Source organism: Vibrio sp. nBUS_14 (assembly GCF_051201655.1).
Taxonomy (GTDB): Bacteria; Pseudomonadota; Gammaproteobacteria; order Enterobacterales; family Vibrionaceae; genus Vibrio.
Map to the genome: position 1 here is coordinate 1,441,786 of NZ_CP179206.1, position 114,606 is coordinate 1,556,391.

General features: G+C 43.5%; 108 protein-coding genes and 10 pseudogenes (2 of these 118 cut by a window edge). 68 read left to right on the plus strand and 50 right to left on the minus strand.

What is annotated here, in order from left to right; translation table 11 throughout:
• Together ACMAZD_RS06755 and cls are read right to left on the minus strand one after the other, a co-directional pair.
• Positions 1-266 carry the start of a cystathionine beta-lyase gene (locus ACMAZD_RS06755; RefSeq protein WP_435249019.1) on the minus strand. The gene continues 919 nt to the left of window position 1, outside the view, so the window shows 266 of its 1,185 coding nt (coding positions 1-266); its start codon is at positions 264-266; its stop codon lies off the left edge, out of view.
• 200 nt (positions 267-466) lie between these two features.
• Positions 467-1,921 (minus strand): cardiolipin synthase, encoded by a 1,455-nt coding sequence (gene cls, locus ACMAZD_RS06760; RefSeq protein ID WP_435249020.1) that lies wholly within the window; start codon positions 1,919-1,921, stop codon positions 467-469.
• 367 nt (positions 1,922-2,288) lie between these two features.
• Here cls and ACMAZD_RS06765 point away from each other — a divergent pair, with 367 nt between their 5' ends.
• The 4 genes and pseudogenes from ACMAZD_RS06765 to ACMAZD_RS06780 all read left to right on the plus strand — a co-directional run bounded on the left by ACMAZD_RS06765 (position 2,289) and on the right by ACMAZD_RS06780 (position 6,154).
• Positions 2,289-3,722 carry a sodium-dependent transporter gene (locus tag ACMAZD_RS06765; RefSeq protein ID WP_435249021.1) on the plus strand — a complete coding sequence of 478 codons (1,434 nt, stop codon included), beginning with the start codon at positions 2,289-2,291 and terminating at the stop codon, positions 3,720-3,722.
• 244 nt (positions 3,723-3,966) lie between these two features.
• Positions 3,967-4,300: pseudogene (locus ACMAZD_RS06770) on the plus strand (methyl-accepting chemotaxis protein); the annotation flags it as partial.
• A 193-nt stretch (positions 4,301-4,493) separates the two neighbouring features.
• Positions 4,494-5,192: a TIGR01621 family pseudouridine synthase gene (locus tag ACMAZD_RS06775; protein ID WP_435249022.1), complete on the plus strand. Its 699-nt coding sequence runs from the start codon at positions 4,494-4,496 to the stop codon at positions 5,190-5,192.
• 8 nt (positions 5,193-5,200) lie between these two features.
• On the plus strand, positions 5,201-6,154 hold the full coding sequence (locus ACMAZD_RS06780; RefSeq protein ID WP_435249023.1) for a class I SAM-dependent methyltransferase: 954 nt from the start codon (positions 5,201-5,203) through the stop codon (positions 6,152-6,154).
• A gap of 104 nt (positions 6,155-6,258) precedes the next feature.
• On the opposite strand, the gene ACMAZD_RS06785 is transcribed toward ACMAZD_RS06780, so the two are convergent.
• The 5 genes from ACMAZD_RS06785 to ACMAZD_RS06805 all read right to left on the minus strand — a co-directional run bounded on the left by ACMAZD_RS06785 (position 6,259) and on the right by ACMAZD_RS06805 (position 11,113).
• Positions 6,259-6,876, minus strand: a complete 618-nt coding sequence (locus ACMAZD_RS06785; protein WP_435249024.1) for a CDP-alcohol phosphatidyltransferase family protein — start codon at positions 6,874-6,876, stop codon at positions 6,259-6,261.
• The gene (locus ACMAZD_RS06790) at positions 6,866-7,516 is read right to left on the minus strand and encodes an ATP-binding cassette domain-containing protein (RefSeq protein WP_435249025.1); all 651 of its coding nucleotides are present in this window, start codon (positions 7,514-7,516) and stop codon (positions 6,866-6,868) included. Before ACMAZD_RS06790 ends, ACMAZD_RS06785 begins: the two co-directional genes overlap by 11 nt.
• On the minus strand, positions 7,482-9,182 hold the full coding sequence (locus ACMAZD_RS06795; RefSeq protein ID WP_435249026.1) for an ABC transporter permease: 1,701 nt from the start codon (positions 9,180-9,182) through the stop codon (positions 7,482-7,484). The genes ACMAZD_RS06790 and ACMAZD_RS06795 overlap by 35 nt, the downstream gene beginning before the upstream one ends.
• A 5-nt stretch (positions 9,183-9,187) precedes the next feature.
• Positions 9,188-10,354: an ABC transporter substrate-binding protein gene (locus tag ACMAZD_RS06800; protein WP_435249027.1), complete on the minus strand. Its 1,167-nt coding sequence runs from the start codon at positions 10,352-10,354 to the stop codon at positions 9,188-9,190.
• A 312-nt stretch (positions 10,355-10,666) separates the two neighbouring features.
• Positions 10,667-11,113 carry an META domain-containing protein gene (locus ACMAZD_RS06805; RefSeq protein ID WP_435249028.1) on the minus strand — a complete coding sequence of 149 codons (447 nt, stop codon included), beginning with the start codon at positions 11,111-11,113 and terminating at the stop codon, positions 10,667-10,669.
• Positions 11,114-11,303: 190 nt separating this feature from the next.
• Here ACMAZD_RS06805 and ACMAZD_RS06810 point away from each other — a divergent pair, with 190 nt between their 5' ends.
• Positions 11,304-11,564, plus strand: a complete 261-nt coding sequence (locus ACMAZD_RS06810) for a DUF1289 domain-containing protein (protein ID WP_017109882.1) — start codon at positions 11,304-11,306, stop codon at positions 11,562-11,564.
• 109 nt (positions 11,565-11,673) lie between these two features.
• Positions 11,674-11,841 (plus strand): hypothetical protein, encoded by a 168-nt coding sequence (locus ACMAZD_RS06815; protein WP_435249029.1) that lies wholly within the window; start codon positions 11,674-11,676, stop codon positions 11,839-11,841.
• A gap of 73 nt (positions 11,842-11,914) precedes the next feature.
• Here ACMAZD_RS06815 and ACMAZD_RS06820 read toward each other — a convergent pair.
• The 3 genes and pseudogenes from ACMAZD_RS06820 to ACMAZD_RS06830 all read right to left on the minus strand — a co-directional run bounded on the left by ACMAZD_RS06820 (position 11,915) and on the right by ACMAZD_RS06830 (position 14,051).
• Positions 11,915-12,217 (minus strand): annotated as a pseudogene (locus ACMAZD_RS06820) (thiamine-binding protein).
• A gap of 123 nt (positions 12,218-12,340) precedes the next feature.
• Positions 12,341-12,562 carry a hypothetical protein gene (locus ACMAZD_RS06825; protein WP_435249030.1) on the minus strand — a complete coding sequence of 74 codons (222 nt, stop codon included), beginning with the start codon at positions 12,560-12,562 and terminating at the stop codon, positions 12,341-12,343.
• A 250-nt stretch (positions 12,563-12,812) separates the two neighbouring features.
• On the minus strand, positions 12,813-14,051 hold the full coding sequence (locus ACMAZD_RS06830) for a DEAD/DEAH box helicase (protein WP_435249031.1): 1,239 nt from the start codon (positions 14,049-14,051) through the stop codon (positions 12,813-12,815).
• 258 nt (positions 14,052-14,309) lie between these two features.
• On the opposite strand from ACMAZD_RS06830, the gene ACMAZD_RS06835 reads away from it, so the two are divergent.
• Together ACMAZD_RS06835 and ACMAZD_RS06840 are read left to right on the plus strand one after the other, a co-directional pair.
• Positions 14,310-14,936, plus strand: coding sequence for a LysE family translocator (locus ACMAZD_RS06835; protein WP_435249032.1), 627 nt, complete (start codon positions 14,310-14,312; stop codon positions 14,934-14,936).
• A 209-nt stretch (positions 14,937-15,145) separates the two neighbouring features.
• Positions 15,146-15,502: a PilZ domain-containing protein gene (locus ACMAZD_RS06840; protein ID WP_435249033.1), complete on the plus strand. Its 357-nt coding sequence runs from the start codon at positions 15,146-15,148 to the stop codon at positions 15,500-15,502.
• A gap of 154 nt (positions 15,503-15,656) precedes the next feature.
• On the opposite strand, the gene ACMAZD_RS06845 is transcribed toward ACMAZD_RS06840, so the two are convergent.
• Both ACMAZD_RS06845 and ACMAZD_RS06850 read right to left on the minus strand, forming a co-directional pair.
• Complete coding sequence (locus ACMAZD_RS06845) at positions 15,657-16,781, minus strand: M14 family metallopeptidase (RefSeq protein WP_435249034.1); 1,125 nt, start codon at positions 16,779-16,781, stop codon at positions 15,657-15,659.
• 147 nt (positions 16,782-16,928) lie between these two features.
• Positions 16,929-17,204: a nitrogenase-stabilizing/protective protein NifW gene (locus ACMAZD_RS06850; protein WP_435249035.1), complete on the minus strand. Its 276-nt coding sequence runs from the start codon at positions 17,202-17,204 to the stop codon at positions 16,929-16,931.
• 316 nt (positions 17,205-17,520) lie between these two features.
• On the opposite strand from ACMAZD_RS06850, the gene ACMAZD_RS06855 reads away from it, so the two are divergent.
• From ACMAZD_RS06855 to ACMAZD_RS06865, 3 genes are all read left to right on the plus strand, one after another.
• Positions 17,521-18,615, plus strand: coding sequence for a NapC/NirT family cytochrome c (locus ACMAZD_RS06855; RefSeq protein ID WP_435249036.1), 1,095 nt, complete (start codon positions 17,521-17,523; stop codon positions 18,613-18,615).
• A gap of 19 nt (positions 18,616-18,634) precedes the next feature.
• On the plus strand, positions 18,635-21,082 hold the full coding sequence (locus tag ACMAZD_RS06860) for a molybdopterin guanine dinucleotide-containing S/N-oxide reductase (RefSeq protein ID WP_435249037.1): 2,448 nt from the start codon (positions 18,635-18,637) through the stop codon (positions 21,080-21,082).
• Positions 21,083-21,224: 142 nt separating this feature from the next.
• Positions 21,225-21,437: a TIGR02450 family Trp-rich protein gene (locus tag ACMAZD_RS06865; RefSeq protein WP_435249038.1), complete on the plus strand. Its 213-nt coding sequence runs from the start codon at positions 21,225-21,227 to the stop codon at positions 21,435-21,437.
• A gap of 39 nt (positions 21,438-21,476) precedes the next feature.
• Here ACMAZD_RS06865 and ACMAZD_RS06870 read toward each other — a convergent pair whose 3' ends face one another.
• Positions 21,477-22,214: an HAD-IIB family hydrolase gene (locus tag ACMAZD_RS06870; RefSeq protein WP_435249039.1), complete on the minus strand. Its 738-nt coding sequence runs from the start codon at positions 22,212-22,214 to the stop codon at positions 21,477-21,479.
• 310 nt (positions 22,215-22,524) lie between these two features.
• Complete coding sequence (locus ACMAZD_RS06875) at positions 22,525-22,899, minus strand: YybH family protein (protein WP_435249040.1); 375 nt, start codon at positions 22,897-22,899, stop codon at positions 22,525-22,527.
• A gap of 141 nt (positions 22,900-23,040) precedes the next feature.
• Here ACMAZD_RS06875 and ACMAZD_RS06880 point away from each other — a divergent pair, with 141 nt between their 5' ends.
• The gene (locus tag ACMAZD_RS06880; protein ID WP_102277263.1) at positions 23,041-23,907 is read left to right on the plus strand and encodes a LysR family transcriptional regulator; all 867 of its coding nucleotides are present in this window, start codon (positions 23,041-23,043) and stop codon (positions 23,905-23,907) included.
• Positions 23,908-24,043: 136 nt separating this feature from the next.
• Here the strand turns inward: ACMAZD_RS06880 and ACMAZD_RS06885 are convergent, their stop codons facing one another.
• Positions 24,044-24,241 carry a hypothetical protein gene (locus ACMAZD_RS06885; RefSeq protein WP_435249041.1) on the minus strand — a complete coding sequence of 66 codons (198 nt, stop codon included), beginning with the start codon at positions 24,239-24,241 and terminating at the stop codon, positions 24,044-24,046.
• A gap of 515 nt (positions 24,242-24,756) precedes the next feature.
• Here ACMAZD_RS06885 and ACMAZD_RS06890 point away from each other — a divergent pair.
• The 15 genes and pseudogenes from ACMAZD_RS06890 to ACMAZD_RS06960 all read left to right on the plus strand — a co-directional run bounded on the left by ACMAZD_RS06890 (position 24,757) and on the right by ACMAZD_RS06960 (position 34,359).
• Entirely contained in the window at positions 24,757-25,185 is a 429-nt protein-coding gene (locus tag ACMAZD_RS06890) for a hypothetical protein (protein ID WP_435249042.1), read from the plus strand.
• Positions 25,186-25,342: 157 nt separating this feature from the next.
• Positions 25,343-25,864 carry a GNAT family N-acetyltransferase gene (locus ACMAZD_RS06895; protein WP_435249043.1) on the plus strand — a complete coding sequence of 174 codons (522 nt, stop codon included), beginning with the start codon at positions 25,343-25,345 and terminating at the stop codon, positions 25,862-25,864.
• A 113-nt stretch (positions 25,865-25,977) separates the two neighbouring features.
• A complete protein-coding gene (locus tag ACMAZD_RS06900; RefSeq protein ID WP_435249044.1) occupies positions 25,978-26,229 on the plus strand; it encodes a TIGR03643 family protein in 252 nt (83 codons plus the stop codon).
• Positions 26,230-26,291: 62 nt separating this feature from the next.
• Complete coding sequence (locus ACMAZD_RS06905) at positions 26,292-26,780, plus strand: hypothetical protein (protein ID WP_435249045.1); 489 nt, start codon at positions 26,292-26,294, stop codon at positions 26,778-26,780.
• Between the two features lie 184 nt (positions 26,781-26,964).
• Entirely contained in the window at positions 26,965-27,594 is a 630-nt protein-coding gene (locus tag ACMAZD_RS06910) for a LysE family transporter (protein WP_435249046.1), read from the plus strand.
• A gap of 59 nt (positions 27,595-27,653) precedes the next feature.
• Positions 27,654-28,301: an HAD-IA family hydrolase gene (locus ACMAZD_RS06915; RefSeq protein ID WP_102562551.1), complete on the plus strand. Its 648-nt coding sequence runs from the start codon at positions 27,654-27,656 to the stop codon at positions 28,299-28,301.
• A gap of 39 nt (positions 28,302-28,340) precedes the next feature.
• Entirely contained in the window at positions 28,341-28,859 is a 519-nt protein-coding gene (locus tag ACMAZD_RS06920) for a GNAT family N-acetyltransferase (protein ID WP_435249047.1), read from the plus strand.
• A gap of 38 nt (positions 28,860-28,897) precedes the next feature.
• On the plus strand, positions 28,898-29,446 hold the full coding sequence (locus ACMAZD_RS06925; protein WP_435249048.1) for a GNAT family N-acetyltransferase: 549 nt from the start codon (positions 28,898-28,900) through the stop codon (positions 29,444-29,446).
• A complete protein-coding gene (locus tag ACMAZD_RS06930; protein ID WP_017105716.1) occupies positions 29,436-29,969 on the plus strand; it encodes a GNAT family N-acetyltransferase in 534 nt (177 codons plus the stop codon). The genes ACMAZD_RS06925 and ACMAZD_RS06930 overlap by 11 nt, the downstream gene beginning before the upstream one ends.
• Positions 29,963-30,217, plus strand: a pseudogene (locus ACMAZD_RS06935) (DNA alkylation repair protein); the annotation flags it as partial. The gene ACMAZD_RS06930 and the pseudogene ACMAZD_RS06935, both read left to right, overlap by 7 nt.
• A gap of 105 nt (positions 30,218-30,322) precedes the next feature.
• Positions 30,323-31,087 (plus strand): carbon-nitrogen hydrolase family protein, encoded by a 765-nt coding sequence (locus tag ACMAZD_RS06940; RefSeq protein ID WP_435249049.1) that lies wholly within the window; start codon positions 30,323-30,325, stop codon positions 31,085-31,087.
• Positions 31,071-31,826 (plus strand): nucleotidyltransferase domain-containing protein, encoded by a 756-nt coding sequence (locus ACMAZD_RS06945; protein ID WP_435249050.1) that lies wholly within the window; start codon positions 31,071-31,073, stop codon positions 31,824-31,826. The genes ACMAZD_RS06940 and ACMAZD_RS06945 overlap by 17 nt, the downstream gene beginning before the upstream one ends.
• Before the next feature lie 150 nt (positions 31,827-31,976).
• A complete protein-coding gene (locus ACMAZD_RS06950) occupies positions 31,977-32,486 on the plus strand; it encodes an RDD family protein (protein ID WP_435249051.1) in 510 nt (169 codons plus the stop codon).
• Positions 32,487-32,516: 30 nt separating this feature from the next.
• Positions 32,517-32,909 (plus strand): NUDIX hydrolase, encoded by a 393-nt coding sequence (locus tag ACMAZD_RS06955; RefSeq protein WP_435249052.1) that lies wholly within the window; start codon positions 32,517-32,519, stop codon positions 32,907-32,909.
• 235 nt (positions 32,910-33,144) lie between these two features.
• Entirely contained in the window at positions 33,145-34,359 is a 1,215-nt protein-coding gene (locus ACMAZD_RS06960; protein ID WP_435249053.1) for a CobW family GTP-binding protein, read from the plus strand.
• Positions 34,360-34,476: 117 nt separating this feature from the next.
• Here the strand turns inward: ACMAZD_RS06960 and ACMAZD_RS06965 are convergent, their stop codons facing one another.
• Entirely contained in the window at positions 34,477-35,088 is a 612-nt protein-coding gene (locus tag ACMAZD_RS06965; protein ID WP_435249054.1) for a GTP-binding protein, read from the minus strand.
• Positions 35,089-35,305: 217 nt separating this feature from the next.
• Between ACMAZD_RS06965 and ACMAZD_RS06970 the strand changes: the two genes are divergently transcribed.
• From ACMAZD_RS06970 to istB, 11 genes and pseudogenes are all read left to right on the plus strand, one after another.
• Entirely contained in the window at positions 35,306-35,449 is a 144-nt protein-coding gene (locus ACMAZD_RS06970) for a hypothetical protein (RefSeq protein WP_435249055.1), read from the plus strand.
• 516 nt (positions 35,450-35,965) lie between these two features.
• A pseudogene (locus ACMAZD_RS06975) lies at positions 35,966-36,191 on the plus strand (hypothetical protein).
• A pseudogene (locus ACMAZD_RS06980) lies at positions 36,192-36,956 on the plus strand (site-specific integrase); the annotation flags it as partial. It abuts the pseudogene before it with no gap.
• Between the two features lie 59 nt (positions 36,957-37,015).
• Entirely contained in the window at positions 37,016-37,522 is a 507-nt protein-coding gene (locus ACMAZD_RS06985) for a tyrosine-type recombinase/integrase (protein WP_435249056.1), read from the plus strand.
• Positions 37,523-37,849 (plus strand): hypothetical protein, encoded by a 327-nt coding sequence (locus ACMAZD_RS06990; RefSeq protein ID WP_435249057.1) that lies wholly within the window; start codon positions 37,523-37,525, stop codon positions 37,847-37,849. It begins immediately after the preceding gene.
• An 80-nt stretch (positions 37,850-37,929) separates the two neighbouring features.
• A pseudogene (locus tag ACMAZD_RS06995) lies at positions 37,930-38,210 on the plus strand (MarR family transcriptional regulator).
• 211 nt (positions 38,211-38,421) lie between these two features.
• A complete protein-coding gene (locus ACMAZD_RS07000; RefSeq protein WP_435249058.1) occupies positions 38,422-39,834 on the plus strand; it encodes a hypothetical protein in 1,413 nt (470 codons plus the stop codon).
• Between the two features lie 586 nt (positions 39,835-40,420).
• On the plus strand, positions 40,421-41,953 hold the full coding sequence (gene istA, locus ACMAZD_RS07005) for an IS21 family transposase (protein ID WP_435247818.1): 1,533 nt from the start codon (positions 40,421-40,423) through the stop codon (positions 41,951-41,953).
• A gap of 10 nt (positions 41,954-41,963) precedes the next feature.
• The gene (locus ACMAZD_RS07010; RefSeq protein WP_435249059.1) at positions 41,964-42,125 is read left to right on the plus strand and encodes a hypothetical protein; all 162 of its coding nucleotides are present in this window, start codon (positions 41,964-41,966) and stop codon (positions 42,123-42,125) included.
• Between the two features lie 81 nt (positions 42,126-42,206).
• The gene (locus ACMAZD_RS07015; protein WP_435247249.1) at positions 42,207-43,310 is read left to right on the plus strand and encodes an ISAs1 family transposase; all 1,104 of its coding nucleotides are present in this window, start codon (positions 42,207-42,209) and stop codon (positions 43,308-43,310) included.
• Positions 43,311-43,332: 22 nt separating this feature from the next.
• Positions 43,333-43,929 (plus strand): annotated as a pseudogene (gene istB / locus ACMAZD_RS07020) (IS21-like element helper ATPase IstB); the annotation flags it as partial.
• A gap of 377 nt (positions 43,930-44,306) precedes the next feature.
• Here the strand turns inward: istB and ACMAZD_RS07025 are convergent.
• The gene (locus ACMAZD_RS07025) at positions 44,307-45,068 is read right to left on the minus strand and encodes an IS5 family transposase (protein ID WP_435249060.1); all 762 of its coding nucleotides are present in this window, start codon (positions 45,066-45,068) and stop codon (positions 44,307-44,309) included.
• A gap of 93 nt (positions 45,069-45,161) precedes the next feature.
• On the opposite strand from ACMAZD_RS07025, the gene ACMAZD_RS07030 reads away from it, so the two are divergent.
• The 4 genes from ACMAZD_RS07030 (at position 45,162) to ACMAZD_RS07045 (ending at position 48,090) form a co-directional block, all read left to right on the plus strand.
• Positions 45,162-45,542: a LexA family protein gene (locus ACMAZD_RS07030; protein WP_435249061.1), complete on the plus strand. Its 381-nt coding sequence runs from the start codon at positions 45,162-45,164 to the stop codon at positions 45,540-45,542.
• Positions 45,542-46,795: a Y-family DNA polymerase gene (locus ACMAZD_RS07035; protein WP_435249062.1), complete on the plus strand. Its 1,254-nt coding sequence runs from the start codon at positions 45,542-45,544 to the stop codon at positions 46,793-46,795. Before ACMAZD_RS07030 ends, ACMAZD_RS07035 begins: the two co-directional genes overlap by 1 nt.
• A 298-nt stretch (positions 46,796-47,093) precedes the next feature.
• A complete protein-coding gene (locus ACMAZD_RS07040; RefSeq protein WP_435249063.1) occupies positions 47,094-47,366 on the plus strand; it encodes a helix-turn-helix domain-containing protein in 273 nt (90 codons plus the stop codon).
• A 451-nt stretch (positions 47,367-47,817) separates the two neighbouring features.
• Positions 47,818-48,090 carry a helix-turn-helix domain-containing protein gene (locus ACMAZD_RS07045; RefSeq protein WP_150895868.1) on the plus strand — a complete coding sequence of 91 codons (273 nt, stop codon included), beginning with the start codon at positions 47,818-47,820 and terminating at the stop codon, positions 48,088-48,090.
• Between the two features lie 462 nt (positions 48,091-48,552).
• Here ACMAZD_RS07045 and ACMAZD_RS07050 read toward each other — a convergent pair whose 3' ends face one another.
• From ACMAZD_RS07050 to rplY, 4 genes are all read right to left on the minus strand, one after another.
• A complete protein-coding gene (locus ACMAZD_RS07050) occupies positions 48,553-49,152 on the minus strand; it encodes a hypothetical protein (protein ID WP_435249064.1) in 600 nt (199 codons plus the stop codon).
• A 1-nt stretch (position 49,153) separates the two neighbouring features.
• Complete coding sequence (locus ACMAZD_RS07055; protein WP_435249065.1) at positions 49,154-49,459, minus strand: hypothetical protein; 306 nt, start codon at positions 49,457-49,459, stop codon at positions 49,154-49,156.
• A 426-nt stretch (positions 49,460-49,885) separates the two neighbouring features.
• Entirely contained in the window at positions 49,886-50,293 is a 408-nt protein-coding gene (locus ACMAZD_RS07060; protein WP_435249066.1) for a UPF0158 family protein, read from the minus strand.
• A gap of 777 nt (positions 50,294-51,070) precedes the next feature.
• Positions 51,071-51,349, minus strand: a complete 279-nt coding sequence (gene rplY, locus ACMAZD_RS07065; protein WP_009847093.1) for a 50S ribosomal protein L25 — start codon at positions 51,347-51,349, stop codon at positions 51,071-51,073.
• Positions 51,350-51,718: 369 nt separating this feature from the next.
• Between rplY and ACMAZD_RS07070 the strand changes: the two genes are divergently transcribed.
• Positions 51,719-52,447, plus strand: coding sequence for a glycosyltransferase family 2 protein (locus ACMAZD_RS07070; RefSeq protein ID WP_435249067.1), 729 nt, complete (start codon positions 51,719-51,721; stop codon positions 52,445-52,447).
• 113 nt (positions 52,448-52,560) lie between these two features.
• Positions 52,561-52,956: pseudogene (locus tag ACMAZD_RS07075) on the plus strand (LssY C-terminal domain-containing protein); the annotation flags it as partial.
• Positions 52,957-52,963: 7 nt separating this feature from the next.
• Here the strand turns inward: ACMAZD_RS07075 and ACMAZD_RS07080 are convergent.
• The 6 genes from ACMAZD_RS07080 to ACMAZD_RS07105 are packed head-to-tail and all read right to left on the minus strand — an operon-like array spanning position 52,964 to position 57,837.
• Positions 52,964-54,142: a tetratricopeptide repeat protein gene (locus tag ACMAZD_RS07080; RefSeq protein WP_435249068.1), complete on the minus strand. Its 1,179-nt coding sequence runs from the start codon at positions 54,140-54,142 to the stop codon at positions 52,964-52,966.
• A gap of 23 nt (positions 54,143-54,165) precedes the next feature.
• A complete protein-coding gene (locus ACMAZD_RS07085) occupies positions 54,166-54,804 on the minus strand; it encodes an energy transducer TonB (protein WP_435249069.1) in 639 nt (212 codons plus the stop codon).
• On the minus strand, positions 54,776-55,183 hold the full coding sequence (locus ACMAZD_RS07090; protein WP_435249070.1) for an ExbD/TolR family protein: 408 nt from the start codon (positions 55,181-55,183) through the stop codon (positions 54,776-54,778). The genes ACMAZD_RS07085 and ACMAZD_RS07090 overlap by 29 nt, the downstream gene beginning before the upstream one ends.
• The gene (locus tag ACMAZD_RS07095; protein ID WP_435249071.1) at positions 55,173-55,685 is read right to left on the minus strand and encodes a MotA/TolQ/ExbB proton channel family protein; all 513 of its coding nucleotides are present in this window, start codon (positions 55,683-55,685) and stop codon (positions 55,173-55,175) included. Before ACMAZD_RS07095 ends, ACMAZD_RS07090 begins: the two co-directional genes overlap by 11 nt.
• Positions 55,685-57,091, minus strand: a complete 1,407-nt coding sequence (locus ACMAZD_RS07100) for a MotA/TolQ/ExbB proton channel family protein (protein WP_435249072.1) — start codon at positions 57,089-57,091, stop codon at positions 55,685-55,687. The genes ACMAZD_RS07095 and ACMAZD_RS07100 overlap by 1 nt, the downstream gene beginning before the upstream one ends.
• 2 nt (positions 57,092-57,093) lie before the next feature.
• Positions 57,094-57,837: a DUF3450 domain-containing protein gene (locus tag ACMAZD_RS07105; protein WP_435249073.1), complete on the minus strand. Its 744-nt coding sequence runs from the start codon at positions 57,835-57,837 to the stop codon at positions 57,094-57,096.
• Between the two features lie 515 nt (positions 57,838-58,352).
• Between ACMAZD_RS07105 and ACMAZD_RS07110 the strand changes: the two genes are divergently transcribed.
• The 4 genes from ACMAZD_RS07110 to ACMAZD_RS07125 all read left to right on the plus strand — a co-directional run bounded on the left by ACMAZD_RS07110 (position 58,353) and on the right by ACMAZD_RS07125 (position 65,862).
• On the plus strand, positions 58,353-60,683 hold the full coding sequence (locus tag ACMAZD_RS07110) for a TonB-dependent receptor plug domain-containing protein (RefSeq protein ID WP_435249074.1): 2,331 nt from the start codon (positions 58,353-58,355) through the stop codon (positions 60,681-60,683).
• 77 nt (positions 60,684-60,760) lie between these two features.
• Positions 60,761-62,464 (plus strand): ABC transporter ATP-binding protein/permease, encoded by a 1,704-nt coding sequence (locus ACMAZD_RS07115; RefSeq protein WP_435249075.1) that lies wholly within the window; start codon positions 60,761-60,763, stop codon positions 62,462-62,464.
• Complete coding sequence (locus ACMAZD_RS07120) at positions 62,461-65,283, plus strand: insulinase family protein (protein ID WP_435249076.1); 2,823 nt, start codon at positions 62,461-62,463, stop codon at positions 65,281-65,283. The genes ACMAZD_RS07115 and ACMAZD_RS07120 overlap by 4 nt, the downstream gene beginning before the upstream one ends.
• A 99-nt stretch (positions 65,284-65,382) precedes the next feature.
• Positions 65,383-65,862: a hypothetical protein gene (locus ACMAZD_RS07125; RefSeq protein ID WP_435249077.1), complete on the plus strand. Its 480-nt coding sequence runs from the start codon at positions 65,383-65,385 to the stop codon at positions 65,860-65,862.
• Between the two features lie 73 nt (positions 65,863-65,935).
• Here ACMAZD_RS07125 and ACMAZD_RS07130 read toward each other — a convergent pair whose 3' ends face one another.
• From ACMAZD_RS07130 to ACMAZD_RS07145, 4 genes are all read right to left on the minus strand, one after another.
• Entirely contained in the window at positions 65,936-67,282 is a 1,347-nt protein-coding gene (locus ACMAZD_RS07130; protein ID WP_435249078.1) for an ATP-binding protein, read from the minus strand.
• A gap of 141 nt (positions 67,283-67,423) precedes the next feature.
• Positions 67,424-68,083, minus strand: coding sequence for a response regulator transcription factor (locus ACMAZD_RS07135; protein ID WP_435249079.1), 660 nt, complete (start codon positions 68,081-68,083; stop codon positions 67,424-67,426).
• 88 nt (positions 68,084-68,171) lie between these two features.
• Positions 68,172-68,570, minus strand: a complete 399-nt coding sequence (locus tag ACMAZD_RS07140; protein ID WP_435249080.1) for a PepSY domain-containing protein — start codon at positions 68,568-68,570, stop codon at positions 68,172-68,174.
• 179 nt (positions 68,571-68,749) lie between these two features.
• Positions 68,750-70,492 carry a DEAD/DEAH box helicase gene (locus tag ACMAZD_RS07145; protein WP_435249081.1) on the minus strand — a complete coding sequence of 581 codons (1,743 nt, stop codon included), beginning with the start codon at positions 70,490-70,492 and terminating at the stop codon, positions 68,750-68,752.
• 97 nt (positions 70,493-70,589) lie between these two features.
• Here ACMAZD_RS07145 and rsuA point away from each other — a divergent pair, with 97 nt between their 5' ends.
• From rsuA to ACMAZD_RS07160, 3 genes are all read left to right on the plus strand, one after another.
• A complete protein-coding gene (rsuA, locus tag ACMAZD_RS07150; RefSeq protein WP_435249082.1) occupies positions 70,590-71,285 on the plus strand; it encodes a 16S rRNA pseudouridine(516) synthase RsuA in 696 nt (231 codons plus the stop codon).
• Between the two features lie 192 nt (positions 71,286-71,477).
• Positions 71,478-72,695, plus strand: a complete 1,218-nt coding sequence (locus tag ACMAZD_RS07155; protein ID WP_435249083.1) for a Bcr/CflA family multidrug efflux MFS transporter — start codon at positions 71,478-71,480, stop codon at positions 72,693-72,695.
• Positions 72,695-73,354 (plus strand): DUF2913 family protein, encoded by a 660-nt coding sequence (locus tag ACMAZD_RS07160; protein ID WP_435249084.1) that lies wholly within the window; start codon positions 72,695-72,697, stop codon positions 73,352-73,354. The genes ACMAZD_RS07155 and ACMAZD_RS07160 overlap by 1 nt, the downstream gene beginning before the upstream one ends.
• 84 nt (positions 73,355-73,438) lie before the next feature.
• On the opposite strand, the gene ACMAZD_RS07165 is transcribed toward ACMAZD_RS07160, so the two are convergent.
• Positions 73,439-74,875, minus strand: coding sequence for a DUF2867 domain-containing protein (locus ACMAZD_RS07165; RefSeq protein WP_435249085.1), 1,437 nt, complete (start codon positions 74,873-74,875; stop codon positions 73,439-73,441).
• Between the two features lie 98 nt (positions 74,876-74,973).
• On the opposite strand from ACMAZD_RS07165, the gene ACMAZD_RS07170 reads away from it, so the two are divergent.
• The 5 genes from ACMAZD_RS07170 (at position 74,974) to nhaA (ending at position 82,167) form a co-directional block, all read left to right on the plus strand.
• Positions 74,974-76,347 (plus strand): MATE family efflux transporter, encoded by a 1,374-nt coding sequence (locus ACMAZD_RS07170; protein WP_435249086.1) that lies wholly within the window; start codon positions 74,974-74,976, stop codon positions 76,345-76,347.
• Positions 76,348-76,469: 122 nt separating this feature from the next.
• Positions 76,470-77,141, plus strand: coding sequence for an ABC transporter ATP-binding protein (locus ACMAZD_RS07175; protein WP_435249087.1), 672 nt, complete (start codon positions 76,470-76,472; stop codon positions 77,139-77,141).
• Positions 77,122-79,575 (plus strand): ABC transporter permease, encoded by a 2,454-nt coding sequence (locus tag ACMAZD_RS07180; RefSeq protein WP_435249088.1) that lies wholly within the window; start codon positions 77,122-77,124, stop codon positions 79,573-79,575. The genes ACMAZD_RS07175 and ACMAZD_RS07180 overlap by 20 nt, the downstream gene beginning before the upstream one ends.
• Positions 79,576-79,577: 2 nt before the next feature.
• Positions 79,578-80,714 (plus strand): lipocalin-like domain-containing protein, encoded by a 1,137-nt coding sequence (locus ACMAZD_RS07185; RefSeq protein WP_435249089.1) that lies wholly within the window; start codon positions 79,578-79,580, stop codon positions 80,712-80,714.
• A 283-nt stretch (positions 80,715-80,997) separates the two neighbouring features.
• Positions 80,998-82,167 carry a Na+/H+ antiporter NhaA gene (nhaA, locus tag ACMAZD_RS07190; RefSeq protein ID WP_435249090.1) on the plus strand — a complete coding sequence of 390 codons (1,170 nt, stop codon included), beginning with the start codon at positions 80,998-81,000 and terminating at the stop codon, positions 82,165-82,167.
• Positions 82,168-82,295: 128 nt separating this feature from the next.
• Here nhaA and ACMAZD_RS07195 read toward each other — a convergent pair whose 3' ends face one another.
• Positions 82,296-82,388: an IS3 family transposase gene (locus ACMAZD_RS07195; RefSeq protein WP_435249091.1), complete on the minus strand. Its 93-nt coding sequence runs from the start codon at positions 82,386-82,388 to the stop codon at positions 82,296-82,298.
• A 325-nt stretch (positions 82,389-82,713) separates the two neighbouring features.
• Between ACMAZD_RS07195 and ACMAZD_RS07200 the strand changes: the two genes are divergently transcribed.
• Positions 82,714-83,634, plus strand: coding sequence for an IS5 family transposase (locus ACMAZD_RS07200; RefSeq protein WP_435249092.1), 921 nt, complete (start codon positions 82,714-82,716; stop codon positions 83,632-83,634).
• 39 nt (positions 83,635-83,673) lie between these two features.
• Here the strand turns inward: ACMAZD_RS07200 and ACMAZD_RS07205 are convergent, their stop codons facing one another.
• Positions 83,674-83,979, minus strand: coding sequence for a hypothetical protein (locus tag ACMAZD_RS07205; protein ID WP_435249093.1), 306 nt, complete (start codon positions 83,977-83,979; stop codon positions 83,674-83,676).
• Positions 83,980-84,137: 158 nt separating this feature from the next.
• Here ACMAZD_RS07205 and ACMAZD_RS07210 point away from each other — a divergent pair, with 158 nt between their 5' ends.
• The 3 genes from ACMAZD_RS07210 (at position 84,138) to fabV (ending at position 88,517) form a co-directional block, all read left to right on the plus strand.
• Positions 84,138-84,767, plus strand: a complete 630-nt coding sequence (locus ACMAZD_RS07210) for a TetR/AcrR family transcriptional regulator (protein ID WP_435249094.1) — start codon at positions 84,138-84,140, stop codon at positions 84,765-84,767.
• A 55-nt stretch (positions 84,768-84,822) separates the two neighbouring features.
• Positions 84,823-87,105: an acyl-CoA dehydrogenase gene (locus ACMAZD_RS07215; protein WP_435249095.1), complete on the plus strand. Its 2,283-nt coding sequence runs from the start codon at positions 84,823-84,825 to the stop codon at positions 87,103-87,105.
• A 209-nt stretch (positions 87,106-87,314) separates the two neighbouring features.
• Complete coding sequence (gene fabV / locus ACMAZD_RS07220) at positions 87,315-88,517, plus strand: enoyl-ACP reductase FabV (RefSeq protein ID WP_435249096.1); 1,203 nt, start codon at positions 87,315-87,317, stop codon at positions 88,515-88,517.
• 320 nt (positions 88,518-88,837) lie between these two features.
• On the opposite strand, the gene ACMAZD_RS07225 is transcribed toward fabV, so the two are convergent.
• Both ACMAZD_RS07225 and ACMAZD_RS07230 read right to left on the minus strand, forming a co-directional pair.
• Complete coding sequence (locus ACMAZD_RS07225; RefSeq protein ID WP_435249097.1) at positions 88,838-90,520, minus strand: aspartate:alanine antiporter; 1,683 nt, start codon at positions 90,518-90,520, stop codon at positions 88,838-88,840.
• A 249-nt stretch (positions 90,521-90,769) separates the two neighbouring features.
• The gene (locus ACMAZD_RS07230; protein ID WP_009847069.1) at positions 90,770-91,033 is read right to left on the minus strand and encodes a GrxA family glutaredoxin; all 264 of its coding nucleotides are present in this window, start codon (positions 91,031-91,033) and stop codon (positions 90,770-90,772) included.
• Between the two features lie 514 nt (positions 91,034-91,547).
• On the opposite strand from ACMAZD_RS07230, the gene ACMAZD_RS07235 reads away from it, so the two are divergent.
• Positions 91,548-92,849: an iron-containing alcohol dehydrogenase gene (locus ACMAZD_RS07235; protein ID WP_435249098.1), complete on the plus strand. Its 1,302-nt coding sequence runs from the start codon at positions 91,548-91,550 to the stop codon at positions 92,847-92,849.
• Positions 92,850-92,988: 139 nt separating this feature from the next.
• On the opposite strand, the gene ACMAZD_RS07240 is transcribed toward ACMAZD_RS07235, so the two are convergent.
• From ACMAZD_RS07240 to ACMAZD_RS07260, 5 genes are all read right to left on the minus strand, one after another.
• Complete coding sequence (locus ACMAZD_RS07240) at positions 92,989-93,843, minus strand: MurR/RpiR family transcriptional regulator (RefSeq protein WP_004734686.1); 855 nt, start codon at positions 93,841-93,843, stop codon at positions 92,989-92,991.
• A 358-nt stretch (positions 93,844-94,201) separates the two neighbouring features.
• Positions 94,202-95,845, minus strand: coding sequence for a pyridoxal-dependent aspartate 1-decarboxylase PanP (gene panP / locus ACMAZD_RS07245; RefSeq protein WP_435249099.1), 1,644 nt, complete (start codon positions 95,843-95,845; stop codon positions 94,202-94,204).
• Positions 95,846-95,963: 118 nt separating this feature from the next.
• Positions 95,964-96,491, minus strand: a complete 528-nt coding sequence (locus tag ACMAZD_RS07250; protein ID WP_435249100.1) for a hypothetical protein — start codon at positions 96,489-96,491, stop codon at positions 95,964-95,966.
• Positions 96,492-96,665: 174 nt separating this feature from the next.
• On the minus strand, positions 96,666-97,571 hold the full coding sequence (locus tag ACMAZD_RS07255; protein WP_435249101.1) for a lysine exporter LysO family protein: 906 nt from the start codon (positions 97,569-97,571) through the stop codon (positions 96,666-96,668).
• A gap of 55 nt (positions 97,572-97,626) precedes the next feature.
• Complete coding sequence (locus ACMAZD_RS07260; RefSeq protein WP_435249102.1) at positions 97,627-98,547, minus strand: HDOD domain-containing protein; 921 nt, start codon at positions 98,545-98,547, stop codon at positions 97,627-97,629.
• Between the two features lie 358 nt (positions 98,548-98,905).
• Between ACMAZD_RS07260 and ACMAZD_RS07265 the strand changes: the two genes are divergently transcribed.
• The gene (locus tag ACMAZD_RS07265; protein WP_435249103.1) at positions 98,906-99,487 is read left to right on the plus strand and encodes a TfoX/Sxy family DNA transformation protein; all 582 of its coding nucleotides are present in this window, start codon (positions 98,906-98,908) and stop codon (positions 99,485-99,487) included.
• 161 nt (positions 99,488-99,648) lie between these two features.
• Here the strand turns inward: ACMAZD_RS07265 and ACMAZD_RS07270 are convergent, their stop codons facing one another.
• The 3 genes from ACMAZD_RS07270 to ACMAZD_RS07280 form a co-directional block, all read right to left on the minus strand.
• Positions 99,649-100,191, minus strand: coding sequence for a hypothetical protein (locus ACMAZD_RS07270; protein ID WP_435249104.1), 543 nt, complete (start codon positions 100,189-100,191; stop codon positions 99,649-99,651).
• Positions 100,192-100,399: 208 nt separating this feature from the next.
• A complete protein-coding gene (locus ACMAZD_RS07275; protein ID WP_435249105.1) occupies positions 100,400-100,897 on the minus strand; it encodes a response regulator in 498 nt (165 codons plus the stop codon).
• Entirely contained in the window at positions 100,890-102,833 is a 1,944-nt protein-coding gene (locus ACMAZD_RS07280; protein WP_435249106.1) for an ATP-binding protein, read from the minus strand. Before ACMAZD_RS07280 ends, ACMAZD_RS07275 begins: the two co-directional genes overlap by 8 nt.
• Before the next feature lie 183 nt (positions 102,834-103,016).
• Here ACMAZD_RS07280 and ACMAZD_RS07285 point away from each other — a divergent pair, with 183 nt between their 5' ends.
• A complete protein-coding gene (locus ACMAZD_RS07285) occupies positions 103,017-104,279 on the plus strand; it encodes a DUF945 family protein (RefSeq protein ID WP_435249107.1) in 1,263 nt (420 codons plus the stop codon).
• A gap of 161 nt (positions 104,280-104,440) precedes the next feature.
• Positions 104,441-105,535 (plus strand): 3-phosphoserine/phosphohydroxythreonine transaminase, encoded by a 1,095-nt coding sequence (serC, locus tag ACMAZD_RS07290; protein WP_435249108.1) that lies wholly within the window; start codon positions 104,441-104,443, stop codon positions 105,533-105,535.
• An 86-nt stretch (positions 105,536-105,621) separates the two neighbouring features.
• Here the strand turns inward: serC and ACMAZD_RS07295 are convergent.
• A pseudogene (locus ACMAZD_RS07295) lies at positions 105,622-106,433 on the minus strand (AraC family transcriptional regulator).
• Positions 106,434-106,520: 87 nt separating this feature from the next.
• Here ACMAZD_RS07295 and ACMAZD_RS07300 point away from each other — a divergent pair.
• Both ACMAZD_RS07300 and ACMAZD_RS07305 read left to right on the plus strand, forming a co-directional pair.
• Positions 106,521-106,763, plus strand: a complete 243-nt coding sequence (locus ACMAZD_RS07300; protein ID WP_435249109.1) for a hypothetical protein — start codon at positions 106,521-106,523, stop codon at positions 106,761-106,763.
• A gap of 55 nt (positions 106,764-106,818) precedes the next feature.
• Positions 106,819-107,511, plus strand: coding sequence for an MOSC domain-containing protein (locus tag ACMAZD_RS07305; protein ID WP_435249110.1), 693 nt, complete (start codon positions 106,819-106,821; stop codon positions 107,509-107,511).
• An 89-nt stretch (positions 107,512-107,600) separates the two neighbouring features.
• Here the strand turns inward: ACMAZD_RS07305 and ACMAZD_RS07310 are convergent, their stop codons facing one another.
• Both ACMAZD_RS07310 and ACMAZD_RS07315 read right to left on the minus strand, forming a co-directional pair.
• A complete protein-coding gene (locus ACMAZD_RS07310) occupies positions 107,601-108,317 on the minus strand; it encodes a 3'-5' exonuclease (RefSeq protein WP_435249111.1) in 717 nt (238 codons plus the stop codon).
• Between the two features lie 5 nt (positions 108,318-108,322).
• Complete coding sequence (locus ACMAZD_RS07315; RefSeq protein ID WP_435249112.1) at positions 108,323-110,212, minus strand: DUF294 nucleotidyltransferase-like domain-containing protein; 1,890 nt, start codon at positions 110,210-110,212, stop codon at positions 108,323-108,325.
• A gap of 150 nt (positions 110,213-110,362) precedes the next feature.
• On the opposite strand from ACMAZD_RS07315, the gene ACMAZD_RS07320 reads away from it, so the two are divergent.
• Positions 110,363-111,007, plus strand: a complete 645-nt coding sequence (locus ACMAZD_RS07320) for a hypothetical protein (RefSeq protein WP_435249113.1) — start codon at positions 110,363-110,365, stop codon at positions 111,005-111,007.
• A 99-nt stretch (positions 111,008-111,106) separates the two neighbouring features.
• On the opposite strand, the gene ACMAZD_RS07325 is transcribed toward ACMAZD_RS07320, so the two are convergent.
• From ACMAZD_RS07325 to ACMAZD_RS07335, 3 genes and pseudogenes are all read right to left on the minus strand, one after another.
• Positions 111,107-112,297: an amino acid aminotransferase gene (locus ACMAZD_RS07325; protein WP_435249114.1), complete on the minus strand. Its 1,191-nt coding sequence runs from the start codon at positions 112,295-112,297 to the stop codon at positions 111,107-111,109.
• Between the two features lie 201 nt (positions 112,298-112,498).
• A pseudogene (locus ACMAZD_RS07330) lies at positions 112,499-112,821 on the minus strand (HD-GYP domain-containing protein); the annotation flags it as partial.
• Between the two features lie 97 nt (positions 112,822-112,918).
• Positions 112,919-113,218, minus strand: coding sequence for a hypothetical protein (locus ACMAZD_RS07335; protein ID WP_435249115.1), 300 nt, complete (start codon positions 113,216-113,218; stop codon positions 112,919-112,921).
• 219 nt (positions 113,219-113,437) lie between these two features.
• On the opposite strand from ACMAZD_RS07335, the gene ACMAZD_RS07340 reads away from it, so the two are divergent.
• Positions 113,438-114,606, plus strand: the 5' portion of a protein-coding gene (locus ACMAZD_RS07340) for a PLP-dependent aminotransferase family protein (RefSeq protein ID WP_435249116.1). Its footprint extends 235 nt past the window's final position; 1,169 of the gene's 1,404 nt are visible here — the first part of the coding sequence; the start codon lies at positions 113,438-113,440; its stop codon lies beyond the right edge, outside the window.

Below are 114,606 nucleotides of genomic sequence, written 5' to 3' on the forward strand. Positions count from 1 at the left end.
ATTGCTGCAGTACCACAAGGGTATAGAGCACAGCCTGCACCGCCTTCAACTTCAACCATTGCATCTTGAAATGCGAAATGAGTCGTAGTGCCACGGCGTCCGTAGAAAAGTGTCTTGTTAGCGCGATTAACGGTCGCTTTGCGTTTCTCTTCTACCGTGTTGAAAACAACAGTTGAAGCGCGTTGCACGGGTGGGTTAACGACGCCATTGGTCCACTTCTTATCACGACCTGCAGTGATGAGTTTGGTGGTTTTACTTTCGGACATGCTGTGAATTCCTTATCGAACGGTTATGCCCTATTTAAAACATGCGAAGAGGCATCAAAGCAAGAGGAGAGGCTGAGTTTTTACGGTTTTCTTTCGCTTTTTAACTTTTCAGTGAGTTTTTCAATGAAAGGCTAAAAAGCGATAGATATAAAAGTGGTGATAGATTTTAACGTCTAGATGCATCGAAGGCTTTGTTGACGTTAGAGCAGCGGGTTAAATAAGTAGAACAGCCTTTCAAAGAAACGGTTTCTCAAATTCCTTTTTTCCCATTGTTCTAATTCAATAGGATGAGAGGAATCAATATAGGACTGTTGTAATTCAGATAGCTGCTGAGTGAAGTGCACATCATCAACGGCAAGCGTCACTTCAAAGTTCAACCACAAGCTGCGCATGTCGATATTGACCGTTCCAATCAAGCAAAACTCTTCATCGATCACTACCGATTTGGTATGAAGAAGACCACCGTAAAATTCATAGATCTTCACGCCAGCTTCAAGCAACTCGGTATAAAACGCACGAGAAGCCCATTTGACCATTAATGAATCGTTGTTGTGTGGAATGACCAGTGCTACGTTCACACCACGCTGCGCGGTCATTTTAAGTGTCTCTAGTAAGTCGGCACTGGGTACGAAGTAGGGCGTAGTGATACGAACAGAGTGATTCGCCTGATTAATCGCAATGGTTAAAACTTGCAGAATCAAATATTCCGGCATACCCGGACCAGATGGAACCACTTGCACTGGGTGGTGAGTCTTTATTTCTTCGACAGCGCACTCCGGTAGGTCCGGAAGAATTCGTACACCCGTTTCAACTTCCCAATCCCAACCATGAATTGCAGACAATACGTTAACCGTAGGTCCAGTAACGCGCACCATGACGTCAATCCACTGTCCGACACCTGAGTTTTGTTTGAAGTGAGCAGGGTCCACCATGTTCATTGAACCTGTATAAGCGATGGTTTCATCAATCACGATGATTTTACGATGTTGTCTTAAATCTAAGCGACGTAAAAAAATACGCCAAGGGCTAACTTCTAGAGCTTGTACGACGTGAACGCCAGCGTCTTTCATCATTGAATGCCAATGGCTTTTGAAGAAGCGAGGGCTACCTGCAGAATCGAGTAAAACCTTTACATCAACGCCGCGCTTCGCGGCTCGTATTAAAGCTGATGCGACTGAATCCGTTAGACCGCCAGGGTGCCAAATATAGAAAACCATTTTGATACTGGTTTGGGCATTTTCTATATCTTCGATAATTGCGTGTAGGATCTCATTGGGTGAGGATTGCAGAGAAAGTGTGTTTCCACTGAGCGCAGGGATGCCCATTCGTTTGTTACAAAGCTCGTCGATCTTGTGGATAGGGGAGCCGACTTTTCCAGGACGGTGGAGCTGACAATCATTTAATTGTCGGAACCAATCACCAAAGGGAGTAAACATGCGGTGCGCGCGCTCAGCCCGCTTTTTACCAAGGTTTAGCTCACCGAAAAGGAAGTAACAAGCCACTCCGACAATCGGGATAATGTAGATAACCATCAGCCACGCGAGAGAGACACTCACAGAGCGTCGTTTTAGTACGACACGGAAGGTCACACCGGCTACAAGGATCCAGTACAAAGCAACGGAAGCCAAAGTTAAAAAATGGTAGAGCTTTTCCACATTGATTACTCGAAAAAAGAGACACTTAGATAGTAATGCTATTTTGCGGATATGGGAATTTAAGGAATCAACTATTTACAAATTAGAGCTAAAGCTGTAAACAGGTTATAGTTGTTAAGTTTTGGTTAACTTAAGACGAAAACGATTGTTTTGTACAAAAATTCGGCATTTAACCATGGAAACTCATATTGGTAACGAAATATATACGGTTCGCACTTCCAATTATATTCTTAAACTGGTTTACTTGCTATATAACGAGCGTCAATCAAATCTTTTAGGTGTGTAAATTTTTTTATACACCTTATCTTTTAAAGACGCCACCCAAAGCAAAACACAACATCACATAACATAAAATTTTGGAGTACACGTGGCTACTAGTAATACAACCACAACACCCCGCGATACCTGGGGTTCGAAATTAGGATTCGTAATGGCTGCAGCAGGTTCTGCTGTTGGCTTAGGTAACATCTGGAAATTCCCATACACAGCAGGCGAAAGTGGCGGCGGTGCATTCGTTGCAATTTACCTGTTTTTTGTAATCTTCATTGGTTTCAGTGTCATGCTGACTGAATTTGCGATTGGCCGTCATACGCAAAAATCAGCAGTAGGCGCATTTAAATCGACTGACCGTCGTTGGACGTTCGCTGGTGTTATCGGCGTAGTCAGTGGTCTACTGATCATGGGTTTCTACCCTGTAGTAGGTGGCTGGTCTATCGCATACATAGGTAAAATCGCTGGTGGTCTACTAGACGCACCCGAAGCAATTGGCGATAGCTTCGGTGGTTTTATCTCAAACCCAGTTCAACCACTTATGTGGATGGGCCTATACCTACTACTTAACGTTGTCATCGTTATGAAGGGTATTTCTGGCGGTATTGAGAAAGCGGGTAAGATTCTGATGCCACTTCTTTTCATCATCCTTATCGTGGTATCAATCAAAGGCCTAATGCTTCCGGGCGCGATGGCTGGTCTTGAATTCCTATTTAGCCCTGACTTCTCTAAAGTAGACAGCGGTGTAATCCTAGCTGCACTAGGTCAAGCCTTCTTCTCACTAAGTCTTGGTATGGGTTGTATGTTGACATACGGTTCTTACCTTAAGAAGAAAGAGAACCTAGTTCAAACGACAGCAATGGTTACGGCGATGGATACAGGCGTTGCTATCCTAGCTGGTGTTGCAATGTTCCCTGCAATGTTCGCATTCGGTATGGAACCTGCAGCTGGTCCTGGTCTAGTATTCGTTGTTGTTCCTCAGCTATTTGCTGAAATGGGCGGCGTAGTTGGTCTTCTATTTGCTCTTATGTTCTTCGTTGGCCTAAGCGTTGCGGCACTAACTTCTTCAGTTTCTCTACTTGAAGTTGTGGTTTCTTACCTAATCGATGAGAAAGGCATGAAGCGTGTGAACGCAGTACTGTCTGCAAGTGTAGTAATGGCGATTCTATGTATCTTTGCTTCTCTATCACTTGGTGGCTTCGGTCCAACACTGTTCGGTACTGGTGCGTTCGATATCTTCGACCTACTAACTGATAAGATCTTCCTAGCAGTTGGTGGTATGTTGGTATGTATCTTCGCTGGTTGGAGACTAAACCGTGCTGACCTAGAGAAAGAAATCACTAACGACGGTGAAGTATCTTTCCCTCTATTCGGTGTATGGTATACACTCGTTAAGTACATCATCCCAGTAGCTATCGCTATCGTAGCGTTCATGGGTATCTCTTCTGGCTTCGACAGCGGTAAAGGTGCAATCATGCTACTAGGTATTGGTATCATTGCTGGCTCTGCGCTTATCTCTAAGAAACTATAGCTTTAAGAAGCTGTAATTCTAAGAAGTTCTAATATCTGAGAAGTTATAATCGCGAGTTAAAGTAAGTTAAGAAACGGGAGCCAATGGCCCCCGTTTTTTTATGTCTGAGACTTAATAATTGACGAAAAATAAAAGCATTACATTCACTTATTTTATCCGTGTGCTAGCCGATCTACTTATTGGTTAGGCCGATTGGGGCTGTATTTTATTTAGGTAGGCATTATGGTGTTATCTGCCATTGTGTTTGGCTGAAAGAACTACTAAAGCAACGCAAGAAGTGTCTGGCATCATCCAATCTATTCAGTCTAGTACTCAAGAAGCCGTGGCTTACACTCAAGACAACGGTCGTTTAGTTGAAATTGGTGTAGAGCAAAGTACAAGGCGGTATCGACTCTATCGCGACGGCAGCAGAAGAACAGACAGCGGTGACCAAAGAGATTGCTGCGGATATTACGGCGATCAGTGATATCTCAGAGCAATCCTTGCAAATGGCGACTCGCAGCTCAGAAAATACGCTGGGCTTGAATGCAAAGGTTACTGAGCTAGAAGCTTTGGTTGGTAAGTTCAAACTTGTTTAGTGTTTAGTGCTTAGTGCTTAGTGCTTAGTGCTTAGTTCGTATTCTATATTGGCTAAATAGCCATTACCGAAAGCAGACAATTAAAAAGCAGCCCAATGATTCAACGTTTATTGAGTTGGTTGGGCTTTTTCGTAGCTGGAATCTGGGTTCAGACACGGTATACTCCACGCTCTATAATGGAGCTAGCCTTTACATGTTCGACATTCTTCTGAACCATTCAGATTTTTTACTCATTAATAAGCACCCTAGAGTCAGCGTCCACAAAGACGATGGTGACACCATGCTGCTGCAAGAAGTCGCTAATGCGCTTAATGAGCCGAAGTTATATCTCGTTCACCGCCTCGATAAAATGACCTCTGGTATTCTGCTGTTAGCAAAGAATGCTCCGGCAGCGAGTGAGCTTTCACAGCTGTTCGCAAAGCGTGAAGTCGAGAAGTACTACCTTGCGATTGGTTCGAAGAAGCCAAAGAAAAGGCAGGGGCTGATCTCAGGTGATATGGAGCGTTCACGACGTTCAAGCTGGAAACTACTGACAAGCAAAGAAAATCCAGCGATTACTCAGTTTTTATCTGCAACCGCTGAACCCGGCGAGCGTCTGCTGTTATGTAAACCTTATACGGGACGTACGCATCAGATCCGTGTTGCGATGAAGTCGATCGGCTCGGCCATTATTGGTGACCCTATTTATAATTCATCGAGTGAGGCTGATAGAGGTTATCTGCATGCCTTCGCGATTCGATTTACCTATCAATCACAAGCCTACGAATATGTCTGCGACCCAAGGAATCTCGATTCCTTGGGTGAGAAGTGGCATCAAGAGACGGTGTCTGCTGGTTTAGACAGTTGGCTTGAACCTTGGTCATTAAATTGGCCGAAGCTAAATACTAAGTGAGTGAAATAATGGAAGCATCAGCTTTACCTCTGTTTTTTAGTCATATTGAACAGCAACTTAATGAAGTACCGAATGAACTACGTCGCATTTTTCACGGTCGTGGTAAGTTTTGGCCAGGTCTAGATCAACTGACATGTGATTGGGTTGATGGGCAGCTACTGGTTAACGTATTCAAAGAAGTAGACGATGAGTTCTTGTCATCTCTTAAAGCTGGATTGGTTGACTTGACCAATAAAGACATCTGGCAAGCAAAGCAGGGTACAAGCATTGTTTTGCAACACCGTTATACCGATGGTGCGCCCTCAGAAGTGCTGTGGGGCGAGTTAAACGACTCTCCAGTCGTGGTTGAGCACGGTCTTAAATATCAGCTCGACATTGGCCGTAATCAGAACTTCGGTTTGTTCCTAGACATGCGTAACGGTCGTCAGTGGGTACAAGATAATGCCAAGGGTAAGAATGTTCTTAACTTGTTCGCATACACTTGTGGCTTCTCCGTCGCAGCTATCGCTGGCGGCGCTCGCCAATGCATGAACGTGGATATGTCGCGTGGCTCGCTAAACAAAGGCCGCGATAATCACCGTTTGAATGACCACGACATGCGCTCGGTTAACTTCCTTGGTTACGATATTTTTAAGTCATGGGGAAAAATCAAGAAAGGCGGCCCTTACGAGCTCGTGATCATCGATCCGCCTTCGTTCCAAAAAGGCAGCTTTGCACTCACTAAAGATTACAAAAAGATCCTACGCCGTTTGCCTGAGCTTCTAACAGAAGGCGGAGAAGTGGTTGCTTGTGTCAACTCACCAGCGGTATCACCAAACTTCCTAATTGAGACGATGGCAGAAGAAGCCCCTAGCGTTGAGTTCATTGAACGTTTAGACAACCCACCTGAGTTTGTCGATGTCGACGTTGATTCAAGTCTAAAGGTGCTGAGGTTTAAGATCAAAGCTTCTGCAGAAGCCTGATTTCAAAAATTCCTAATTGGGTTAAAACTCAGTTAGAAAACAAACGCCGCTCATCATTGAGCGGCGTTTTTGTTTATGAGGAGTACGGAATACAGAAAATGAGACTAGCTGTTTTGATTCTTGAGTGTCTGGAACCCAAAATAAATACGCATAAACGTAGTCAACCAACACGCCGCGCCAAAGGTATAAGCGATAACTGCAAAGTGTTGAGGCCAAATACAGAAAGCAATGAAACAAGCGATGGTTTCTGTGCCTTCGGTTAGCCCAGACATGTAGTACAGAGACTTATGTTTATAGACTGGGTTTTCGATACCGCGTTTACCTGCCATCACCGCAAACGCTAGAAAGCTGCTGCCTGTGCCGATAAAAGAGAAGATTAAAAATGCACCTGCAATGGCGTTGTGCTCTGGGTTCGCAATCACAAAACCAAAAGGGATTAATGAGTAGAAAAGGAAATCGAGGCTGATGTCGAGAAAACCGCCAGCGTCGCTAATGCCTTGGATTCGAGCCAAAGCCCCATCCAGTCCGTCACATACTCTGTTAAATACAATGAACCCTAACGCCCATTCGTATTGTTGAAATGCCAACGCGGGAAATGCTAAACACCCGACAAGAAAGCCAAACAAGGTGGTTTGATTCGCTGTGATACCAAATTGGTTCAGTAACTTAGCTGATTGGTTTAATGGCCATTTAATGACCTTGATGGAGTACTTATCCAGCATGATGACTTCTCCATGGCCAAGACAGTACTTGCGCCCCTTGAGGTACATCGGCTTTGTCGTGCGTGACCATTAACGTTGGGATATTCGCTTTCGTCAATTGTTCGAACACCCAATCACGAAATTGTGCTCTTAACTCTTGGTCTAGTTTGCTGAATGGTTCGTCAAGCAGGGCTAGCTTAGGCTTTGCTAACAGCATTCGAGTTAAGCTTATTCTTGCTCGTTGGCCACCGGATATTTGGTCAGGGTATGACTCAGCTAAATGAGTTAACTCAATGTCTTTTAACGCGGCCATTGCTTGTTGTTGACGAGCGGACCCCTTAACTGAATTAGGCAGAGAGAACGCCAAGTTCTCCCATACCTTGAGGTGAGGGAACAACAAATCATCTTGAAACAGAATACCGACTTCACGTTGATGCGATGGCAAGTCGTCTAGCTGAATGTCGTTCAAAATAACGGTGCCAGAATACGAAAACTCATCATTAAGGTGACCCGCTACGGCGTCCAGCAAAGTCGATTTTCCGCAGCCGCTCGGCCCCATCAAAGCCAATACTTGGCCTGATTCTAATGTTACGTTTAGCGCTGAAAACAGCGATATACCATCGTTTTTATGGATGGCGAGGTCGTTGAGGTGCAGACTCATTCGTTAGAAAACCTTTAAAAGTAAGACGGCGATATCTGAGTTGAAGTCGGCTGACCAATATCGCTAAAGAGAAAAAGAACAGAGGCAACAAGGCCTGCCAGATAGCATAAATTGCCGTTACCCTGCGGTCGAAACCACTGGTTAGGGCAACAGCTTCTGTGGTGATCGTGCTAATTCGACCCGCACCGAGCATTAATGTCGGCAGGTACTGAGCCAAACTCACACTGATCCCGACCGCCCAAGCGAAGGCGATAGCAGGCAGCAATATTGGCAGCTTAATGGAGTACCAACTTTGAAATGGCGATTTACCTAAGCTCAGTGAAGCTTTTATTAGGCCATCATTGAAGCTTTTCCAAGGGCCATCTAAAGACAAGTACACAAACGGGAAGGCGAAGAATACATGTGCCCAAATTACCCAAAACTCATAGGCGTTGCTTCCTATGTACAGGGTGGTCACTTGCATGCCGAACAATACCGAGAGTTGAGGTATCAACATGGGAATCGCGATAATAAAACCTGGAACTTGCCACTTGTATTTGATTCGGTATTCATGAGCAACCAGCGCGAGTAATAAAGCGACGGAAGCGGCAATAAGCCCAATCCATAAGCTTTGACCAACGGTGCTTATGATGCCATCCCATTCAAACTCCCAAAAACGCATGCTATAGCGACTTGGAAGTAAATCAGGGAAGCGCCAACGCTGAGCAACACTCCAAATCCCCATTAGTGGGATGATCAGCAGTGATAATGTCGCAAGAACTGCGAAGGTCGTTTTTCCTGGAAGGTTTGTGCCTGTTCTTCCTGAATATTGCCAAGTTCGAAAGTACTTCAAAACTGCCCATTCGATTAAACGCGCTAAGGCGATGATCAACGACGCTAAGCCAAATAGAACAATGGCACCGGCCGCTGCTCGCGGCAGTAGGTTGAGGTCTGGGTCGTTAAACCATTGCCATACCAAAACGGCAAAGGTCGGTGGGTTGGTTGGGCCAATGATCAGAGCAATATCGACAACCGACACGCTGTAAGCAAGCACCGCCAACATAGGGAAACGAAGTTTGGTAAACCATTGTGGGAAAATACACTTCCACCAGATCTGAGCACGACTGTAGCCTAGTGAAGCACTCACCTTAGTGATGCGTTCGATATCGATTTGTTGAAGTATCGATATGCTCATCAGTAATAAGAAAGGGACTTCTTTAAGCGCCAACATGATGATGAGGCCGAACGCGTAAGGGTTTTTAACCAACAAAGCCAATTCAGAACTTGCGGCCGATTCACCAAGTAAGTGATGCATGGCTCTGGCCCCAAGTCCTGTCGGGCTAAATAGAAAAGCAAAGCCAATGGCAAAAGCAACATGTGGGATGGCAAGCATTGGCGATAGCGTTAGCTCTATCTTTCTCCAAAACTTGTTTCCCCAAGACGCTAGAAGAATACAAAAGGTAAGAAAGCAGGCGATGTAGCTGCTTGCGATTGCTGAACCTAGGCTTAAGCTAATCGAGTGCCAAGCACCTTCCCATTGGAAGACTTGGCTAAAACCGTTGAGTGAGGGCTCCTCTAAACCTAGGGGCGGGATGAAACTCAGTGACGAAGTCACTACTCCCGCTACCCCAGGAATCGTAGGGATAATGCACACAGCTATAACAACAAAATATAGAGCGCGTAGCATGAATTTTAGTTACCGTATCGCTTAAGCCACTCTTTCTCGAGCGCGTTTTGCCAGCTTGGGTGTGGTTCATCAATTGATTTAAATTGCTGGGTATTTTTAGCGCTTCCAGTCAGGTACTTGCTGCTCAACACTGAAGGGTCGCCCCAAACATTGAGGTCGCCTTTACGCGATTGTGCTTCAGGGCTCAATAAGAAGTTGATGGTGACTTGAGCGCCAGCACTTGCATTAGCATTCCAAGGAATCGCAAGGAAGTGGATGTTAGACAGAGCTCCGCTTTCTAATGCATAAGCTTTGGTGGTTTCCGCTAAACGGCCGCTTGCTTGTGCTGAATACACAGAGTTTGGATTGAATGTAATCGCTAAATCGAGCTGACCATCATCTAGAAGTTGGATACTTTCAGATGTGCCTGCTGGGAATTGTTTGCCACCGCGCCATGCCACTTTATGGAATTTATCTAGGTAAGCCCAAAGTGGTGCCGTAACTTCTTGGAAGTTGTCTTCTGAAACCGGCTTAGCAAGTGCAGGGTTGTTGTCTGTGAGCTCAATCAGTAGAGACTTGACGAAGCTGGTGCCGTGAAATTCAGGTGGGCGAGGGTAGCTTAAGCGGTTAGGGAAAGCTTGAGCGTAGTTCAACATCTCTGAGAAAGATTGTGGCGGATTGTGTAGTGTCTCTTGGTCATGGATGAATACAAGTTGTCCAACGCCCCACGGTGCTTCTAGGCCTTCTGTCGGTTCAGAGAAGTCGACATCAATCGGTAAAGATTTATCAACGTACTGCCAGTTTGGAAGTGATTTTGTGAATGGTCCAAACAACAGCGCGTTGTCTTTCATCGAACGGAAGTTTTCACCATTGATCCAAACGATATCGACACTGCCTTCGGTGTTCTTGCCTGCCGCTTTTTCTGCGAGTAATCGAGTGGTGGTTTCGGCAATATCAGTGACTTTGACATGCTTTAAGGTAACACCGTAGTCACTCTGTAACTTCTTGCCAGCCCATTGTAGGTAACGATTGATCTCTTGGCTTCCGCCCCAAGCGTGAAAGTAGACAGTTTCTCCCTCTGCCTGCTGTTCAATTTGGTTCCAGCTATTGGTTGATGTTGCTTCATCAGCATAAATGGTTGCGCTGTATGCAACGGTTGCCATGATTCCTAACGTACTTACTATCTTGTTCATAAACTTTTCCATTTGGTTGTGAACGGGCAAGAGCATTGTATTTTCTAGCTCCCTAATAGTTATTCTATCTGTTTCTGAAATAATTTCTAATTCAATAGTAAATTCAATCTATTACTAGGAGCCTCTGCCATCCTAGCAACAGACCGTTAAAGCGGTGAATTAATTGCACCTAAATGAGATGTTTTTGATATTTATTGGAGGTCGGTACGAAAAGCGGGCGATAAGTGGTGTTTTGAATGTATTAGGCTATCGAGCAAGCAATAAAAAGGAGCCATGAAGGCTCCTTTAATCAATATCTATTTTGATGACGGATTAGTCTACCCAATCACGAATTGTGTACGTTAGTGTGTGTACATCGTTTTTAAGTACTAGCGTCTCGTTTGTTAGGGTTATGTCGCTCCACTCGCTTAGAGTCGCTGAAACCGATTGTTCTATTTCCATTGCTGAACCGTGACACATTTTCATTGTCATGCCCATTTGCTTGATACGGAATTGACCGTCTTTCAATTCGCCCTGACCAAAGAAGTTGTTACAACCAGCCATGCCGTTTGCAGTCAGCTTTTCGCCGATCTCTAGACGAGGTGTTGCTTGATCTTCGCTTTTCTCAATGTCCTTGCCATCAATTTGCGCAAGTTCCCAATTATGGTGCTGTAGATCGGTTGGTGTTACTTGCATCGCGTTGTCACCTGTTGTTGTACATGCTGCTAACATCATAGGTAAAGCGGCTACTGCTAGTAATTTTTTTGAACTAAACTTCATATTATAAGGCTCCAAAGGAAAGAACGAAGTTACAGAATATATGTAACTTGATGGGTTCAAAGTATAGTTTACAAAACACTATATGTGTCAGTATAAGGTCATAGTTTAGTATGGATTTAATCGGTCTGGCGACAAATTAATCGCTTATTTTTGAATTAGTAAGCTTAATTTCAACGTGTAAGGAGACAGGGTGGAGCAGTTAGAGTTTTTCCAAGTTCCAAGCCCTTGTGTTGGGGTTTGCTCAAGCGATGAAAAAGGCTATTGTCATGGCTGTATGCGCAAAAGAGAAGAGCGCTTTAATTGGATGTCGATGACATCTGCGGAGCAATTACATGTCATAAAATTATGCCGTCAGCGCTATAGAAGAAAAATAATGAAGCAAAACAACTTGGTTGGTAAGCCTGAAGAAGAAGAGGGAAACACAAGTCCCCAAAGAGATCTTTTCGGCTAAGCAATAACTATTGAGTTTTTATTTTACTCAGAGGTAACTATTACTTTACATAATGGTTGGGCTGTAATACCAAGGTAGGTACCTTTGTACCAGAAGGAGTGGTGTCGGTATGAATAAAAAGGACGTGAAAATCAAAAAAAAACCAGTCAAAGCACTGGATAGAAAACCGATTGGGGCGAAAGATGACCCTGAAGGTAGTGTGCGTGATTGGCATTCGATGTCAGAAGAAGAACGGATGGAAATCCTTTCTCACCTTTCAGACATGCCTTTTCAGTAAGGTCACTGGTTCATCAGAGTCTTTCTTAATAGACACATCTTCTCAAGCTAACAGGTTCTAAACGAACGTTTTCTTAAACAAATATGTGATTCGCTTTCGTTACACCACGATGGTACGTGCAAAATGTGTCACCGGCCTCGATGGTTTTACTATGAATCTGAATGTTGGTTATGACTTAGACAGCCCCTGCATCGTAACAAGCTTGCTCAGCCTTTTTAACGATATCGAGTAATTGGTTGAGCTCACCCTTCATTGTGGTTTCCATCGCACCAATTTGAAAAAGGGCATCGGCTGATTTCACTACTTCAATCGCTTTATCAACCACTTCGAAATTGTTGCCTTCTTTAACGCGAGGGATCACTTGGAAGGCAACCATCACTTATTTTTCTCCCTTTAACTCAGACACTTTCTGCTTACTCAATGAAGGGAAATTGTTGCAGATAATAGGTTATGCGGAGATAAATTCTACTGCGGTTATCCTGGCTTATGAGCTTATAGCCTAGTTGCTACCCCAGTGGTCGCTAACCCAACCGCCTATGTGCTCATCGAAATGACTCCCACTGAACCTGTGGTTGCGTTCAACAGAACAGTCACTCTCGTCTTTGTTATCTATTAGGTTTTGTATGTAGTTTGCCATCGGGTCATTGGAACACTGACGATCTCGGCGAGTTGCCACTTCCTTAATCAGTTGCAATCGATATGTAGAGCTAGCACGTTTCATTTCAATGACCTCCTGTTTTAGGCACTAATAGAAAAATCTAGTTGCCAGATATAGGGGCGTCAACGTGATTAGAAAGTATTTTTTTTGAGCAACCAAGAATCAATACGTTGGCATCGTAATTCATAAAAGTGTCATTTAATCTGGCGTGATTAAGCGGTCTCTATCAGATTTAGCTGGCCGTTTTCTTTGAATAAAAAAGCCCAGTTAATACTGGGCTAATCGATTTTCTATGGTTATTTTAAAGAACTGGTTATTTCGAAGAATTTGGCTTGCTCTTAAATTGCTTAACACTCTTCTTTTTTGCCGTTCTGCGATTGGCCATTTTGTCCTTTGGTGGACGTTTTCTCGCTGTTGTTTCAGATGCGGGTTTATCCGTTACTGGAAAACCTTCTAATGACTGCAACGGAAGTGCTTTGTTGGTGAGAATACGGATGGCGTCTAAATGCTCAGTTTCACCGTGGCTCACAAGGGAAATTGCGAATCCAGTGCTTCCTGCTCTGCCTGTGCGCCCGACACGGTGTACGTAAGTCGTAGAGTGAGATGGCAAGTCAAAGTTAATTACGACAGGCAGTTGGTCTATATGTATGCCTCGAGCCATCACATCAGTTGCGATTAACACTCGTGTTTCACCATTTTTGAAACCTTCTAATGCTTGCGTTCTTTCTTCTTGGCTTTTGTTGCCGTGCAAAGCACTTACGCTAATTTTCGCTTTATTCAGTCGCTTGGTGAGCGCGTCAGCATTGTCTTTGGCACTGATGAAAACCAGTACTTGTGGCCACTGATGTTGGTTCAGTAATGCGATCAGTGCTTGAGGTTTGCTTCCCTTATTCACTTGGTAGAGCGTTTCTTCAATGGCTGAAACGACACTGTTCTCTTGATGCGTCGTGACCTTTACTGGATGAGTAAGAAGCCCCTCAGACTGACTGACCAGCTCTTTTGGTAACGTAGCCGAAAAAAGCAGTGTTTGATGTTTTTTAGGAATAGCAGAAATAATGGTTTGAATATCTGGCCAAAACCCCATGTCGAGTAAACGGTCTGCCTCATCAAGAACCAAGGTCTCGCATTGGGTTAGCGCTAGCTTGTTTTCTTGAATAACGGCAAGTAGGCGGCCAGGAGTTGCGATCACGAGTTGTGGCTTGCCTAACAATTGCTGCTGCTGGCTATCGATATCAACTCCACCAGTCAGGGTCACCGTTTTGATATCAAGTGCCGTTGCGATGGGTTCTAGAGCCTTGGCTACCTGAGAGGCAAGTTCACGGGTTGGAACAATGATGATCGCTTGCAGTTCGTGAATTGTATCATTGATGTTATTTAACAGAGGTAAGCCAAACGCCAATGTTTTCCCGCTGCCTGTTTGGGCTAAGGCTATAACGTCTTCGCCTGAGACAATGTGGGGAATAGCCGATTGCTGCACCTTTGTAGGAGTGTGGAGTTGGTCGGGGATCGCAGCAAGAATTTGAGCGTTTAGGGTTAGGCTATCAAATGACATAAATGAACCAAGTATCAAAAGGGAGATGGAGTCTAACAGGGCTATAAATGTTAGAGAATGAGTTTTGCAGCGTTACAGGATAAACGGGTGAATTATACACGTTAATTTTATGCGTTATCCATATAAGCGAACTAAGACAAGCGAGCTGAGCATAAGCTAATAAACGTTAGGCATATTGTAATGGTGTTGAATGGACGTACAATACCCGCCCTAAAACGATCAAGAATGATTAGCAAGCGATAAGGAAATGAAAGCGAAATGAGTTGGGAAAGTATCTGGCTGTTTATTGTCATCGTGTTTTTTATTGCCATTATTCCAGGCCCAAATGCTCTGTTGGTATTGAGCACGGCTTTAACCCAAAGAAAGCTGTTTGCATTTATTAATGTGTTGGGTGTGTCATGCGGGTTCTTTTTTCATGCGTTTGTTTCTGCGAATGGCATGAGCTTACTGTTATCTCAGACCCCAATGGCGTTTGAAGGTCTTAAGTGGCTGGGCGTCTTGTACTTAATCTGGCTTGGTTATAATCACTTTCGAGCGGCACTGCGAGCACAAGAGGGCGTGCTTGCTGTGGTTAGTGTATCGGGTAGTAAGCTTTATCATCAATTTGTGAAAGGGTTATTGACCAACTTACTCAACCCTAAAATTGTCCTGTTTTACCTTTCAATATTCCCTCAGTTTGTTTCTACGGACAACATTGTATCCGACAGTTTAATGCTGGGTGCGATACAGGCAACAGTGGTTGCTACATGGTTTTTAGTTGTCATTTTGATGGCTGATACGTTTAAGAGGTTATTGACTCAAAAGCGCACTTCTCAGTGGATGAACATTGTGTGCGGGTTGTTGTTTGTTGGCTTCAGTATTCAATTGGCGTTGTTTCAGCTTTAGGATTCATTGCTAACAATCGAGCTCCTGATATATCCGACGCACATCTCACTCTTTACTGAATACTCAGCAATCCTTGTTTCTCTGCATAAATCTCTAAAGTATTAGCTTGTAAAGCCGATATAACCATTAGCTTGGTGAATGTGTTTATCGGCATCCAATTGAAGCTAAAAGCTATTGCTGACTAAATAAACAGAGACAGGACGTCACAGATGAGTGAAGAGTCATTCACCCAGAAACGCAAATATTATCGCTTGAAGTACCCAAAAAAGGCACGTCCAGTGATGCGAATTAAGGATGAGCTTTTTCATGTCAGTGAAGTGTCTGAGAAGGGGGTGCGCTTGATGATGCGTAACATCATTCCTGTTTATCGAGGTTTCTCAATGGCGGGCAGCTTAAGACTGCATGATAACACCACTATTGATATTAGTGGTGCTGTGCTGCGACAAGAAGGCGATGAAGTGATTGTTCAGTTGTTACAAGGACCAAGCTTCAAAGATATGGTGTCAGAACAAAGGCACATTAGGCAAAGATACCCAGTATTTTTTGCTAGCCTCAGAGTGGCATAGAAAGCTTTTAAAGTTAGATACCTTAAAGCTAGATTCACTCATCAAAGTCGATATTAAAAAACCTAGCACTTTCAAAAGTGCTAGGTTTTGCTATATATGTGAGCAAACTAACTATACGGATAAACTAAGGCGCTTAGTCTGTCTATGGTTCGTTTTATAGCTCGTCTACTGTTGCCCAAACCGCTGCTAGCATGTCGTGACCAAATGCAACGCTACGTTCTGGAGACCAGCCGTACAGTTCGTCAGCGTGGCTGATGTGATCTTTGAATGGCATCTCTACGGTGTAAGCCAAACATTTGAACTGCTCACCGATCCAGTTGGTGCCGACCGTCATATTCGCTTTGCCCGGCTCGTCTTTATCGTAACCAAATTCATCTTGGAACTCTGGCGTGATAGTCAGAAGCGCTTGCTTGAAGTGATTCTCTAGTTTTGCAATGCGCTCGTTGTATGAAGGTGTGCCTTCGCTGCCCGCTACAAAGTTATACGGAATTGCTTCGTCGCCGTGAATGTCTAAACACAGGTCAACGCCAGTTTCTAGCATGCGCTCACGCACAAGGAAAACCTCAGGGCTGCGTTCCATAGAAGGTGATTGCCATTCACGATTTAGGTTAACGCCAATACCGTTGGTGCGCAGGTGGCCACGGATACTGCCATCTGGGTTCATGTTAGGCACAACACGGAATACAACGCTGTCTAGCAGTGAGCGACCTACCGTGTCTGTTTCATCGAGTAAACGTTGAAGCAAACCTTCGATTAGCCATTCAGCCATGGTCTCGCCAGGGTGTTGGCGACCGATAACCCAGATGTTTTTCTTCTCTTCATTTGGCTCACCAATGGTTAGCAAAGTGATATCATTGTTGTCTAGCGTGTGACCTAATGTTTCAAGCTTACAAGCAGGGTGCGTTTGCGCACTGTGCAGAAGATCTTGATGACGATCGTATGAGTATGGTGCGAAGTACGCGAAGTACATTGAATCGTGTTCAGGAATGATATCGAAACTTAGAGTGTCGCCATCGAACTGAGATGGAATACGGAACCACTCTTCACGGTCATACGATGCAACCACATCGTAATCTTTCCAGCCTTCAGGGTAAGCAGACGTTGCCAATTGACCGATTTCGAAGTGGTGTGCTTGTTGAGCATCACTTTCTAAGCGGAAGTGGAACCACTGAGAGATTTCAGTTTGGTTGTCTGCCGGGATAGTCAGTTGAATGTTTTGTGGTGAATCTGCTGAAACGACGTGAATGTTGCCGCTTTCGAAGTTGCTGAAAATTTTCATTGTAGTTTTTATCTCGTAGTTGAGTTGCCGTAAGACTAGCACACTTTTTTTCGAGCAAACCACTCACTAAATCGTAATGAGATGTTATTTCAGCTATCTGTTTTTTAGCTGCCTACTTTTAAACCGTTAGCATTTTAACTCTGTGAGCTATCGACGCTGGCAAGTCGTGCAGCCACGACAGGCTGATCGTGTGTAGTGATCCAGCTTACTGCGTTGCACCTTACAGTACGCGTTTTTCAGCGCTCTTCGTCCAGAAAACCAATCATCAGGTTTCGAAAGAATCAGATAACCATTAAAGCGCTTCACGAGCTCGACTCTGTTCTGGTCGATGAACTTGCTATCAAACCCAATTTCAAAGTAATCAAGCGCTTGTTCGATGGCAGTGAAACTCGCTATTTTTTGTTGGAATTCTGTTTGGTTCATTTCTATTTCAGTACCGTAAATTTGCAAATATTGTATATGTGTTCGCTACTCCTTATCTTGATTCTAGTGCGTTTTTTAATGAGGAAGTACGCCGTTATTTTTTAGATGAATTTTATAAATCAATGTGACCTTATTTGTTTTGTGAATATAAAAAAATGGTTGCGCAGTCATGATTATAAGTGATTTGTATTTAGGTCTCATTGCTCGCTTTCTTTATTATCAATAAAGACAATTTATGACGTGAATCAATAGTGACTAATCCTAAAGTATTATTCTGATCGCAATTATTACTAATTGTTGAAGATGATTTCTAAATATGTCTATTAAAAAACGATATATCGCTCTTATTGCCGCTGTCGGTATTGGTATTGGCTGGCTAACGCTGGGCGGTACTGCAGCCGTTATGCACTACACATCGAGTACTGAGTTCTGTACCTCTTGCCACACTATGCAAATCCCGTATGAAGAATATGAAGGTTCAATCCACTTCAGCAATGCAAAAGGCATTCGAGCTGAGTGTTCTGATTGCCATATTTCTTCCGATCCAATTGACTACGTAATTACCAAGATTCGTGCGTCTAAAGATATTTATCATGAGTTCGTGACAGGAAAAATCGATACAGAAGATAAGTACGAAGAGCATCGTATGGCGATGGCGGAAACCGTGTGGGCGCAACTGCGTGAAAGCGATTCAGCCACGTGTCGCTCTTGTCATACTTTCGATGCGATGGACAGTTACGAGCAATCTGAAGATGCAGCAAGAATGCATGAGTACGGACAAGAGAATAATCAGACTTGTATCGACTGCCACAAGGGTGTTGCTCACTTTGCTCCTGAACCAGAAATGGACAGCGAAGCCTTTGATAATTTGATGGCATTTACCGAAAAAACAGACCCGAATGCGAAAGTCGTTTACTCGGCAGAAACCATCAGTATTGGTGACCTTGGCGCTATTAACCCAACAGCACGCCTAGATGTCAAAAGTGTTGAAGGTACTGAGCGTACAATCGAGTTGCATGCTTACCAAATGAAGGGTGCAGAACAGGTGCTTTACTACGGTGAAGGTCAACGCTCAATCGTTGCGATGCTGACAGACCAAGGGCAACAGAACCTTGAAGTTGGTGATTTTAAAGCGGATACGTACGGTAATGAATGGCGAACGGCGGTGCTAACCGCGAACGTTGATGCGCCTGTACTAGATTCACTCGAGCCAATCTGGGATTACGCTGAAGAACTCGACAATGTTTACTGCTCAACGTGTCACGCAAAAATTGGTGCAAATCACTTCACAGTGAACGCTTGGGGTCCTGTTGCTAAAGGCATGGGCGAACGTACTGATATTTCAGACCAAGATCTAGAACTGCTTACTAAATTCTTCCAGAACCACGCGAAAGATGTGGCTGGCCACTAAGAAACAAAGGGAAATAATTATGACAGATATTACTCGTCGCGGATTCCTCAAAGGAACAGGCATGGCTGCTGGTGCGCTGGCAATTACATCATTAACGCCAATAACAGCTTCAGCTGCGAACAAGCGTGGTAAAGGTGTATTAACGGCAGGTCGTATGGGACCGATGTTGTGTGAAATAAAAGATGGCAAGTTGGTTTCAACAACTAACGCCCTAGCACAAACGGTTGCAAACAGCCTACAAACGACTGGTCCCGATCAGGTTCACACTAAAGCGCGTATTAAATACCCAATGGTACGTAAAGGTTTCCTAGATAATCCATCGGCGCCAACAGGATCTCGTGGTGATGACGACTACGTTAGAGTGTCTTGGGATGAAGCTTATAAGCTGATCCATGAACAGCAAACGCGTATTCGTAAAGAGAACGGACCTGAATCTGTATTTGCGGGCTCTTACGGTTGGCGTTCAAGTGGCGTACTGCATAAAGCACAAACGCTGCTGCAACGTTACATGAGTTTGGCTGGTGGTTACTCAGGTCACCTTGGTGATTACTCAACAGGTGCTGCGCAGGTCATTATGCCGCACGTAATGGGTTCTATTGAAGTTTATGAGCAACAGACTACTCATCCCGTTGTATTAGAAAGTTCAGACGTTGTTGTGTTGTGGGGGATGAACCCTATAAACACGCTTAAGATTGCTTGGAATTCAACAGACGGTTCTGGTCTAGAGTTCTTCCACAAGCTTAAGAAGTCTGGCAAAACAATCATCGCAATCGACCCAATGCGCTCAGAAACGATTGATTTCTTTGGCGATGCAATTCAGTGGATTGCACCGCGCCCAATGACTGATGTGGCAATGATGATGGGTATCGCGTACTCTTTGGTTAAGAAGGGTAAGCACGATGTTGAATTCCTAAGCAAATACACCAGCGGTTACGACAAGTTTGAAGCGTACCTAATGGGTAAAGAAGACGGTGTTGAAAAGACGCCAGCATGGGCTGAAGAGATCACAGGCGTTCCTGCGAAACAACTTGAGCTACTTGCAGATATCTTTAGTCAGAACCGAACCATGCTTATGGCTGGTTGGGGCATTCAGCGTCAACAATACGGTGAGCAACGTCACTGGATGGTGGTCACTCTAGCTGCAATGCTCGGCCAGATTGGCCTTCCAGGTGGTGGTTTCGGTCTATCATATCACTATTCTAATGGTGGTAACCCAACACGCGATGCGGGTGTATTGCCAGCTATCTCAGCTTCAATTGGTGGCGGTTCTTCTGCGGGTAATGACTGGGCTGTCTCAGGAGCTGTAAACGCATTCCCTGTTGCTCGTATTACAGAAGCTCTAGAAAATCCAGGTAAAACATACATGCATAACGGTCATGAACTTACGTTCCCTGACCTGAAAATGATTTGGTGGGCGGGCGGTGGTAACTTTACTCACCACCAAGATACAAACCGCCTGATCAAAGCGTGGCAAAAACCTGAGCTAGTGGTTATTTCTGAGATCTACTGGACAGCCGCTGCCAAGCACGCCGATATTGTGTTGCCAATTACTACGTCATTTGAACGTAATGATATGACGATGACGGGTGACTACAGTAACCAACACCTAGTGCCAATGAAGAAAGCGGTTGAACCTCAAGGTGAAGCGCGTAATGACTTCGATGTATTCGCAGACATGTCTGAGATGATCAAAGCGGGTGGCCGTGATGTCTTCACCGAAGGAAAAGACGAAATGGCATGGTTGAAAGGCTTTTACGATGCGGCACAAAAAGCAGGTAAATCTGCTCGTGTTCGTATGCCTAAATTTGGTAAGTTCTGGGATGATAACCAGCTTATCGACATGAAGTACAACAAGAAGGCGGCACAATTTGTTCGTCATGCTGACTTCCGTAAGGATCCAGTGATGAACCCGCTAGGTACGCCAAGTGGTAAAATTGAGATCTTCTCTAAAACCATTGAAGGCTACAAGCTTGCGGATTGCCCAGCTCACCCAACATGGATTGAGCCTACTGAGTTCTTCGGTAAAGCGAAAAGTGATGAACTGCAACTGATGACAGCGCACGCCGCGCACCGTCTACACAGTCAATTTAACTACGCGAAGATCCGTGAAGAGTATGCGATCGGTAACCGTGAGCCTATCTCAATTAACGTAGAAGACGCGAAAGCACGTAGCATCAAAACGGGTGATCTCGTTCGTGCATACAACGATCGTGGACAAGTACTGGTTGGTGCACTAGTGACTGATGGCATCAAGCAAGGTGCTGTATGTATCCATGAAGGCGGTTGGCCTGATTTAGATAAAGATACAGGTCTATGTAAAAACGGTGGCTGTAACGTGCTTACGTTGGATATCCCGACTTCTCGTTTGGCGAATGGCTGTGCTGCGAATTCTGCGCTTGTGAAGATTGAAAAATACACAGGCCCAGCATTAGAACTGACGGCATTTGATCCACCTAAAAATGGTTAATCTCTAAAGAGAAATAGCCGACAGAATAGAGCCAGCTTAATCGCTGGCTTTTTTATGATCTTTTTTGTGCGACAGAGACTATTACTCTCTGTCGAGTAGACAACTCATAATAATCAACGACATCACAGCGAGAGATCAGATCATGAACCGGATCAACCCAAAGAAGTTACTTCGTAGTAAATGGACCGCGGTTAGCCCAGTAAGGAAGGAGAAACACTTCATGATTACTGAGGTTGAATTCGAAGAAGGGAAAGTGATTCGTTGCTTGATAGAAGCAGTGATGACCAAACGAGAGGAAGTCATTAATTGGCGAGATCTAACCGACAAGGAGCATTGGCTTCCAGGTTGGAAGTAAGGACGTGAAGTAGCGAAGAGTATCTCAACTCCGCCAGTTCTAACTGCCCGCTACCGTTTGCGATTGCCAGTATTTGAGTCCTTCTAAAACACCTTCAGCGTGTGTCGCTCTACTAGTATACACATTGTCTCGATCAGACAAGTGAGCGACCTCAGGATAATGGTTAGCCACTAATATTGAGTTTACGCCCTTTATCGTTAGCATAGAGGTGTCGTTGGCAGAGTCACCGGCAACGCACACTTCCTCAACGCTCAAATCATGTTGTTTGAGCAGGTGATGAATCGCCGTGGCTTTGTTGACGCCTTTCGGTGTGATATCCAAATACCAGTCGTGAGAATAGGTGAGGTGTACATCTAATCCGTACAATTCTAAGCTCGATTCGATCAGTTCATGCTGAGGCTCTGAGAGCTTTCCTTCAAAAGTGATTTTGTAATCACCCTGATGGCTCTCTAAGCGTTCGCCCATAAAATCGAGTGGCGCGAGTGCTGACTCTACCTTTGATTTGTTCCACGATGCTTCTAATTGGTTGTGCCAAATATGATCAGGCTTTTGGGAGTGGTCGTGGTGAATTTTCGTGCCTACATCGCTAATAATACTGTGTGGTTTCGGGTAGTTACCCGATGCTAAGCCCACTCGAATTGAAGGTAATGTTCTTCCTGTCGCGATGATAAATCGGATATCGGGTTGCTCGGTGAGGTAATCGAACAGTTGATTAACCCCGTGAGAAGGACCACCATCGAGTGTACCGTCAAAGTCACAAACCAACATTTTTATCATTCGTATTCCTTGTCATTCTCTATGAAAGTGATGGCAAAATTCACCATCGTTTATACAAAGAATGGCTCAGCAATAACAACATCTCAAGCCATCTTTGGCTTTCGATAAGCGATATTCTACAGTTTGCAGCAAGCATCACACTCGTTGCTATGCCTCAGAAACTCATGATGAATCTATTAATTCTTTGGTGCGGATAATGATGGTGTTTAGTTGAGATAACGACGGAATAGGTTTGTGTTGGCTATACAAAAAAGCCAGCTACCTGGTGTGGATTTGCTGGCTTTCTGCTACTGATTCAAACTTCTAGGTTCTAGCGCTCACCTTGAACTTCAAAGTCATCACTGACAAGACGAGCTTTACCATCTTCTTGTACTACCCAGTGTTCATGATGTACGACACCAAATGCTTTTTTCATCGTCCAGCTTGCCGTTAGAAAGTAGCCACCTTCTGGGTGCTCTTCCCATTTAATATCGGTGTAATCAACGTCTCTGAAACCTTGGTCCATGATGCCTTGCCAGAATGCTTGAATTGCTTCACGACCTTCAAAAGTACCAAATGGGCGAGCTTCCATTACACAGTTTTCTACATATTGATCTGCACAACCTTTCGCATCTTGGCTGTTGAATGCTTTTTGCCATGCGTTGATACCTTGCTTACATGCTTCTAATACTTGATTATTTGACATTGTTTTCTCCATATCAGTCTTCTTCTAAATGCTTTGTTTTTGATTTGGTCATCTCGTTAAGTTGAATGTAGTTTAGTCTTGATAATTAATTTAAAAAACAGTGATAATAGAAAATACTGTTTGTAAAAAGAGAACAATAAAATGAACAAGCTAAAGCAGATGTCGATTTTCGCTCATATCGTAGAGCAAGGCTCAGTATCGGCCGCGGCTGAAAAGCTAGAGTTGTCTAAATCTGTTGTCAGTCAGCATCTAAAAATTTTGGAGCAAGAGCTCGGAGCTTCTCTTCTTAAACGAACAACGCGAAGACAAACCTTGACCAGTATGGGAGAGCGTTTTTATCTAAGTTGTAAAGATATTAACGTGATCGCTGAATCGGCATGGGATATGGCGAAATCAGAGCTGAAAGAGCCACAGGGGCGGATTCGCATTACGGCTCCGAATGCGTTGATGGATTTGCTGGTGGCGCCTATTATTGCGGATCTGATGAAACAGTATCCAAAATTAAAGCCGGAATTGATCAGTGATGATCAACACTTAGATTTCATGGAGCATGATATTGATCTTGCGGTACGAGTTGGCAGTTCACGTGACAGTAACCTAAAACAGAAACGGTTAGGTGAGTTTAAAGATGTATTGTGTGGCGTCACAAGCATGCTTGAACGTGAGCTTGAATCAATTCCTTATATTGCCAACTCTTGGCAGGGGAAGCAGGTGACTCACCATTTTCATTCTCAAACTGAAGAAGGCTTTGTCTATAAACAACAAGCTAGCTGCGTCACCAATTCATTTCACAGTTGTCATGCGCTGATTAAATCGGGTGTTGGCATTGGTGTGATTCCAGACTTCTATATTCCTCAGTTATCTGGCCAGGTTGTCGACGTACTGCCAAGCTTTGAATTACCCACAAATACGGTTTATGCATTGAATCCATTTACTTCAAACACGCCGATTGCCATCCAATTGTGTGTTCAAGCATTAGAAGAGAAGCTCAAACAAAGTTTAATTTGATATGAGGAAACTTTGTTGGAGCATGCTCTAGCTTGCTAGCCGTAATTCTTGATGGAGGTAAACTTACTAAGTTGTGGTATCTCCATCATGGAGGCACACAGAATGTTGGTCACTCTTGCTTCAGAACAATATTATTTTAACGTTTGTGGTTTGACACTGAAATTGACTCAACATTAGAAGAGGCGTCGAATCTGACATTGACTAAAACGGTTTCGCGTTCAAAGGTCACATCATCAAAATCTGTCGCGGCGATTTTAAACCCATTTTTCGCAAATAAGCTTGTTACGACCGTGCGTTGTTTCTGTTCCATAGCGTGCATTAGTAGTTCGTCCATCGTTATCTCCATTAGGCAACAGTGTGTATAAAGTAACAATACAGCTCCTCCATTATGAGATCAATTGCTTAATCGATAGCTTGCGCTGATATGAGTAGATGAATGATTGAACCATTCAAATTGCTGATACCTGGGTGCTTCTATTTGGATGAATTCTATGTAAGTTAGCACTTTATGTGATAGGGCTTCAGCAAACTCTATGCAGACTACTCTCTTGTTCTAAATGAATTGAAATAACTGGTTACAAAGTACAGATGAAGAGTGCTGGTCAATGGGAGCATTCATTATGAGTAGCGGAAAGAATCAATTGGTGAATACCCTCTACACAGTTCAAATAAGCCACTAGGTCTTAAATGGATTGATTTATATTTTGAATGTTTTGTTGGTGTTGTTATAAATATTATTAATTTTATATTCTTGCTTTTTACATTCTCTTGATTTATAAAGTGAGAATTCACCGATAACTTCATGATTATATTAGTTTTTACTAACCTTTAATAACATGGAGAAAGGCGATGAATAAGAACCCAACACGCAATAGGTTAGCGAATTTATTGAGGCTGCGTAGAGCATACAAGGCATCTGACTTTCTAGTGAGTTCTGATGAACTTCGAGTGAAGAAGGATGTTTACAGTTTACGTAAAATCAAACAGCTAGAAATTCGACAACTGGGCATCAAAGAAAACGCAATTAACGTCATTTCATTGGCCTTGATCCTATCTGCAGCAACTTGGGCGTTCGTACCTCAGTTTGGGTTACCTATGCTCGCTCTGACCTTTATTTTGGCTTTTGTTTCGTGGCGAAAATACGAGCTTCGTGCAGAGTTTAAAGGAGCAGACGAAACTGGTGATCACTGGGTATCTCTTGCTCGAGGCTGCACTCGTGAAGAGTTTAAGGTCTTAAAAAGTGTCGAAGTGAATTTGCGAGAACAAGTTGTAAGCTAAGTGCGACCTCGCAGTTAGCATGGTTCAACCCTAAACAAGGCTCGTCATCATTGGCGAGCTTTTTATTTTCTGAAGGGCTTAAACCCCACTGCGATGAACAACCAAAACTCATCACTCGGGGTTATTTGGACTGAGGAAAAAAGGATAAGGAAAGCGAATGGACATAACGATAAGACCAGCAATGCCGAGCGAATTGGCTTCTATTTATGCTTTGGTTATCTCAAACGATGAGTGGACTAAGTTTAATGGCCCTTATTTTTCGTATTCTCATCCGTCATTAGAAAGCTTTGAAGCGCATTCGTTTAAACGACTGCTTGAGGGCGATGACCTACAGCTAGTGGTTGTCGACGGTGTACCTGTCGGAACCGTGAGTTGCTACTGGGAGTGTGAAGAGACACGTTGGCTTGAAGCTGGCGTAGTCATTTATAACTCTGATTATTGGGGGAAGGGGATCGCAGCATTAGCACTTCCGCTCTGGATTACTTACTTATTCGAAAACAAACAAATTGAGCGTGTTGGGCTAACTACTTGGTCAGGTAACCCGCGCATGATGTCTCTCGCTTTGAAGCTAGGTTTCCAGCAAGAGGCGAGGCTGAGAAAGGTGCGATATTACCAAGGCGAGTATTATGACTCGGTGAAGTATGGGGTGCTGCGTAGCGAGTGGCTGGAGAGAAGGTAGCGACAAATATCTGTTTTTTGTTTGATAATTCCTTATCGATTCAGTAGTAACACCCTGATCTAAAAAGTGAGAGTGAGCGTACTTCTACTCAGATTTTAAAGGATGAGTAGACAATGAAATTATCTAAAGAGAGTGAATCAAGAATTATTGAAATGGCGTGGGAAGACCGGACGCCATTTGAGGCAATAGAACACCAATTTGGTTTAAATGAATCACAGGTGATTCGTTTTATGCGTAGCCATATGAAGCCGGGTAGCTTCAAATTGTGGCGCGCTCGGGTCGCAGGTCGTGCGACAAAACATGTAAAACTTCGTATCTCTGAAGTGTCTAGAGGTTATTGCCCAACACAATATAAGCGGCAGTAGGTTTTCTATTAACTATTTACCTCTTCTAACAGTGGCTATCGATCTAAATAGGGAGATTGAGATTGAATAGTTTGATTGGATTAGCGGTAGGCTTTTTGTTTGTGATGCCTATCGCCACCTTATTGCATGAATTGGGTCATGCAATCCCTCAGCTTATTGCGGGTCACAAAGTCGAGGTGACCCTTGGGAATAGCGCAAAGGCCAAGGTTGTTCAAATTGGCAATCTCACACTGTCAATTTCAAGCTTTTCAATGAATGTTGGCTTTGCCTCAATAACTCAACAGGGCAGTAAATCCTTACAAGCATGGTCTCTAGTTATGGGGCCGCTTACCTCATTACTCCTGTGTCTATCGTTGTATTTTATTAATAGCAATCAAATCCCTTACATCGCTTCTTACGTCATTAATTTTGGTGTCTATTTTTCATTGGCTCAGTTTGTGATGACAGCATTGCCTATCTATTACCCTAGTGCGTTTGGTGCCTATGAAGGGATGCCTAGTGATGGTAGGCAACTACTGGAACTTTATGGCGTAGTAAAGCGCCGAGAGTAGTGGTTGTCAATTGATTGAATCTTATGGCTTGGCATTTTTTAGAACCAAACATGGACTCTAATGCTGAGTTGAAAGACACTCATCACACCACGTTCGAGCGCACTAATTTTGTGAATCAAGTTACGTAAATCCGTTAGTGCGTGCGATATCATTACTAAAGCTTGAGTGAATTGAGTATAGACGAATGGAATATTTATTGGTTCTTCTTCACGTTGCGTTAATCTGGATGCTGGCAGTCGCAACGCCCGGCGCGAATGTGCTGTTGACGATTAACACAGCGCTGCACTACAACCGCAAGCTAGCAAAATACTCTGCTTTTGGAGTCAGTACGTCCATATTGTTATGGTCACTGTTTGGATGCTCTGGATTGGTTATTTTGTTCTCCCATTTCCCGGCACTGTTTAGCGTGATGAAGATCGTTGGTGGCAGTTATTTGTTGTATTTAGGTGTGCGCCAGATCCTTTCAACACGAAAAGCCAAACAGCTAGATGAAGGTTTGAATACTAGCGAAGTGATGCTGCCAGCAAGTAGAAAAGTCTTTATGTCTGCGTTCATCACTAGCATCTTAAACCCTAAAACGGGTTTCTTTGTCGTGAGTTTGTTTAGTGTCTCTATGCCTGAAAATATTACTATCCCGATGGCCATCGCCATTATGCTGACTATGTCTGGTATTACTTTATGCTGGCATATGTTTCTGGCGACAGCCTTTTCACATCGAGCAGCGAAAAGTGTTTATGCACGTATCTCAAGTGTCATGGATTATGTAACCGGCGGCTTGTTTACGCTGTTTGGTGTTAAAGTCATGGCGTCTTAATGTGTGTTATCTGCTCATATCAATACTGTATCAAAGTGTTTTCATAGGTTTTAGAGTTCATGATTGAATGTAAGAAGTTTATTTTTGATGTCGATGCAACACTGGTTGATACCCAAGTGGTTATCGACAATATTTGGAAAAAATGGTGCAAGACTGTTGGTGTTCGCTTTGAAACCATGAGTGAGTATATCCACGGGCGAAAAATCGAAGAGACACTGAGCTGTATTGGCATGGAATTCTCCAATGTCACTGAGGTCAATAAAGTCAAAACTATTGCGACCCAAGAGATGAAGCGCGCCAAGGCTATACCAAATTCTCATGATTTTTTATCAAAATTAGGCCCGGATTGCTGGTCAATCGCAACGAGTGGACCTAGAGCGGTCGCAACAACAAGCTTGAAAGCCTCCGGTTTTACGTTGCCAAAGGTCATGATTTGTGCCGAAGATGTGGTACGAGGTAAGCCAGCACCGGATCCTTTCCTTAAAGCCGCAGAAGCTTTGGGCGCAAAACCAGAAGATTGCGTTGCAGTTGAAGATTCACCATCTGGCGTACTATCGGCCAAGCAGGCAGGATGTTTCACGATCGCTCTATTAACCAGCCATACCAGAGAAGAATTAAAATCAGCAGATTTGATCGTAAATGGGTTTGATGAGCTCAAACTTACCTGCAGTCCGATTGGAACCTATCAGATTCATCGTGCTTATTAGAAAGATCCTTTAATTTTATCGTAAGAGGAATAGATAACAATGAAACTAGTATCGCCCTCAAAAGAATTTGAGTCCGCTTTTAAGGTGTATTACCAAGACTTCTTGGAGCACGACATTGATAACTCTGATTATTACAAAGACGGTGTTCTTGATTTTTCTCGTTATATTGAATGCTTAGATGATGAGGCTAGAGGCGTTAACTTACCCGATGGTTATGTGCCATGTAATCATTATTGGTTGGTAAATGATGAAGGAGAGATACTCGGCGCCATTCGTGTTCGTCATCGCATCGATAATGAGTTTCTTTCACTGGAAGTGGGGCACATTGGCTACGATATTGCTCCCTCAAAGAGAGGTTCTGGCTACGGCAAGGCAATGCTCAAATTCGCTATTCCAAAAGCGAGCTCTCTGGGTATTAAGCAAGCTTTGATTACCGCGGACGAAGACAATATAGCGTCACGAAAAGTCATTGAGACAAATGGTGGTAAGTTTGAAAAAATAGTTTTTGGTAAAGTCTTTCCTGGCCCAGTAGCTCGTTATTGGCTTGACTGTCAGTAACGCAATACAGTTTAGGTGACAGATAAAAAGGAATTTTGATGTTCAAAATAGAGACTGCTAGGTTGGCTCTAAGAGACATGACGTTTGAGGATCAAAGCGCGTTTGTCGCTATGTCACAGGATGCGAAATATCAGCGCTTCTATGATGAGAGTGATTGTGAGCCTAGTAAATACAATCAACTCACCCAATTGTTTGTTGAACAGGCTCAGGAAGCTCCTCGCCAGTCCTATCAATTAGCTGTTGAAAGCAAAGAGTCAGGGAAGTTTATCGGAACCCTGTGTTTGCGCCTTGAAGATAACCAGCAAGCTTCAATGGGCTGCGCTTTTGCGAGAGAAATTCAGGGGAAAGGGCTACCCACAGAAGCGGCCAAAGCGCTGGCTGGTTTTGGGTTTTCAGAGTTAGGGGTTCATCGAATTTATGCGGAAACCATTGGTGAGAACCTAGCGGCGATAAGATTGTGCAAGTCACTTGGAATGAGACAAGAAGCTTGCTTTAAAGAGCACCGATTCTTCAAAAATAAGTGGTGGGATAGCGTTGTATTAGCGATGCTTCGCTCAGAGTGGGAAGGTGTAAGTAATGGAGAGTGAACGACTAAAATTAACGCCTCCTTCATTAATCCACACTGATGAAATGTTTAACGTTGTTCAAGAATGTATGGCTGAGCTGTCCGAATTCTTGCCTTGGGTTTCTGAAGCCATAACTCGGCAACAACTTGAATTTAATACTCAAGAGGCCGCCAGTAATTTCTCTAATTTTATGGGGGAGTTTTGGTTCAATATTATTGAAAAGAACACTGAGGCGTTCATCGGAGCCATTGGTTTTATTATCCGCGACGATTCTGTACCTTGTTTTGAAATCGGCTATTGGCTACAAACTTCGAAAACTGGATTTGGTTATGTGAGCGAGGCGATCCAACTTGTCGAAGAGTTTGCCTTCTTCAATAAAGGGGCAAAGCGGGTTGAAATAAAAATGGCCGCAACGAATTTGAAAAGTCAGGCAGTGGCGAAGCGATGTGGCTACCAGCAAGAAGCATGTTTAGCTAATGCTCGGCGTTTACCTTCTGGAGAGTTAGATAGCACGCTGGTTTTCGCCAAAACGTGCTTGTTTTAATTTATTCTAAAAATCTGAATAGATACTTTGTATTGTATCCGTTTCGAGTGGCGGATTTATTGCTCGAAGATAACCATGACTTAGTGCAGAAAGGTTATGGTTGGATGCTAAAAGTACTCAGTCAAAGAGAACCTCAATAGGTTATTGGTTATCTGAATGCTAAGTATGCCTCAATACCAAGAGTGGCTTTTCGCTACGCGATTGAAAAGTTTGATAATGAGATTAAGCGAGAGTTGATGTCGCTTTGACTAGCGGCGTTTGAAGCCAAATTATAACCACAACACCCTAACGTAAACCGCATTTAACTATGTAGAGGTTTCTGTAGCAGTTTCTGTTTTTTGGAGAAGTTTGAAATGAGTGTCACTATCAGTTTGGCCCAAATTCCTGTCATAAGAGGCAACTGGAGAGAAAACCTAAAGCAACATCTAAAAATGATAGAGCAATCTTCAAATTACAATGCGGATGTGGTTGTTTTCCCCGAGCTATCACTGATTGGCTATGAGCTTGATTTGGCCCAAGAGTTTGCGTTGTCTCTTGAACCATCAAATTTTGAAGAATTATCTCGTGCTTCGGTTCAAAGTGAGATGATTGTTGTGGCTGGTTGTCCCCTGCGAGTTCCAGACTTATCCCATCCCACCATAGGTGCTGTTGTTTGCTTTCCTGATGGTCGGGTTGAGTTCTACTCTAAACAGCACCTGCATGATGGTGAAGGTGAATACTGCTCCACTGGCGATGTTGACTATGTATTTAATGTCAACGGTCATAAAATCGCGCTAGCAGTATGTGCTGACTTCATAGAGGCGGATCACTCCCGACGAGCCAAACATCTGGGTGCTGATATCTATTTAGCGAGCGCTTTAATCTCTGAGAATGGCTTTGAACCGGATTCTAAAATCTTATCGGGAATTGCGTCGGAACACGGTATACCAGTATTACTGAGCAACCATACCTCTGTGACGGGAGGCTGGGAAACGTGTGGTAAGAGTTCGATTTGGAATTCGCAAGGAGAGCTCGTGATCAGTGCAAACTCCAAAGAGAGTGGCATTGTTCTATGTACTATCTCGGGCTGTGAAACGGATCTTAATCTAACTGGAAAGTGGCATGCTAAATCAATCTAGAGGTATCGACAAAGACGGGTTCATCGAAAACCTATACTCTCCTAGGAATATCGATCCCGAATTCCAAGAGGTTGTAAGTGCCGTTGTTGATTCGTTGTTAAGCGACCTTCCGAATCAAATTGATGGTATTTACCTATACGGAAGTGTGCCGAGAGGCACGGCGGTTGTTGGTAGATCGGATTTGGATGTTTCTATCGTACTCAATACGCCTATTGGCCAAAGAGAGAGGCGAGTATTCCAGCACCTTTCTGACACCATTCCCAAAACATACCCCCAAGTCAGTAAGCTTGATATCGACCCTGGCTTTCTCTCAGAAGTGCTGCAGCCACAAGAAAAATTCCATTGGCAGTTTTGGCTCAAGCACTGTTGCTGTTGTATTTGGGGTAATGATTTATCTATTGATTTTCCGCGCTACAAACCTAGTCGTGAAATAGCCCAAGCGCTTAATGGTGACTTGTCTACCTTTCAGGAGCAAATGAGTCCGGCCTTTAAAACAATGACTGATGCGGATGCCGCTAAAGTGATTGGCAAGAAGTTAGTGCGGGCGGCGTACTACTTTGTCGCTGAGAAAGACGCAAGTTGGTACACCAACCTGAGCCAGTGTACTGCAGTAGCCAAGCGTTATTATCCAGAACAAAGTGACGATATTGAGTTAGCACATCAATACGCTCTTGGGCAATTAACCTCTAAAGTTAAAGCCTTGGAGTTGTATGAAAGACTGAGCAAGAACTTGTCGTGAGCGTCATTTAGCCTGAAAATTGATGAGGGAATCATTGGTATATGCACACCGCTTAGAATTTGTTTGATAAATCATTACTGGTTGAATGTATTAAAAACTGATGTGTTGTAGGGTCTGTGCTTTATTGCCAATAGAGATCAAGGAAAAAAAATGTACACCAATAAGTATTCTAATTTCTGGAGACGCTTCTTTGCTATCTGGATAGATGCAATCGTATTTTTGCCTTTGGAGTGGATAGACGACTACGTACTTTCTGGCGTGATAAGTTCAAGTTGTGTTTTTACTTGGGGAGTGGTGAATTCACTAATTGGCATCACTTACTACGTATGCATGCACGCTAAATTTGGGCAAACAATCGGTAAAATGGTCACCCGAGTGAAAGTAGTGGATGTATCTGAAAGCCGAAACCTAACCCTCAAACAGTCTTGTATGAGAGATATTGTCCCAATCATGCTTATACCCTTTAGTCTCTATGCCTACGCGCAACTGTCTTTCTACGGCCAGACTTGGGAAAGTTTAGAGCAAGGCAGAGCCTTTATTTTTGTTGGTTATGCAATGATTGGTTGGATTCTTTTAGAGTTCATTTCCATGCTATTTAATCACAAACGTAGAGCGATTCATGATTTCATCGCAGGCTCTGTTGTCGTAAAGAAAGTCTAATTATCTAAACTTTGGCCTAAGGAAAAATCGATGGATATCCATGAGTGTGTCTCTTTTATCTTGCTCAATGAATCACAAGTGTTGTTAGAGAAGCGCAGCGATTCTAAGGACACTGACCCCGGCTTAATAACAATACCTGGTGGACATATAGAGCAGGGTGAAAATCAAATTCAAGCATTGTTTCGAGAGCTTAACGAAGAGCTAAACGTTATTCCAACTGAATACACATTCTTATGTTCGCTCTATCACCCAACAAAAGAGTTACAGCTTATTCATTACTTTGTGGTAACCCAATGGCAAGGTGAAATCACAGCACAAGAAGCAGACAGCATCGCGTGGTATCCACTGAATTTTTCGCCTGTCGGTATCAGTGCTGATGGTGTTGCTTTGAAAGAAGTAGGGCGTGTGGGGATGTTTCTCTAAAGCTTCGTCAGATAAACACCGACAGCAGTAAACACAATAACCTAAACCACTTGGTTGGAGTTGAATTTATATTGGTATGTATTTCGATACTCTGTGTACTTTAGCTCACGTAAAACCTGTTTCTATGATCTTTAACATTTTGTCAGTTATTTAACTAAGACTGCACAGGATTACTTCTACATAATTAATTGTTATGTTATAACGTTTATTTTGTTCAAGCTTTTAGGTCAAAGGTATGTCGTTAATTCCAGTCACCATTTTGCATGGGTTTCTCGGGTCAGGGAAAACCACGTTTTTACGCAACATTCTTCAACAAACCGATTATTCCGGCGATGACCTGTCCGTGATTGTGAATGACATGAGTGAGTTGGATATCGATGGCGTGCTTATCTTAAACACAGATGCGGTGAGTGAAGAGCAGGGCAACTTCGTCACGATCAGTGGAGATAGCATCAGCAGCCCGAGTGGTGTAAAGCACCTCGATAAAGCGCTTAAAAAGCTCTTTGCGGAAAAGTTGCCAGAATGGATTGTGATTGAAACGTCGGGTAGTAGCCATCCTTTGCCTTTGGTAGAGTACTTCAAAAACAACGCGCAATTTGCACTCAAAGACGTGATTACGTTAGTGGATGCGACTTGGCTGCGAGATGAATATCGACAAGGCTCCGCTTTAATTCCGAAGTGGCAGGAGAATGTGCAGCAAGGTGTTCGTGGTGTAGAAAACTTGTTGGTTGAGCAAATCATGTTCTCAAACCGTATCATGCTAACCAAAACAGACAAAGTGGATGACAATGCCGTTCGCAACATTGCGCAGGCGATTCACCCGCTCAATGTGTACTCCGAGATAATCAAAACTTCATGGGGAAACTTGGATATCCGCACGTTAAAAGATAAGCAAGGCTATAACTTTGCCTTAGTGGAACAGTTAACCGCTGAACTTCGTGAGACAGTGAATGAACCGCTAAATCTATCAGATAAAGACGAACAAAGCCTTGTTGCGAAAGTGATCAAAGATGATCGTCCATTTCATCCTGCGCGTTTATGGAATACGTGCCAACAGCATTTAACGAAAGGCGTATTTCGTAGCAAAGGGTTCTTTTGGTTCCCTACTCGAGATGATGTTTCATTGCTTTGGAGCCAAGCGAACGGCAATGTTGGTCTTGAAATTACAGGCTTTTGGCGTGCTTCGGTGATCAATGATGAATCACAAAACTTTACTGAGGAACATCGTCAAATTCTGCAAGGTAAGATAGACAGTGTTGAAAGCCGTTTTGGTGATCGTCGTTGTCGATTAACGGTGATTGGACAAGAAGATGAAGTCGACGCCTTTATCGATGCACTGGAAAAATGCTTTTTGACTTATACGGAATTGGAGTTGTGGCAGCAAGGGGCGACGTTTGAAGATCCGTGGCCAAAGAAAATAGCTAAGTTAAGCCAGAAGAAGATACTATAAGTACACTGGTGAATACTACGTCGTCAAGTTGTTGACTCTTGGCTTGTTCCAATAACGGATTTACTGAATTTGCCTCATAAAACATGAAAGCCTCCCGAATAGCGGGAGGCTTTTTATCTAAGCTGTTTGCTCTTCCCAATCAGGGAATGGGTCTTCCAAAGATAACCAATAGTCGCGTCCTTGCTCCATTTCATCTTCCGTTAACAAACATTCGTTGAGACGGGCAATTAATTTCTCTCGTTCTAATCCTTGACCAATAAACACCAATTCTTGTCGCATATCGCCATAAGGTTCTTGCCAAATGTTGTTGATGGCATCAACCACTGTTACCATTGTGTCTAAACGGGCAACGTCTGAAAGCGAAAGCCCATTCTCATCAGCGAAGGTGAAAGTCTCTGCAACGGGAAGTGGCTCAGCGATGCCAGTGGACTCGATCACTAAGTAATCGAACCTACCTTCTTGAGCGAGTTTGGTGACTTCTTCAAGTAAATCCTCACGCAGGGTACAGCAGATACAGCCGTTACTCATTTCAACCAACTTTTCTTCACTGTGGTTGAGAGAAACTTCATTCTGAACGGTCGCTGCATCGATGTTGATTTCACTCATGTCGTTGACGATGACCGCAACTTTTCTGCCTTGTCTGTTGTTAAGAATATGACTTAAAACGGTTGTTTTTCCTACGCCGAGAAAGCCGGATAAAACCGTAACAGGGAGTTTTTGGGTGTTCATGCTCGTGCTCTTTTTATTAGTGTAATGTTATAATATAACACCAGGGGTGATCGGTGATCTTAACTCTGGCATCAAGCATTTTATTACTGTGTCGGGCACTGCACCTTATTGGCGCCTTTATTCGCTTTTAAGTTATAGAGGCTCAGATGTACGCAACAAAGGAGATCGGACTCTTATCTAGTGTGATGGTTCTATGAACTAAGAGAAAACCCATGTCATGACAGAAGAAGAGATTGTTGCTGCGTCCGAGACGGATTATATGAATGAAGCTCAGCTTGCTTTTTTTGAAAACGGATTGTTTGAGCTTAATGAATCGACGTGTGCAGATATTCTTAAATCACACTCAACAAGAATCTTATAATATTGGATCGCGGTATGGAGAGAGGTGTCGTGAGGGCTTATAAGAGTGAATAACAAGCCATGTGAGCACTGTATATTGTCACGATAGTGCTCTTTCGTGCTTTCACTATTTACCCATTTATCGTCTAAGGTTATGAACAATCATAATATTCCTCGATTTTCTAAACTCCAGAAACGGTGAGACCCCGATGTTGGTAGTAACCTTAGCTGTATGGTATTGATTTATATGAATTTCACGCATTTAGAGCTGGTAATTAAGCTCTAATTGACCTAAAAAACGATTAAAAAGGCCAATGAAATAGTCAAATAAAATCAATAGATTAGCAACTTGGTACTACTGTATTAGTCCACCCTAAAGTGGGCTTGAAATCGATTCGTTGAATCATTTTACGCTTCGGGAATCCTTTTCGTTAATTGCTGCGCAAATAGAATGTCACTGAAAAAATCGTGCATAGTTTTTCTACCAGTAGATGAAAAATCTTAATTTTCATGTAGTGAGAAAGGTAAGGAGAACGACATGGCGACGCGTAAAATCAGACCTAGACAATTTATTGATGAGTTTTACCCTGACTCAGGGATATGCAATACCACCATCATAAACTGGATTAAACACGGCAAGCTTGAGGGTACTAGAACGCCAACGGGCCGATATTTAGTTTGTGTTGACGACGAGATAGGGAACCCTGCAGATAGGGAACCCTGCAGACAGGGTGAGTGAACTTCTGAGATTCTTGGAGTCATAAATGGTGGGTAGAGCTAGAAGCAAAGAAACGGCTCATTACCCTCCATTCTTGGTGAAAATGAGCCATAGGGGTCAATCTCGATTTCGGTTTACAACCGTAGATGGTGTGAAGAAGCTATTTCCTATCGGGACTGTAGAGCAAGAAGCGATACAAGCTGCACATGTTTATAACTTGCAATATCGTCCTGAGCTAGGAAGCGCGTTTTCCCTTTCTGAGATGACCCCATTTCGCAAAGCTGTCTCTAAAGGCCGAAAGGACAAATTCAATCGGCCTTTAAAAGAGTGGCTTCCATTAGTGTTGTCTCGTGTGAAGAAAGAAGAACGGCTTTCCAAAGACGTTTATCGAAATTTGGAAAGGGACTGTTACCGCCTTGATGAGTTTATGGGGCGGTTGCCAACCAAATCGATCAAGTTACAGCACATCAATGAGTTCCTTTCGAAATACTATTCAGAGTTAAGTAATCGTCAGCTCAACAATAAGATCAGTAATCTTAAAAAGGTATTTTCCTACCTTGCTGATGAGAGCGCTATTGAGAGTAATTTTGTACTCAATAAAAAACAGCGTCGATTGACCAGAGAAGATTACACAAAAGCCCGCCACGACCTAGATATCGAAAACTATCAAAAGATCTACGATGCAGCGCCACTGTTTCTTAAGGTCGCAATGAGCCTAACTCTTGAGACAACTCATGCTGTGAGGGAGATCTATAGGCTTCGTTATCGGATATACAAACCACGTGAAGGCGTTTGTGGGATTCTTTGGAACTAGATATGGAGACGCGAAACGGCCACTTATCCAAGTAGCGGCTGAGTTCGCTTAAGGCCATGATTGACTCACACCTCATTTCCCGTCTTCACGGTGTCGAGATAGCGGGGCTTTCTCATCGTGAGATTGAAAAACAGTTGATGAAGCCGTTACGTGAGGGTCTATACTCCATCAGTTATATTCGCTCGATATTTCAGGCGTTAAAAGTGGCATTCAACCAGGCGAAAAAGATGAACAAAATCGGTCATAACCCGCTCAATGACATGGTGTTTACTGACTTTGTGAAGGCCAAAATCAAACCAAAGGGCTGTAACTTGCTCGTCGGACATACACCTGGCTTACTTGAGCAGTTTAGTCACGCCGAGCCATTAACTCGGATGTTGTGCTTGATGATGGTTAGCCACGGTACCCGCATTGGTGAAACGCGCAAAGCGAAGTGGTGCAACATTTGTTTTGTGACCAAGCGTTGGAAGGTCCCGATACGTGATGCGAAGACAAGAAAAGAGATCTTATATCCACTCACCGATGAATGGGTCAGTTTGCTGCAGGCCTATAAAGCTTGGTAATTGGCGAATCATTACAAAGGGAACAATCTCTTTCCTTCTTCTAAGCGAGACTTGAGGCCAATATCAAGTGCTGATGCGACTCAGATGATTAGAGCCATAGCGAATGGTCAATGGACGGGTCATGACTTAAGAAAGTTAGCGCGTACGGTATGGGCTGATATCGGGATTGATTACCTGGTTGCAGAAACACTGTTGAATCATGCAAAGGGAAAACTGGAGCAAGCGTATATCCACACTTACATCGAACTGCAGAAGTCAGAAGTCCTTAAAACGTATCATTCTTGGCTAAAAAATTGCTGGCGAGACTGTTTTATAGCTGATTTTTAAAAAACGTTCACATTAAAAATGATCAGTTAGATCAATAAGTAAAAGCCATCGAGATCATATTTGCAAAGGACAGTATTAGCATGGGTAATTTTGACCAAAAAAATGAGGTGAATCACGCTTTAGTGGCTGCTACGAGACTTGCCCCGCACCAGGTGAAATGGGTGAAGTTAAGCAAGACCCAATTAAAGGTATTAAATTCGATAAAGTAGGGTGAAGAAGTGACAGCGCAACTTATTGCTGAGCGATGTGAAGTTGGGCCAGTTCTTTTTTGAGAAGTTTATATCTGAGATGCTACTTAACAAGAGTGAATGTAGGGTTAGATTTTGGAGGAGTGCAATTTTGTTACCAACGCTTAAAATAATTAAATTACCTAATTATGCGCTCTGTTCTATATCCACATAAATAAAGTTGGCATATTTTTAGATAACAAATTTTTGATCAATGGACGGTACTTTTTATTAATTGAACTCTCCCTAAGAGCTCAGTGTGCAACTTTCATTACACTGTTCTCGACTCTCTTCAAAATTCGTTGGAGTGAAGAATAAGATCCATTACTAACATCAATATTGATAATGATTATCATTCATGTGATGATTGATGCTTGTGTTTTAACGTTTGGTATAAATATGAGATTTAGTGTTACTTTTTTGAGCTTGGCTATGTTACTTCCTATCAAATCATATGCTGATGTCACCCCGATAGAGTCTTGTAATATTTCAGATTTTGGTATTGAAGAAGGAGTTTCCACTCTTCCTCTAGATTCAAGTCAGATACATAAAAAGCTGTTTTGTAAGTACTACGGTATAGAAGCCGAAAATGGTGAGTATGTCCATATCTATGCTCAGAACAGGATTAGTGACCTACAAATCATGCGTGCGGTAGAAGTTTTAGAGTTTTATTTGACTGACTTTCCTGGTAGCCGTTACGGCAGTGATAAGGATATGATTTTGTCACAAATGGCTAGCAATAACGCCACACTTCTCTTACTTAATGGTAATCATCAAGAGAATGGTATTTTCGATACAGAAGACGAAGAGATTCTAAGTTTAGAGGGGCAAGAACTTTATGAAGAAGAATTGGTTGTTGAAGGTAGCCAATCCTATCTAACTAACTCACCGCGAGATGCTACCTTTGAAGAGATACTTCACCTCGTCCATGATTACGGCATTGGCACGACAACTGATCCTGATATTCAAGGTGTCCTTCCGAATTATGCAAGAGAAATAGACTTAGCGACTCAATACGCCATCGATCACAATATATGGAATCCAGGTCGTGATTGGTACAGTGAGCTTGAAGAAGAAGGTAGCTTGTCTCAAGAGTATTTTGCATCAGTTATAGATACTTATTATGGCTACTGGGGCGCATCTTTTTACACTGGTACATGGGGAGTTTATTCAGCTAAGGACCGAAAAGATGTAAAATCAATGGATAGTTACGGAACTGAACTGGTGTCGAAGTTTTTACCCGAGTTCCTTAGCACAACTGCTTATATTGACGATAATTTTGAGGGGACATTTTCTTTAAAATTTGATGCTGAAATTCCATATACTCATAAGTCTCGCTATCTAATGTTCGCATCATTAACAGGGGCCAAGAATTCAAATCTAGTTGGTAATAAACACCCCAACTTACTTTCAGGTAATTCAGGGTCGAACTTAATTGACGGTGGTAAAGGCGATGATGTTGTTTATTATGAGGGTGCAAAAGACGAATATTCAGTAAGTATATATGGAGACAAGGTCATAATAAAAAATGAAGTTAATGGAATAGAGCATGCTGACGTTTTAATTAACGTTGAGGCTATTTTATTTAAAGATAGACTGCACATTCTACAAAATCATAGGCTCGTTTTTTCAGAGGAATTCTGCCAAGAATCAGAGTCTAGTATGAGTCTATTTTGTCAAGTGCCAGAGGTAGTGAATGAACCTAGCGTTTGGGCTGATTTTGTTGTCGAGCACGTTTCAATGAATAAAAATAGTTAGATTTCATATTAAAACAGCCTATTGTTTAAAAAACTCACAAAGTTGATTATTTTTACTAGGCAGCTTTTAGGCCTGAATTCGGTCTTATATCGGAGTCAGGCCTTTAGTTATGCTCATTGCAAAGCTTAAAGTTCTCTCATTAAATTTAACTAAATTACTTCCCTACTTTCAACGTTTCTAGTCCGCTCGGTACTTTTATGGTGATCATGCAGCTCTGACTTGATCAGGTAAGAGAGGGAAATATGCTAAGCGACCTTCCATATTGAACGTTATTCATGAACTTATCATATTCGATTTTCTGACAACTGTTTTGTTCGACTCTATTTGGGAATACTAGCTGGGCAACCTAGGTTCTTCTGGCCATTAATAGAATCCAAGTGCATATTTCGGAGCTATCCGACCGCCTATTTCGGTTTTAATCGACCACCAAATCCGTTTTTAACCGACCACTCATTTCGGTTTTAATCATCCACTTTTCGGTGTGTTTCCGAAATCGATGGTCGATTTACCGAAATAAACCTCTTTTCTCTTTTAAATCAATAGGTTTAACCTGAGTCTTTCATGTTGAGAGCACTAAGGATAAATCATGCCGAAAAAGAGAATGCCAATGAATAAAATTAAGGAAATATTACGCCTCCGATACGAGTGCAATCTTTCTAATCGACAGATCGCCGCTTGCCTCAATATTGCTCATTCCACTGTATCCCAGCATCTATCCCGATTTAAATCCAGTGGCCTCACGTGGCCACTGGAAGAGACTCATCATGAAAATCAAGTCACCCAAGCTTTGTTTGATGGTCGCTCATCTTCTCAGCATAAAGTGATGCCTGATTTCACTCTCTGCTACTTAGAATTGAAGCGTAAAGGGATGACTAAAGCTTTGCTTTGGGAAGAGTATTGTCATCAGCATCAAGACAAAGCCTATGGCTATACACAGTTCTGCGAACTGTATAGACGTTGGCTAAAGACACAAAAACGCAGTATGCGCCAACTTCACCATGCTGGTGACAAGCTCTTCATTGACTACTGTGGCCCAACGATCCCTGTTGTGAATCCAGATACAGGAGAATGCAGACATGCTCAGGTATTTGTCGCCACTTTAGGGGCGTCAAATTACACCTATGTCGAGGCGAGTGAGAGCCAAGGGCTTGAACACTTCCTCATGGCTCATGTGAATACCTTTAATCACTTTGGTGGTGCTCCGAATCTACTTGTACCTGATAATCTGAAATCTGCTATAACGAAAGCAGACCGTCATAGCCCTATCCTCAATGAGAGCTACCGAAAACTGGCACAACATTACGGCGTTGCTGTGATGCCAGCCAGGCCCTACAAGCCTAAAGATAAAGCCAAAGCTGAGAACGCAGTTCTCATCGTAGAGCGCTGGATAATGATGCGCCTTCGCCACCAAGTGTTCTATACAATGGCTGAGCTGAACCTGGCTATCCGAAAGCTGATGCATGACTTAAACCAACGAGAGATGAAGCAGCTTGGTGTCAATCGACATGACTTGTTCAACAAAGTTGACCGTCCAGCGTTAAAACCACTGCCATCGCAACCATATGTGTATATCGAAACTAAACGAGCAACCGTCTCCCCTGATTATCACATTCAATATAAAAAGCACTTCTACTCTGTGCCGCACCAACTTGTTGGGCAACAAGTTGAGCTTGAAGCAACGCATCAAATAATACGTATCTACCACAAAGGGAGCATTGTTGCTCACCACTGCACAAGCCAAAAAGAATATGGTCTCTCTACCGTTTACGAGCATATGCCAAGCAACCATCAATACCAATCATGGACACCCGAGCGTTTTATCCGTTGGGGAAAATCTATTGGGCCAGCCACAGGTGAACTGACTCAGATGTTGCTCAAACGCCCAGAGCATGAAGCATTGGCCTTTAGAAGTTGCTTTGGGTTACTAAGTCTTGCCAAAAAGCACTCAGACGCACGGTTAGAACAAGCTTGCCGAGATGCCTTAGTGACAGAGAAGCCATACCTTGGCTTCGTCAAAAACTTATTGAAGAACCATCGTGAAGGCACTCTCTCTCAGCCTTCCACTGATACACCAAACCTTAAACACACTAATGTTCGTGGTTCCAACTACTACCACTAGGAGAAACAATATGGACGCAATAATCCAACAGTTAAAATCACTACGCCTAAGTCATGCTTCTGATGCACTGGAACAGCAAAGAATACACCCCGCGACCTATGCTGAACTTGGCTTTGAAGAAAGGTTAGGACTCATCCTTGATCAAAGGGCGGGATCGAACTTTAGTTATTGAAAATAAATAACTTTATTTTCAATTGGAACTTTTCCTGATAGTCACGATCAGATCATGAAATAAAAAATATGAGAAACTCGCATGATTATCATTGAACAGCTAAAAAAAGTGAAAGATACCCGTTCGCACATCAACCAAGTCTACCCTGTTATAGAAGTCGCTTTTGTTGTCATAACAGCCATGCTTTGTGGTCAAAACAAGTGGACGGATATCAAGGATTTTGGTGAAGGAAATATCGACTGGTTACGTGAGTATTTCCCCTACGAAAATGGCCTTCCTACTCGTCATAATATTGCAGCAATTATGAGGACTATTGTTCCTGAAACACTCTTAGAAGCTATGGTGGGCTGGGTTAATTTGCATAGAGAGAGGCATGCTCAACCTATCATCAGTGTTGACGGGAAGGTACTAAAAGGTGCTAAAGCAAACAAACAAGATAACCCCCTTTATATGGTCTCGGCATTCGATGTTGATGAAGGTTTGACCCTCACACATCAACCCTGTAAAGGCAAAGGGACGGAGCTAACAGCGATAAAAAACCTGTTAGATACTTTAGATATAAAAGGATGTCTATTAACGGCTGATGCCCTGCATTGTCAGGTTGAAACTCTGAATAAAGTGGTTGATAAAGGTGGCGATTTCTTAGTGCAAGTCAAACTGAATCAGCCCAGTTTGCTTGCAGAAGTGGATGCACAATTCCAAGACTATTGGTCTTTGCCTGAAGATAAACAAGAGTCATACATCACCGAAGATAAAGGGCATGGCAGAAAAGAGGTTCGTGAGGTTTACGTTCTCCCAGCAGCCTTCAGTGAAGCACTCAGAGAAAAGTGGTCTGTCGTTAAAAGTGTTGTTGCAGTGGTGAGAGATAGAAGTGTCAAAGGGAAAGGAAGTTATGAAACATCGTATTATATTTGCACAGATCACTTGTCGTTAGAGTTAGCCTTACAAGCGACCAGAAAACACTGGCACATCGAGAACCAGCAGCACTGGGCGTTGGACGTTATTTTCAAAGAAGATGAACAATGTATTTATGCTGGAGATTCAGCACTAAATATGGCTTGTTGCAGACGTTTTGTTCAGAACTTGTTTAGAAAATCCGAAGGGAACTTGTCAGTACCCAGGAAGATGAATAAAGCGGTATGGGACAAAGATTACAGAGCTTCGGTTTTGTTTACATCAAATTAACAAAGTACATTCGTGCCCTTTCCTTGATCATGAGATAGTGAACCGAGATCAAACCAAAATCCAACGACTTAAACGGCAAGCCAAGCTGCGCCTAAGCGCTAGCGGTAATCAACTGGACTACCGCCCAGAACGAGGCTTAAAAAGAGCAATGATGGGAGAGTTATTATCAGGCACTTATTTACAAAAGCGACAGAATGTCCTGATTACAGGTGCAACAGGTGCAGGTAAAACCTATGTTGCTTGTGCGCTCGCCGAGCAGGCGTGTGAGCAACACTGCCCAAGTCGTTATTATCGCCTAAATCGTTTACTTGATGACCTGAGTAGTAGCCGCCTTGATGGCAGCTATCAAAAGCTACTACTGAGCTTGTCTAAGAAAAAACTGTTGGTTATCGATGACTGGGGAATGGAAAAACTCAGCCAAGAGCATGCAAGTAATCTTCTCGAAGTGCTAGAAGATAGATACCAAGAGTGCAGTACGATCATTATCAGCCAACTACCTGTAAAAGAATGGCACGAGATGATCGACAACTCGACGATCGCTGATGCGATCTTAGATAGGTTGGTTCATCAAAGTCATAGAATCGAGTTACGAGGGGAATCAATGAGAAAACTGGCTTAAATCGACCACTTGGAGTAAAACTAAGGAAGAGAAAAGAGAGGCTTAAAAAGGTGGTCGATTAAAAACGAAACTAGGGGTCACATCAGCCGAAATACGCACCAAGCGCGGCTAACCCGCGCGAAATAAAAATTTTTCGGGCTCTATGGCCACCACCACTGGTATGACGCGATCTGGCTAATATTCAACTTAGCTTTCGAGCGTGATGCGTAACGGTGTCGTACCTTGTAAGCTTCTCATCATCCATCTCTGAAAATTGACCAAACAGTCCATATTGCTGTATATTTATACAGTTAAAATAAATTGTTCGGACTTTAGTTATGAATATCCTCCCTTTGTCTCCTACTAGGGCGTGTTGATCTTTGCTGTACATTCCGTGTTCAACAATACATCGGTAGCCACATTAACATGAATGCCAGTGATAACATGCTGGCATAATTCCTTTCTAGCTTGTCATATCTACTTGAAATAGCTCGATAATGCTTAATTCTCCCAAAGGCATTTTCGACCAAGTGACGATACTTGTATAGACACCAATCCATACTGTCTTTGTCTATATCTTGTCCGTAATTGCGTTTAGCAATTACTGTTTCTCCGCCACGTTCCTTAACAAAAGTACCGAAAAGTTCGCTGTCATATCCTTTATCACAAACGATGGTATTAACTTCATCGAGTTGCTCAACTAAGCTTTCGGCATGCACTATATCGTGGCGTTGTCCCTCTGATAAATCAAAGCAAATCGGCAGGCCACCACTATCTACAGCTAAGTGAATTTTGGTTGAGTTGCCCCCGCGACTTTTTCCTATTTGCTCTGAACTTTCAGTAGCTGCACCTGTACTATGCTGATGCGCTCTAACTATAGAGCCATCAAGAAATACCCATTCAAAGTCAGCCATGCTAGATAAGCTTTTGAAAAGATTATCTAAAATCCCTTTCTTTGACCAAAGATTAAATCGTCTGTAAACGGTACTCCACTCTCCGAACTCAGAGGGTAAATCTCGCCAAGGAATACCTGTTCTCATTCGATAAAGTATTCCTTCAAATGTCATTCGATGTTCAGTTTTATCGTAAATACGACCTGTACTTTTCATAACTTGGAGTAGCAGTTCCCAGCGAATATCAGTTAGCATTGTTCTTGGCATGGTATTGGTTATGGTTTTACTTTTGGCGAAGCAAATTATAACTCTTTACCATGCTGTTCAAAAAACACTCACGAAAGATCAACACGCCCTAGTATGTCTTGCTCATTAACATCATGGGAATCACCTGCTGCAGAATACGTTGAGCTTGGTGTATCGCTCGACTCAATATTAGTAAACAACCCCAATGCGACTTACCTGGCTTACGCGAACGGAGATTCAATGGAAAACGTTGGGATTTACAATGGCGACTTACTAGTGATTGATAGAAAACCACAGGCTCAACACTTTGATACCGTCATCGTCTCGTTAAATGGCGCGTTCATGTGCAAAATTATTGATGTTCGCCAGCGATTGTTATTATCCGCTAACGCAACCTACGCTCCGATCCCTATTCATCCTGAAGACGCGTTCTCTATTGAAGGGGTAGTGATACGTTCTATACGCCTTCATAAGCCTCTTCCTGAGTTCATGTAGTGTTTGCCTTAATCGATTGTAATGCGATGTACGTGGCCTGTGAGCAGGTCTTTCGGCCTGATTTACGGCAACAACCCTGCATAGTGTTATCAAACAATGATGGCGCGGTGGTGGCGGCGAATCGTTTGGCCAAAGAAGCCGGTATCAAGAAGTTTGAGCCTTACTTCAAACAGAAAGGTTTAATAGAGCAACAATCGATTCACGTGTTTTCCTCGAACTACGCTTTGTATGCGGACTTGTCAGCGAAGATGATGGCCACAATCACGGCTTTTGCACCAAACAGTCACATCTATTCCATCGATGAGTGCTTTCTCGACATGCGCCACTGTGACTGTGTAGAAACCGATTTACAGGCTTTTGGCCAACGAGTTAGGCAAACGGTCTGGAAAGAATGTCGATTACCGGTGTGTTTTGGTGCTGGCCATACCTTGACGTTAGCCAAAATGGCGAACCGAAGTGCAAAAGTGGATAAAGCATTACAAGGAGTCTGTATTATCGATTCTGAGCAGAAGAGACAGCAATATTTAGCCATGCATCCGGTGTCTGAAGTTTGGGGGATTGGAAGAAAGTTGACTAAGCGGTTGCAATGGATGGGGATACATTCGGCACTCGATTTGGCTAACTTGCCCCCAGAGCAAGCCAGACGCTCGTTTAATGTCGAGGTAGAAAGAACGGTACGAGAGCTGAAAGGAGAGCCCTGCAAAGTTTGGGATGAGTGTCGCGCTGATAAACAGCAAATATTTAGTACTCGAAGTGTGGGCCAGCGGATCACAACAATTGAAGAGTTAAAACAAGCGTTAGCTTTCCATGTCGCGACAGTGGGCAAGAAAGCCCGCAACCAGAAAAGTGCATGCTCGATGCTCATGATGTTTGCTAACACGTCTCCTTATGATGCTGTACCTCAAAGCTTCAAGGAAACTTTTAAGTTTGAATATCCGACAAGTGATACGACCAGGTTAACGGCGGCAGTGTCGTCAATAGCTGAGCGGTTATATCGAGATGGTGTACAATATTATAAAATCGGTGTAGGGGCCATTGGTTTGGTATCGGATAGGCAGAGACAAATAGATCTGTTCTCTTCACCTGAGAGTCCAGCTTTAATGAAAGCGCTTGATGCGCTCAATACCAAGTTTGGGCGCGATGCGGTTTTTCTAGCAGCACAAGGTACAACGCAAAATTGGCAGATGAGTCGAGATTTTTTATCACCTCAATATACGACAAGACTTAAAGATCTGCCTCAGATAATGTGTTGAGTTACCCATACCAGATTTGCGTATGGTATGGGCAACTAACGATGTGTCACCACACCCATCATCAATTCTAAATATTTGTGGCGCTAAAACGTTTTTGGACATTTATTTGCCAGCGCTTTTGCTAAATTAGCAAACTACGAATAATCACAAGTATGGCAAACTATGTTTTCAGCAGTGAGTCTGAAGCAAAGTTCTCACTGATAGAAAGCTAGGGGAAAGTGCATGCCAAGAAAATTTGCGTTAAACTTGGTTTACTCAACAAACAATGCCAATCTTGCCAGTGCCTAATCTAACAAATATGAATGACCATCTATCTCCTATCAATAAGAACCAAATCCAAAAGCTTCTCCGAGAAGAATTAGCGCCGACGTGGTTTGATAGTAAATCAGAGACACCTGATATGTCTTGGGTAACACCAACGGTACTTGATGTATTATTTTCCGAGTTGATAACGCACACACGCGGTAACCAATCAAAGGCGGCAAGAATTTTGGGTGTCAACAGAGGTAACTTTAGTAAAAAATTAAACCAGATTATAAGCCGAGAATTTGATAGTCATGAGGCACAGTAAGTATCACGCCTATTGGTACTCTGCGGATGGTGCAGAGCTTGAGCAATCGCCACTTCCCTTGAAGCGCTCCATGGCGGCCTCCTTAGTTCTCGCTTCCAGAATCACTGGCGGTAATATAATTCAATTGCAGAGGAGCCACCATTGGGCTCTTTTAGAAGTCAACGAACATACTCGACTATTAGTTGCGAGATAAGCTTTACGAATGATGCCTTTAGCTTCTTCATCTGCTCAGATTTGAAACTGATTTTTGGACATTTATCTGCCAGCGCTTTTGCTAAATTAGCAAACTACGAATAACCACAAGTATGGCAAAGTATGTTTCCAGCAGTAAGTCTGAAACAAAGATCACACTGAAAGGAAGCTAGGGTAAAGTGCAGACCAAGAAGATTTACGTTAAACTCGGTTTACTCAACAACCAATGCTAATCTTGCCAGTGCCTAATCTAACAAATATGAATGACCACCTATCTCCTATCAATAAGAACCAAATCCAAAAGCTTATCCGAGAAGAATTAGCACCGACGTGGTTTGATAGTAAATCAGCGACACCAGATATGTCTTGGGTAACACCAACGGTACTTGATGTATTATTTTCTGAGTTGATAACGCACACACGCGGTAACCAATCAAAGGCGGCAAGAATTTTGGGTGTCAACAGAGGCAACTTCAGTAAAAAATTAAACCAGATTATAAGCCGAGAATTTGATAGTCATGAGGCAAAGTAAATATCACGCCTATTGGTACTCTGCGGATGGTGCCGAGCTTGAGAAGCCGCCACTTGCCTTGAAGAGGTCCATGACGGCCTCCTTAGTTCTCGCTTCGAGAATCACTGGCGGTAATATAATTAAATTGCAGAGGAGTCACCATTGGGCTCTTTTAGAAGTCGACGAATATACCCGACTATTAGTCGCTCGATAGGTTTTAATACTGATGCCTTTCGCTTCTGCATCTGCTTAGATTTGTACGACAGAATCGCTCGATCATCACAGTGCCAGAACTGGTTGGCCTGACACGATCTTGGACAGGAATCAGTTAGACCTTATGCTCTAAAGCATCTACTTCGGATAAATTTAGATTGGGGAAAACGAGGTCGACGGCTTTGATGTTCGAGGTATTGGCTGCTAACGCAGCCAAATCAGAGGTATAACCGTATAGTAGAAAGAAAAGTTCATGCCTGTTATGTCATTCTACGAAAATGCAGCCGCCAAATTTTTTAACTCACTGAGGTGGCGAGGAATTTTAGGTTGTACAATATCCTCATTAATTTTTAGAATTAGAGATTTAAATACTTCAGTATTATTCTTCAAGCCTTGTGTTTTCATAAGACTATCAATTTCATCTAAACTGTTCTGGTTAAGTTTTAAAGATAGTCTTTTTGATGCCTTTGCTTTCGCAATATCCGCGCTAAGTAAGCTGCCTAAACTTTCAGCAGAATAACGTCCGCTACTCAATGCGTGTAAATAATACAAAACAAGTGGCTTGTTAAAATTTTCTGTCAAGCTTGGTTCAATTATTTGAGATGCCACGGTAAGGATATCTAAGTAATGTGCGGGAACTCTTACATCAACAGGAATTTTCACCTTATTGTATTCGGCCTTCACTTTAGCGGTTGACTGTTTAGGAATACTAACCACTTCATTACAACTATCGCATACGCCAGCAAGCACATTTTTCACTGTACCCGAGTTATCGCTAAAATCTATATCACGCAGAGCGTAAGTCGCATGTGACAAACCACATTTAGGGCAAACTACTTGTCGTTTATCACCCTCTTTTACAATTTTCATCTCAGACCCCACTTTCATGAACGCTTATAAACATTACATCTGGTTCAACGAAATAGAATTTCACATACCATTGCTTACCATCTTTAAATGGTTTGAATACATGTACATCCACTGTATGGGCTTGGTGATGAGGACTAACATCATACTCATTACCTCTTGTAGCTTTAATCAACCCCACAACAAACTCATCAGTCAGTTGACCGCATTGAAAGAGATTCTTCACATCAATATTGTGTCTAACCTCATGATCGTAATCACCATTTTCAATACACTCAATGACCCTTTTCTTTACTTTATTAAATCCCATATTTGTCCGTAATATTATGTACGAAAACGATCGTACAGTCAATTATTGTACGATCGTTTTCGTACGGATCTTTCATTGCGTAAACTGTGTTTAAAGGAGGTGAAGTCAACTTCTTCCCCCTTTAGGGCTGTTATTTCGCATCTAAGCAACACCAAAATCTATTTTAATCATCTGTTTTTAATAGGATATCATCTTTCTCCACCAAAATGACGAACGAGAAAATACGAAAAAGGGGGGGATTTTCTACACACCTCACGTTTAGCATAAGGAAATCTATGGAAAGCTCTCGATGTGGGAGTGAGTGGTTTTACTTTCGCCAACACTAAATGGGGCACAATTTACTTATATAGAGGCTCGGGCTTGTCCAACACTTGGGGTTTAACGTTAGCTACGCAACGCTTAATCCTTATTTGTTATGTACTAGCCCTAATACTTGATATTGTTATCGTCACACCAATCTTTAAGAGCCTGACGCACTGCTAGACTTTGGAACTCATACCATTGATCCAGCGCACCGATTTGCTCAATGTGCGTTCGAAACCTTGAGAATGCTCCTTTGCGACTAAAGTACTGAGATACGATCTCATATTCTTCAGGGTATCTAGTAGAAATAAAGTCTAGTGCTGTAGATCGGCCTAAACCAAGTTCTTGTTTACTAGGCAGACAACAGTACTGTTCGTTTGAATAGAGGTCTTCTGGCAGGTCTTCCTCTACACCATCACCCACGTAATAAATTTTTCCTGAAACAGTATCAAAATATGCCTCTGCGCCAAAACTAGGATCGCCGGAGGCAAACTCTACCGCAAGCTCCAATTCATCAAAGTTGATATTCATTTGTACTCCTAGCTCACATAGACACATAACGCTTTATCGACGGATTTTTTCCGCAATTATATGCTACCAATGGTAACGCTAATTATATTCCCGTTCAATTTCAAGCCCGTATTGCCTAGCGACTAGGATGCGAACATCAGAAGTTGCCGAAAGTTTCCGTAGTATAACTCCGGCGGCTTCGAATCAATACGATTTCCAACCTATACGCTCCCAAATTGAGCATGGTCTTATCCTAATTTATCGGATTAGATTTAATAGGGAAAACGCTCGCCCCCAAAATGAGTAGATTATTTGTTCTAACAAGGTTTGGGGCATTTTTGATTTACGGCCATTGTTTGCTTGATGTGTTTGCTTGAGCTCTTGAACAAATTTTGGCTAGAGCAACTGGTGAGAAAAACCTGTTTAGAAAACGTAAGTAACGGTCGTATAGAAGTGGGGGAGAAGGTGTGATTGATAAAATAAGAGAGTTGGTTTTTTGATCAAAATGAGAGGCTCAGAAGAAGACATTTTTAAGAGAAAAATGGGCTTTTCAAACTACTGTATAATGACACCTCAATGACACCCAAAAAAAGTAAGGTTATTATTTTTAAAGGTATAAAGGCTTTATTTTCAATGCTTTAAAGTGGGTATGGGCGCTTTTTGAGGACTCAGAAACGGTGAAACCCCGATGTTGGTAGCATCGGGGTTTCGAATTTCTAGATTTCTCGACTGGTAAGATCGATTATCTTTTCTATGCAGAAGGCTTGGAATTATCCAATCTTATTCCTTGGTAGGGAATTAGATACGGATGAAGTCCATGTGCTCAACTTTAGGCTTGAACGCGTGACGTTGAACGTCTTGCGGCTTAACCTTAACTTCTGCGCCGTCAATCACTAGAGTGATTGTTTCGTAGAATTCAGGCTTATCCATTTGGTTGATCACGTCAGCGTGAACAAGTTCGATAGCTACAGCTGCTGCTTCGCCACCGTAGATTACAGCTGGGAATTTACCAGCGTGACGTAGGCGGCGGCTCGCACCTTTACCTAGTTCAGTACGTACTACTGCTTCAAATTTCATAGTTTTACTCTCAAATTAGTAAAAATTAACTTCACATCTCAATGCGACCTTGAGTATGTGGTAAAGCTTAGGCATAAACGAGTTCATGCTTAAGCGAGCGCGGATACTAACATCACATTCAAATCTGAGCAAGTCAGAAGCCCGTCTCAAAGTGAATTTCCTTCGATAAATGATTTGTTTGGAGATAAAACGTTCACTAACTCTTATCTACTCCATTTATCTCCTTTTACATTGCCAATCTTATCTTATTTATAGTGCTGCTAAATCATCAAGTTAATGAACGGAAAGTGAATGTTCGCCTAAGACTTGGTTAAGGCTTGGTTAGTTATTCTTAATGCTAATCAAACAGCAGAATGAATAGGTGAAGTTATGGAACCAGTAAGCATTGTCGTTATTACATTGAACGAAGAGAAACGAATTGGGCGCTTGATGGAAGAGTTGAGTGTGCAAACCCACCAAGAGTTCGAAGTGATTGTCGTCGACTCCAATAGTGAAGATAACACCAGAGAAGTCGCTCAAGCTTATGAAAGTGCATTACCAGAACTGACCGTGCATCACATGGAAGACCGTGGTGTGAGTTTAGGCCGAAACACTGGCGCTTCTTTGGCTAAGCATTCGAGAATCCTATTCCTAGATGCCGATGTCAGTTTGCCTCGAAACTTTCTTGCAAAAGCACTCTATGAGCTTGATGAAAGAAAGTTGGAAGTGGCTGGCGTATACATGAGTTCTAAGGGGTTACCTTTGGTGCATAAATTAGGTTACGGGCTGTTCAACGCAGGTTTGCTTACGACGCAATACTTTTTCCCTACAGCGGTTGGTGCTTGTATTTTCTCGACCAAACGAGTGCACCAAGAGATGGGTGGTTTTGATGAAGCTATCGTCCTTTGTGAAGATTGTGATTACGTGAAAAGAGCCAGCAAGACTTGGCGTTTTCGCTTCCTTAACATGACTTTTGGATTTGACCCGAGAAGGCTTGACCAAGATGGGATTATGAAAACGGGTATGACGTATTTGAAAGCCAATGTACGACGCTTTTTCTCTGGTGAGATGCGTAACAATGAAATGAAATACAAGTTCGGACACTATGACGAGCAATAAGCGTTGGGGTTGAAATGTTTGAAGGAATAGGACTTTTCTTCGGGGCTTTAGGTGATGCGTTGATTGGCCCCAACTTGTTTGTGCCCGGTGAGCCCTTTTTTATCGCAGCAGGCTATCAAGCGTATTCAGGGGCTTGGTCTGCGCTGGTGTCTGACCTGTATTGGCGTAATCAACCATAAGACATGGCGTTCCAACTGCCGGGAAACTTGATGAAAAGAAGCCACATACGCTGGTGGAATGCTGGGCTAGACAGCAACAGCAATCAACCCAAGTGGTTAGGAGCAATCAGTTACGATGATGGTTTAAAAGTGACACCGTATTCTGGGATTGTCACCATACTTCATAAGATCGAACCGAATGTAGATGAGGAGCGTGATAGGTTAGAATTACAAGTTCGGCAGAATCTTCCGCAAGTATCGATAGAGCATCACCCCTTGGCGCAAGTAGAGGTTCTAAACGATGATCATGATTACTTTACCGATGGCAATATATTAGTGATTGGAGAATGAAACCCCTTTAGCTAGCATCGCTTAGATACTCAATTTGAGCCAGCCATTGCTGAGCTGAGCGATCAAGCTTGCCGCCAACCAGAGTTGTAAATATAGGTTTTGCCAGGTCGTATTGACTCAACTCGAAATGAGCTATCGCTTTTAACAGTTTCCACCTTGGGTTATCGGGCTGCTGTTTGATTTGTTGATCTAAAAGCGCGATAGCTTTGTCCCACTGTTGCTCGTTGTAACTCAGTTGAATCTTGGTCGCGAGTTGAGTGTTGCTTGGTAACAAATTAAGCAGCTGCAGAGCTTGTTCACGCTGACGAGATTTAAGTAGTGCATGTAGCTTCAGTTTGTTGAATTTATCTTGGTACTGAGCGGACGGGCGATGTTCCCCCAATGTTTGATAGGCATTTGCAGGTGCGTCTTGACTTAATTGTAGCTGTGCCAAGAGTAGTCTTTGTGGTTCATTCAGTTGGTTTAGCTCTCTGACTACTGAAAGCGCAGCAATAGCGCGAGCCGGCTCCTTAAAATAAAGGCTAGACTGAGCTAAGCGCGCCCAAAACTTCACTTCATGTGGGTAGAGGTGAGTAACTTTGAGCAGTGTCTCTCGCTCTTTTTCATACGCGTTCAAACGTTGATAGCTTGCTAATAAAAGCTGGTAGCGCTGCTTTGTTGCATTAAGTTCAATCGCTGTTTCTATCGCCTCTACACTAGCTGGCCATTTCTCAATTTGAAAAGCACTGTGCGCAGCCAGGGTATAAACCTCAGCTTGTAATGTGTTAGGTAGTTTTGATTGCTCAGCACTTGATAATGATGCTCGTGTTAAGCTCCAGTCGTTAAAACGAGATAGGGCGTCTAAATGGCGGCCATTCTGGTAATTTAGTTGAACCGCAAGGCGCAGTAACTGTTCTTGATTGGCTATGTTTTCAGTTAACACTAACAGTTCATTGGTTCTGTCTAGCGCGCATTGGAGTTCTTCAAGCTTCAAACACGCTTGCAAATAAAGGCTTTTGGTGAGCTCTAACGTCTCTTTGTTGTCACCCAGATGGTTGTGATGAAAACGTTCAAATGCTTGGATATTAATATCATCATGTTCTAGAAATTGGCTTAGCTGTTGGTAACGTTCAAAGGTTTGAATCTCGACCCGAGCGTAAGTAGCAGCGCTCACTAGCATAGCCAGAAGTAGCGTAACTATTTTCATCCTTTAATCTTCCAAATTGTAGTTTACAGTGACTTGTTGCCATTGCTCGCCCGATTGTGGCGGCACAAATTTCCAGCGCATAACGGAACGTAGCGAGGAGCGCAAGAACACCCGGGAGGTGACTCTTCTACAACCTTATGTTGCATAGCCTCACCTTGCTGGTTGATCAGCAATGAAAAGGTAATATGACCTTCAATGCCATTACGTTTCGCTTTGGCCGGGTATTTGGGCGGAATTTGGTAAGTCGGCTTCGCCATTACGACTTGAGAGCGGAACTGACTCCCTTGTTGTATACCTTCGCCCGAAAATGAAAAATCAAAGTTGAGATGAACATCTAACTCATCACTTGGTTTAAAGGTAACCTCCGGCAGGGTCACTAAGCTCTCGATATCGGGTATCTCAAAGTTAACTAGGGCAGGGCGACTCGGCGCAGAATTGGGGGCGCTGGTTGCAACGATAGGCTTTATCGTTTCTGGCTCTTGTGGTTTTTTCTGAGAAGTAATGGTTTGAACGTATGTCAGGTAGGCAGAGCTATCTCGCGTCAACGTTGGCGTTGAAACAAGCAGGTGCAGGACCAAAACCAAGATTAGATTGATGCCCACAGCCAATCCCAGAATACTGAGTTGCTTGGGTTTACTGGTCTTGGGTAGCGATAGCAACATTGGTAAGCCCTGATAAACGTAGTGTATCGATAACCGAAATAAGAGTGCCGGTGTCTAAAGAGCGGTCGGCATTAACGATGGCATTAGTGGTCTGTTTTTCAGTGATATGAGCTTTAACTTGGAATTGAAGTTGACTAAGGTTTAAGGTCTGCCCGTTAAACCAGATGTTTTTTTCACGATCGACACTCACAGTCAGAGTTTCCGATTGTGGTGTGAGAGTCGAACTGGATGCGCTAGGCCGATCAACGCTCAAGGTCGACTCTTTTTGAAAGTTGGCCGATAAGATGAAAAAGATCAGAAGGATAAACACCACGTCAATCAATGGTGTTAGGTCAACTTGAGGTGAATCTTCTCTGTCAGTGAAGGGTTTAATTTTCATCGGTTTTCCATTGTTTGATGCAGAGTGCTAATAGCTTTTGTTGTTGTCGCTTTAGGTTATAGGCTAAGTACATGCCAGATATGGCGGCGAGTAAGCCTGCCAGAGTGGTCAACATGGCTTGGCTGATACCATTAGAAACGGCGTTCAACACATCTTCATTGTTTAGCTGTTCAAAACACTCCATCATGCCATCGACAGTACCCAGCAAACCGAGCATAGGAAGAATGCGAACACAGAGCCTGATTTCGTTTAACCCTAGATTCAGGTGCTGATTAACTTGGCTAATCCAACCTTGTTGAAGGTGCTTTTGCTCAATGCTGGTGATGCTTGAGTATTGACTACTCACGTGGTGAATCTGCGAGTCTAAGTCCAGCTGCTTCAGACTGTTAAAACGAAAATAGCACTGGACGATTAACCCCCACATGACCAAAGACACCAAACCAATAGCCCACATAATGGGGTGGTCCATAGGTAAGCGTGCATTTAAGATTTGCTCTAGCATTACGCTTGTTTACCGTATCGGATGTCTACGACTAAGCTGGTTACTTGGTGCTCCAAAATCTCCGAAAGCTGTTGTGCTTGTGTCTTAACTAGGCAGTGCAAAATTAATAGAGGAATGGCGACAAGCAACCCTAATTTTGTGGTCAATAACGCTTCAGCAATACCACCTGAAAGCAGTTCACCATCAGTAACACCTTGCGATGTGATGACACTAAATGTTTCGATCATTCCACCAACGGTACCTAAAAGTCCCATTAATGGTGCTATTGCTGCCAAAACTGCCAATGTCCCGATGCCTTTGTTTAACCATGGCATCTCGCGGCTAATGTTGGCGTCAATAACATCTTCTATTTGTTGGTCTGTGGTACATCCCTTAAGTTGAAGAAGTACACGACCTAACATGTTCTGTTCGGATAGTTCGCTGAGCTTTAAGGCTTGGTGCTTCACTGCTTTTTTCTCTTTGGTTACGCTGAATAAGCGTGCTAAACCGATAGAAAAACCGATCACAGCAAGAAGAGCGATGAGTAAGCCAATAATGCCGGCAGGTAAGTAAGCCTCATACCATTTAGGTTGCTTGGCGTTGGCCAAGAAGCCAAAACCAAAGGCCGGGTCGATCAACCATTGCTCTTTGCTATGAGCTAATTGAGGTTGTGGGAAGAGCTGAATCCACAATTGACGAGCACCATCAAAACTAAGCCAACCATAGCCTTCAGCGAACTGGCTAAATGCCCCAACTTGTTGAATTGAAGCTTGTTTGATCTCTCCATTTGGCAGCAATACCTCGCCCACGTGCTCCCTTGGTTCACTCGATGCCGAGATTTGTTGAATCATCGCTATCCAGAGTTGATGGATGGTTGCGATACTGAAGTCATTTTCATCGACGGGTTGTGGTTCTTTCACTTTTGCCCAAGTTGCTAAAGGACGATTGTTTGAGAGGAAATTTCTCTGTTGAGCGGAAGTGAGATCAATGACCTCAACAATGTCAAATTTAGCCGCTTTCACCTGTTTCTGTTTATCCTGCAGCTTTTGCTGTAACTGAAGAATCTGTTCCTCTAATTGAGCATTGCGATTGTTGAGTGCTTGCAGTTTAGTTTGCTGTACGGCAACTTGCGCATTAGTTTCAGTGAGTTGTTCTTTCTTGCGAACCTTAAGCTCTTGGTAGCGCTGAATATCGGCTTGGCTAGCTTTCTCAACACGTTCAAAAATGGATTGCAGTGAATCACGGTTTACTGGTTGCACAGAATTCTCACTTGCCGAAACGGATGTACGAGCCGGATCGTCTGAAGCATGGGATTGGCTAGCGTTGAATATTGTCGCTAGGCTGACCATCAACATCACGCTGCAATGAGATCTCCAATGGCTGTTATTCATCATGGAAGTGCCGCTGTTAGCTCTTAGATTTTTCATGATTATTGCGCCTTTGGAAGTGTGAGCAGCGGGTAAGTATCGCCGCTATTCAGTGCAGTGATAGCCTGGATGACCTGTTCGGTTTGTTCGCTTGAAAGTGTTGCCCACAACTGTTGTTTCGGACGCCACACACCAGCCAGTGATGCATCAAGTGATAGGTAGTAGTAACCCAAACGTCCAACCCTTAAATATTGAACTTCTTGATCAGCTGTTAACCTGCCAAACCAAGTTTTTACTTCAGTGCCGAATTGGATTTCCGTTTGATAGGCAATCAAGATTCGTTCGAGCTTTTCAGCATCGCTCAGTTGAGGATCGATCAAGTTGTTGTTTAATTGGTTGATTCGTTTTAGTCGCGCTTGTTTATCGAAAGGGAGGTCTGACAATACAAGTTCTGTCAATGTCTCAGTCATTTGCTCTAGTAGTGGGTACAAGTTGACATTAGTTTGGCGGATGTTATCCATCTCAACATCTAGCCCATCAATCACGTTCTGTAGTTGAATCAGTTGATTAGTAAGTTGCTCTTGATAGCGGCTTTGTAACCTTATTTCATGATCTAGGGCTCTTGCTGTTTCACGTTGTAACTGAGTTTGGTCGTCGATCGATTCAATACGCTTTTGGATAGAAGAAGAAGACTCAATATGGTGCACCTGTTCTTTGATTTTCTGGTTAGTGATTGATTCTGCAAATGCGTTATTTTGCAGACATAATGAGCATATCGCTAAGAGTGTAAAACGGAATTCAATCATCAGTATGAGCGCTTGTTTGGGTTGGTGATATTCGGTTAGGCAATCAAAAATGATGGGGAATGATAATTGTTTTTATTTGTATGTGAAGCTTTATTTTTCATGCTACATATGAAGGACTACGTTAAAAATTTGATTAATAAGTAATTTTATTATTATTGTCGATTACTTTGTCTTTGCTAATTATCGGATCGCATAATATTTCACCGTTTTTCATTTTATCGATTGCGTTAACAAAAGTGTATTTTATCTCAAATTGTTTTGTTAATAACTTGTGATGGTGAAATTCAATATCGACATATTATTCCAAATGACATTTATTCTCACTAAGGCTTTCAGCTAAAGGCTTCTATAAGGTTTGGGTATAATTTATAACATTAATGAATGTTACATTTTTATTACTTAAAAGGAGGCGTTGGTAGATTATCCTACAGTTATTGGTGGTCGGTGAGGGATTTACTTGTTGAATGTCTTATTGATAGTATTAATGATAATTATTATCACCTAGACCTTTTGACATGCACCCTTTTAATAAAACTCTTCTTGCAGCGACTATTGCGTCGCTCTGTTCTGTGTCTAGCGTTTACGCAGAAACAGAAAAACCATCTGAGGCTGAAGCCGAACTTAGCGTTAATGTTACTGACACTAGAGACGGTGAGCTTTCAACAAAGCAAACTCTGGATGCAGATGACATCAAAGATACCCCTTCTTCAAACGGTAACTTAACCGACTACCTAAAAGACAACCCAAATGTACGATTTGCTGGCGGTGATTTAAATGGCATGCAAGGAGGCGAAATTAAGCCGAGCTCGATCTCGATTAATGGTGCAGATCCTGAGCAAACTGCATATTTAATTAACGGAATTAACATCAACAACGACATCGATCCAGCTGGTGCACTTCTTGATGGTACCATGGCGGTTAATCCGAATAATAGTTCTGAGCAAGCGTATTATTTTGACGCTAATTTTTTGAGTGGTATCACAGCTTATACTAGTGATATTCCTGCACAGTTTGGTGGCTTTACTGGTGGTGCAGTTAACGCTGAAACTCGCCACTACAGTGGCGAAAACCGCGTTAAGTTGCGTTATCGAGGTACACGTTCTGATTGGGCTTCGGTTTATATTGATGACAGTGTTAAGGCAGCCGCGGAAGCTACGGTACCAGATGGCTCTGATACACCGTATCAGCCGAAATATAAAAAGAACTTCTTTAGCCTGATGGCAGAGCAATCTATCACTGACAATATTGGTATGGTGATTGGCTTTAGTCGAAGAGATTCAGATATCAAGCAGACACGTTTGCTTAATCCGACAGGAAAGAGGGATGTTGAAGATCATACCCGTCGTTCAGACAATTTCTTAGCAAACTTCAACTGGGTTCCTGATACAACTCGCTCGCTAGAGTTCGGTTTGCGTTTGTCTGATTACAGCGAAGGCAAGTACTACGATACGAATACAGAAGGCGATGTATCAGATACACACCTTGCTTACGGGTCTACCATTAAGTGGACTCAAAGATTAGGTTCGGGTTCATTTTCTGCAACAGCAGCGTACGACAAGTTTAAAGATGAGCGTGACTCTTCTTCGAATGAAGCTAACGTTTATATAGAGTTTGATCCGTCATTCGAATATTACGAAGGTGGATATGGCGATAGTGACATGACGCAGCAAAACATCAATCTGATGTTAACGTATGACTTTGATCGTGTTGAACTTGGTCCAACGTCTCATATGTTCTCTGTGGGTGCAGACTACCGTAAAACAGATTACGAGTTTAATCGTGATAGCGATGTGACAGTTAATACCACAATGACTTGGGGTGGGGCTGAGTTCGGAAAAACAGTAAACACCATAAATGCAGGAAGTGTGGACACGGGTCACCAAGATTACGTTGCATATATCGAAGATCAAATTCAAATTGGTAATCTAAAACTTCGACCTGGTGTTCGTGTCGATCGCGATGACTTCTTAGATAATACGAATGTTGCGTATCGTTTCGCTTCGTCATTACAGGTCGCTCGTGACACAAATGTTAGCTTTGGTATGAACCGCTACTATGGTCGCTCGTTCGGGAGCATGAAATTAGCGGGTGAAATAATGGAGCTAAATGAAGATACTACTCGTGACTTCGCATCAATTGAAAACTTGAAAACGCCTTATTCTGATGAGATCTCGCTAGGTGTTACACAGAATGTGTCGAACTTTGTTCTTTCTGCTCATTATGTAGGTCGTAAATACGAGGACAGAATTAAAGCCAAGGAGATAGGAGGTGTCGTTACTTACAGAAATACAGAAAGTTACAACGTCAATGTTTATACCATTCAGGCATCAAACATTAAACCATGGGTATTAGGCCCAACATACTGGACAACGACCCTTGCGGCCGACTGGACAACAACAGATGCATCAAACCTAGGCACTGGCTATAACGCAAATGAACTTATTTACCTTGATGGAAAACTGATGACCCGCGCAGAAGCGCAGGAAGAAGTAAACAGCAGTGGTGAAGAATGGATAGTACGCCTTGGCCTTGATATGGAAGTACCAAACTACAACATCGCGTGGTCAAACAAAGTCTACATAAAAGCACCAGTGAAAGACACGGAATATTCAACGGATGCAGCTGACGGTACAGAGATGTACTACACCTATGAGCATGGTACGCATACGCAGTGGGATACACGAGTCCGCTACCAACCTAGTTTCTATGGCACTCATTCTGCTTACGTACAAGTTGATGTTCTTAACGTGCTAGATAATGTGCGCCAAAAGAGTATCAGATCAAGTAGTAACTTAAGCTTCTCCCCAGGCCGTGAACTCTGGCTTGAGCTAGGTTACGAATTCTAATAATCACATTTCTTTTGTTTTGGTAAAAGGTAACCAGTGGCTTTGGCTACTGGTTGCCTTGTCGTTTTTGGTGAAATATGTCTAACCCATCCCCCTTGTCTCTAAAAGACAAATCCTTCCTTTCTCAAGTATGGTCGCTAGCACATCCATACTGGCGTAGCGACGAGAAGCGTATCGCTTGGCTGCTGTTAGGGCTTGTAGTCGGATTGAATTATCTGATCGTTGAAGTCGCAGTGCTTTACAGTAACTGGAACCGCGACTTTTTCAATTTAATGCAGAATGAAGAGTGGAATAACTTCTGGAATATGCTCGGTCAGTTCGTATTGATCATGGTGGTCTACACAGTGATTGATTTGGCAGAGGAATATCTGAGAAGGACGCTTCGCATCCGCTGGCGTCGTTGGCTTACCCATACTTTTCTGCAAAAGTGGTTGGGTGGTAAACGTCTATATCGTCATCAATTGAGTTATCCAGATAGCGATAACCCAGACCAGCGTATCTCGCAAGATGTTAAAGATTTCTGTGACAAAACACTGTCGATGGGCTTAGGTCTACTGCGCACAATCACAAGCTTGTTCTCATTTGTTGTGATTCTATGGAACCTGTCTGGCAGCCTTACTTTTGAGTTTGCGGGCAGTGAATGGGTCATTCCGGGTTACATGGTATGGGTGGCTATCGTGTACTCAATCATCGGTACATGGCTGACGCATAAAATTGCAAAGCGTTTAGTGCCATTGAACTTTGAACAAGAGAAAAGTGAAGCAGATTTTCGTTTCCACTTGATGCGAGTTCGTGAACACGCGGAATCTATTGCGCTACAACGTGGTGAATCAGCAGAAAACCATCGAACACAAAGTCTCTTCGGCAAGGTTTGGGATAACTGGCAGCAACTTACTGGCATGAAGCTAAAATACGGCGCATTTACCAGTGGCTACAATGAAGTTGCTCGTATCTTCCCATACTTAGTGGCGTCTCCACGGCTAATGAGTGGTGCGTTGCAGCTTGGCGACATGATGCAAACTGCGACCGGGTTTTATCGTGTTCAAGAAGCCTTCAGTTGGTTCGTCGATTCTTATGAGTCACTTGCTGATTGGCGTGCCGTGACCGACCGTTTAATTACGTTCCATACTCAATTAGAAGTACTGCCGGCAGCGAATGTTATGCCGCATTCGAACCAACCTGAGTGGCGCGATCTCAATTTGTATTCACCGGAACAGCAACCATTACTTTCTGAACAGAGTGGTGCGATTTCGCAGAGTATCACCATCAAAGGTGTGTCGGGTGGCGGTAAGAGTACTTTCATTCGCTCGTTGGCGGGCTTGTGGCCATACCAAAATGGCGAAGTGAGCATGCCTGATGATAGCGAGTGTATGTTCATTCCTCAGAAGCCATATTTGCCGAATGCGAGTTTACGCGACATCTTGTTATACCCAAACGGTGAGTCTACATCTGATTCAGATTTAGTGGACGCATTAACGCTTGCTGGAGTAAGTAAGTTTGGTGACAAGCTCGACTTTATCAGTAACTGGCAGCAGAGTGTGTCAGGTGGCGAGCTGCAAAAAATCATGTTGGCTCGTAGCTTGGTTCAAAAGCCGCAATGGTTGTTCTTAGATGAAGCAATGTCTGCACTTGATCCTGAGAGCTATCGTTCGATCAGAGAGATCATGGCGCAGCAGCTTCCAGATACACATGTTGTTGAGGTTTCTCATCGCGAAACACACGAAGAAGACCAGAATCAGATCACCTTATGTACTCAAACACAGTCATTTAAATATTCATGAAGATTAACAAGATACTGATCTTGGCAAGTGCCGCACTTTTGGGTGCTTGTCAGGTAACAACTCCAACAAACAGTGAAGATACATCCTTAGATCTAGCGCAGACATTAAGCTTTGATAGTAATGTCGAAGTCGGCAAGATCGAGAATGGTCTTAGCTACTATATTGCTGAAAACACCAACCCAGAATCGAGAGTTTATGTTCGTTTGGTTGTTAATGCGGGTTCAATGAACGAGGGCGATGACCAACGAGGTGTTGCTCATATCGTTGAACACATGGCGTTTAATGGTACTGAGCACTATCCGGGTAACGACGTGATTAAGGTACTCGAAGAGGCGGGAATGAAGTTTGGTGTGGATATTAATGCATTCACCGACTTTGAAAATACCGTTTATACCTTGAACTTGCCAAGTAATGATCCCGAGACGCTTGAGTTAGTCATGGATATTCTTTCCGATTGGGCGAGCAATGTGACTATGCTGAAGGGCGACCTTGACGCTGAGCGTGGCATCGTGCTTGAAGAGTGGCGTGCTCGCTTAGGCCCAATGTTGCGATTGGGTGATAAGAAAAGTGCGCTCGAAATGGCGGGTTCACGTTATGTCACTCGCGATCCAATTGGTGACCCGCATACGATTCAAAATGTATCCAAGTATCGTGTCGCGGATTTCTACAACAGATGGTATCGCCCAGATAACATGTCTGTCGTAGTGGTCGGCGATGTTCAAACGGAGCAGGTTAAACAGCTGATCACCCAGAAAATGGGAGATGCAAATGCACCTGAATCTGAACTTGAGAAGATCGATTACAGCATTCCTCTCGTGGATGGTTGGCGCAGCGAAGTGGTCTCTGAAGAGGGGTATTCATCCCCTTCGGTTGAAGTGAGCTTTTTTTCAACTTTTGAGCCTGACTTAAGCTATGCACGCTATCAACAAGATCTTGCTCATCAAATTGCTACACGCTTAATCAATGTGCGCTTGCAACGTTGGGAGCAAGATGAAGATAACGTGGTTAACGCCGCGAACTTCTACTCATCAAATGTCGGCAGAGAAACAACGCAGGCCGTGTTTTCTCTACAGCTAGTCGAGGGTGAGTACCAACAAGCAACACAAGGACTGTTCCAGTTTGTCGCTCAGTTGGCGCAACAAGGTTTTTCTGAGGCCGAAGTTAATGGAGAGATTAGCCGGTTACAAGGTGTTATCGAAAGAGGTCAAGACAAGAAGAACTACAGTATTGATCTTGCAGGAGATTTGATGGTTGCTGCGGCAAGTGGTCAGATTCTGGTAAGTAAAGATCAAGCTTATGAGCTGAATATGTACTTTCTGGACCGTATGACATTGCAGCAGGTAAACGAGGCATTTCTCGATATCATTGAGCCTCAATCTCGCTTGGTTCTGCTAACTCAACCTACCGACGAGCGTAAGCCAAAACTTGCATCTGAATGGGTGGAGAGTGAGTGGCAAATGAGTATGCGCACTAAGCAGCAACCCTGGGTCGTCGATGATAGCAACGCTGTACTACCTGTGGTCAATCCAAAACCAGGCACGCTCAAGCAAGAGAAAAAATGGGCAGAGCACCGTATTGCGGAATACCGATTGAGCAATGGCAGCAAACTGGTTTACCGCTATAGCGATAGTAATCCGGGCCAAGTGCACTTTAAAGCGCTCACTGAAGGTGGACTTCGTTCTATTCCGCAGAGTGACTATGAAGCGCTGAGAACTGCTGTAAGTCTCGTCGATGATACTGGTGTTGGTGAGGTGTCTCAGGCTGAGATTCAGACCATCTTTCGAGGCAACCCAGTAGTAATGACGACATTGGTTGGCGATTATCAACAGGGTTTTTCAGGTTGGGCAAAAACCGACAGCTTTGAAAAAATGCTCAAGCTATTTCATTTGAAACTGGCGTCGAGTCCGGTATCAGAGAAATCTTTGAAAGAGTATCAAGTTGAGATGGAACAGCGCTTAAATGGAAGCCAGTTCGATGGTGCGGATCGCTTTGTGCGTAAAGTATCTGAGCTACGTTTCCCTGGAATCCCAACCGTGTATAGCGATAATGGCGAACAAGCTCCAAGCTACACTACGGAGAAGCTAAGCGAGGTGTATCAAACGTACATCGCGGGTGAAACCGACTACACCTATTTTGTTGTCGGGGATATTTCTAACAGCCAAATCGAAGAACTTGCGGCGCGCTACTTGTCTTCAATTGAAGTAAAAGAGGCAAGCCGGTCTTTCTACGATCTGAAAGCCTTTTCACCTAAGGTGCGCTATAGCGCGGATGATTCGAAAGAGCCAAGAGCTGAAGTCGAGATTTATTTAACTCAAGACTCTCAATGGCGACCAGATAATGCGTATTACTTGGAGTTAAGTGGTGAGTTAGTTCAAGAACAACTGCGACTAAAACTTCGTGAACAAGCGTCAGGCGTATATGGGGTAGCAAGTTGGTTCTGGCAAGACGTATATAGTCCACAAGCAGAAGGACGTATCATGTTTACCTGTGCGCCAGAGCGAGTTGATGAACTGATATCACTGACACACTCAGTGTTGAGATCCGTGGCAAAACAAGGCGCAGATGAACAGGTACTGGAGAACAAGTTGGTGCAACGCGATGACCAAATTGATCGCTACTTGCGCTCTGATTTGGGGATGCTGAACGCAATGGAACAGTCTTACTTGCTAACGGATAGCCCGCGTTTGATTCAGGCTCAACGCAAAGCTAATAGTGAGGCAACAAAATTAAAAGTGGATGCCATTATGAGCCAATTTCTTATCGAGGCCGAGCGCTTTGAAGCGGTTCTTAAGCCAAAGGCGTTACCTCTAACTCAGTAATTAATATAAGCCACGGACTTACGCCTAGAGCATTTTTGAACAGAAGATAATTTGCGAAAATGAAAGGCCGTTTACCGTGGCTTTGTTATGGGAAATAGTATGAAAAAACAGATTATGGTGAGCTTGTTGTGGATGTTGACTTTTAATGTCTCTGCAGGTCTAGAGTTGACCGATACTTACCAAGATTGGGAGCATTACGAGTCAAAAAGTTTTGATACTGGTGAGGCGGTTATACTTGGTGTATCGAGTGTTAAAAGCAAAGGTGGCGTTGAAACTGTCGCATTACGCTGTACAACGGAAGGTGTTAACTTACTGTTCTTTAATGGTCTATTGAGAGAGGAATTGGGCTATCCGGCGAAAGCGGTATTAAATGATGGTACAACAACATTTACGATGGATGTTTGGATTAAAGGAAAGACCCACTGGGCGACCGTGCCGGTCGAACTGCTAGAATCGTTTTACGCCGCAGAGTCATTGGAAGTAGAACTTCAAGGTGATGATCCAAAAGCAGAAGCAGTGACGATATCCCTGAAAGGTTTTAAAACAATGTATCAGATGTTACTGCCAAGCTGTAAATAGGACTGCGTTAAAGGCAACGAATTAAGATAAGCATACCAAGATGATTGCTATGCTTATCTACATCTACTTACGTTTAGCTTTGAGAAAGTTGCAATACGAGCGTTGCTTTCAGCCCTCCCATAGAGCTTTTTTCAAGTGTGAGCTGCCCGCGATAGCTATGCGCCATCTCGTTAACGATATTGAGTCCTAAACCAGTACCCGGTGTGGTTTCATCTAAGCGCACACCGCGTTTGACTACTTGGCTCATTTTCTCTGCTGGAATACCCGGACCGTCATCTTCAATAATCAATTTTATTTGACCTTCATTAAGTTTATTCGAGTAAACACGAATAATGCTGCCTGCCCACTTGTAGCTGTTTTCGAGCAGGTTGCCGACCATCTCATCAAGGTCGGTTTTTTCTACCGCGACCTCAAGTTCGGAATCCAACTCGTTGATCATGGTGACATCGTTAGCCGCGTAAACCTTATCAAATGCCATCGCGATAGCTTCGACGCGCTCACAAGGCGATGATTTTACTGAAAGGATGTTCATCGCCCCCGCCATGCGTGCACGGCCAAGGTGGTAATCGATTTGACTTTGAATTTGATGGATCGGTTGCTGTAACAGTTTCTTCTCGTTGTCTGGCAGCATTTCGATTTCGTTTTTCAGAACCGATAACGGTGTTTTCAACGCATGAGATAAGTTGCCCGCGTGGTTACGAGCTCTTTCCAACAACTCTTGGTAATGGAAGAGTAGGGCATTTAGGTCAGAGACTAAGGGAGATACCTCTTTTGGGTAGTTATCGCTTAATCCTTGTTGTTCGCCATTTCTCAGCATCACTAGTTCACGCTGCATTTTGCTCAATGGCAATAGCGACCAGCTGACTTGAATACCAATCAACATCAGTACGCCAACAAACAATAGCATCAGAATTAACCATACTTGGCTGGTCAGCTCGGTAAGGGTCGATTCTAATGGATCTTCATCAATACCTATGGTGATCGTGATAGGGTCGGTGAGCTCGGGCAGGTAGATATCTTGCTCAATATAAATGAGCTTCTCTTTTTCTGGGCCTGTAATGGAAGTATGGATAGGAGATCGCTTAATCGTGAGGTCTTTATCCCAAAGAGAGCGAGATCGAATGGTCTGGTCTTGAGTCGCAGCGCGCCAATAAATACCACTGTAGGGCTGGTTGAACCTAGGATCAGACAAGCGCTCTGCCATGAGCAGATTACCACTGTTATTGGTTTCGATATTGGCTGTGAGCTCGTCCATAGTCAGGGAAAGCTGCTGCTTCATGTCATCGACCAAGTAGTCGTTTACCAGCTTTGGTATCCCGACACCTGCCGCTAATATCATCGCACCTAGCCAAAAAGCCGCAGCAAGGAGCAAGCGGCTTTTTAGGCTGATGTTTCTAAGTGTTCGTTTCTTTAGATTCATGCATTTCCAGCCTGCCTTTGCCCATCGTAATTTGATTGTATTTCGATGATCAGTACAGGCTGTCCACTTAATGGGTGAGTGTGCTTGGTTGATGATTGCTATTAGCTTAATTAACTAATTTAAGTTTAATTAAATACAGCACTATTCAGCGTTGAGTTGGTAGCCAAGGCCACGAACGGTTTTGATGATCTTCGGTGCGATTTTCTTACGAATACGGCCAATGAAAACCTCCACAGTATTAGAGTCACGGTCGAAGTCTTGTTTGTAGATATGTTCCACTAATTCTGTACGCGAGATAACCTTATTTTGGTTATGCATGAAGTAAGCTACAACTTTGTATTCCAATGCCGTTAGGCTTACCGCTTGACCTTGCCAGAGTACTTTAGAACTGCGAGTGTCTAGGCTTAGGTCACCAATTTGTTGAATAGGCGCAGCACTGCCTGACGCTCGGCGTAATTGCGCACGAATACGAGCAATCAGCTCAACCATTTCGAACGGCTTTGTTAGGTAATCATCTGCGCCGGCGTTCAAGCCTTCTACACGCTGAGTAAGCGTGTCACGCGCACTTAAGATAACGACTGGCGTATTGATGTTTTCGTCTCGAATGCCTTTCAACACGGTTAAGCCATCCAGCTTGGGTAAGCCTAGGTCGAGAACGATGGCATCCCACTCTTCCGATGTTGCACGGTAGAGTGCGTCGATACCATCTTGAGAAAGCTCTGGAACCCAGTCGGCCCCCTCAAGGGTCTCTATAATTTGTTGGCCCAAGCGAGGCTCGTCTTCAACGACTAAAATTTTCATAATGGTTCTTCTTAATTCTTGTAATGACGGTTCGCGGTGCTTAATTGCTCGTAGTGATTAGGGCGTGTCTTTAAAGTTGCGCCCTTAATTATTCGTCGTGTTTAATTGCGTCTTTAAAGTTTCGGCCTTTAATCATGAGCATCTCTAACGTTTCTGCATTGTATTCGACTTTGATGATGTTGTTTTGGTAATTAATTTTTAGTTCATAAACCCAAATATCATCGTCTTCTTCTAGTTCTACTTTAATGATTCGACCATGAATATCGTTCTCAACGGCCGCATACATTTCTGAGAAAGGGCGAATATAGCCTTCGCGTACGGCTTCGTAGACTTCGTCTTGATCTTCTTCAAATTCGATACGAGTTCCTGCTTTATGAACATCTTGCACTAAGTCATGACCATTATGATGTGAGTCGGCCCATGCACCAGCAGAAACAAATAAGCCAAAGCTTATAGAAAACAAAGAAATCATAGCTTTACTAAACATAGCGAATCCTAGAGAAGGTTGATAGCGTTCAGTATAAAAAAGTAATTCTGAACAGAAAGTGAACCTGATTAATAATGAGAATTTGATACCTAAAAACTTTCCTTTAGTAGCAGAAAGCTTGATCAATGAAAATTAACTTCCGAGTGGTAAGAGCGTAATACTTATCTTTATTCTTAACCTTAACGCTGCTGTAGTTCGTCTTCGAATATCTTGTCTCTCATTTTCCAAAAGCGTCCCACTTTACGCGCAATCACGAATTGAGGTGGGCGGAATCGATGTTGGTGAGCAACCACTTTGCTTGGTGAAGCTTCTTCAAATGGTCGGTGACGGTCGGCAAGGTGAGGGCGAACAAACTGATCCTTGAAGTTCTGCTTCTGTTTCTTGGTGGTTAATGACCAGAACTCATGCACTTGTGCTTGGTTTTCACCTCGGTAGGTGACCTTAAGTTGCGACTTACCTTTGTCGTCTTTAAGAACGTTAAGATCCATTTCTAAACACTCAAATACCAACGCATCTTTCAGGTTTAACGCTTCTTTCAGCTTTTTATCGGGGTCAACTAAGGTGGCATCACACTCATGACAAATACGCGCGGCGATGTCGTTGTCAGCGCCGCATTCACCGCAAAACTTAGCGCGAAAACGATAGTTACAGTGCTCGCGCGCTCCTGTGTCTTCATCGGTAAAGTAGCCTTGGCATTTGCGGCCAAAGTGTTCAAGTAAGAAGCCATTACTGTCTAGCTTGCCCCAAAAGTTATTATTGAAACCGCAAGCAGGACAGGGAATGGTGATGATCTCACTGTCGGAGTCGGGTTTTGGATCGCCCACTTCAGGTTGATAAAGGTCGTAACTGTTGCCGGCATAGTCGAGCACCAAACACTCTTTTTTACCTGGAGACAAACGTAAGCCACGGCCAACGATTTGTTGATACAAGCTGATGGACTCTGTCGGGCGTAAAATCGCGATTAAATCGACATGTGGCGCATCAAAACCTGTGGTTAATACCGATACGTTGACCAAGAACTTGATTTTGCGTTCTTTGAAATCACTGATGATTTGGTCACGTTCAAGTGTTGGTGTGTCACCGATTACAATTGATGATTTACCTTCCGGTAGTAAGCCAAGGATCTCTTGTGCGTGTCTAACGGTCGCAGCAAATACCATGATACCTAGTTTGTCTTTGGCCAGTTCAATGATCTGATCGACAATTTGTGGGGTAGCGCGTTTAGACTGCTCGATCACCATATCGAGTTCGGCTTCTTTATAACGACCAGTACTAGCTGGCTTCAGCTGTGAAAAGTCATAGCTCAATACGGGCGCATCGATCATGCGTGCTGGTGTGAGAAAGCCTTCATCCAACAAATAACGAATTGGAAGTTCGAAGATGCAGTCTCTGAAAAAACGAGGCTCTTCAGAACGAACTTGACCACGTGTGTGATATTGGTAAAGCCACCCCATACCAAGACGATAAGGCGTCGCGGTCAATCCAAGCACCTTTATGCCCGAATTATTTTCACGTAAGTGAGTGATCACTTTTTGGTAGCTACTGGTCTTTTCATCCGGCACGCGGTGGCATTCGTCGATAACCAATAACGAAAATTGATTGGAGAATGAGTCGAGATTTCGAACCACCGATTGAACCGAAGCAAACACCACTTGTTGGTCGGTCTCTTTTCGCCCTAAACCTGCGGAGAAAATCGAACCTTTTAGCCCATAACCTTCATACTTTTCATGGTTTTGCTCAACCAACTCTTTTACGTGTGCAAGGACTAGAACACGACCTTTAGCAAGCCTTGCTAGTTCTGCAATCACCAGGCTTTTCCCTGCGCCTGTAGGCAACACAAGAACAGCCGGTGTTTGGTGTTTTCTGAAGTAATGAATCACTGATTTTACTGAGTCAGCTTGGTACGGGCGGAGTGTATACATATCGTGTCTTGTAAGATGAAAAACAAATAGTGTGAAATAGCTCAACTAATTGAGCAAAGGTGACTATAATAACCGACTTAGATTAGTTGAGGTATTCATGCGTTTAGATAAATTTCTGTGCGATGCGTTAGGCGTCACTCGAAGAGAAGCAACACACTTATTAAAATCAAAAGCAGTGACAGTTAATGATGTCATTCAAAAAAGCGGCTCACTCAAGGTAACTGAAGAGTGCGTTGTGGAATGGCAAGGCAATGAACTGAATGTTCACGGCCCACGTTACATCATGCTTTACAAGCCAGAAGGCTTTGTTTGTTCGCATGAAGATGGCTCAAATCGCACTGCGTTTGAATTGCTTGATGAAATCAAAATGGACAAGCTGCACTTTGCAGGTCGTCTCGATGTGGACACGACTGGTCTTGTCTTAATGACTGACGACGGTAAGTGGTCTCACCGTATTACATCTCCAAAGCACAAGTGCGAAAAAACATACCGTGTATGGCTTGTTGAGCCTGTTGAAGCGGACTATGTTGAAAAATTCCAAGAGGGCATCCAGCTTAAGAGCGAAGATGGCCTAACACTTCCAGCACACCTTGAAGTACGTGCGGAGCGTGAAGTGTTGCTAACGATTCACGAAGGCAAATACCACCAAGTAAAACGCATGTTTGCAGCTCTTGGTAACAAGGTAGAAGCACTACACCGTGAACGTATTGGTGAAATCGAGATGGACGAATCTTTAGAGTTGGGTGAATACCGTTACCTAACACAAGAAGAAGTCGACTCTATCTGGAAGTAATCTTTTCTACCGTAGATGTGGCCGACCAAGGATAACGTCGGCTGATTATTTTGACTGGTACTAGGACAGTTTCAGCCATTATTACTATATGTTCATGTATGTGTGCGCATATTCGAGTATCACTGTGCGTATTCGTATATTGCTGAGTGCATGCTCGTGCTCATATAGAACTTAGTACTTAGTTGGAGAGTTATGCAAACGTCTACCCAGCAGACCCCAAGCTCACAACCACAAACTCCTCAGTTAGGTTGGATGCTATTTTTGGTTCTGGGCGCTATTGGTGCTTTGACACCACTCGCCATCGATATGTACCTACCTGCAATGCCAACGATCGCCAAAGATCTCGGCGTGACAGCAGGGGAAGTGCAAATCACACTTACTGCGTACACCGCAGGTTTCGCTTTAGGTCAGTTGTTACATGGTCCGTTAGCCGACAGTTATGGTCGCAAGCCAGTTCTACTGATTGGTGTGCTCTTCTTTGCGATAGCGTCTGTCGTGAGTGCAACCACTCATGGTATTGAAGCGTTAACGTTAGTTCGTGCCGCTCAAGGTTTTGCAGGTGCGGCGGCGGCGGTAATAATCCAAGCCGTTGTGCGTGATATGTTCGACCGTGAAGATTTCGCAAGAACCATGTCGTTCGTTACCTTGGTGATGACGGTTGCACCACTTATCGCGCCGATGATTGGTGGTTATTTGGCATTGTGGTTCGGTTGGCGTTCAATATTTTGGGTGTTAGCTATTTTTGCAGTGATTGTGATTCTCGCGGTCATCATCAAAATCCCTGAGACACTACCTGTCGAAAATCGTCAGCCATTGCGCTTTAAAACGACGATTCGCAATTACGCTCGTTTGTGTAAAAATCCGACGGTTATGGGTTTGATTTTTGCGGGTGCATTTTCATTCTCTGGGATGTTTGCATTCTTAACTGCAGGCTCTTTTGTCTACATTGATATTTATGGCGTACGTCCTGACTTGTTCGGTTACCTGTTTGGCCTGAACATTGTGGCTATGATTCTGATGACAACCATCAATGGTCGAATTGTTAAGGAGGTCGGTTCTCATACGATGCTGAGAGCGGCGCTGATCATTCAATTACTGGCTGGTTTAGGCTTGCTCGTTGGGTGGGCGTTGGATCTGGGACTTTGGGGCATTGTGCCGTTTGTTATGTTATTTATTGGCACCATTTCTACTATCGGCAGTAACTCTATGGGTCTACTGCTCAGTGGTTATCCAAACATGGCAGGCACGGCTTCATCGCTTGCGGGAACATTAAGATTTGGTACTGGCTCTGTCGTTGGAGCTATCGTTGCGATGCTGCCAAGTGACAGTGCTGGGTCTATGGCTATGGTAATGGCTGCGTGTGCAGTAATGTCAGCATTACTATATTGGACATTAGGAAAGAAGGCATAATGTCAAAATACTATATTGAAATTCAGAAGTTAGTGAATGACGCTTTGGGCGAGCTTTACGCTCTGCACAAAGCAGGCAAAGCGATTGATGCGCCTATTGCGAACAACCTTTATTTAGTTCGTTGGGTAACGAAGGCGATTAAGGCTCAGTCTTATGATCGCGTGATTGTTCCTGATTTGGTGCGTTGGCAGAAGCAGGGTCGTTCAAAAGGCAACAACTCTGATTTAACTTTTACCTTCAAACGTATTTCTGCGTTTTACGGTAAATTCTTCCCTGAAAGCGAAGAACCCAAAGCGTTGAAAGACAGCGACGTTGAAGCCTTTATGGACAAGATGTACGAGATGGGTTGGAGTGTATCGAGTGAAGATGAGCTGACGACTGGCGGCAAAATTCAATTCTTCACTGATGGTGAGCACTCTTTTGCACTTTGTGGCAAACAGTGTGATGACTCGTTCGACGGTGAGCTAATGGTTAAGCCAATGAACTGGTTTGTCCGTGGTAACCACGCTGAGTTTATTCAAGCAGCGATGGAAGCGGGTTTCATGCTTCACAAAGTCACTGACTACAAGTCAGCAGTGAAGTACCACGGTGAATACATCGTGTACCCCGCTAACCAAGGCAACCAACTTGCAGAGATCCCAATTAGCGTTGTCGGCTAACGGCTAGATACGAGATGCGAGATGAGTGATACGAAGAGCCACTTACTCGCATCTTTTTTATCTTTTCTTATCTCGTATCTGCTTTTAATCCCTCATCTGCTCTTGTGCCTGTTTCTCTATCGCCTTCACCATGCCTTTAAAGATAAATAGGTGGGCAGGCATCATCGCGAACCAATAGAGTAGACCTAGAAAGCTTTTCGGGTGCCACCAAGCCGTGATGTTGAGCTCTCGTGACTCTCCATTATCCGACACGGTGATTTCTAATCGTCCTAAACCGGGGCCTTTCATACCGAAAAGCAGAGATAAAAACTGGTTCTCTTCACAACGAATGACTTTCCACGAATCGATATTGTCACCGACTTTTAGGGTCGGCCCTTCAGGCATTTGTCGAACCGGCACACCACCGCCAAAGAGAATATCTAACCATTCGCGTGTGCGCCACAATGCATTAGCAAAGAAATAACCTTGCTTTGGGCTTCCTATTTGCTGAGCAACCTGCCACAAAGACTTTAATGATGCCGTTGATTTAATGCTCGCTCCGGTTTTCTTTGGGTAATAACCATAACCAGCCTGCCAGCGTTTAAACGCGGTTTTATCGAAACCCCACACATTACTTTTCACGAAGTTGCCTTCAGAGTGAATGGTTTGCTCGACCATACGTTCGAACGACATTAGCTTTTGGGGGTACTGTTCATTAATGGTGGTTGAGTTAGCAATAAAGTCATGCTTAAGGCCTGCGAGAAGTGCTCTGCCGATATTTGATGGGACAGAGGTCACCACGCCTAACCAATAAGACGCAATTTTCGGTGTCAGTAGAGATGTAGCCCAGAGTCGAAGAGGGCGATCTGCGGTTTTGGCGATATGAGCAAACTGGTTTCGGTAAGAGACAATATCAGGGCCGCCGACTTCGAAGGTTTGGTGAGCTGTTGGTGTGTCTTGCGCCAGTTTGAGTAAGTAATAGTTGAGGTTCTGTAATGCTATTGGGTTTGCTTTGGAATCCACCCATTTTGGCGCAATCATGATAGGTAGGTTGTAAACAAAGTCTCGCATGATCTCGAACGCCGCTGAGCCAGGGCCAATAATCACGCCAGCTTGCAATTCAGTGACTGGCACTGAGCCTTTTCGCAATAAGTCACCGGTTTGCTTGCGGGCTTGTAAATGTTCCGAATCCGCCGTTTGTGGTTGAAGCGAACTTAGATAGATCACGTGCTTATTATTTGGAGTTAGCGCTGAGATAAAATTGCGCGCCAAATTCAATTCATAGTTGATGAAATCGTGGCCTTCAGCCATCCCATGTACGAGAAAGAAAATAAGATCAAAGTCAGGGACGAGCGCTCGAGTCGCAGCTTGATCGGCAAGATCAAGATACACGAGTGATAGATTGTCGTGAGGCTCTGTTCGTGCTTTTAAATAGTCGATATGCCTTGCTGCTGCGGTGACTTGATGGCCTTGTTCAAGCAGGAGAGGGAGGAGCTGCGAACCAACATATCCAGAAGCGCCTAAAACCAGTACTTTCTTCATTGTTACTCCATTTATATCTGTGGTTAAAAACCGAACATTGATATAATAGCGCGATATTTATCTTTATTCATCAATACGTTCCGTTTAGGTCTCTCTATATGTTGTTCTCTTCAATTATCCATCACACTCGAGGTGAATTTGTTCGTAGGCTTATTGCGATTGCTTTGCCTATCACCTTGCAGAGCATTATGTTCTCAAGTCGAGGCCTTGTGGATGTGCTGATGTTAGGCCAATTGGGTGAAGCTGATATTGCTGCGGTGGGTGTGGCGAGTAGAGCTATGTTTGTCACGACTATTATGCTGGTGGGCGTGACCACGGGTGGTGCGTTATTGACTGCGCAATATTGGGGAGCCGGTAACAAGCAAGGCGTCAGAGAAAGTACGGCGTTAACTTGGTTGGTGTCTACGTTGTTTGCTTTGCTGACTATTGTGTTCTTTATTTCTTTTCCAAGCCAAATCATGGGTGTGACGACCGACTCACAAGAAGTCATCAACCTTGGTGTTGATTACATCGTTATCACTTCATTTAGTATGTTAGCCGTGTCTTGTGTCAGCAGTATGGCGGTTGGCCTAAGAGCTATGCACAAGCCGGGTTTGAGCACTTTCTTTAGTGGTATCGGAATTCTATCAAATGTATTTCTAAACTGGGTTTTGATTTTTGGTAACTTGGGCTTCCCTGCTCTTGGAATCAAAGGTGCTGCGATTGCGACAGTGCTGAGTGGTGCAATCGAAGTGGCGACCTTATTTGGTTACCTTTATTGTTCAAAGCATCTATTGGCTTTCAAGCTCTGCGATATAAAAGTGGCAGCTTCAATCGAAAAAGTGGTTCGCTTCTTAAAGTTATCGCTTCCGACGACGTTTAACTTCTTGGCGTGGGCTGGTGGTTTGTTTGCTTACCACGCGATCATGGGTCAATCGGGCGTCCAAGGTCTTGCTGCACTTTCCGTAATGACGCCGGTTGAGTCTATCTCGTTGAGTTTATTGATTGGGCTTTCGAATGCGGCAGCGGTTCTGGTTGGTAACCAACTTGGCGCGAAGAACAATAAAGCGGTTTACTATCAAGCACTAGGTTTAACGATTTTGTGTTTCTTGACTAGTATTGTGGTCGCTATTTTCCTTTACTTCGTACAAACGCCAATACTGAACGCCTTTAGCGCTTTGACAGAAGAAACCCGAGCGCTTTCAGAGAAATTCATTCTGATTCTCAGTGTGGGTATTGTTATTCGTTCGGTACCGCTGACGGTCATCGTTGGTGTGTTGAGAGCGGGCGGTGATGTGAAGTTCTGCCTCTATCAAGACGTGATTGCTCAGTGGGTGATCGGTATTCCGCTAGCTGCGATCGCCGCTATCTACTTTAAGTTTCCCCCTGAGTGGGTATATCTGCTTTTCCTCACTGAAGAAGTGCTTAAGTGGGGTGGCTCGCTCTACCGCATGAAAACAAGAAAATGGATCAAAAACTTAATAGGAAGTTGAAGTAGGGCGCACTGATAGCATCACTTTATCGTTGGTGTGTGATCTATCTTTCAAAATACTTCCTCCTAACAGGGAATTAGTGTAGATTCTCCTTCCAAATTCTAACTAATGCGAGCTGTTTAATGTTAAAGCTGTCAGACCTATGTAAAGGCTATGTCGACGGGGGAGAATTTCACCCTGTTTTGCAAGGTGCAGAACTAACATTAAACCAAGGTGATCAGCTAGCATTAATGGGAGAAAGCGGTTCTGGTAAAAGTACATTACTGAATCTTATCGCGGGTTTAGACCAAATAGACTCTGGCGAAATTGCTTTCCCAAACTTTAATATGCACGATTCGACAGAGCGTAATCGTACTGCTTATCGTCGAAACAATATTGGTCATATCTTCCAGCAATTCAACTTGCTACCAACGCTTAATATTGCCGACAACATTCGTTTTTGCCGTCAATTAAAAGGCTTACCTGATGACAAGGGGCTTTGGCGACAAATCCTTTCTGCTTTAGACCTTATGCCTTTGCTTGGACGTTATCCTGAAGAAGCGTCTGGTGGCCAACAACAGCGTGCGGCCATTGCTCGTGCTTTGTACATGGAACCTAAAATCTTATTAGCCGATGAGCCGACTGGCAGTTTAGATGAGCGTAATGCTGAAGCGGTAATGCGCTTACTGACGTCTTTAGCTCGTGAGCTGGAATGTACTCTGTTGCTTGTTACTCATAGTGAAAAAGTGGCGCAGCATATGGATGGACGTATTCGTCTACAGGGAGGGCAACTTCATGTTATGGCCCGTAGTTAAGGCGCTACTCGGTCATTATCGACGTTACCCACTTCAGATTATTTTGGTATGGCTTGGCTTAACCCTCGGCGTATCATTACTGGTTGGTGTTACCGCAATCAATCAGCACGCCAAACAGAGCTACGCTCACGGCGAAAAACTGTTTTCGAATCCTCTTCCATATCGTATTCGTCCCAAGCACAACGCCAATAAGATCCCTCAAGGTTTTTATATCCAGCTACGCCGTGAAGGCTTTCAACAGTGTTCCCCTTTTGATCACCACCGTATCACTGATGAAAATGGTGCAAACTTCATGCTAATTGGCTTGGACCCAGTGTCTATGCTTCAGTTACATCCGGGCGTTGCGCTAAAAGATCTCACAACATTAAACCTAATGAAGCCGCCGTATCCAATCCTTGTCAGCGATGATCTTGCTGAACATATGGAATGGAAGAATGGTGACTATATTCCTCTTCTTGATGGCTCTGAACTTGGGCCTGTTGTTGTTGATCAAAACGATCTCATTAACGGCACGCGACTGATCGCAGATATCTCGCTGTTAAGAATGTTGAAACGTAGCGCTGGACTGTCTGTTATTGCTTGTTCAGATATGCCGCCAGAGAAGTTAGAACGTCTTAAGAATATGTTGCCTAATGGACTGACGATTTCTCGCAGTTCAAAAGCTGAATTGGAATCTCTAACCAGTGCTTTCCACTTAAATCTAACCGCGATGGGCATGCTGTCGTTTGTCGTGGGCTTGTTTATCTTCTATCAAGCGATGTCATTGTCATTTATTCAACGTCAGCCACTGGTTGGAATATTAAGGCAGACTGGTGTGTCCGGTTGGCAACTGGCTAAAGCTCTGTGTTTAGAACTCTTAATTTTAGTGCTAGTGAGTTGGGTGTGCGGCAACATCTTTGGTGTCATGCTGGCTAACCAACTGTTACCTGCCGTGTCTTCAAGCTTAGGCGACCTATACGATGCCAATGTGGGTTTAACCATCAACTGGAATTGGCGTTGGAGCGGTTATAGTTTAATGATGGCGTTACTGGGTGCCTTCTTAGCTTGTGCGTGGCCATTGGTGCGTTTACTTAAGTCTCAGCCTATTCGTTTGTCATCACGCTTGTCGTTAATGCGCTTTGCGGGTACGGAATTTACTTGGCAGGCTTTGATTGGTTGCGGCTTCTTAGTTGCTGCTGTAGCGGTTTATCAAGCGCCTCAAACCCAAGAAACCGGTTTTGCTATCATCGCGCTTATGCTCGTGAGTGTGGCTCTGTTTACGCCGTTCTTGATGTGGAAATTATTCAACAGCTTATCCTATTCATTACGCTGGGTTCGTGCTCGTTGGTTCTTCGCTGATGCAGCATCAAGCATGAGCTACCGTGGCGTTGCTACTATGGCCTTTATGCTGGCGTTATCGGCAAATATTGGTGTTGAAACCATGGTGGGTAGTTTTAGAGACACCACCGATAAATGGCTGACTCAACGTTTGGCCGCTGACCTCTATATATACCCTACTAACAACGCAGCTCCCCGTATGAGCGACTGGTTATCAGAACAGCCTGAAGTGGATTCAGTGTGGTGGCGTTGGGAGAAAGATGTTTCTTCTGCTGCGGGTAATCTTCAAGTTGTCAGTACAGGGCCTTCAGAAGGCGAGCTAGAAGCACTGACTATCAAGCTCGGCATTCCAAACTATTGGTACCATTTACATCATTCTAAAGGGGTGTTGATCAGCGAATCGATGTCTCTGAAATTGGGAATTCGTCCTGGCGATTATATCGACCTGCACGATAGCCTTGGCTCAGGTTGGCAAGTTGTCGGTGTCTATTATGATTACGGCAATCCATACCATCAGGTCATGATGTCACATCGCAATTGGCTGTATGGGTTTGCAGGCAGGGGCAATGTTGGATTAGGTGTCATATTAAAAGACGATGTGAATGCTATTGGTTTGCGCAGTCGTTTGGAAAGTGTGTTTAGGCTAGGGTCTGAACGTATCTTTGATAACAATAATATTCATAGCCAAGCGATGCGAGTCTTCGATAGAACCTTCGCAATTGCTGATACGCTAGGCAACATTACCTTAGTAATTGCTGTATTCGGTATCTTCTTCGCGACGGTGGCGGGTGAAGTGTCTCGTCAAAGGCATATCTCACTTCAACGCTGTTTAGGAGTCTCTGCCAAAGAGTTGATATTTACCGGAAGCTTGCAGTTGTTTGTGTTCGGGCTAATTTCATCTTTGATTGCGGTACCACTAGGTCTGGCGTTAGCAAGTTTGATCGTTGATATTGTTATTAAGCAGTCTTTTGGGTGGTCACTTGAGTTACAAGTGATTCCTTGGGATTACTTAGTGACTTTTGCGTGGGCGATGGCAGCATTAATGCTTGCTGGTGCCTTGCCAGTGATGAGGATGATCCGAAATACGCCTATGAAGTCATTGAGGGATGCGCTCTAATTATGTTTCAACGCAATGGCTCAAAAAAGCTAAGACATCGTTTTGTCTCCTCTGTTCTACTGATCAGCTTCTTCGGCGTGCTCTTAGGCGTATGGGCGTACTACTCTTACTTCGTTGATGTAGGCGAGAAGGGTGTGAACGAGGTTAATTCGGTACTTGTTAGCGAACACTTCAATGTATTTGAGCCTGTATTGCCTGACAGAAACGTTTCCCTACCGCGTGATTTCCAGTTCCACCCTGAATTCCAACATGAATGGTGGCATTACTTCGCTTCTTTAAAAGGGAGCGATGGAAAGAAGTATTCGGTGCAGTGGAGCTTTTTCCGCATCGCAACGGATGAGCGCGAAACGCCAGGATGGCAAAGCCCACAGATCTATATTTCAAATGTCGTCATTTCTTCTGATTCTAAAGTGTGGAAAGAACAACGTTTAGCGCGTGGCGGTATTGGTCAGGCGGGAATGACGAACAGTCCCTTTAGAATCTGGATTGATAACTGGAATTGGCGAGCACTAGGTAATACGCCGTTTCCGGGTCGACTTCAAGTGGACACGGATACCTTTGGTCTTGAGTTAGATACGGTTGCTAAAGGGCCTTATGTGCTCAATGGCGACAATGGCTATCAGAAAAAGCACGATTTGCTACCTGTTGCGTCTTACAATTTTAGTGCTCCTTTCTTATCTTTGACTGGCACATTGCAACTTGATGGTGTTGCCAAAGAAGTTCAAGGAACGGCATGGGTACATAAAGAGTGGGGAAGTGGCTTACTTGGCGTAGGCCAACAAGGGTGGGATTGGTTCGTCTTTAATTTAGATGATGGCACGGCATTGAGTATTAACCGCTACCGTCATAATCAGCAGATGCCTTATGTATTTGGAACACTTGCCACTCGCTCTGGCAAGGTTTATCAACTGGCTGAATCTGACATTTCTATCAAGCCTTTGCAGAATACAACGCTGCTTAATGGCAGAAGAATGCCCCTTCAATGGATAATTAACGTCCCTGAGCACGATATTAACCTCACTACACGCATTAAACGCCGTGATATGTGGCTTCCCTTTGTAATTCCGTACTGGGAAGGGCCGATCATGGCAAGTGGCAGTCATGAAGCGACAGGCTTCATGCAACTCACCGGTTACTGAAAACACCTAAGGCTATCATTTGATAGCCTTTTTTATATTCACCGTACCTTCCATACTCGAATAAATTCTGCATACAGCTCAAGGGTTCTCATCTATACTTATTTCATAACACGTAAAAAAGTTATGGAATATACGACGTATTGTTTAGTATTTGTAGGAAAAACCGAAGTTAAACATCCAAAGAAGTGATTATCTATCGATTGGGCTTCTCTATACACTCGTGGTTATTCTTTGTTATTCTTTGTTATTCGTTTATTTAAATAATAAATATAAGGGCGAAATCATGACCGACGTCATCCGTGACTTCTTTAAAATGGAATCTGCTGGCGGCATCATACTAGTCATCGCTGCGGCGATCGCAATGTTTGTAGCAAACTCACCACTGAACGAAATGTATCAAGGCGCTCTACAAAGCTACGTTCTTGGTATGTCTGTATCTCACTGGATTAATGATGGCTTCATGGCTGTCTTCTTCCTTCTAATCGGCTTAGAAGTTAAGCGTGAACTTTTAGAAGGCGCATTAAAGTCTAAAGAGACAGCAATCTTCCCAGCTATCGCAGCTGTGGGCGGTATGCTAGCTCCTGCACTTATCTACGTGCTATTTAATTCTGGTAACCCAGAAGCATTACAAGGCTGGGCTATTCCAGCAGCGACAGATATCGCATTCGCATTGGGTATCATGGCGCTACTTGGTAATCGTGTACCAGTTAGCTTGAAAGTGTTCCTACTGGCTCTAGCAATTATCGATGACCTTGGTGTTGTTGTTATCATTGCATTGTTCTACTCAGGTGATCTTTCGACGCTTGCTCTAACGGTTGGCTTTATCGCAACAGGTGTCCTGTTTATGATGAATGCTAAACATATGACTAAGCTGAGTGTTTATTTGATCGTCGGTGCAATTCTGTGGTTCGCAGTATTGAAGTCTGGTGTTCACGCAACACTGGCTGGCGTAGTGATTGGTTTTGCGATTCCACTCAAAGGTAACAAAGGGGAGCGTTCTCCTCTCAAACATCTAGAGCATGCATTGCACCCGTATGTTGCTTTTGCCATTCTTCCAATCTTTGCATTTGCAAACGCTGGTATATCATTGGAAGGTATTTCTCTATCAAGTCTAACCGGAATGCTACCTTTGGGTATCGCGATGGGTCTACTGGTTGGTAAGCCACTGGGTATATTCTTATTTAGCTGGGGCGCAGTGAAAATGGGCATAGCTAAGCTTCCTGAAGGCGTGAACTTCATGAATATCTTTGCAGTCTCTGTGTTGTGTGGTATCGGCTTTACAATGTCTATTTTTATCTCTTCACTGGCATTTGGTCCTACGAACGCAGAATTTGACACGTTCGCTCGACTAGGTATCTTGATGGGCTCTACGACAGCAGCAATACTGGGTTACTTTCTACTGAGTATTTCTTTACCTAAGACTAAGCAGCAAGAAGTAAAACTTAATCGGTAGCTGGCTCGTTCATAGACTAGCGATCCAGTTCCTGAGTATTAAGGACAGTAGCAGAGTCACTCCTGAGATTCAGTAGAGACAAAGAATAAAAAGCCCTATTTGAAGCGCTCCCGTAAAGTTGGACATTTCTATTGAGTGGCTTTCAAGGCCTGAATTCGATGTTCTATCGGAGTCAGGCCTTTTAATTTCACTTTTATACGTTTAGTATTGTTGTACACCATGCATTTTTTTGTTTGCTCGTCAGAGCTCCTGCATCTTCAAAACTTTGGATGTTATGCAACTCTGTTTGAGTAAAGTAAAAATCTCAGCAACAGCATTATCTAAACAGTTATTTTTTCTCGACATGCTTTGTGTTAACTCACTCTCCGCTACATCCGTTGCCCACCTCTCATCGGGGGTAGGTTGAACTAGATACCTCCCAATATATTGTATATTGTTTAGCTCTAATGCATTTTGGCTCACGGCTAGGCCTTGTTGCTTAAATCGATGGAACTAAATCAGGAAGCTACGATCTGATCGGATACACCCATCAATCGTCGTAGTCTCATGCCTAAACCTCGTTACAAAACAACTAACTGGAAGCAGTATAATAAAGCCTTAATCAACCGTGGCTCTCTGACCTTTTGGATTGATGAGGAGACGTTAGCCGAGTGGAAGCAAAACAAACAAGGCAAGCGTGGTAGACCTCGCCGATTCAGCGACTTAGCCATTACTACCGCTCTGATGGTGAAACGCGTTTTCTCTATGCCATTGAGAGCGCTGCAAGGTTTTCTAGACTCCGTCTTTAAGCTGGCTAACATCCCTCTGGTTTGCCCACACTACACCTGTATAAGTCGTCGATCTAAGGATGTTGAGGTTTCATTTAAAACTAAAACCAGAGGTGCGATACAACACCTAGCCATTGATGCCACTGGTCTCAAGGTTTATGGCGAAGGTGAATGGAAGGTCAAGAAGCATGGAACTGATGGGAAGCGAAGAGTCTGGCGTAAGCTGCACATCGCAGTAGATACAAGCACCCACGAAATAGTCGCAGCAGAGCTGAGCTTATCTAACGTAACCGATGCCGAAGTGCTCCCCAACTTACTCAATCAGACACGTCGGAAAATCATTGAGATATCAGGTGATGGCGCTTATGACACAAGGGATTGCCATGATGCCATACGGATCAAGCGAGCTGTTCCGCTCATCCCACCAAGAGAAGGGGCTGCCTTCTGGGAGCGTGGTCACCCCCGAAATCTCGCCGTGGGTTGCCAGAAGTTATATGGCTCAAATAAGTATTGGAAAGAGCGGTATGGCTATCATAAGCGCTCTCTATCAGAGACCGCGATGTACCGAGTAAAACAGCTGCTAGGTGGGAAATTAAGCCTGAGGAACTACAACGCTCAAGTTGGCGAGACTTACGCTATGATTAAAGCCCTGAATAAGCTTACAGGGCTTGGTATGCCTGAAACACAGTATATCGATTAAGAATTAAGCACAATGGGGCAGGCATGCCTTCTCTCTGAATTAAGCAACAAAGCCTTTCGCTGACTGTGAGGAAGAGAGTTTGCCGATATATACAACAAAATCAGCATATAGTTGGCTCCCATGCATGAGGCTTCCTTTTCTGATTGGCATACTATATTTAAGCCCCCAAAAAAAAACCCAAACCAACACGGTTTGGGCGGATACAAGTATAGGAGTTAATAAGGAAAATGCAGTAATTAAGAAAGCAGGGGAGAGACAAGTTTGACGGCCTGTTAAACTTCTAAATACTCTGTTTCTACCTAATTTATGACCCTCCATTTCTATTTCAGTTACAAGAAAATGCATTAATTTTTTCTTTTTTTGTAAACATGCATCGATTCAATCGGTTAGTGAATAAAGTAATTAACTGGTACGACCAATTTTTGAAAGTGTGATGTTGCTTGCTTGTTAAATAAATGTACTAAGCGTATATTTCAAACAGTTGTTTAATACGAGTGATTGAAATGGCACCAAGAAGCACAACCAAAGACAAAATCTTAGATGTGGCTGAAGGCTTATTTGCTGAGCACGGTTTTAATGACACCTCTTTACGCACCATTACGGGTAAAGCCAATGTAAATCTTGCTTCAGTGAACTACCACTTTGGCGATAAGAAGACTCTGGTTCGTGCCGTATTAAATCGATACTTAGAAGCATTTATGCCTGCACTGCAAGACACTTTAGTGAACTTAAACTTGAACGAAACGTATTCTATGAGTGACGTGTTTGAGTCTTTGAGACAGCCGTTAAGAGCACTGAATGATGTAAGGCCAAATGGTACGAGCCGATTTATGTTACTCATCGGTCGAGGTTATACGGATGTACAAGGTCACTTGCGTTGGTTCATTACCACTCGCTACAGCGAAGTGCTAACCCTGTTTACCAGCTCAGTGATGAAAGCCAACCCGAACCTCACTCAAGAACAGTTATTTTGGCGATTGCACTTCACCCTAGGGACTTGTGTATTCACCATGGCATCTAGCCAGGCTCTGATAGAAATTGCAGAGAATGACTATGACAGAAAGATAGATGCTAAGGCAGTGGTCGATATTCTCATTCCATATTTGGCCGCTGGCATGTCAGCAAAAGATTAAAACAATAAAAAGCAAAATATTCACAAACAATATAGTGAACAAAAGGATCTGAACTATGAGCTCTCTAAGACAAAAATGGGTAAGTGACCCAGCTTTTAAACTCTTTAAAAAAGTACTTCCACCACTATCTAGCACCGAGAAAGAAGCGATGGAAGCGGGTAGCGTGTGGTGGGATGGAGAGCTGTTTTCTGGTAAACCAGATTTCACTAAGCTTCACCAGTACCCAAAACCTAAGCTGACAGCAAAAGAGCAATCATTCATGGATAATGAACTTGAAACTTTGCTCGCTATGCTTGATGACCATAAAATTGTGAAAGAAGACCGAGACCTTCCAGTGGAAGTTTGGAACTTCTTACGCAAAGAGCGTTTCTTCTCGCTAATTATCGCGAAAGAGTACGGCGGTCGTGAATTTTCAGCACACGCCAACTCTACTATCGTGACTAAGATTGCAACTCGTAGTATCAGTGCTGCGGTTTCGGTAATGGTTCCAAATTCTCTTGGCCCTGGTGAGCTACTGTCTCATTACGGCACTCAAGACCAAAAAGACTACTGGCTACCACGTCTTGCTGACGGTACAGATATTCCTTGTTTCGCACTGACAGGCCCTGAAGCGGGCTCTGATGCGGGTGGCATCCCTGATGTCGGCACTGTGTGTATGGGCATGCATGAAGGGAAAGAGACACTAGGCATCAAGCTTAATTGGAACAAGCGTTATATTACGCTAGCTCCAGTGGCAACGGTACTTGGTCTGGCTTTCAAACTGCACGATCCAGAGAAGCTGCTTGGTGATAAAGAAGACATTGGTATCACTTGTGCACTTATCCCAGCTGGCCACGAAGGCGTTGTGATTGGTGAGCGTCATGATCCACTTGGTCTTGCGTTTATGAATGGCCCAACACGAGGTCACGATGTGTTTATTCCTATGGAATGGCTAATCGGTGGCGCAGATTACGCAGGTAAAGGTTGGCGTATGCTGGTGGAATGTCTGTCTGCAGGTCGTGGTATCTCATTACCCGCACTGGGCACAGCGATGGGCCACCTAACAGCGAAAACGACAGGCGCATACGCTTATGTTCGTAAGCAGTTCGGTATGTCGATTGGTAAGTTTGAAGGTGTTGCAGAGAGCCTAGGCCGTATTGGTGGTTTAACGTATCTACTAGAAGCGACTCGTACACTGACAACTACTTCACTGGATATGAAAGAGAAGCCGGGTATCGTAACGGCAATTGCGAAGTATCACATGACTGAAATGGCTCGTACTATCCTGAATGACTCAATGGATATCCACTCAGGTCGTGCCATTCAAGATGGCCCAATGAACTACTTGGCTGCGCCTTACCTAGGTATTCCCGTTGCTATCACAGTAGAAGGTGCGAACATCCTAACTCGTAACCTGATGATCTTCGGTCAAGGTGCGACACGTTGTCACCCATACGTATTGAGCGAAATGGAAGCGGCAGCGAACCCAGACGAGAAGCAAGGTGCGAAAGATTTTGATAGCTTGTTGTTCAAGCACATCTCACACGCAACTAAAAATACGTTCGGTGCTTTTGGTGCGGCACTAACGGGCTCTAAATTCATTAAAGCCGACATGAGCGGCCCAACGAAGCCTTACTATCAAGATCTGACTCGTTTAAGCCGTGCGCTTGCAGTCAGTGCGGATTTCGCAATGCTGACACTAGGTGGCGAACTGAAACGTAAAGAGCTTATCTCTGCACGTTTAGGTGATGGTCTAAGTTACCTATACATGGCTTCTGCTGCACTTAAAAAGTATGAAGATGAAGGTCGTCAACAAGCTGATTTAGACTACGTACACTACGCGGTTCAACACTGTTTCCACAATGCGGCTAAGTCGTTACAAGAAGCGTACCGTAACTTCCCGAACAAGATGGTTGGTAAAGTACTTAAAGGTCTAGTTTTCCCTGTTGGTAACCACTTCGAAAAACCGAGTGATAACCTTACAGTTCAACTAGCAGAAAGCTTGATGACTCCGGGTGCACACCGTGAACGTCTGACTCACCTCTGCTACATCGGCAAAGAAGAGGATGATAGTGTTGGCCTTATGGAGAACGCTTTCAATGCGATGTACAGCATTAAGCCTCTGGAGCGTAAAATCTTTAAAGCAGTGAAAGAAGGCAAAGTAGCTCGTAAAGGCTTGCTGGCAGACAAACTGGCTCAAGCACTTGCTGCCGATGTACTAACTCAAGCAGAAGTCGACCAAATTGTTGCTGCTGATAAATTGCGTTATACAGCGATTCAAGTTGATCACTTCAGTCATGACCTTAGTGAAACTTTGACGCGAAAAGAGTTAAAACCTAAGCTAAATAGCGTTGCTTAGATAGCGAAATGATAAAAGGCACCTATTAAGGTGCCTTTTTTGTTTTTGTCGTAGAAGTCTTAATAGAAGCGTTAACAAATGGCGACTTAGTCAGCAAATATCAGTTGAGTGCTCCAACCACTTGCATTTTCACCACATTTTTACAGAAATTAGATGCCATTTGCGCACGAAACTCTTATCCTTAACCTGATTTTTTAAGGAAGTTGAATATGATCATCAAACCTCGAATTCGCGGATTCATCTGTACTACAACACATCCAGTCGGTTGTGAAGCTAATGTAAAAGAACAAATTGCTTACACAAAAGCTCAAGGCCCAATCACAAACGCACCTAAACGTGTACTAGTTGTTGGCTCTTCAAGTGGCTACGGCTTGTCTTCACGTATTGCGGCAGCATTTGGTGGCGGCGCTTCTACTATCGGTGTTTTCTTCGAGAAAGCCGGTACTGAGAAAAAAACTGGCACAGCTGGTTTCTACAACTCAGCAGCGTTCGACAAGCTAGCTAAAGAAGAAGGCCTGTATTCAAAAAGCCTTAACGGCGATGCTTTCTCTAACGAAGCAAAACAGAAAACAATTGACCTGATCAAAGAAGATCTAGGTCAGATCGATATGGTTGTGTACTCACTGGCGTCTCCAGTGCGTAAAATGCCAGAGACTGGCGAAGTAATTCGTTCAGCTCTTAAGCCTATCGGCGAAACGTACACATCTACAGCTGTAGATACAAACAAAGATGCGATCATTGAAGCAAGCGTTGAGCCTGCTACTGAAGAAGAGATCAAAGACACTGTTACTGTAATGGGCGGTGAAGATTGGGAACTTTGGATCAACGCACTTTCTGAAGCGGGTGTTCTAGCTGACGGTTGTAAGACTGTTGCTTACAGTTACATCGGTACTGAGCTAACGTGGCCAATCTACTGGGATGGCGCGTTAGGTAAAGCTAAGATGGATCTAGATCGTGCAGCGTCAGCGCTAAACGAAAAACTAGGCCAAACTGGCGGTACTGCAAACGTTGCTGTTCTTAAGTCTGTTGTGACTCAAGCAAGTTCTGCAATCCCTGTTATGCCTCTTTACATCGCTATGGTGTTCAAGAAGATGCGTGAAGAAGGTATTCACGAAGGTTGTATGGAACAGATCTTCCGTATGTTCAGCCAACGTTTATACAAAGAAGATGGTAGCGCAGCAGAAGTTGACGAAGTGAACCGTCTACGTCTAGACGACCTAGAACTTCGTGACGACATTCAAGAGCATTGTCGCAACCTATGGCCTCAAATCACAACTGAGAACCTAAAAGAACTGACTGACTACGTAGAGTACAAAGAAGAGTTCTTGAAGCTGTTCGGTTTCGGTGTTGAAGGCGTTGATTACGAAGCTGACGTTAACCCAGCTGTTGAGTTTGATGTAGCTGATATCTAATTCAAACAATCGAGTCAAAATGAAATAGGCGCTCAATGAGCGCCTATTTTTTTACCTGTCGTTTGAGGAAAGAGATGAAAAGCAGATATGAAAAAATAAAAGCAGATACGGGATACGAGTGGCGAAATACACAGAGAAGTTAAGAGCAGATGTAGGATACGAGTCGCGAGATGCGAAGAGCTTAAAGAGCCTATATGGGATTTGAGATACTAAGAGTTCTAAGATCAAGTGAGAGAAACAAGTAATAAAAATGCACTAACCCCAATATGAATTAGTGCATTCGAAATATGTAACTTGGGCTGCTTTAAAAGCCGCAGCTACTAGCTAATTATGATGATGAAAGTACCTGCTAAGGTCATCAATATATTGGCTATCGCGTACGTACCGGCGTAACCCAGAGCAGGGATAGTTGAGCGAGCATGGTCGTTTACGATGTCCATCGCCGGGGCACAAGTTCGCGCGCCAATGATTGCACCAAATAATAAAGCTCGGTTCATCTTCAGCACATAAGCACCAACCAAGTAAGCGAAGAAGACTGGCAGAACACTGACTACCAGAGCGATACCTATGACCTGCGGACCAACTTGAGTTAAATGCTCAAATATCTTACCACCAGCGCTCAGGCCGATACCGACCATGAAGAACATCAAACCCAGGTCTTTGACCATGTTTAACGCCCCTTGAGGCACGTAACCAAAGGTAGGGTGGTTTGCTCTTAAGAAACCAAGCATGATGCCCGATAGAAGTAGGCCAACCGCATTACCTAAGCCAAATGAAACCTGACCGAATGTCATGGTGATCAAACCAAACAAAATGCCCAGAATGAAAAAGCTACAGAAGGCCATCAAATCCGCCATTTGGCTGTGGATTGAGATGAAACCAATTTTCTCAGCTAGGCCGTGAACACGACTCTTTTCACCACTAACCTGCAGTACATCACCTTTAGAAAGCACGATGTTTAAGTCCATCGGCATTTCAATCTGAGCTCTTACTACGCGGTTAAGGAAACAACCGTATTCAGACAGATTTAAGTCTGATAGACGCTTACCTGCGATGCTGTCACTTTTAACGACGATCTCTTCTTCCACGATACGTAGATCTAGAAGGTTACGGTCGAAAACCTCTTTACCATTACGGAAACTTGGGTCAAGACGCGCGTGGCTATCTGGGAAACCAACCAATGCGATTTCATCACCCTCTTGTAGGATCGCATCACCATCTGGGTGGGCAAGAATACCATTGCGACGAATACGCTCGATGTAACAGCCTGTTTGACGATAGATACCCAGTTCACGCAAGTTCTTGCCATCTGTCCACGAGATAAGCTCTTGTCCCACACGATAAGCACGAATGATTGGAAGGTAAACCTTACGTTGGCCAGAAGCCCCTAGGCCGCGTTCTTGAGCTATTTGCTCAGCTGAGTCGTGCAGGTTAACTTTTTGGAGCTTTGGAATCAGGCGAGCGAACATAATCATACTGATTAAGCCAACCAAATAAGCCATCGCATAACCGACAGACAGGTTTTCGATGATCAGTCCTAAATCCATATTCCTCGGAACCTCCGCCAAGCCTGAGTTCAACGCATCTTGTGCACCTACTAGGATAGGAGTTGCTGTAAGGGCACCTGCCATCATACCAGCAGACAAACCAAACCCGAGGCCAAGATAATGGCTACTGAAGTAAGTTAAGGCTATTGCGGTTGAGAGAACGACGAGGCTTAGGATTAGGTAATGCTTACCATCTCTGAAAAATATACCAAAGAAGTTTGGTCCAGCTTCAATGCCTACACAGTAGATGAACAACATGAAACCAATAGTGAGGCCGTCGGGGTTAAAGGAAAAACCGAGATGCCCCATGACAAGGGAAGTAATCAGAACACCGATTGAGTTACCCAGTTGGAGACTACCGAAACGAATTTTACCAATGGCTAAACCAATTGATAAAACAACAAAAATGAGGAGGATGGGGTTTTGTTCTAGCAAATAAACAACGTCGATATTCACAGTGATCGCTCAATAATTGGCGTGAAACACAGGGTAAGTTTGAGGGGTGAATTGTATCTAAATATAAATAAATTATAAGCGGTATTTTACTATTTTACTTGGTTTTGACTTTATTTGTTCTGAGCGCACAAAGTGTTGGATAAAAAAAGCCCGCTTAAGTGAGCGGGCTTCTAAATATTGTACATTTTCATACTCAAATGCGTAAAGCTTTCAAGGTTAAGACTTCGATCTTTTGAGAGAAGTTTCAGCTTAATCGAAAAGACCTAGGTTTTCTTTTGCGTATGCTTCAAATTCTGTGCAGCCACCGATGTGGTCTTGATCGATGAAGATTTGTGGCACTGTGTCTACTGGCTTACCAACAGTCTTTTCTAGGTCAGCTTTGCTGATGCCTTCAGCGTGGATGTCAACGTAACGGTAGTTGAAGTCATCACGTTTAGCTTTAAGAGTTTCAGCATGCTCTTTTGCACGAACACAGAATGGACAAGCAGGGCGACCAAAAATAACAACAAACATTTAATTTCTCCTAAATACGGGATGAGGCTCGTTAACTCGATTATGTTAACTATTCTTTAGTGAATGCCACTCAAAATTTCTTAAACCAACTATGCCTCAATGCTATGGGGAAATAAAGATGGAATTGCCTCTTAATACGATAGCTTTTACCTATCAGCGCAAATATTCACCATAAATAGAAAGGGGCTCGTAAACTGCCCGTCATCATCGTTGAGTACCCACAAATTGAGAGTGTGAATTACCCCTAAAAATACGACTTTAATTGGTGTTTGGAGCCACAAGTTGCACTGTGTCAAGAAAAACACCAGAAGAACGAGGCATCTTATAGCGAATGCATCGATAAATAATACATCCATAAGTAATACATCGATAAGAAACGGTCTAGCGAAAGGCTTATGCTAGATATTTTCGCCACCGTCGCTATGTTTCATCGTCGTTGTATTTCAAATATCAAGATTAAACCCTCAACCCCAAGAGTTCGCAGTTTTGTTTGGTCATAGGCGCAGGAGGCACCATGTTTCAATTTATGACACCTACAAAGATCATCTTTGGTGATGGAGCACTTCAGGCTTCATTGTCCCTCTTTAGTCAATACGGCTACAGCGTGTTGTTGGTTACTGGCAACACATTAGAACGCACCTCACTGGTCACTGATTATCTAGATGCGCAAAGCATGCGTTATCAACACATTGCCGTTTCCGGTGAGCCCAATATTAAAATGGTCGAAGAGGCCGCTATTTCGGCACGACGGTTTAAGCCCGATATGGTAGTTGCAATGGGTGGAGGCAGTGCAATTGACATGGGGAAAGCGTTAGCTGCTATTTTACCGAACCAAGGTAATTTATACGACTATGTGGAGGTCGTCGGGCGTAATGTACCACTCAAGACAAAACCACTGCCGTTCATTGCGATTCCTACAACGGCGAGTACGGGCGCTGAAGTCACTAAAAATGCGGTGCTTAAGTCTGGACAAGATCAAGTCAAAATCAGCCTTCGAAGCCCCGACATGCTAGCTGACGTCGCGATTGTCGATCCGACCTTAACGTATGGCACCAACTTGTATTTATCAGGACGTGGAGGCATAGATGCCTTTACGCATCTAATGGAAGCTTATGTGTGTGGTGAACCTAATTCGCTCACCGATATGATCTGCGAGGAAGGGTTACGCAAACTAAGTGACTCTGTGGTTAAAGCGTGCGTATATGATGAACCTAAAGCTCGTTCGGATCTTGCGTTCGCTTCTATGCTCGGTGGAATGGCGATAACCAATGCCAAACTTGGAGCCGCGCACGGATTAGCCTCTGCGCTAGGGGGTAAGATATCTGCTCCACACAGTGTTATAACAGCACGCTTAGCGCCATTTGTGATGATGGAGAATATCGTAGTCGCGAGAGAGCAACAAAGAAATGACATCTTAGCGCGCTATCAACGAGTTGCTCAGATTGTTACTGGAAGTACTGAGGCGAAAGAGGAGGACGCGATTTCTTGGTTATCCGAAGTGTTGGACACGTTAAAGCTTCCAAGCCTACTCGAATTTGGTGTCTGTGAAGCTCAGTTTGATGAGGTGTCTGCCGATGCGCTTAAGTCTGTTGCGATAAAAGGAAATCCTTTACCGTTGAATCAAAGGAGGCTTATACATATCTTGCAGCAGGCTTGCGAGGAATGTGGTTGTGGAGACGAATCCCAAGAAACAGCCTCTATCCATCAGGATGATCAACGTGCCCCAGAACAGACTACGGAGTCGAGTTTTACTATTATTAACTCTTATTCGTCTGAGAATAATGTCGTAGAGAAAGGCAATAGCTGGACGATCTAATAGAAGAAAGCAGAAAGCAGAAAGTACAGATAACGAGAAAGCTAAACTAACTCAGGACAAATAAAAACGGAGCACTAGGCTCCGTTTTTTAATTCAACTTGTTCTCAGGTCATGTGCTTTTAGCTCACGTCTTAGTTGATTAGAACTGAGAGTATTTCTCGTAACGTGAATCACGAAGTGACTCTTTCACACGCTTTAGGTTCTCTCTGAAACCCGAACCACGACGAAGTGTAAAACCTGTCGCTAACACGTCGATAACCGTCATTTGAACAACGCGGCTTGCCATTGGCATGTAAACGTCGGTGTCTTCTGGAACGTCCAGCGAAATAGACAACGAGCTCGCTTTGTCTAGAGGAGAGTCTTTTGCTGTGATAGCAATAACGGTCGCACCGTTTTCACGAGCTAGGTTCGCGATCTCGACTTGGCTTTTAGTACGGCCAGTGTGAGAGATAAGAACAATAACATCGTTATCACTACAGTTAATGCAGCTCATTCGTTGCATCACAATGTCTTCAAAACACGTAATAGGGATATTAAAACGAATAAACTTGTTTTGAGCGTCTTTCGCTACAGCAGAAGATGCACCCAAGCCAAAAAACGAAATGCGTTTTGCTTGAGTCAGCAGGTCAACCGCTCGGTTTACTTGCATCGCGTCTAGGCTGTTTTTAGCAACATCTAGACAAGCCATAGTCGATTCGAAAATTTTATGTGTGTAAGCATCAGGGCCGTCGTCTTCTTCAACATTACGGTTCACGTAAGGTGTACCGTTCGCCAAGCTTTGAGCTAGGTGAAGTTTAAAGTCAGGAAAGCCTTTTGTGTCTAAACGACGACAGAAGCGGTTAACTGTAGGCTCACTTACGTCAGCCATTTTAGCTAAGGTAGCAATGCTAGAATGAATTGCAGTTTGAGGGGAAGCCATAATTACTTCGGCTACTTTACGCTCAGACTTGCTGAAATTTTCCAGGTTTTTTTGTATTTTTTCTAATGTATTCATAGTGTTCACAAGGGTATAGAGAACAACTTGCTAGTTAATATCGTTTACCAGGGGGTATGGCTGAAGCAAATATCAGTAAAACAGAACCTAAAACAATAAGGGGTTTGTAAATACCGCTGCGTCAAATAGATATCAAGCTAACTAGCACCATAGAGTCAGTATAAACCCAACATGCTATTAACTAATACAAAAACACGGTATGAATGCTTAAGAATATGACAAACCTCAACAAAATTTTAGAAAACTACAGAATTGGAAGAGGGTTTGAGCAAAAAGAATGCAAATTGAGTATGAACTGACAGCTTAGTTACATCAAAAAGAAAGAAATTTTCAAATTGATGCAACTAAAATTGAATGACTATGCGTTGATTTGCGTAACCAGTTTGTTGATTTTGCTCATCAGGTTTGGCGCTAGCTTAGAGATTTCACGCTGTTCTTCAAGCACAGAGGTAAGTATCTCATTGCCTGTAAGCGGGTTTGCCAATACAACGCGGAAAACAATAATTGGTTGATGTGACCAAGCTTCCGGATTCAAGCGAGTTCTGGAAACAAAAGATTTGCCAGTTTCACGCTGTTTCTTCTGAATAAATTTAGTGAGATCATTAAGTAACTCATTCAATTCAATACGTTGCTGAGCGCCAGCTTTTAACAAAGCGGCTTTTACTGATTCAGGAAGGTAGCGATACGTCAGTAAGCATAGCTCTGGCTCGGACACTAACTCAAAATCACTTTGTTCTTCAATCAGGTCTGCGAAGTAACGTGCTTTGTTGATGCTTTGGTCGATCAGCAGTTCATAGCCAGGACGGCTGATGATGTGCATTGATGCATAAACGAGCATCGCCATACCGGAACGAGAGCCTTCTAGAGTGTGGCTGCCTAAATCTTTCGAACCTTTACGAAGAATGTATTGAGCATGATGCTCAATTGCGGTCATCGCATCTGGCTTCTTAAACAAAACCATGCCCGCACCCATAGGAATGTAGAGCTGTTTATGCGCATCAATAGTGACAGAGTCCGCTAATTCAATACCATCAAGTAAATGACGGTGATTGTTAGACATCAGCGTTGCGCCGCCCCAAGCTGCATCCACGTGGAAGTGGCAGTCAGACTCGGCACATACTTCTGCAATGTCTTTTAGAGGGTCGATATTGCCAGTTTCGGTTGTGCCCGCCACACCGATGACGGCAAAAGGCTTAATCTTGTTCTGCTTAAGCTGCTCGAACTTGAGTCTCAGGTCGTCAGTACAAATACGGTTATTGTTATCCGTTTTTACTGAAACAAGACCTTCTTGGCCAATACCGAGTACATCGGCCGCTTTTTTCAAAGAGTAGTGACCACGTTCAGAAACCAAGATAGCGAGGCCTTCGTAGTCGTAGTGTTTCATGGCTTTAAACAAGCCTTCTTTCTCTACACCTTTGAATGAGCCATTAGCTTTCAACGCATTATTACGAGCAACCCAAAGGGCTGTAATGTTTGCGATGGTACCGCCTGAACAAAACGCACCTAAAGAGTGGTTGGCACTGTGCATCCAACGAGAATAAAACTGGTCGGTGTCTTGATAGATCAAACGGTGCAACATCCCCAACACTTGGCGTTCAAGAGGAGTAAAAGCTTTTGATGTTTCGATTTTTACTAGATTCTGATTCAACGCAATCATGATTTTAGACAGCGGCATCAGGAAATAGGGTAGTGCAGACGTCATGTGACCAATAAAACTTGGCGACGACGTATGTACAGAGTGGGATACAAGAGAATCGAGGAGATGCTCGGTATGTTCTGAAACAAACTCAGGCTGCTCAGGGATATGAGCATTCGAAAAATCTTTCTCAATGTCACGCAATGGCTTTTCTTCAGCCACAATGTGTTCACGTAAGAATTGATTCAGGTTTCGTGAAAGTTTGTCTTCGATTTGAGTGAGTGTTGAATCTGGGCCTTCTGGTACTGTAAAGATACGTAGAAGGCTGTCGAAGCTAACATCTGCTGTTTTTTGTTCCGTAACCATAGCAAGCGAGTTATTTTTCTTATATTGACGCGAGCGGGACAATTTAAACGAAAACGGGAATAATGTCCCGTCTTAATTATGAAATCCAACTTCCCACAAAAGCATAGTAAATCAAGGGTTATTTACACTTGATCGCTTCAAGTTTAGCAATTGACTGGTTGTAACGTTGCAGTGCAGTATCAATTTGCTTAGGGTGGCTAAGCAGCTCAGCAAACGCTGAACGTAGCTCATAGTTTTGAGAGTGAGGTGTTGATTGACGGTCGTCGAACGTCTGTTTCGCAATTTTTCCAAGCTCATCATCGCGTGTTGATAGTGTCTTGATGTCGTGCTGTTCGAGTTGTAACCAACTTTCAACCGACTGAGCTGTCGCAACTTTACTTGGATCATTCACTAAGTAGTAGTTTACCGCCGCGCGGTTGAGTTCAAAGTGGTGTTTACGGCCTTCTAGGAACCACTCACTTACTTCTTCGAGCTCTGGGTATTGCTCAGAGGTTAATGCAGCAAGGTCAGCATACCAATTCAAAGAAGCGTCAATATACGCATCGTATTTTGTTGCTTGGCATTGGTTTGTTTCAGGCATTGAATCTGCTGCAAAAGAGAAAGTAGAAGTTGAAGCTAGCAGTAATGCGACGCAAAGGCGTTTCATAGTGGTTCCTTTTGTAAGTTTATTCTTTTTAGAACTTTGTCGTTACAGAGTACCGTGATCATTATTTGTTGAGCAATGACACTTAGTGTCTTTTTATTTCGGTAACTGTATCGGTATCTTGGGCTTTATTACTAAAAAAGCATTCTAATCTAAAACAATCGCTATTCCTGCGATCTAGTTAGCAAGAGATACAAAGAACAACATCATAATCGGGACGAGAAGACTCAATATAAACCCGCTAACGATGGCGATAGGAACACATCGAACGCCACCTGTTGTTTGAATCACAGGCAAAGTGAAGTCCATTGCAGTCGCACCAGCATAACCAATAGAAGTGCACGGATAATTGCGAATCAGCACAGGGATCAGCACTAGGGCAAACAACTCTCTTAGCAGCTCGAGCATGAAAGAAGCACCACCATAAACAGGGCCAAAAGCGTCACCCATTAGGATGCCTGCCAAAGAATACCAACCGAATCCGGATGACATTGCTAAAGCATTGAAGAGGGGAAGATCAAGTAAGTAAGCGACAATCACACCACCGATCATTGAGGTCACGATAATCGTAAGAGCGATCACCATGCCGTGTTTATTCAATAAGATTTGTCTAAGGGTTAATCCGCTATTACGCAATTGAATGCCAATGAAGAATAGAAGAACGAATAGAATCCATTCACTTGCCGTATCGACCCAATCGAGCCCGATTGGGAGAACCAAACCTGCAATGAGGCCAGAACCGACCACCAGAATTAACTTAGCAGATTCCGTCGCCATTGATGATAGGGGGAGTTTTTTCTGGCTGCTGTCAGTGTTAAGCGGCAGTAGTTTATCGATTGCTGGCAGCGCCATTAGGTTGCATACGCTTAAACAGACAAAGAAAGTGATAGTATAAAGAAGGATTGTCTGTAGATTACTGCCTAGGTTATCGAGCGCGGCTAGGCTCAGTCCCATCAGCGATAGGATTACGTAGATCAGCCTAGATGTCGAGCGATTAATGAACTCTAACGTCTGGGTGTTTGATATAGAAAAAAGATACCCCACGATGAGTGGCGCAAATATAAAGATCATCCCTGTAAACATGTTTTCCCTTTTGCATTCACTTGCTATTACAACTACTTAGCAATTTTACGGTGACTTAGAAGCCGCTAGCGTTGATAACGTCGTTTAGCTTTGCATTAAAATCATTTTTACTCAAGTTGCTTAATTTATAAAGCACTTCGGCACCCGTGACATTAAGCTCCACTTCATGCTCATCGATGTTTTCATCCTTGTTTCTAAACATCAAAAGGTGATTGGCAATTCGTGCAATATCAAGATAAGACACTTCGCGCTCTTCTTGCTGATTGATAGTGTTACTACACACATCAATGAAGTCACTGTCAAATCCCCAACGTCTAAGAACCAGCTTACTGGTTGCAGAGCATTGGCCTTGGAATATTTGCAGAGCGATGTCGTGATCTAGGTAGTTCCCATTTTCAAGATAGAGGTGATACTCACTTACTAGGCAGAACAAACCAATATCGGCTAATAGCCCGACTAATAGAGATTTCTCATGCTCGAGGTAGCGATATTCGATAGGGGACAGTTCTTTGAAGCTATTAGTAACCAGCACCATCGTCGCGCCAAGTTCTTTTGAGATAGAAGCGCTTTGCACCAAAACCTGATTACATTCGTGGTTCAGATTCACAGAATTCTTAAGCTGTTCGATAGCTTGGGCTGTAACGATGTCTCTTACTCTCAATATCCCCAAGCGTGATACTGCAGTCATAATGTCGACACAGGTGATATTCCGTCTGTTAAATACCACAGAGTTAGCAACACGAATCACGATAGCTGTTAGGCCTGGGTCTTCAAGTAAGCACTCAGCGACCTCGGCAATGCCAGTTGAATCTTGGGGGCATAATTTTTGAATTTTTAAGACGACTTCAGGGATAGGAGGAAGTGTGATTTTTCCCGCTGCGATGGAATGGCCAATTAATTGAGCAAACTCTGATTCTAGGCCCTTGAGGAGAAGAGCTTTATTTGGTGGTAGCCAGAAAAATGATAAATGATTCATATAAGGAGTAAAAACATGTGTGTAAATCTATTTTACAAGCCATTATGCTGCTAGGCAATACTCATCCGACGACATAACCTTGAATAATTTGAACGGGTGTATCACTGGAGGGCGAAAGTTGAGGGTGGTTTGATAGTTTACTGTGATGTCAATCATGAAAAATCAGAATACTCAATTGATTGATGTGAACTAAGCCCAGACTTATTTTTCTTTTCAAAGTATCATTTATTTAAAGGTGAAAAACGAAATCATAATATTCACCTAAACAACAAAAAATAGATTTAACATTTTTCGCATAAAAAAGCTGCTTGTCTGGTGATCAACCTAATCGGGGTAATTTGATTAAGGATCAACGGATATGACCGAGACAGCATTTATTAATTACGTGAATCAATTTGGTGAGCATCAAAAACGTTCTATGTTCGGAGGTATTGGCCTCTTTCAAAATGACGCTATGTTCGCTTTGTTGAGTGAAGGTTGTTTATTCATTAGAGGTGGAAAGTCATTAGATAAAAAACTGACGGATCTTGCTTGTGAAAAGTATCGTCATGTAAAAAAAAAGACAACAGCAACCGTAAATTACTATGATATTACGGATCTATTTACATGTGAACATCCTGAATTGGATAGCATTATTCGTACTTCAATCGATAATTCAATTCAACAACGTAGCTTCAAAAAATCATCAGCTAGCCGTAGATTGAGAGATCTTCCAAATATGCAACTCACATTAGAGCGCATGGTGAAAAAAGCGGGCGTTGATGATGTTTCAATGTTTATGCAGTTAGGCGCGCCTGAAGTGTTTAATAAGGTTCGCGAAGCTTACGGCAATGATGTTGACCTAAAACTACTTTGGAAATTTGCGGGCGCTATTGATGGTATCCACTGGAAACTATTACAAGAACCACGCAAGCAGCAATTATTGAAGAGCTGCCACTAAAGAAGTCGTCCCTCTATGATTAAGATTACTGTTAATAAATAAAAACCGAGGAATGTCCTCGGTTTTTTTGTTTCTGTCTTAGCCGGATTTCTTAAAAGACTAAGTATCAAAAGGCTAAGTGCTCATGGAGAGCTTATTTGCTAGGGCTGTCTCGCTAAGTATTAGTACTTAAAACGAGCAGTGAGCATAAGTTGATCACCGTAGAAGTCGTTGATACGAGCTTCAGCACCTAAAGAGAATAGCTCTGTAGAGTGGAAACGAGCGTAAACAGAACCTGTCCAATCATCGTTGTCATCGATTGAAACGTAACCACCTTTACCGCCCACTTCTAGTTGTGGACCAAGCCATTGGCGAACACCAACGTTGATTTCCATACCGATATCAGTAGAGTTTGAGTTTTCAGGCTGAACGATACGCGCTAGCATTTCACCAGTTAGGTCAGCCCAGTTGTTTAATGGAGCGTGGAAGCCAAGACCTACAGCTGAGTCGTAATCACCCTCAAATTCTGAATCGATACGAGCTATAGCGTGAGCATTCGGGTGAATTGACTTACTGAACGCGCCACCAAATGTTATTGGGCTAGCACCGATACGTGCTTCAAAGTAATCGTAGTTAAAGTTACTCATTACTTGTGGTTGTTCATCAACGGCTAGTGCTGGGCTAGAAGCCAATAGTATAGCGGTAGTAAGTAGAATTTTGCGCATAACGACCTTAAACCTTTAATTATTGTTAATTCCTTTGGTTTGAGAAAAATCAGGCAAACCATAAACATTGAGACAGTTTAATCTAACTCACGGAAAAGTAATCCATAAAAATGCAAATCATTTGTCAATTAGCCAAAAAATGAGCAAATTATGTATCACTCTGTAACAGAGATCTCATGTTTTCGGGCGATTCACAAAAAATTAAGCGTTACTCGCCAAAATTTGTTCGTTTAATCGCCATCGCGGTAAGGATACGTTCGGTATCTAAGACTGAAGTCCAGTTCAATAACTGCTTGTCATTGGCAATCACGAAGTTGGTTAGCTGTTGTGTGATCGTTTCTCTGAGTTGGTCGCCTCGCCAAGGCTTAGAGATATAGAAATCAAGTGCAGCATTATTGATAGCAGTTACCGTGTCTTCAAGCCCGGCTTGGCCGGTGAGCAGCAGTTTACGTGTTGGCTGCGTCGAATCGTGTTGGTTGAGTTCGATGAGAAAATCGATGCCCGTTTTGTCAGGCATGATGTGGTCACACAAGATTAAGGCGAGCTTAATCCCATCTTGTCCCATTTCTTTTATCACTTGTTTAGCTTCATCGACCGATTCGGCACCTTCAACAATAAAGTTCTCTTCAAATGGCGCTAAGTCCTGAAGGACACTGTTGAGAACTTCAGGCTCATCATCGACACATAAAATTAGGTACTTATTCATGAGGCGCTCCTTCTTGTTTTAACGGAAGCCACACTTGCATGTGAGTATGGCTGCCTACCTCTGACTCCACCAAAATAAACCCTTGATGAGCCGAAACGATTTGTTGAGAAATGGATAACCCAATCCCTAAACCAAAGTTGCCATCTTTTTTGGTGGTGAAGTTTGGGTTGAAAATAGTGTTGATGTCTTCCTTGGCGATGCCGTGGCCAGTGTCTGATATTTGCACCACTAAAAAAGTGTCGTCTCCTTCTTTTTGTTGAGAGGTGGTGATAGAGACTGTTCCTCGCTCTGAAAGCGCATCCAGTGCATTGGAGATAAGGTTTGTCCAAACTTGTTGTAATGCGAGCGACTGGCACAATAAAGGCGGTAGATCGGTGTCGTAGTGTTTTTCAAGTTGGTGATGCTTCAATCTGTTTTCAAAGATCACTAAGGTATCTTCAAGTCCTTCATGGATATCCGCGTAGTGACGCACTTCTTCATCTTCTCGGGCGTAGCTTTTTAGGCTTTTCACCATATCGGCAATACGCTTACTGCACACTTGGATGGAGCGAATCGAGTTCCCCACATAGTGGTAATGCTCTAAGTCGGTAAGCAGTTCTTTGCCCGCAACTGGAGAGTCTTTTAAGGTATCTAAAACCACAGAGTCTTGGCTCAAGTTCATTCTCACGGCTTTTTTAGCTAGCGTACGATCATCGATAGTCGATGAGAGGTGCTTAACGAGTTGTCTCTCTTGCGCCGTGGATAGAGGCTTGGCTAATTTTGAGTGTGCTAATACTTCCGTCCCTTTATTCGATTCTGGGAGTGACGAGTTTTCCAGTATTTGGTCGAGATGTTCAGATAAGGTTTCAATACTTCGCAAGATCGCTGCAATCGGGTTGTTCAACTCATGAGCGACTCCGGCGACAAGCTGACCCAGCATCGCCATCTTCTCTTTCTCAATCAATTGTTGATGTGCAGATTCTAACGATTCAAGTGTTTGTTGCAGCTTGATCTTATTGGTGATGCTGCGTTGTAAACGGCGATTGAAGTGACGGAGCAGCAGATTAGTAAATAGCGGCAGCAGGGTATTGTTTGAATGCATAACCTGAGCAAAGCTGTCTTTATCGAGCTTGATCACTCGTGTCTGGGTTAGGGTGATCGCAGTAGAGAACGAAGGTTCACCCGTCACGAATGACATCCCTCCGACAATGTTGCCCTTACAGTGACGCACAACTTCGCGTTGTTGCCCCAGCTGATCTTTTTTATAGAGAGCGGCTTCACCTTCAATGATTAACCAAAGAAAGCGATTGTCTTCATCTTCTACAGTCAGTAGATGTTCTGGCGAGTAATCACGAATGGCTCTGGTTTTGTCGTCTTTCGAAAAGACATCCTGCAAAGCATTGACGACACGCTCAGCAAGGGTGTTGTCTGAAAGCTGGTGGTAATCGTGAATGAAGCCAGACTGGAACGAATGAATCTTTTGTTCGATATGTGCTCTGAGTAAGCGTTGCTGATCTAACGCATCACTGTAAGACAAAAGGTTTTCTGGATCGTACTCGATCACAAAAGAAGTCAGCTCTTTTTGTGCTGATTTGAAGAGAACCTGATCTGGAACCGGTTTGGTTAGGCAGTGGTTGAGTCTACCTTCGTTCACCGCGGTTAGGATGGATTGGATATCTGATGAGGCGCTAACCAATATTGTTCTTGCGGTATTACTATGGGGGAGTTGTTCAAGCTCAATCAGAAATTGCACACCATTGAATTCAGAATGATGGTGAGAGATCACCAAGGCGACGGTTTGGTGATTGTCGTGGATATCTTCTAATGCTTGATACGCATCTTCTAAGTTCTCGGCAGTATAAATTTCGAATAAATAAGATAATGGAGCCAGTTCGGAGCGTATTCTTTCCATGCTCACCGGAATATTGTCCAAACAAATAACAGCGTACTGATTCACGGCTCAACCTTAGTAGTAGCGACGCTTCTAGCCTACCAAGAAGCGCTTAGTAAGGATGAGAGCTAGCCGTTAATTTGTTGAGGGAATTGAAGTATCGAGCAATAGACTGATTTAACTCAATGTTTCTTGTTTGCTACTGATGGGTTAGACTAAAAAAAACAGACTAGTGTAGAAAGAGAACTCATGGAACAGTTAAGAAAAATTGGCGTAATCGGCGGAGCAATCTCATTGGCACTTTGTTGGCCACTCGCGGTTGGGCAAATTGGACAGAACGCGATTACTGATGGCGTTGCAAAGCTTAACAATTCAAGCATTCAAGCTGAGATCGTGGAATATGATAGAGGTTACCTTTCTTCTAATGTAACCACTCGTGTGACTGTGATGGATGAGAACTTGAAAGAGCAACTCGCGCTCGATGGCTTACCGAGTGAGTTTGTCATTAATAGTGCGGTTAGCCATGGTTTGGTTAGCTTAAACGCGATTTCGACGTTTGAGAATACTGACATTCTGCCTCTCACTCTGACTACCAGCACTGAGTTAAACGGCAACACGGGTTTCAACTTCGAGTTAAGTCAGTTCAATCACCAAGGCTCAGAAGAAAATGGCACCTCGGTCTCTATCACGAAGTCGAATCTGTCTGGCCATGCCACTGTATTAGGTCAGGTTGATTACGAGCTTTCTATCCCATCGGTTCAAATTGATTTTGAAACGGGTGAAGAGGTGACACTCTCTAACCTAAAAGGTATTGGTTCAGGCCAACAAGCGAAAGGTTACTGGCTAGGCACGCAGAACTTTACTATAGATAGCTTCTTGATTTCAGATTCTGCAATGCAACCATTCATGACCATCGAAAACTCTAAGTACGATTTTGAATCGCATCTAGATGAAGCAACTAAGCGCTTGAGCAGCAGTCTTAAGCTCGATATCGCCAATATCGAAACCAACGAAGGCCAGTTGAACAATCTAAACGTCGATTTTGAAATGTCGAAACTAGATAGCGAGTCGTTTGAGAAAATCTTTGAAATTTACCAGGCGAATCCTGCTCTGACCCAAGAGGATGTGGCTGAGATCATTCCGTTCATCGACGTACTGTTTGCTAAAGGCTTCGATCTTTCAATGAACAATATGTCGTTAGAATTAGGTAAGGGTCAGTTTGAGTCTAAATGGTTGGTGAGCGTACCGGAGGGCACAGAGAACATCAGCAGTAACCCTTCAATGATTGTTCCTGTATTAACAGGTAATGTGCAATCTAGCTTCTCAAATGAGCTCGTCGAAGAATACCCATTCATCCGTGAAGGTATCGACGAATTGATCGTGATGGAAATGATCAAGCAAACAGAAAGTGGTTATGAAATCACGGCTGACCTAAAAAATGGAAATCTAGTGTTTGAAAATGGACAAGAAATTCCATTAATTGCACTGCTTATGCCGGCTTTTGTTCAATAAAAAGAGTCGGGCTTAATACTGATAGGGCGATCTAACGGATTAAGTTAAACATTTGTACGGTACGAAACAAAAGAGGTCTTAAGACCTCTTTTGTTGTTTTTATGTTGGGTAAAACATGGTATTACTTGCATAGTTATTATTTAGCAGGAGCAATCATCCCCATGGAACTTACATTAGATAACGTATTCAACTTTAGTGCTGGCCCAGCGGCACTGCCTAAACCGGTAATGAAACAAGCACAAGCGGATTTCATTGATTGGAATGGTTTAGGGACTTCCGTTATGGAAATCAGCCATCGCAGCAAAGAGTTTATTCAAGTTGCTGATGAGTCTGAGCAAGACCTACGTGATCTTCTGAACATTCCAGACAACTATAAAGTTCTTTTCTGTCAGGGGGGCGCTCGTGCTCAATTCGCTGCTGTTCCTCTAAACCTTCTAGGTGATGCGACGAAAGCAACTTACATTGATGCGGGTTACTGGGCCGAAAGTGCGGTGACTGAAGCAAGTAAGTACTGCGAAATCGACGTATTCAATGCTAAGACATCGATTGATGGCAAAGCGGCTGTTGCTCCGGCTAAAGATTGGAAAATCGACCCAGAAGCGGCATACGTGCACTTTTGTCCAAATGAAACCATCGATGGCATCGAAATCAGTGAGCTTCCGCAAACCGATAAGCCTATCGTTGCCGATATGTCATCTAACATCTTATCTCGCCAGATTGATGTCTCTCAATATGGTGTTATCTACGCGGGCGCTCAAAAGAACATTGGCCCTGCTGGTATCTGCATTGCTATCGTACGTGATGATCTACTAGAACTCGCAAACGACGTGTTGCCGAGCATTCTTAACTACAAAGTACTTGCTGAAAAAGACTCAATGTTCAATACACCACCAACCTATGCATGGTACTTATCTGGCCTTGTATTCAAGTGGCTGAAAGCTCAAGGTGGCGTTGAAGCGATGGAGCTTGTGAACAAAGAGAAAGCGGCGCTGCTTTATAATGCTATTGATAGCTCAGCTTTCTACAAAAACGGCGTTCATACAGCAAACCGTTCGAGAATGAACGTGCCATTCCAATTAGCGAAACCAGAGCTAGATGCTAAGTTTTTAGAGTTGGCTGATACTGCTGGTCTGAAATCGCTAAAAGGTCACCGAGCTGTAGGTGGAATGAGGGCTTCACTTTACAATGCGATGTCTCTGGAAGGTGTTCAGGCGCTAGTTAGCTTTATGAAAGACTTCGAAGAGAAATACGCTTAATAAGCGAATTCGATGTTTACCAATGAAAAGAGGAGCTAAGGCTCCTCTTTTTGTTTCCCATAGAAGGTTAAAATATAGAGACCTAATTACCTTCTTCGACCATTAAAGCGAAACTGTTGTGGCGTTACATCAAAAGACGCCTTGAAGGCTTTAATGTAAGACGAGTCGTTTTGATAACCGACTTGGTCAGCAATACTTTGGATAGAGAACTCTTCATCTAACAAAGACAACGAGTAAATCAGGCGGATTTGTTGTCGCCATAACTGAAATGACGAGTTGAACTCTTTTGAGAATAAGCGCGACAAGGTTCGCTCTGATGCGCCAACTTTCTCTCCCCATTCCTTCAACGAAAAGTCCAACGTTGGTGCTTCTGTCAGCGCTTCAAATATAAGCTTCAATCGTCGGTCTTCGGGTAGCAACAATTGATAGGTCTGAACGTTGTCTTTCATGATCTGATCGTGCAATACCGAGAGCAATCGCGATACCTCTTTATCACTCACTAATCCTTCGCACTGTCTGCGAATTTCCTGCAATAACTCATTCAAAAACGGCGTCAGGGTAATGGTTCGCACCTGAGGTTCATACTTAATACCATAAGCTGGATTAAGGTAAATACCGACAAACGTCGTATGGCTCAATGCGATAGATTCATGTTGAATCCCTGCAGGTACAAACAAAGCAGAAGTATGGGGCACAAGATGCTGGTAGTGCTCGGCTTTCGTTTGCAATAGGCCTTTGAGTGGGAAGATCACTTGATGCACGCATGTTGGTGCATTTCATCGACGTAGCCCTTGGGCATATCGATGGTCTTCACTAACGCTGGTGAATTAGGGTTAGCGACCATCATCTCATTTGAGTTGATGATTCCGGAGTGAGAATCTATTTGGCGGGTTGGCATGGTTAAGTGTCTTTATGTCCCTACTCTGACGTAGTGGGACTAGGCTATCATGCCCGGCAGAGCTAATGAAGTAGAGAGGGCACGCGTATGCGATATCAAGTTGAAATATCAAAAGAAAACCAACTATTGTTCAAGGTCGATATTGAAGACATTAACCAAAACAAGTGTGAAACAACGCTCAAAATCGTGTTAACTAAGTTTCCGAAAGCTGAAGGTTATCAGCGTAATGTATTGCTTTCGAACAGCGAAACACGTTACTTAAAAAGCACAGAACACACCATGGAAGTACTGGCGGCGATTCCAGTATTTGAATCACTGGGCGAGCAATAAGTTGGTTTTAGCTTGTATAACACAGCAAATAAGTTTCAGTTAAGAAGGAAGAGATATGAAGAAGTTAGGCGTAGTAAATAGTGTATTGGTTGGCAAAACCGTTACTTTTGCGCACGGTGCAAACAGTGCCATTGATAAGCAGGTTTCGTCGGAGCGCCAGCACGCCACAGAGCTTGGTTTTCACAATGATGAACAAGGTGATCCTCGCTTTCATGGTGGCATTCAGAAAGCCCTTCATATTTATCCAAGTGAGCACTATCCGGTTTGGCAGCAAGAACTGGGCGACAAAGATATTTTCCAATCTGCAGGCGCATTTGGCGAGAACTTAAGCTCAAGCGGGATCACGGAACAATCCATTTGCTTGAAAGACAAGGTTCGTATCGGATCAACTTTATTGGAAGTCTCGCAGGGGCGTATGCCTTGTTGGAAGCTCAATGTACGATTCGAGCAGAACGATATGGCGAGAAGACTGCAAGATACACTTCGAACAGGCTGGTACTTCCGTGTTTTGGAAGAGGGCGATATTGGCGCATGTGACGAGATTATTCTGTGTGAAAGACCATACCCAGATTGGTCGCTCGCTCGTATCATGGGGGCTGTTTTCACAGGTAGCTTAGATAAAGAAGAGCTAAGTCAGATGGCTGCACTGCCATTGGTTGAATCTTGGGGAGCCCTTGTTGCACGTCGCCTTGAAACAGGAAAAGTTGAAGATTGGGAAATGCGTTTAGTTGGCCCTACAGCAGCATAACCTCGGATGAGAAAAACAATAAAGCCCACTTACGGAAATAGTGGGCTTTATGTTTATACGCTCGATTGAACGTCCGTCTTAATTGGCAATTAGAGCCAGAAATTCTTCAAAGGCATCTCAGAATCAAAGTGATGAGCGATCTGCGCTTGGAGCAGCTCAGCGGTCGCTATAGCATCGGTTAGCGCATGGTGCGGTGTGTAGTCGGGTAAGTGGTATCGACGACGACTCTGCCCCAATCTCACTGAAGCTGGCTTTTTACCTTTTAGCTTGTTCCACAAGCCGCCAGCCAGTTTGTTCTGGATTTGAGATTCAATCTCGAGCGTGTCGAGGACTGGGAACTCTATTCCTTCACCGAGTCGCACCTTCAATGCGTTATCTAAGAAGTCACGTTCGATACGACGATAGTGAACCACAGGAATATGTCCTGCCATTGATTCTAAGATCTCGCCCAGCACTTCGCTAAGATCTGGCGCATCAATGATGTCATTGTGAGTGATGCCATGAATCACGACGGACTCTTCTTCCAACTTCTGTTTTGGTCTTAGCGTCCAGTGTTTGGCTTGTCGCAAGTAGATGCGATTGAGCGTAAATGGTACTAAACCAATAGTAATGATGCCGTCTTTGTTTGGGTTTAATCCCGTGGTTTCAAAGTCGACAGCCAAGAAGGTCACTTCTGAAAGTGGTGTATCAGCCGCAGGAAGAGGTTGGCTATAAAAGTGTTTTAAGCGCGCGTCGCGCGCGCGTTCGAGTTTCTGAGCAAACTTAAATGGCCAATCGACCGAAGGTGATCTGAATAGTTTGTTCATAAGCCCTACTTAAACTTATTGCTAGCTTGATAACGGAACTTAAGGAAGTTTTGCGCATTACTTAAAATTTGGAATGCGTCCTTTAGATTGCGTCGTTCGAAGTCAGATAAGTTTTCTGGTTCAATGTTGTTATCAGGCTCGATATTGTTATCAACATCATGCGCTTGGTGACGAATACGAACCAAAGAAATGAACTCCATGGCGTCTTTCAAATCCTGCGCTCTGCCTTTCGGCAAAATACCGGCATCAATAATATCGTCCAAACGCTCAAATGAGTTCTTCGAACGAGAAGCTACCGCTAAAGAGTGAACTCGAATCAAGTCTGCGAGTGGGGCGGTGCCACGGCGTTTAAGGTTGATCGAGTTGTTATGACGGCCATCTTTCTCCATTACGAAATCTTTGAAGAAGCCCAGAGGCGGCGTTCGGTTGAGTGCATTACGAGCAAGACACGCCAAGAAGCGGTTGTTCTTACGTGCACGTCTTACAATGAAGCTGTTCAATTGCTCAGCCCATTTTAAGCGGCCATACACGCCATCTAAATCAAAGAAGATCGAGGCATTCAGCAGCGCTTTCGGGTTTGGATCATCAATCCAATCGGCAAAGCACTCCTCCCATTGTCGACGTGTCATACGCCAAGTTGGGTTCGTCGCCATGATGTCACCGGTACAGTACACATAGCCACATTGGTCTAAGCCCTCACAAATGAATTTTGAGAGCTCAGCAAAGTACATGCCGTGCTTTTTCTCATCGTAGGTATCATCAAGAATAATTGCGTTATCTTGGTCAGTAACGAGCAATTGTTCATCACGGCCCATAGAGCCGAGTGCGAGGAAACAGTAAGGGATAGGAGCCTTGCCCAATTTCTCTTCACCTAGCTCGATAATACGTTGCTTAAAGCTACGACCAATTACTGACATTGCAGTACCCACCATATGGGCGTTGGCATCTTCGTTGACTAAGCGCACAAAGCTGTCTTTCACTTGCTCAGAAAGCACCTTCAGATCTTCAATACTCTGTTGTTGGAAGATACTACTTACTAACAATAGCGAGTTTTGAGATTCGTAACGTACGATATCGGTCGCTTCGATAATACCAATAGGCTTCTTATCTTTCAGCACTGGTAGATGATGCACGTTGTAGCGAAGCATGGTCATCATAGCTTCGTATACATAAGCATTATGGTCGAGCGAGATAACCTCTGGCGTCATCACACTGGATACTTCATCTGATGGGTCTAGGCCTTCAGCAAGGACACGTGTACATAAATCACGGTCGGTGATAATACCGATAACGGGTGTCGAATCATCCTCTTCGTCTTCGACGATATCTGGGTCGATAATCAGTAGGGAAGAGACGTTATCTTCGGCCATCATGGTGGCAGCTTGCTGAATCGTACGCGTTTTCTCGATCATTGGTGCTTCACTGGTGAGCAGCGTTTTAACCTTGGATGTCGTTAAATCGTTAGCGTCGTTGCTGTCTAAGTTAGCCTGACGCAGTCGCGCGTTATCTTCTACTTCGACAAAGTCAGCGAATGAATCATAGTTGTCATAAAGTTCTTGGAAAATAGGCTCAGGGATACAGTAGAGCAGGGTGTCTTCTGTTGCCTTTACGGGGAAGCGAACTTTGTTGTTGGTGAGTAACCCCATTTGGCCGAACAAGTGCCCTTCATCGAGGCGGTTATAGAGCTCACCTTTACGACGATAGACTTCTACTTCGCCGCTTCGAACAATGTAAAGATCATTAATCTGGTCACCAAAGTGAATGATAGGTGTATCTTGGCGGTAATAAGAAATTTCCACGCTACTGGTCACTTTCGCCAACATCTCCTCAGGGAGTTCTGTGAAAGGAGGGTATTGTGCCAGAAAGTTTTGAATCTCTAATAACTCAGCATCCATAATGATCATCCATTAGTTTCTATGATTTCATGGTACAACATTTGATAATATTTTGCCGTCACAAATCAATCTGTGAGCTAAAACCTTTTTAAAGTCTTATGGATAGACTAACCTTTCAACTAATGGAGTGACAGTTGAAGGATGATAGGAATGTCGAAGTGGAAGCTTAGTTTGGTATCTGCAGTTTTTATGTTTTCTCCAAGTTTGTGGGCAGCCACTGATGGTGTGGATATTCTTGATTACGACCATATATACGCCACCGCTCATTCGGGCAGTTTGAATGAAGACGCTGGTGGTAATAATAATGCTTCGTCGTATGGATTAGGTGTTAGTTACGCCATGACCGATGATTGGTTGTTGCTAGGAGACTATAGCGCACGCTTCATTCACCCAGATGAAAGTACCACTCGAATTGATACCTTAATGGCAGGTGCAGGGTATCGTTACAGCATCAAAAAAGACTTGGATATTGTCGCTTCTTACTTGCTGGGTATTACTAAAGGTGAGGTCGAGCTTAACGGTAGCAATGAAACCATCGAATCGGATACTGAACTTGTCCAAGGTGTAAAAACCGAGCTTAACTATGGTTTTGCAAAGCGTTGGATTGCGAATGGTAGCGTGCAGGTAAACCGAAGTGATTTGTTTGACGAGGAGATTTACCATTTAGGTTTACGTTATCTCGTGACCAACAAATTTGCGATTGGTGGTTCTTACCAACACCGAGATGGTGAAGGCAGTAAAGGTGGAAGTGAGAGAACCAATGAATTGGGTGTTGAGTTTTTCCTAGAGTACTAACTTAGTTAAACCTAATACGTCAAGACAGCCACAAAAAAGCCAGCTTAGTCGCTGGCTTTGCATATCTATAGGTCTACAAATTCAGGATTCGCTTTACGATTACAGAACCGCAGCTAGACCTTTACATAGAGGACCCATGTTTGACTTAGTCATGCCAGCAACACTGATACGGCCAGAACCAACAATGTAGATAGCGAATTCGTCTTTCAGGCGAGTTACTTGCTCTTTGCTTAGACCAGAGAACGAGAACATGCCATTTTGGCGCTCGATGAATGTGAAGTCTGCGTCTACACCTTCAGATTTTAGCGTCGTAACGAACAGCTCGCGCATCTCTTGGATACGGTCGCGCATTTCTGCTACTTCTGCTTCCCATTCAGCACGTAGGTCAGCATTACCAAGGATGTGAGTAACGACAGCACTGCCATGCGCTGGTGGGTTAGAGTAGATAGAGCGGATGATGCTCTTAACTTGAGAGAATGCTGTTGTTGCTACGTCTACAGATTCTGCAACCAATGTGAATGCACCAACACGCTCGTTGTACAAACCAAAGTTCTTAGAGAACGAGCTCGCCACTAAAATTTCTTTATTGTATTGAGAAAAAATACGCAGGCCAGCTGCATCTTCTTCAACGCCTTTTGCAAAACCTTGGTAAGCAAAATCGAATAGAGGAAGCAGTTTCTTTTCAGCAACTAGCTTAGCCAGTACTTCCCACTCTTCAGTTGTTGGGTCGATACCTGTTGGGTTATGACAGCAGCCGTGAAGAAGAACGATATCGCCAGCAGAAGCTTTCTCTAGGTCAGCAACCATGCCTGCGAAGTCTTTGTCTTTTGTTTCAGCATTGTAGTAGCTGTATTGGGCCGTCTCGATACCTGCAGCAGCGAAAACGCCGTTATGGTTAGCCCAAGTTGGGTTACTGATCCAGATTTTTACGTCGCCCAGTTGGCGCTTGATGAATTCACCCGCTACGCGCAGTGCACCTGTACCACCTGGAGCTTGTGCTGTTTTAGCGCGTTGAGATGTTACGATCTCTGCGTCTGAACCGAAAAGAAGTTTCTGAACCGCTAGACCGTATTCAGCTGTACCTTCAATCGTTAGGTAAGATTTGGTTTTTTCGTTTTCAAGAAGTGCAGCTTCTGCTTTCTTTACTGTTTTAAGTACAGGCGTTTGACCATCTTCATTTTTGTAGATGCCAACACCAAGGTTGATTTTCTCTGCACGAGAGTCTTTTTTAAACTCTTCAGTAAGGCCGAGGATAGGATCGGCGGGAGCAGCTAACACTTTTTCAAACATAATCTTCATCCATGTCAATTGAGAGGGGATAGTATCTATGGGTAGTTATACCTGTATGGAATTTTTAAGACAATACGAAGTGAACAGAAAGGCTAAAAAAATCCATTTCAATCAGATTTATTGACTAAAGAGGGTATTTTATAACAAAACACCCTACGGATTAACCTATAGGGCGCAAGAAGTTAGTGGTTTTTGAAAAGATTATGCGGTGGAAGCAATAAGGCTTTCTCTCTCGAGTTCGTTTTCTACGCTTTTTCCATCTTTGTAAGTGGCCGCTATTTCAACAAAAAGGTCTTCGACGGCTAAAAAGGCTTGAACAACTTGCGGATCGAAATGAGAACCTTCACCTTCTAAAATGATCTCTTTGCCTTGTTGATGTGTAAATGCCGGCATATCGACGCGTTTAGATATTAATGCGTCATATACATCGGCTAAGGCCATTAAACGCCAGACAAAGGGATGTCTTCGCCAACTAATTGATTTGGGTAGCCGCTGCCATTCCATTTTTCGTGGTGAGTGAGGGTGTTTTTTTGCAACCTGTAAGGCCATAACATCGATAGGGCTGGCAATGGTAGGGAAGGTATTCGCCACCTAGCCACCTATCGATTATCAAAGAGCTGATTATTTCTTAAGATTGATTTCAGCTTCAACTGAGCCAGTTTCAATTTCTGGGTGTGACGCCAGTTTGTCTGCTGCCCATTGGTTTAGGTGTTTCAAGATAGCAGATACCGCGTGTTTCTCAGTTGGTGCTTGGTCTTGATCTACATCGATCTTTTGCTTTGGGTGTGAGCCAGTCGCATCTTCAGCAGTGTGTAGCCAGTCTGGGTGCCAGTAATATGGCTGGCCGCTTGGTGTTGTCCAACTATGAACACCGTTTGACTCTCCTTTATAGCTTAACTGGTCTGCTTCTATTTTTTTCATTGTTATCTCGCATGTTTTTGGGATTACATCAAATTGTAGAGGCGTAGAACGAACTTTGCTCCTGCCTTGGTTACAACTTAGCAAAGCTTACAAAGTTATCTGTGAACTAATTCACACTATGATAGAAATTAGGCTCATTCAGATGGATAGCAGCAATAGTTGGTAACGTTAGTGATAAAATCTCCGGCTTATTAGAATTTCTCTAGGTAGTACAATTAGATGGCGCGTTATGAAGAGCTTGCAAAGGATATTCGAACTCAGATTGCTAACAACACTTGGCGATCCGGGGAGAAGATCCCTTCTGTGCGCATGAGTTGCCGTAATTACAACGTCAGCAATAGTACTGTCTTACAAGCCTACCAGTTGCTTGAAAGCGAAGGGCGGATCATCGCTAAGCCTCAATCTGGCTATTTTGTTGCGCCGCGCGTAGACGGTGCTGATCTTGATTCAACACCAGTTCATCAAAAGAAAGCGATTAATGATCGCCTGTTTGATTTTTTGAAATCGAGTTCTGCAGAAGGTGTTATTCCTTTTGGCTCCGCATTCCCAGATCCCGATCTTTTCCCGTTACCGACTTTAACTCGAAATCTTGCCAGTGCCGGAAGGAAAATGACCGGTGCTAGTGTGATCAATAACCTGCCACCGGGCAGTGAGTCTTTAAGAAGACAAATTGCGCAGCGTTATCTTCAGCAAGGCATTACGGTAAATCATCAAGACATCGTGATTACTTCTGGCGCGATGGAAGCACTTAATTTGAGCCTACAAACGGTCACCAAGTCGGGCGACAATGTTGTCATTGAATCCCCAGCTTTCTATGGTGCTTTACAGGCTGTCGAGAGGTTAGGGCTTAACCCGATTGAAATCGATGTTTGTCCGGTTAATGGGCTGAACATAGAACAGTTTGAAAGTGCCCTAAAAAACCAAGATGTGAAAGCGTGCTGGTTGATGACGACTTTTCAAAACCCGACAGGAAAGAGCCTATCTGAAGAGGCAAAGCGACGTGTTGTAGAGATTGCTGAACAACACAAAACCTACATAATTGAAGATGACGTTTACGGTGACCTATATTACGAAGGGTATAAACCTAAGCCACTAAAGACCTTTGATAAAACCGACTCTGTTTTGCTTTGTGGGTCGTATTCAAAAAGCCTATGTCCCGGTTATCGAGTAGGCTGGGTAGTGAATACACGTTTCAATGATGCGATTCAAAAGCTTCAGCTGCTTTCTACCTTATCGAGTAGTGCACCTGTTCAACTAGGTGTTGCACACTTTCTCACTCATGAAAGCTACGAGAACCACCTTCGTAAATTGCGTAAAAACCTCTTGGTCAGGAAAGAAAAGTTTATTAGCGCTATCAAGCAATACTTCCCCCAATCTATCGAGATTGA

Bases quoted from the DNA above. Each gene is read 5' to 3' on its own strand.
- ACMAZD_RS06775 (WP_435249022.1), top strand. From the start codon at position 4,494: ATGTTCGACATTCTTCTGAACCATTCAGATTTTTTACTCATTAATAAG.
- ACMAZD_RS06780 (WP_435249023.1), top strand. From the start codon at position 5,201: ATGGAAGCATCAGCTTTACCTCTGTTTTTTAGTCATATTGAACAGCAA.
- ACMAZD_RS06785 (WP_435249024.1), bottom strand. From the start codon at position 6,876: ATGCTGGATAAGTACTCCATCAAGGTCATTAAATGGCCATTAAACCAA.
- ACMAZD_RS06790 (WP_435249025.1), bottom strand. From the start codon at position 7,516: ATGAGTCTGCACCTCAACGACCTCGCCATCCATAAAAACGATGGTATA.
- ACMAZD_RS06795 (WP_435249026.1), bottom strand. From the start codon at position 9,182: ATGCTACGCGCTCTATATTTTGTTGTTATAGCTGTGTGCATTATCCCT.
- ACMAZD_RS06800 (WP_435249027.1), bottom strand. From the start codon at position 10,354: ATGAACAAGATAGTAAGTACGTTAGGAATCATGGCAACCGTTGCATAC.
- ACMAZD_RS06805 (WP_435249028.1), bottom strand. From the start codon at position 11,113: ATGAAGTTTAGTTCAAAAAAATTACTAGCAGTAGCCGCTTTACCTATG.
- ACMAZD_RS06815 (WP_435249029.1), top strand. From the start codon at position 11,674: ATGAATAAAAAGGACGTGAAAATCAAAAAAAAACCAGTCAAAGCACTG.
- ACMAZD_RS06825 (WP_435249030.1), bottom strand. From the start codon at position 12,562: ATGAAACGTGCTAGCTCTACATATCGATTGCAACTGATTAAGGAAGTG.
- ACMAZD_RS06830 (WP_435249031.1), bottom strand. From the start codon at position 14,051: ATGTCATTTGATAGCCTAACCCTAAACGCTCAAATTCTTGCTGCGATC.
- ACMAZD_RS06835 (WP_435249032.1), top strand. From the start codon at position 14,310: ATGAGTTGGGAAAGTATCTGGCTGTTTATTGTCATCGTGTTTTTTATT.
- ACMAZD_RS06840 (WP_435249033.1), top strand. From the start codon at position 15,146: ATGAGTGAAGAGTCATTCACCCAGAAACGCAAATATTATCGCTTGAAG.
- ACMAZD_RS06845 (WP_435249034.1), bottom strand. From the start codon at position 16,781: ATGAAAATTTTCAGCAACTTCGAAAGCGGCAACATTCACGTCGTTTCA.
- ACMAZD_RS06850 (WP_435249035.1), bottom strand. From the start codon at position 17,204: ATGAACCAAACAGAATTCCAACAAAAAATAGCGAGTTTCACTGCCATC.
- ACMAZD_RS06855 (WP_435249036.1), top strand. From the start codon at position 17,521: ATGTCTATTAAAAAACGATATATCGCTCTTATTGCCGCTGTCGGTATT.
- ACMAZD_RS06860 (WP_435249037.1), top strand. From the start codon at position 18,635: ATGACAGATATTACTCGTCGCGGATTCCTCAAAGGAACAGGCATGGCT.
- ACMAZD_RS06865 (WP_435249038.1), top strand. From the start codon at position 21,225: ATGAACCGGATCAACCCAAAGAAGTTACTTCGTAGTAAATGGACCGCG.
- ACMAZD_RS06870 (WP_435249039.1), bottom strand. From the start codon at position 22,214: ATGATAAAAATGTTGGTTTGTGACTTTGACGGTACACTCGATGGTGGT.
- ACMAZD_RS06875 (WP_435249040.1), bottom strand. From the start codon at position 22,899: ATGTCAAATAATCAAGTATTAGAAGCATGTAAGCAAGGTATCAACGCA.
- ACMAZD_RS06880 (WP_102277263.1), top strand. From the start codon at position 23,041: ATGAACAAGCTAAAGCAGATGTCGATTTTCGCTCATATCGTAGAGCAA.
- ACMAZD_RS06885 (WP_435249041.1), bottom strand. From the start codon at position 24,241: ATGGACGAACTACTAATGCACGCTATGGAACAGAAACAACGCACGGTC.
- ACMAZD_RS06890 (WP_435249042.1), top strand. From the start codon at position 24,757: ATGAATAAGAACCCAACACGCAATAGGTTAGCGAATTTATTGAGGCTG.
- ACMAZD_RS06895 (WP_435249043.1), top strand. From the start codon at position 25,343: ATGGACATAACGATAAGACCAGCAATGCCGAGCGAATTGGCTTCTATT.
- ACMAZD_RS06900 (WP_435249044.1), top strand. From the start codon at position 25,978: ATGAAATTATCTAAAGAGAGTGAATCAAGAATTATTGAAATGGCGTGG.
- ACMAZD_RS06910 (WP_435249046.1), top strand. From the start codon at position 26,965: ATGGAATATTTATTGGTTCTTCTTCACGTTGCGTTAATCTGGATGCTG.
- ACMAZD_RS06915 (WP_102562551.1), top strand. From the start codon at position 27,654: ATGATTGAATGTAAGAAGTTTATTTTTGATGTCGATGCAACACTGGTT.
- ACMAZD_RS06920 (WP_435249047.1), top strand. From the start codon at position 28,341: ATGAAACTAGTATCGCCCTCAAAAGAATTTGAGTCCGCTTTTAAGGTG.
- ACMAZD_RS06925 (WP_435249048.1), top strand. From the start codon at position 28,898: ATGTTCAAAATAGAGACTGCTAGGTTGGCTCTAAGAGACATGACGTTT.
- ACMAZD_RS06930 (WP_017105716.1), top strand. From the start codon at position 29,436: ATGGAGAGTGAACGACTAAAATTAACGCCTCCTTCATTAATCCACACT.
- ACMAZD_RS06940 (WP_435249049.1), top strand. From the start codon at position 30,323: ATGAGTGTCACTATCAGTTTGGCCCAAATTCCTGTCATAAGAGGCAAC.
- ACMAZD_RS06945 (WP_435249050.1), top strand. From the start codon at position 31,071: ATGCTAAATCAATCTAGAGGTATCGACAAAGACGGGTTCATCGAAAAC.
- ACMAZD_RS06950 (WP_435249051.1), top strand. From the start codon at position 31,977: ATGTACACCAATAAGTATTCTAATTTCTGGAGACGCTTCTTTGCTATC.
- ACMAZD_RS06955 (WP_435249052.1), top strand. From the start codon at position 32,517: ATGGATATCCATGAGTGTGTCTCTTTTATCTTGCTCAATGAATCACAA.
- ACMAZD_RS06960 (WP_435249053.1), top strand. From the start codon at position 33,145: ATGTCGTTAATTCCAGTCACCATTTTGCATGGGTTTCTCGGGTCAGGG.
- ACMAZD_RS06965 (WP_435249054.1), bottom strand. From the start codon at position 35,088: ATGAACACCCAAAAACTCCCTGTTACGGTTTTATCCGGCTTTCTCGGC.
- ACMAZD_RS06970 (WP_435249055.1), top strand. From the start codon at position 35,306: ATGACAGAAGAAGAGATTGTTGCTGCGTCCGAGACGGATTATATGAAT.
- ACMAZD_RS06985 (WP_435249056.1), top strand. From the start codon at position 37,016: ATGATTGACTCACACCTCATTTCCCGTCTTCACGGTGTCGAGATAGCG.
- ACMAZD_RS07000 (WP_435249058.1), top strand. From the start codon at position 38,422: ATGATTATCATTCATGTGATGATTGATGCTTGTGTTTTAACGTTTGGT.
- istA (WP_435247818.1), top strand. From the start codon at position 40,421: ATGCCGAAAAAGAGAATGCCAATGAATAAAATTAAGGAAATATTACGC.
- ACMAZD_RS07010 (WP_435249059.1), top strand. From the start codon at position 41,964: ATGGACGCAATAATCCAACAGTTAAAATCACTACGCCTAAGTCATGCT.
- ACMAZD_RS07015 (WP_435247249.1), top strand. From the start codon at position 42,207: ATGATTATCATTGAACAGCTAAAAAAAGTGAAAGATACCCGTTCGCAC.
- ACMAZD_RS07025 (WP_435249060.1), bottom strand. From the start codon at position 45,068: ATGCCAAGAACAATGCTAACTGATATTCGCTGGGAACTGCTACTCCAA.
- ACMAZD_RS07030 (WP_435249061.1), top strand. From the start codon at position 45,162: ATGTCTTGCTCATTAACATCATGGGAATCACCTGCTGCAGAATACGTT.
- ACMAZD_RS07040 (WP_435249063.1), top strand. From the start codon at position 47,094: ATGAATGACCATCTATCTCCTATCAATAAGAACCAAATCCAAAAGCTT.
- ACMAZD_RS07045 (WP_150895868.1), top strand. From the start codon at position 47,818: ATGAATGACCACCTATCTCCTATCAATAAGAACCAAATCCAAAAGCTT.
- ACMAZD_RS07050 (WP_435249064.1), bottom strand. From the start codon at position 49,152: ATGAAAATTGTAAAAGAGGGTGATAAACGACAAGTAGTTTGCCCTAAA.
- ACMAZD_RS07055 (WP_435249065.1), bottom strand. From the start codon at position 49,459: ATGGGATTTAATAAAGTAAAGAAAAGGGTCATTGAGTGTATTGAAAAT.
- ACMAZD_RS07060 (WP_435249066.1), bottom strand. From the start codon at position 50,293: ATGAATATCAACTTTGATGAATTGGAGCTTGCGGTAGAGTTTGCCTCC.
- rplY (WP_009847093.1), bottom strand. From the start codon at position 51,349: ATGAAATTTGAAGCAGTAGTACGTACTGAACTAGGTAAAGGTGCGAGC.
- ACMAZD_RS07070 (WP_435249067.1), top strand. From the start codon at position 51,719: ATGGAACCAGTAAGCATTGTCGTTATTACATTGAACGAAGAGAAACGA.
- ACMAZD_RS07080 (WP_435249068.1), bottom strand. From the start codon at position 54,142: ATGAAAATAGTTACGCTACTTCTGGCTATGCTAGTGAGCGCTGCTACT.
- ACMAZD_RS07085 (WP_435249069.1), bottom strand. From the start codon at position 54,804: ATGTTGCTATCGCTACCCAAGACCAGTAAACCCAAGCAACTCAGTATT.
- ACMAZD_RS07090 (WP_435249070.1), bottom strand. From the start codon at position 55,183: ATGAAAATTAAACCCTTCACTGACAGAGAAGATTCACCTCAAGTTGAC.
- ACMAZD_RS07095 (WP_435249071.1), bottom strand. From the start codon at position 55,685: ATGCTAGAGCAAATCTTAAATGCACGCTTACCTATGGACCACCCCATT.
- ACMAZD_RS07100 (WP_435249072.1), bottom strand. From the start codon at position 57,091: ATGAAAAATCTAAGAGCTAACAGCGGCACTTCCATGATGAATAACAGC.
- ACMAZD_RS07105 (WP_435249073.1), bottom strand. From the start codon at position 57,837: ATGATTGAATTCCGTTTTACACTCTTAGCGATATGCTCATTATGTCTG.
- ACMAZD_RS07110 (WP_435249074.1), top strand. From the start codon at position 58,353: ATGCACCCTTTTAATAAAACTCTTCTTGCAGCGACTATTGCGTCGCTC.
- ACMAZD_RS07115 (WP_435249075.1), top strand. From the start codon at position 60,761: ATGTCTAACCCATCCCCCTTGTCTCTAAAAGACAAATCCTTCCTTTCT.
- ACMAZD_RS07120 (WP_435249076.1), top strand. From the start codon at position 62,461: ATGAAGATTAACAAGATACTGATCTTGGCAAGTGCCGCACTTTTGGGT.
- ACMAZD_RS07125 (WP_435249077.1), top strand. From the start codon at position 65,383: ATGAAAAAACAGATTATGGTGAGCTTGTTGTGGATGTTGACTTTTAAT.
- ACMAZD_RS07130 (WP_435249078.1), bottom strand. From the start codon at position 67,282: ATGAATCTAAAGAAACGAACACTTAGAAACATCAGCCTAAAAAGCCGC.
- ACMAZD_RS07135 (WP_435249079.1), bottom strand. From the start codon at position 68,083: ATGAAAATTTTAGTCGTTGAAGACGAGCCTCGCTTGGGCCAACAAATT.
- ACMAZD_RS07140 (WP_435249080.1), bottom strand. From the start codon at position 68,570: ATGTTTAGTAAAGCTATGATTTCTTTGTTTTCTATAAGCTTTGGCTTA.
- ACMAZD_RS07145 (WP_435249081.1), bottom strand. From the start codon at position 70,492: ATGTATACACTCCGCCCGTACCAAGCTGACTCAGTAAAATCAGTGATT.
- rsuA (WP_435249082.1), top strand. From the start codon at position 70,590: ATGCGTTTAGATAAATTTCTGTGCGATGCGTTAGGCGTCACTCGAAGA.
- ACMAZD_RS07155 (WP_435249083.1), top strand. From the start codon at position 71,478: ATGCAAACGTCTACCCAGCAGACCCCAAGCTCACAACCACAAACTCCT.
- ACMAZD_RS07160 (WP_435249084.1), top strand. From the start codon at position 72,695: ATGTCAAAATACTATATTGAAATTCAGAAGTTAGTGAATGACGCTTTG.
- ACMAZD_RS07165 (WP_435249085.1), bottom strand. From the start codon at position 74,875: ATGAAGAAAGTACTGGTTTTAGGCGCTTCTGGATATGTTGGTTCGCAG.
- ACMAZD_RS07170 (WP_435249086.1), top strand. From the start codon at position 74,974: ATGTTGTTCTCTTCAATTATCCATCACACTCGAGGTGAATTTGTTCGT.
- ACMAZD_RS07175 (WP_435249087.1), top strand. From the start codon at position 76,470: ATGTTAAAGCTGTCAGACCTATGTAAAGGCTATGTCGACGGGGGAGAA.
- ACMAZD_RS07180 (WP_435249088.1), top strand. From the start codon at position 77,122: ATGTTATGGCCCGTAGTTAAGGCGCTACTCGGTCATTATCGACGTTAC.
- ACMAZD_RS07185 (WP_435249089.1), top strand. From the start codon at position 79,578: ATGTTTCAACGCAATGGCTCAAAAAAGCTAAGACATCGTTTTGTCTCC.
- nhaA (WP_435249090.1), top strand. From the start codon at position 80,998: ATGACCGACGTCATCCGTGACTTCTTTAAAATGGAATCTGCTGGCGGC.
- ACMAZD_RS07195 (WP_435249091.1), bottom strand. From the start codon at position 82,388: ATGGTGTACAACAATACTAAACGTATAAAAGTGAAATTAAAAGGCCTG.
- ACMAZD_RS07200 (WP_435249092.1), top strand. From the start codon at position 82,714: ATGCCTAAACCTCGTTACAAAACAACTAACTGGAAGCAGTATAATAAA.
- ACMAZD_RS07205 (WP_435249093.1), bottom strand. From the start codon at position 83,979: ATGCATTTTCTTGTAACTGAAATAGAAATGGAGGGTCATAAATTAGGT.
- ACMAZD_RS07210 (WP_435249094.1), top strand. From the start codon at position 84,138: ATGGCACCAAGAAGCACAACCAAAGACAAAATCTTAGATGTGGCTGAA.
- ACMAZD_RS07215 (WP_435249095.1), top strand. From the start codon at position 84,823: ATGAGCTCTCTAAGACAAAAATGGGTAAGTGACCCAGCTTTTAAACTC.
- fabV (WP_435249096.1), top strand. From the start codon at position 87,315: ATGATCATCAAACCTCGAATTCGCGGATTCATCTGTACTACAACACAT.
- ACMAZD_RS07230 (WP_009847069.1), bottom strand. From the start codon at position 91,033: ATGTTTGTTGTTATTTTTGGTCGCCCTGCTTGTCCATTCTGTGTTCGT.
- ACMAZD_RS07235 (WP_435249098.1), top strand. From the start codon at position 91,548: ATGTTTCAATTTATGACACCTACAAAGATCATCTTTGGTGATGGAGCA.
- ACMAZD_RS07240 (WP_004734686.1), bottom strand. From the start codon at position 93,843: ATGAATACATTAGAAAAAATACAAAAAAACCTGGAAAATTTCAGCAAG.
- panP (WP_435249099.1), bottom strand. From the start codon at position 95,845: ATGGTTACGGAACAAAAAACAGCAGATGTTAGCTTCGACAGCCTTCTA.
- ACMAZD_RS07250 (WP_435249100.1), bottom strand. From the start codon at position 96,491: ATGAAACGCCTTTGCGTCGCATTACTGCTAGCTTCAACTTCTACTTTC.
- ACMAZD_RS07255 (WP_435249101.1), bottom strand. From the start codon at position 97,571: ATGTTTACAGGGATGATCTTTATATTTGCGCCACTCATCGTGGGGTAT.
- ACMAZD_RS07260 (WP_435249102.1), bottom strand. From the start codon at position 98,547: ATGAATCATTTATCATTTTTCTGGCTACCACCAAATAAAGCTCTTCTC.
- ACMAZD_RS07265 (WP_435249103.1), top strand. From the start codon at position 98,906: ATGACCGAGACAGCATTTATTAATTACGTGAATCAATTTGGTGAGCAT.
- ACMAZD_RS07270 (WP_435249104.1), bottom strand. From the start codon at position 100,191: ATGCGCAAAATTCTACTTACTACCGCTATACTATTGGCTTCTAGCCCA.
- ACMAZD_RS07275 (WP_435249105.1), bottom strand. From the start codon at position 100,897: ATGAATAAGTACCTAATTTTATGTGTCGATGATGAGCCTGAAGTTCTC.
- ACMAZD_RS07285 (WP_435249107.1), top strand. From the start codon at position 103,017: ATGGAACAGTTAAGAAAAATTGGCGTAATCGGCGGAGCAATCTCATTG.
- serC (WP_435249108.1), top strand. From the start codon at position 104,441: ATGGAACTTACATTAGATAACGTATTCAACTTTAGTGCTGGCCCAGCG.
- ACMAZD_RS07300 (WP_435249109.1), top strand. From the start codon at position 106,521: ATGCGATATCAAGTTGAAATATCAAAAGAAAACCAACTATTGTTCAAG.
- ACMAZD_RS07305 (WP_435249110.1), top strand. From the start codon at position 106,819: ATGAAGAAGTTAGGCGTAGTAAATAGTGTATTGGTTGGCAAAACCGTT.
- ACMAZD_RS07310 (WP_435249111.1), bottom strand. From the start codon at position 108,317: ATGAACAAACTATTCAGATCACCTTCGGTCGATTGGCCATTTAAGTTT.
- ACMAZD_RS07315 (WP_435249112.1), bottom strand. From the start codon at position 110,212: ATGGATGCTGAGTTATTAGAGATTCAAAACTTTCTGGCACAATACCCT.
- ACMAZD_RS07320 (WP_435249113.1), top strand. From the start codon at position 110,363: ATGTCGAAGTGGAAGCTTAGTTTGGTATCTGCAGTTTTTATGTTTTCT.
- ACMAZD_RS07325 (WP_435249114.1), bottom strand. From the start codon at position 112,297: ATGTTTGAAAAAGTGTTAGCTGCTCCCGCCGATCCTATCCTCGGCCTT.
- ACMAZD_RS07335 (WP_435249115.1), bottom strand. From the start codon at position 113,218: ATGAAAAAAATAGAAGCAGACCAGTTAAGCTATAAAGGAGAGTCAAAC.